Source organism: Thalassobacillus sp. CUG 92003 (genome assembly GCF_013618635.1).
GTDB lineage: Bacteria > Bacillota > Bacilli > Bacillales > Halobacillaceae > CUG-92003.
In genome coordinates, this window is record NZ_JABLSJ010000012.1 from 1 (window position 1) to 104,663 (window position 104,663).

The 104,663-nt window shown below is 40.1% G+C and carries 107 protein-coding genes, 2 tRNA genes, 1 rRNA gene and 5 pseudogenes; 25 read left to right on the plus strand and 90 right to left on the minus strand.

Annotated features, from left to right (window positions below; genetic code table 11):
* Nucleotides 1–1,209: 1,209 nt before the first annotated feature.
* The 5 genes from HOP45_RS16220 to HOP45_RS16240 all read right to left on the minus strand — a co-directional run bounded on the left by HOP45_RS16220 (nucleotide 1,210) and on the right by HOP45_RS16240 (nucleotide 5,069).
* Nucleotides 1,210–2,058 (minus strand): NmrA/HSCARG family protein, encoded by an 849-nt coding sequence (locus tag HOP45_RS16220; RefSeq protein WP_181350434.1) that lies wholly within the window; start codon nucleotides 2,056–2,058, stop codon nucleotides 1,210–1,212.
* 289 nt (nucleotides 2,059–2,347) lie between these two features.
* Complete coding sequence (locus HOP45_RS16225; protein WP_181350538.1) at nucleotides 2,348–2,890, minus strand: NADPH-dependent FMN reductase; 543 nt, start codon at nucleotides 2,888–2,890, stop codon at nucleotides 2,348–2,350.
* 259 nt (nucleotides 2,891–3,149) lie between these two features.
* Nucleotides 3,150–3,914: an arylamine N-acetyltransferase family protein gene (locus HOP45_RS16230; protein ID WP_181350435.1), complete on the minus strand. Its 765-nt coding sequence runs from the start codon at nucleotides 3,912–3,914 to the stop codon at nucleotides 3,150–3,152.
* A gap of 405 nt (nucleotides 3,915–4,319) precedes the next feature.
* A complete protein-coding gene (locus HOP45_RS16235; protein ID WP_181350436.1) occupies nucleotides 4,320–4,652 on the minus strand; it encodes a DMT family transporter in 333 nt (110 codons plus the stop codon).
* Between the two features lie 90 nt (nucleotides 4,653–4,742).
* A complete protein-coding gene (locus tag HOP45_RS16240) occupies nucleotides 4,743–5,069 on the minus strand; it encodes a DMT family transporter (protein ID WP_181350437.1) in 327 nt (108 codons plus the stop codon).
* 107 nt (nucleotides 5,070–5,176) lie between these two features.
* Here HOP45_RS16240 and HOP45_RS16245 point away from each other — a divergent pair, with 107 nt between their 5' ends.
* On the plus strand, nucleotides 5,177–6,031 hold the full coding sequence (locus HOP45_RS16245) for a LysR family transcriptional regulator (protein ID WP_181350438.1): 855 nt from the start codon (nucleotides 5,177–5,179) through the stop codon (nucleotides 6,029–6,031).
* Between the two features lie 574 nt (nucleotides 6,032–6,605).
* Here HOP45_RS16245 and HOP45_RS16250 read toward each other — a convergent pair.
* Nucleotides 6,606–7,895, minus strand: coding sequence for an MFS transporter (locus HOP45_RS16250; protein WP_181350439.1), 1,290 nt, complete (start codon nucleotides 7,893–7,895; stop codon nucleotides 6,606–6,608).
* Nucleotides 7,896–8,063: 168 nt separating this feature from the next.
* On the opposite strand from HOP45_RS16250, the gene HOP45_RS16255 reads away from it, so the two are divergent.
* Nucleotides 8,064–8,507, plus strand: a complete 444-nt coding sequence (locus HOP45_RS16255) for an Lrp/AsnC family transcriptional regulator (protein WP_181350440.1) — start codon at nucleotides 8,064–8,066, stop codon at nucleotides 8,505–8,507.
* A 486-nt stretch (nucleotides 8,508–8,993) separates the two neighbouring features.
* On the opposite strand, the gene HOP45_RS16260 is transcribed toward HOP45_RS16255, so the two are convergent.
* From HOP45_RS16260 to HOP45_RS16275, 4 genes are all read right to left on the minus strand, one after another.
* The gene (locus tag HOP45_RS16260) at nucleotides 8,994–9,575 is read right to left on the minus strand and encodes an MFS transporter (protein WP_181350441.1); all 582 of its coding nucleotides are present in this window, start codon (nucleotides 9,573–9,575) and stop codon (nucleotides 8,994–8,996) included.
* Nucleotides 9,575–10,213, minus strand: a complete 639-nt coding sequence (locus tag HOP45_RS16265; RefSeq protein ID WP_181350442.1) for an MFS transporter — start codon at nucleotides 10,211–10,213, stop codon at nucleotides 9,575–9,577. Before HOP45_RS16265 ends, HOP45_RS16260 begins: the two co-directional genes overlap by 1 nt.
* Complete coding sequence (locus HOP45_RS16270) at nucleotides 10,213–11,007, minus strand: metallophosphoesterase (RefSeq protein WP_181350443.1); 795 nt, start codon at nucleotides 11,005–11,007, stop codon at nucleotides 10,213–10,215. The genes HOP45_RS16265 and HOP45_RS16270 overlap by 1 nt, the downstream gene beginning before the upstream one ends.
* Before the next feature lie 153 nt (nucleotides 11,008–11,160).
* A complete protein-coding gene (locus HOP45_RS16275; protein WP_181350444.1) occupies nucleotides 11,161–12,051 on the minus strand; it encodes a LysR family transcriptional regulator in 891 nt (296 codons plus the stop codon).
* 120 nt (nucleotides 12,052–12,171) lie between these two features.
* On the opposite strand from HOP45_RS16275, the gene HOP45_RS16280 reads away from it, so the two are divergent.
* Nucleotides 12,172–12,825 (plus strand): pyridoxine/pyridoxamine 5'-phosphate oxidase, encoded by a 654-nt coding sequence (locus HOP45_RS16280; RefSeq protein ID WP_181350445.1) that lies wholly within the window; start codon nucleotides 12,172–12,174, stop codon nucleotides 12,823–12,825.
* 420 nt (nucleotides 12,826–13,245) lie between these two features.
* On the opposite strand, the pseudogene ltrA reads toward HOP45_RS16280, so the two are convergent.
* From ltrA to HOP45_RS21050, 6 genes and pseudogenes are all read right to left on the minus strand, one after another.
* Nucleotides 13,246–15,049 (minus strand): annotated as a pseudogene (gene ltrA / locus HOP45_RS16285) (group II intron reverse transcriptase/maturase).
* A gap of 986 nt (nucleotides 15,050–16,035) precedes the next feature.
* Nucleotides 16,036–16,462 (minus strand): annotated as a pseudogene (locus HOP45_RS16290) (ArsI/CadI family heavy metal resistance metalloenzyme).
* A 67-nt stretch (nucleotides 16,463–16,529) separates the two neighbouring features.
* Nucleotides 16,530–17,060, minus strand: a complete 531-nt coding sequence (locus HOP45_RS16295) for an NAD(P)H-dependent oxidoreductase (RefSeq protein WP_181350447.1) — start codon at nucleotides 17,058–17,060, stop codon at nucleotides 16,530–16,532.
* A gap of 52 nt (nucleotides 17,061–17,112) precedes the next feature.
* On the minus strand, nucleotides 17,113–18,171 hold the full coding sequence (locus HOP45_RS16300; RefSeq protein ID WP_181350448.1) for a flavin-containing monooxygenase: 1,059 nt from the start codon (nucleotides 18,169–18,171) through the stop codon (nucleotides 17,113–17,115).
* A gap of 54 nt (nucleotides 18,172–18,225) precedes the next feature.
* Entirely contained in the window at nucleotides 18,226–18,681 is a 456-nt protein-coding gene (locus tag HOP45_RS16305; protein WP_181350449.1) for a MarR family winged helix-turn-helix transcriptional regulator, read from the minus strand.
* A 1,286-nt stretch (nucleotides 18,682–19,967) separates the two neighbouring features.
* Nucleotides 19,968–20,102: pseudogene (locus HOP45_RS21050) on the minus strand (Na-translocating system protein MpsC family protein); the annotation flags it as partial.
* A gap of 72 nt (nucleotides 20,103–20,174) precedes the next feature.
* On the opposite strand from HOP45_RS21050, the gene HOP45_RS16315 reads away from it, so the two are divergent.
* Together HOP45_RS16315 and desA are read left to right on the plus strand one after the other, a co-directional pair.
* Nucleotides 20,175–20,399, plus strand: coding sequence for a hypothetical protein (locus HOP45_RS16315; RefSeq protein ID WP_181350450.1), 225 nt, complete (start codon nucleotides 20,175–20,177; stop codon nucleotides 20,397–20,399).
* Entirely contained in the window at nucleotides 20,396–21,448 is a 1,053-nt protein-coding gene (gene desA / locus HOP45_RS16320; protein WP_181350451.1) for a Delta(5) desaturase DesA, read from the plus strand. Before HOP45_RS16315 ends, desA begins: the two co-directional genes overlap by 4 nt.
* Before the next feature lie 60 nt (nucleotides 21,449–21,508).
* Here the strand turns inward: desA and HOP45_RS16325 are convergent.
* The 6 genes and pseudogenes from HOP45_RS16325 to HOP45_RS16350 form a co-directional block, all read right to left on the minus strand.
* Nucleotides 21,509–21,934: pseudogene (locus tag HOP45_RS16325) on the minus strand (IS3 family transposase); the annotation flags it as partial.
* A gap of 770 nt (nucleotides 21,935–22,704) precedes the next feature.
* Nucleotides 22,705–23,826: a cupin domain-containing protein gene (locus HOP45_RS16330; RefSeq protein WP_181350452.1), complete on the minus strand. Its 1,122-nt coding sequence runs from the start codon at nucleotides 23,824–23,826 to the stop codon at nucleotides 22,705–22,707.
* 16 nt (nucleotides 23,827–23,842) lie between these two features.
* Nucleotides 23,843–24,334 (minus strand): DinB family protein, encoded by a 492-nt coding sequence (locus tag HOP45_RS16335; protein WP_181350453.1) that lies wholly within the window; start codon nucleotides 24,332–24,334, stop codon nucleotides 23,843–23,845.
* Nucleotides 24,334–25,293, minus strand: coding sequence for a fumarylacetoacetate hydrolase family protein (locus tag HOP45_RS16340; RefSeq protein ID WP_370458056.1), 960 nt, complete (start codon nucleotides 25,291–25,293; stop codon nucleotides 24,334–24,336). Before HOP45_RS16340 ends, HOP45_RS16335 begins: the two co-directional genes overlap by 1 nt.
* A 459-nt stretch (nucleotides 25,294–25,752) precedes the next feature.
* Entirely contained in the window at nucleotides 25,753–26,526 is a 774-nt protein-coding gene (locus HOP45_RS16345; RefSeq protein WP_181350455.1) for an IclR family transcriptional regulator, read from the minus strand.
* A 330-nt stretch (nucleotides 26,527–26,856) separates the two neighbouring features.
* Nucleotides 26,857–27,642, minus strand: coding sequence for an IclR family transcriptional regulator (locus HOP45_RS16350; protein WP_181350456.1), 786 nt, complete (start codon nucleotides 27,640–27,642; stop codon nucleotides 26,857–26,859).
* 149 nt (nucleotides 27,643–27,791) lie between these two features.
* Here HOP45_RS16350 and HOP45_RS16355 point away from each other — a divergent pair, with 149 nt between their 5' ends.
* Genes HOP45_RS16355 through HOP45_RS16365 form a run of 3 tightly spaced genes read left to right on the plus strand, consistent with a single transcriptional unit; the run spans nucleotide 27,792 to nucleotide 29,713 of the window.
* A complete protein-coding gene (locus HOP45_RS16355; protein WP_181350457.1) occupies nucleotides 27,792–28,166 on the plus strand; it encodes a Rieske (2Fe-2S) protein in 375 nt (124 codons plus the stop codon).
* A gap of 29 nt (nucleotides 28,167–28,195) precedes the next feature.
* Nucleotides 28,196–28,498 (plus strand): hypothetical protein, encoded by a 303-nt coding sequence (locus HOP45_RS16360; protein WP_181350458.1) that lies wholly within the window; start codon nucleotides 28,196–28,198, stop codon nucleotides 28,496–28,498.
* Nucleotides 28,499–28,513: 15 nt separating this feature from the next.
* Complete coding sequence (locus tag HOP45_RS16365; RefSeq protein ID WP_181350459.1) at nucleotides 28,514–29,713, plus strand: amidohydrolase family protein; 1,200 nt, start codon at nucleotides 28,514–28,516, stop codon at nucleotides 29,711–29,713.
* Nucleotides 29,714–29,881: 168 nt separating this feature from the next.
* On the opposite strand, the pseudogene HOP45_RS20790 reads toward HOP45_RS16365, so the two are convergent.
* From HOP45_RS20790 to HOP45_RS16405, 8 genes and pseudogenes are all read right to left on the minus strand, one after another.
* Nucleotides 29,882–30,043 (minus strand): annotated as a pseudogene (locus tag HOP45_RS20790) (aconitase family protein); the annotation flags it as partial.
* Nucleotides 30,040–31,113, minus strand: a complete 1,074-nt coding sequence (locus tag HOP45_RS16375; protein WP_181350460.1) for a mandelate racemase/muconate lactonizing enzyme family protein — start codon at nucleotides 31,111–31,113, stop codon at nucleotides 30,040–30,042. The pseudogene HOP45_RS20790 and the gene HOP45_RS16375, both read right to left, overlap by 4 nt.
* Nucleotides 31,114–31,207: 94 nt before the next feature.
* Nucleotides 31,208–32,314, minus strand: coding sequence for a cupin domain-containing protein (locus tag HOP45_RS16380; protein ID WP_181350461.1), 1,107 nt, complete (start codon nucleotides 32,312–32,314; stop codon nucleotides 31,208–31,210).
* Between the two features lie 4 nt (nucleotides 32,315–32,318).
* Nucleotides 32,319–33,170: a fumarylacetoacetate hydrolase family protein gene (locus tag HOP45_RS16385; protein WP_181350462.1), complete on the minus strand. Its 852-nt coding sequence runs from the start codon at nucleotides 33,168–33,170 to the stop codon at nucleotides 32,319–32,321.
* Nucleotides 33,171–33,390: 220 nt separating this feature from the next.
* Nucleotides 33,391–35,118 carry a thiamine pyrophosphate-requiring protein gene (locus HOP45_RS16390; protein ID WP_255437718.1) on the minus strand — a complete coding sequence of 576 codons (1,728 nt, stop codon included), beginning with the start codon at nucleotides 35,116–35,118 and terminating at the stop codon, nucleotides 33,391–33,393.
* 31 nt (nucleotides 35,119–35,149) lie between these two features.
* Nucleotides 35,150–36,601, minus strand: a complete 1,452-nt coding sequence (locus HOP45_RS16395) for an aldehyde dehydrogenase family protein (RefSeq protein WP_181350464.1) — start codon at nucleotides 36,599–36,601, stop codon at nucleotides 35,150–35,152.
* A 47-nt stretch (nucleotides 36,602–36,648) separates the two neighbouring features.
* A complete protein-coding gene (locus HOP45_RS16400; RefSeq protein ID WP_181350465.1) occupies nucleotides 36,649–38,658 on the minus strand; it encodes a TRAP transporter permease in 2,010 nt (669 codons plus the stop codon).
* Nucleotides 38,659–38,804: 146 nt separating this feature from the next.
* Nucleotides 38,805–39,890, minus strand: a complete 1,086-nt coding sequence (locus HOP45_RS16405) for a TAXI family TRAP transporter solute-binding subunit (RefSeq protein ID WP_181350466.1) — start codon at nucleotides 39,888–39,890, stop codon at nucleotides 38,805–38,807.
* 891 nt (nucleotides 39,891–40,781) lie between these two features.
* On the opposite strand from HOP45_RS16405, the gene HOP45_RS16410 reads away from it, so the two are divergent.
* Both HOP45_RS16410 and HOP45_RS16415 read left to right on the plus strand, forming a co-directional pair.
* Nucleotides 40,782–41,564 carry an IclR family transcriptional regulator gene (locus HOP45_RS16410; RefSeq protein WP_181350467.1) on the plus strand — a complete coding sequence of 261 codons (783 nt, stop codon included), beginning with the start codon at nucleotides 40,782–40,784 and terminating at the stop codon, nucleotides 41,562–41,564.
* A 21-nt stretch (nucleotides 41,565–41,585) separates the two neighbouring features.
* Nucleotides 41,586–42,818 carry an FAD-dependent oxidoreductase gene (locus HOP45_RS16415; RefSeq protein ID WP_181350468.1) on the plus strand — a complete coding sequence of 411 codons (1,233 nt, stop codon included), beginning with the start codon at nucleotides 41,586–41,588 and terminating at the stop codon, nucleotides 42,816–42,818.
* Between the two features lie 760 nt (nucleotides 42,819–43,578).
* On the opposite strand, the gene HOP45_RS16420 is transcribed toward HOP45_RS16415, so the two are convergent.
* On the minus strand, nucleotides 43,579–45,042 hold the full coding sequence (locus HOP45_RS16420; protein ID WP_181350469.1) for an aldehyde dehydrogenase family protein: 1,464 nt from the start codon (nucleotides 45,040–45,042) through the stop codon (nucleotides 43,579–43,581).
* A gap of 156 nt (nucleotides 45,043–45,198) precedes the next feature.
* Here HOP45_RS16420 and HOP45_RS16425 point away from each other — a divergent pair, with 156 nt between their 5' ends.
* Entirely contained in the window at nucleotides 45,199–45,639 is a 441-nt protein-coding gene (locus HOP45_RS16425; protein WP_181350470.1) for a Cap15 family cyclic dinucleotide receptor domain-containing protein, read from the plus strand.
* 13 nt (nucleotides 45,640–45,652) lie between these two features.
* Here HOP45_RS16425 and HOP45_RS16430 read toward each other — a convergent pair whose 3' ends face one another.
* The 30 genes from HOP45_RS16430 to HOP45_RS16570 all read right to left on the minus strand — a co-directional run bounded on the left by HOP45_RS16430 (nucleotide 45,653) and on the right by HOP45_RS16570 (nucleotide 71,940).
* A complete protein-coding gene (locus tag HOP45_RS16430; protein WP_255437719.1) occupies nucleotides 45,653–46,312 on the minus strand; it encodes a nucleotidyltransferase-like protein in 660 nt (219 codons plus the stop codon).
* 41 nt (nucleotides 46,313–46,353) lie between these two features.
* Nucleotides 46,354–46,536, minus strand: coding sequence for a hypothetical protein (locus HOP45_RS20795; protein ID WP_255437720.1), 183 nt, complete (start codon nucleotides 46,534–46,536; stop codon nucleotides 46,354–46,356).
* A gap of 526 nt (nucleotides 46,537–47,062) precedes the next feature.
* Nucleotides 47,063–49,153 carry a hypothetical protein gene (locus HOP45_RS16435; RefSeq protein ID WP_181350471.1) on the minus strand — a complete coding sequence of 697 codons (2,091 nt, stop codon included), beginning with the start codon at nucleotides 49,151–49,153 and terminating at the stop codon, nucleotides 47,063–47,065.
* Nucleotides 49,154–49,204: 51 nt separating this feature from the next.
* The gene (locus HOP45_RS16440) at nucleotides 49,205–49,699 is read right to left on the minus strand and encodes a Panacea domain-containing protein (protein WP_181350472.1); all 495 of its coding nucleotides are present in this window, start codon (nucleotides 49,697–49,699) and stop codon (nucleotides 49,205–49,207) included.
* 433 nt (nucleotides 49,700–50,132) lie between these two features.
* Nucleotides 50,133–51,236 carry an N-acetylmuramoyl-L-alanine amidase gene (locus HOP45_RS16445; RefSeq protein WP_181350473.1) on the minus strand — a complete coding sequence of 368 codons (1,104 nt, stop codon included), beginning with the start codon at nucleotides 51,234–51,236 and terminating at the stop codon, nucleotides 50,133–50,135.
* Nucleotides 51,237–51,238: 2 nt separating this feature from the next.
* A complete protein-coding gene (locus HOP45_RS16450) occupies nucleotides 51,239–51,691 on the minus strand; it encodes a phage holin family protein (protein WP_181350474.1) in 453 nt (150 codons plus the stop codon).
* Nucleotides 51,692–51,728: 37 nt separating this feature from the next.
* A complete protein-coding gene (locus HOP45_RS16455) occupies nucleotides 51,729–51,938 on the minus strand; it encodes a hypothetical protein (RefSeq protein WP_181350475.1) in 210 nt (69 codons plus the stop codon).
* Between the two features lie 33 nt (nucleotides 51,939–51,971).
* Nucleotides 51,972–52,250, minus strand: coding sequence for a hypothetical protein (locus HOP45_RS16460; RefSeq protein WP_181350476.1), 279 nt, complete (start codon nucleotides 52,248–52,250; stop codon nucleotides 51,972–51,974).
* 17 nt (nucleotides 52,251–52,267) lie between these two features.
* The gene (locus HOP45_RS16465; protein WP_181350477.1) at nucleotides 52,268–55,957 is read right to left on the minus strand and encodes a phage tail spike protein; all 3,690 of its coding nucleotides are present in this window, start codon (nucleotides 55,955–55,957) and stop codon (nucleotides 52,268–52,270) included.
* 70 nt (nucleotides 55,958–56,027) lie between these two features.
* Nucleotides 56,028–57,563, minus strand: coding sequence for a distal tail protein Dit (locus HOP45_RS16470; RefSeq protein ID WP_181350478.1), 1,536 nt, complete (start codon nucleotides 57,561–57,563; stop codon nucleotides 56,028–56,030).
* A gap of 12 nt (nucleotides 57,564–57,575) precedes the next feature.
* Complete coding sequence (locus tag HOP45_RS16475) at nucleotides 57,576–60,200, minus strand: phage tail protein (protein ID WP_181350479.1); 2,625 nt, start codon at nucleotides 60,198–60,200, stop codon at nucleotides 57,576–57,578.
* Nucleotides 60,201–60,213: 13 nt separating this feature from the next.
* Nucleotides 60,214–60,531 carry a hypothetical protein gene (locus HOP45_RS16480; protein WP_181350480.1) on the minus strand — a complete coding sequence of 106 codons (318 nt, stop codon included), beginning with the start codon at nucleotides 60,529–60,531 and terminating at the stop codon, nucleotides 60,214–60,216.
* Between the two features lie 41 nt (nucleotides 60,532–60,572).
* Entirely contained in the window at nucleotides 60,573–60,962 is a 390-nt protein-coding gene (locus HOP45_RS16485) for a tail assembly chaperone (RefSeq protein ID WP_181350481.1), read from the minus strand.
* A 58-nt stretch (nucleotides 60,963–61,020) separates the two neighbouring features.
* Nucleotides 61,021–61,569 (minus strand): phage major tail protein, TP901-1 family, encoded by a 549-nt coding sequence (locus HOP45_RS16490; RefSeq protein WP_181350482.1) that lies wholly within the window; start codon nucleotides 61,567–61,569, stop codon nucleotides 61,021–61,023.
* 11 nt (nucleotides 61,570–61,580) lie between these two features.
* Nucleotides 61,581–61,970: a hypothetical protein gene (locus HOP45_RS16495; protein ID WP_181350483.1), complete on the minus strand. Its 390-nt coding sequence runs from the start codon at nucleotides 61,968–61,970 to the stop codon at nucleotides 61,581–61,583.
* Between the two features lie 9 nt (nucleotides 61,971–61,979).
* Nucleotides 61,980–62,327, minus strand: a complete 348-nt coding sequence (locus HOP45_RS16500) for an HK97-gp10 family putative phage morphogenesis protein (RefSeq protein WP_181350484.1) — start codon at nucleotides 62,325–62,327, stop codon at nucleotides 61,980–61,982.
* Nucleotides 62,328–62,628: 301 nt separating this feature from the next.
* Nucleotides 62,629–62,967: a phage head-tail connector protein gene (locus tag HOP45_RS16505; RefSeq protein WP_181350485.1), complete on the minus strand. Its 339-nt coding sequence runs from the start codon at nucleotides 62,965–62,967 to the stop codon at nucleotides 62,629–62,631.
* 4 nt (nucleotides 62,968–62,971) lie between these two features.
* Nucleotides 62,972–63,319, minus strand: coding sequence for a hypothetical protein (locus HOP45_RS16510; RefSeq protein WP_181350539.1), 348 nt, complete (start codon nucleotides 63,317–63,319; stop codon nucleotides 62,972–62,974).
* Nucleotides 63,320–63,339: 20 nt separating this feature from the next.
* Nucleotides 63,340–64,281 (minus strand): phage major capsid protein, encoded by a 942-nt coding sequence (locus HOP45_RS16515; RefSeq protein ID WP_181350486.1) that lies wholly within the window; start codon nucleotides 64,279–64,281, stop codon nucleotides 63,340–63,342.
* A gap of 16 nt (nucleotides 64,282–64,297) precedes the next feature.
* The gene (locus HOP45_RS16520; protein ID WP_181350487.1) at nucleotides 64,298–64,978 is read right to left on the minus strand and encodes a capsid assembly scaffolding protein Gp46 family protein; all 681 of its coding nucleotides are present in this window, start codon (nucleotides 64,976–64,978) and stop codon (nucleotides 64,298–64,300) included.
* 183 nt (nucleotides 64,979–65,161) lie between these two features.
* On the minus strand, nucleotides 65,162–65,314 hold the full coding sequence (locus HOP45_RS16525) for a hypothetical protein (RefSeq protein ID WP_181350488.1): 153 nt from the start codon (nucleotides 65,312–65,314) through the stop codon (nucleotides 65,162–65,164).
* An 11-nt stretch (nucleotides 65,315–65,325) separates the two neighbouring features.
* The gene (locus HOP45_RS16530) at nucleotides 65,326–66,282 is read right to left on the minus strand and encodes a minor capsid protein (protein WP_181350489.1); all 957 of its coding nucleotides are present in this window, start codon (nucleotides 66,280–66,282) and stop codon (nucleotides 65,326–65,328) included.
* 9 nt (nucleotides 66,283–66,291) lie between these two features.
* Nucleotides 66,292–67,725 carry a phage portal protein gene (locus tag HOP45_RS16535; protein WP_181350490.1) on the minus strand — a complete coding sequence of 478 codons (1,434 nt, stop codon included), beginning with the start codon at nucleotides 67,723–67,725 and terminating at the stop codon, nucleotides 66,292–66,294.
* An 11-nt stretch (nucleotides 67,726–67,736) separates the two neighbouring features.
* Nucleotides 67,737–69,023 (minus strand): PBSX family phage terminase large subunit, encoded by a 1,287-nt coding sequence (locus HOP45_RS16540; RefSeq protein ID WP_181350491.1) that lies wholly within the window; start codon nucleotides 69,021–69,023, stop codon nucleotides 67,737–67,739.
* Complete coding sequence (locus HOP45_RS16545) at nucleotides 69,013–69,477, minus strand: terminase small subunit (protein WP_181350492.1); 465 nt, start codon at nucleotides 69,475–69,477, stop codon at nucleotides 69,013–69,015. The genes HOP45_RS16540 and HOP45_RS16545 overlap by 11 nt, the downstream gene beginning before the upstream one ends.
* A 73-nt stretch (nucleotides 69,478–69,550) precedes the next feature.
* Complete coding sequence (locus tag HOP45_RS16550; protein WP_181350493.1) at nucleotides 69,551–69,886, minus strand: hypothetical protein; 336 nt, start codon at nucleotides 69,884–69,886, stop codon at nucleotides 69,551–69,553.
* Between the two features lie 196 nt (nucleotides 69,887–70,082).
* Nucleotides 70,083–70,343, minus strand: a complete 261-nt coding sequence (locus tag HOP45_RS16555; RefSeq protein ID WP_181350494.1) for a hypothetical protein — start codon at nucleotides 70,341–70,343, stop codon at nucleotides 70,083–70,085.
* Nucleotides 70,344–70,425: 82 nt separating this feature from the next.
* Nucleotides 70,426–70,839 (minus strand): LuxR C-terminal-related transcriptional regulator, encoded by a 414-nt coding sequence (locus HOP45_RS16560; protein WP_181350495.1) that lies wholly within the window; start codon nucleotides 70,837–70,839, stop codon nucleotides 70,426–70,428.
* Nucleotides 70,820–70,960 (minus strand): hypothetical protein, encoded by a 141-nt coding sequence (locus tag HOP45_RS16565; protein WP_181350496.1) that lies wholly within the window; start codon nucleotides 70,958–70,960, stop codon nucleotides 70,820–70,822. Before HOP45_RS16565 ends, HOP45_RS16560 begins: the two co-directional genes overlap by 20 nt.
* Before the next feature lie 563 nt (nucleotides 70,961–71,523).
* Entirely contained in the window at nucleotides 71,524–71,940 is a 417-nt protein-coding gene (locus tag HOP45_RS16570) for a hypothetical protein (RefSeq protein WP_181350497.1), read from the minus strand.
* A gap of 809 nt (nucleotides 71,941–72,749) precedes the next feature.
* Between HOP45_RS16570 and HOP45_RS16575 the strand changes: the two genes are divergently transcribed.
* Nucleotides 72,750–72,896, plus strand: a complete 147-nt coding sequence (locus HOP45_RS16575) for a hypothetical protein (RefSeq protein WP_181350498.1) — start codon at nucleotides 72,750–72,752, stop codon at nucleotides 72,894–72,896.
* A 461-nt stretch (nucleotides 72,897–73,357) separates the two neighbouring features.
* Here HOP45_RS16575 and HOP45_RS16580 read toward each other — a convergent pair whose 3' ends face one another.
* Nucleotides 73,358–73,564 (minus strand): XtrA/YqaO family protein, encoded by a 207-nt coding sequence (locus HOP45_RS16580; protein ID WP_181350499.1) that lies wholly within the window; start codon nucleotides 73,562–73,564, stop codon nucleotides 73,358–73,360.
* Nucleotides 73,565–73,715: 151 nt separating this feature from the next.
* Between HOP45_RS16580 and HOP45_RS16585 the strand changes: the two genes are divergently transcribed.
* A complete protein-coding gene (locus tag HOP45_RS16585; RefSeq protein WP_181350500.1) occupies nucleotides 73,716–73,865 on the plus strand; it encodes a YjcZ family sporulation protein in 150 nt (49 codons plus the stop codon).
* A gap of 290 nt (nucleotides 73,866–74,155) precedes the next feature.
* On the opposite strand, the gene HOP45_RS16590 is transcribed toward HOP45_RS16585, so the two are convergent.
* From HOP45_RS16590 to HOP45_RS16660, 15 genes are all read right to left on the minus strand, one after another.
* The gene (locus HOP45_RS16590) at nucleotides 74,156–74,590 is read right to left on the minus strand and encodes a RusA family crossover junction endodeoxyribonuclease (protein WP_181350501.1); all 435 of its coding nucleotides are present in this window, start codon (nucleotides 74,588–74,590) and stop codon (nucleotides 74,156–74,158) included.
* Complete coding sequence (locus HOP45_RS16595) at nucleotides 74,587–74,778, minus strand: hypothetical protein (protein WP_181350502.1); 192 nt, start codon at nucleotides 74,776–74,778, stop codon at nucleotides 74,587–74,589. The genes HOP45_RS16590 and HOP45_RS16595 overlap by 4 nt, the downstream gene beginning before the upstream one ends.
* 11 nt (nucleotides 74,779–74,789) lie before the next feature.
* On the minus strand, nucleotides 74,790–75,758 hold the full coding sequence (locus tag HOP45_RS16600) for a DNA-methyltransferase (RefSeq protein WP_181350503.1): 969 nt from the start codon (nucleotides 75,756–75,758) through the stop codon (nucleotides 74,790–74,792).
* Nucleotides 75,759–75,772: 14 nt separating this feature from the next.
* A complete protein-coding gene (locus HOP45_RS16605) occupies nucleotides 75,773–76,018 on the minus strand; it encodes a hypothetical protein (protein ID WP_181350504.1) in 246 nt (81 codons plus the stop codon).
* Nucleotides 76,015–76,179, minus strand: coding sequence for a hypothetical protein (locus tag HOP45_RS16610; protein WP_181350505.1), 165 nt, complete (start codon nucleotides 76,177–76,179; stop codon nucleotides 76,015–76,017). The genes HOP45_RS16605 and HOP45_RS16610 overlap by 4 nt, the downstream gene beginning before the upstream one ends.
* Before the next feature lie 10 nt (nucleotides 76,180–76,189).
* The gene (locus tag HOP45_RS16615; RefSeq protein ID WP_181350506.1) at nucleotides 76,190–77,014 is read right to left on the minus strand and encodes an ATP-binding protein; all 825 of its coding nucleotides are present in this window, start codon (nucleotides 77,012–77,014) and stop codon (nucleotides 76,190–76,192) included.
* A gap of 14 nt (nucleotides 77,015–77,028) precedes the next feature.
* The gene (locus HOP45_RS16620; RefSeq protein ID WP_181350507.1) at nucleotides 77,029–77,847 is read right to left on the minus strand and encodes a Lin1244/Lin1753 domain-containing protein; all 819 of its coding nucleotides are present in this window, start codon (nucleotides 77,845–77,847) and stop codon (nucleotides 77,029–77,031) included.
* Nucleotides 77,848–78,024: 177 nt separating this feature from the next.
* Nucleotides 78,025–78,918, minus strand: coding sequence for a recombination protein RecT (gene recT / locus HOP45_RS16625; RefSeq protein ID WP_181350508.1), 894 nt, complete (start codon nucleotides 78,916–78,918; stop codon nucleotides 78,025–78,027).
* Entirely contained in the window at nucleotides 78,918–79,868 is a 951-nt protein-coding gene (locus HOP45_RS16630) for a YqaJ viral recombinase family nuclease (RefSeq protein WP_181350509.1), read from the minus strand. Before HOP45_RS16630 ends, recT begins: the two co-directional genes overlap by 1 nt.
* Before the next feature lie 78 nt (nucleotides 79,869–79,946).
* A complete protein-coding gene (locus HOP45_RS16635; protein WP_181350510.1) occupies nucleotides 79,947–80,159 on the minus strand; it encodes a hypothetical protein in 213 nt (70 codons plus the stop codon).
* A gap of 257 nt (nucleotides 80,160–80,416) precedes the next feature.
* Nucleotides 80,417–80,602, minus strand: a complete 186-nt coding sequence (locus HOP45_RS16640) for a hypothetical protein (protein WP_181350511.1) — start codon at nucleotides 80,600–80,602, stop codon at nucleotides 80,417–80,419.
* Nucleotides 80,603–80,688: 86 nt separating this feature from the next.
* Entirely contained in the window at nucleotides 80,689–80,958 is a 270-nt protein-coding gene (locus tag HOP45_RS16645; protein WP_181350512.1) for a YqaH family protein, read from the minus strand.
* Nucleotides 80,955–81,476: a helix-turn-helix domain-containing protein gene (locus tag HOP45_RS16650; RefSeq protein ID WP_181350513.1), complete on the minus strand. Its 522-nt coding sequence runs from the start codon at nucleotides 81,474–81,476 to the stop codon at nucleotides 80,955–80,957. Before HOP45_RS16650 ends, HOP45_RS16645 begins: the two co-directional genes overlap by 4 nt.
* Nucleotides 81,477–81,542: 66 nt before the next feature.
* Nucleotides 81,543–81,848: a hypothetical protein gene (locus tag HOP45_RS16655; RefSeq protein ID WP_181350514.1), complete on the minus strand. Its 306-nt coding sequence runs from the start codon at nucleotides 81,846–81,848 to the stop codon at nucleotides 81,543–81,545.
* A complete protein-coding gene (locus tag HOP45_RS16660; RefSeq protein ID WP_181350515.1) occupies nucleotides 81,849–82,082 on the minus strand; it encodes a helix-turn-helix transcriptional regulator in 234 nt (77 codons plus the stop codon).
* A 160-nt stretch (nucleotides 82,083–82,242) separates the two neighbouring features.
* Here HOP45_RS16660 and HOP45_RS16665 point away from each other — a divergent pair, with 160 nt between their 5' ends.
* From HOP45_RS16665 to HOP45_RS16700, 8 genes are all read left to right on the plus strand, one after another.
* The gene (locus tag HOP45_RS16665) at nucleotides 82,243–82,644 is read left to right on the plus strand and encodes a helix-turn-helix domain-containing protein (protein ID WP_181350516.1); all 402 of its coding nucleotides are present in this window, start codon (nucleotides 82,243–82,245) and stop codon (nucleotides 82,642–82,644) included.
* Between the two features lie 241 nt (nucleotides 82,645–82,885).
* Complete coding sequence (locus HOP45_RS16670; protein ID WP_181350517.1) at nucleotides 82,886–83,959, plus strand: DUF4236 domain-containing protein; 1,074 nt, start codon at nucleotides 82,886–82,888, stop codon at nucleotides 83,957–83,959.
* The gene (locus tag HOP45_RS16675; RefSeq protein WP_181350518.1) at nucleotides 83,960–85,081 is read left to right on the plus strand and encodes a thermonuclease family protein; all 1,122 of its coding nucleotides are present in this window, start codon (nucleotides 83,960–83,962) and stop codon (nucleotides 85,079–85,081) included.
* Between the two features lie 200 nt (nucleotides 85,082–85,281).
* The gene (locus tag HOP45_RS16680) at nucleotides 85,282–86,487 is read left to right on the plus strand and encodes a hypothetical protein (protein WP_181350519.1); all 1,206 of its coding nucleotides are present in this window, start codon (nucleotides 85,282–85,284) and stop codon (nucleotides 86,485–86,487) included.
* Nucleotides 86,488–86,770: 283 nt separating this feature from the next.
* On the plus strand, nucleotides 86,771–88,441 hold the full coding sequence (locus HOP45_RS16685) for an AAA family ATPase (protein ID WP_181350520.1): 1,671 nt from the start codon (nucleotides 86,771–86,773) through the stop codon (nucleotides 88,439–88,441).
* A gap of 58 nt (nucleotides 88,442–88,499) precedes the next feature.
* Entirely contained in the window at nucleotides 88,500–89,381 is an 882-nt protein-coding gene (locus HOP45_RS16690) for a DNA adenine methylase (RefSeq protein ID WP_181350521.1), read from the plus strand.
* 84 nt (nucleotides 89,382–89,465) lie between these two features.
* The gene (locus tag HOP45_RS16695; protein ID WP_181350522.1) at nucleotides 89,466–89,969 is read left to right on the plus strand and encodes an ImmA/IrrE family metallo-endopeptidase; all 504 of its coding nucleotides are present in this window, start codon (nucleotides 89,466–89,468) and stop codon (nucleotides 89,967–89,969) included.
* A gap of 57 nt (nucleotides 89,970–90,026) precedes the next feature.
* Nucleotides 90,027–91,232 carry a tyrosine-type recombinase/integrase gene (locus HOP45_RS16700; RefSeq protein ID WP_181350523.1) on the plus strand — a complete coding sequence of 402 codons (1,206 nt, stop codon included), beginning with the start codon at nucleotides 90,027–90,029 and terminating at the stop codon, nucleotides 91,230–91,232.
* Nucleotides 91,233–91,318: 86 nt separating this feature from the next.
* Here HOP45_RS16700 and groL read toward each other — a convergent pair whose 3' ends face one another.
* Nucleotides 91,319–92,956, minus strand: a complete 1,638-nt coding sequence (groL, locus tag HOP45_RS16705) for a chaperonin GroEL (RefSeq protein WP_181350524.1) — start codon at nucleotides 92,954–92,956, stop codon at nucleotides 91,319–91,321.
* A gap of 59 nt (nucleotides 92,957–93,015) precedes the next feature.
* Nucleotides 93,016–93,300, minus strand: coding sequence for a co-chaperone GroES (gene groES, locus HOP45_RS16710; RefSeq protein ID WP_181350525.1), 285 nt, complete (start codon nucleotides 93,298–93,300; stop codon nucleotides 93,016–93,018).
* A 257-nt stretch (nucleotides 93,301–93,557) separates the two neighbouring features.
* Here groES and HOP45_RS16715 point away from each other — a divergent pair, with 257 nt between their 5' ends.
* Genes HOP45_RS16715 through HOP45_RS16725 form a run of 3 tightly spaced genes read left to right on the plus strand, consistent with a single transcriptional unit; the run spans nucleotide 93,558 to nucleotide 95,067 of the window.
* Complete coding sequence (locus HOP45_RS16715; protein ID WP_181350526.1) at nucleotides 93,558–94,259, plus strand: CPBP family intramembrane glutamic endopeptidase; 702 nt, start codon at nucleotides 93,558–93,560, stop codon at nucleotides 94,257–94,259.
* Nucleotides 94,260–94,263: 4 nt separating this feature from the next.
* Nucleotides 94,264–94,467 carry a YdiK family protein gene (locus tag HOP45_RS16720; RefSeq protein ID WP_181350527.1) on the plus strand — a complete coding sequence of 68 codons (204 nt, stop codon included), beginning with the start codon at nucleotides 94,264–94,266 and terminating at the stop codon, nucleotides 94,465–94,467.
* 54 nt (nucleotides 94,468–94,521) lie between these two features.
* Nucleotides 94,522–95,067: a GNAT family N-acetyltransferase gene (locus tag HOP45_RS16725; protein WP_181350528.1), complete on the plus strand. Its 546-nt coding sequence runs from the start codon at nucleotides 94,522–94,524 to the stop codon at nucleotides 95,065–95,067.
* Between the two features lie 143 nt (nucleotides 95,068–95,210).
* Here HOP45_RS16725 and HOP45_RS16730 read toward each other — a convergent pair whose 3' ends face one another.
* From HOP45_RS16730 to moaC, 3 genes are all read right to left on the minus strand, one after another.
* Nucleotides 95,211–96,602, minus strand: coding sequence for an MDR family MFS transporter (locus tag HOP45_RS16730; RefSeq protein WP_181350529.1), 1,392 nt, complete (start codon nucleotides 96,600–96,602; stop codon nucleotides 95,211–95,213).
* Nucleotides 96,603–96,739: 137 nt separating this feature from the next.
* Entirely contained in the window at nucleotides 96,740–97,381 is a 642-nt protein-coding gene (locus HOP45_RS16735; protein ID WP_181350530.1) for a redox-sensing transcriptional repressor Rex, read from the minus strand.
* A gap of 22 nt (nucleotides 97,382–97,403) precedes the next feature.
* Nucleotides 97,404–97,889, minus strand: a complete 486-nt coding sequence (moaC, locus tag HOP45_RS16740; RefSeq protein WP_181350531.1) for a cyclic pyranopterin monophosphate synthase MoaC — start codon at nucleotides 97,887–97,889, stop codon at nucleotides 97,404–97,406.
* Between the two features lie 163 nt (nucleotides 97,890–98,052).
* Here moaC and HOP45_RS16745 point away from each other — a divergent pair, with 163 nt between their 5' ends.
* Entirely contained in the window at nucleotides 98,053–99,981 is a 1,929-nt protein-coding gene (locus HOP45_RS16745) for an ABC-F family ATP-binding cassette domain-containing protein (protein ID WP_181350532.1), read from the plus strand.
* 544 nt (nucleotides 99,982–100,525) lie between these two features.
* Here the strand turns inward: HOP45_RS16745 and tsaD are convergent.
* The 8 genes from tsaD to rrf all read right to left on the minus strand — a co-directional run.
* Nucleotides 100,526–101,572, minus strand: coding sequence for a tRNA (adenosine(37)-N6)-threonylcarbamoyltransferase complex transferase subunit TsaD (gene tsaD / locus HOP45_RS16750; RefSeq protein ID WP_181350533.1), 1,047 nt, complete (start codon nucleotides 101,570–101,572; stop codon nucleotides 100,526–100,528).
* On the minus strand, nucleotides 101,569–102,021 hold the full coding sequence (gene rimI / locus HOP45_RS16755) for a ribosomal protein S18-alanine N-acetyltransferase (protein WP_181350534.1): 453 nt from the start codon (nucleotides 102,019–102,021) through the stop codon (nucleotides 101,569–101,571). The genes tsaD and rimI overlap by 4 nt, the downstream gene beginning before the upstream one ends.
* The gene (tsaB, locus tag HOP45_RS16760) at nucleotides 102,021–102,707 is read right to left on the minus strand and encodes a tRNA (adenosine(37)-N6)-threonylcarbamoyltransferase complex dimerization subunit type 1 TsaB (RefSeq protein WP_181350535.1); all 687 of its coding nucleotides are present in this window, start codon (nucleotides 102,705–102,707) and stop codon (nucleotides 102,021–102,023) included. Before tsaB ends, rimI begins: the two co-directional genes overlap by 1 nt.
* Nucleotides 102,704–103,159: a tRNA (adenosine(37)-N6)-threonylcarbamoyltransferase complex ATPase subunit type 1 TsaE gene (gene tsaE / locus HOP45_RS16765; protein ID WP_181350536.1), complete on the minus strand. Its 456-nt coding sequence runs from the start codon at nucleotides 103,157–103,159 to the stop codon at nucleotides 102,704–102,706. Before tsaE ends, tsaB begins: the two co-directional genes overlap by 4 nt.
* A gap of 14 nt (nucleotides 103,160–103,173) precedes the next feature.
* The gene (gene thiL, locus HOP45_RS16770; RefSeq protein ID WP_181350537.1) at nucleotides 103,174–104,151 is read right to left on the minus strand and encodes a thiamine-phosphate kinase; all 978 of its coding nucleotides are present in this window, start codon (nucleotides 104,149–104,151) and stop codon (nucleotides 103,174–103,176) included.
* A gap of 118 nt (nucleotides 104,152–104,269) precedes the next feature.
* A tRNA-Asp gene (locus tag HOP45_RS16775) sits at nucleotides 104,270–104,346 on the minus strand.
* Between the two features lie 83 nt (nucleotides 104,347–104,429).
* A tRNA-Met gene (locus HOP45_RS16780) sits at nucleotides 104,430–104,506 on the minus strand.
* A 71-nt stretch (nucleotides 104,507–104,577) separates the two neighbouring features.
* A 5S ribosomal RNA gene (gene rrf / locus HOP45_RS16785) occupies nucleotides 104,578–104,663 on the minus strand; the annotation flags it as partial.

Here is a 104,663-nt window from a genome sequence, read left to right on the forward strand (position 1 = left end):
ATTACTATAATATATGCAAAGAAGATTGATTTGCTTTAGACAGGTAGCATAAATGATTAAAATGTGTAGAATTAGATATTTTCTCATCATAAATTTTATGTAGAACCACCTCTAACCATTCGGAGCCGTATTTATATCTCTGAATATACTCTCTAAAAAACAAGCACTCCAAACTTTTCTTTTAATTCAAACGCCGCCTTATAAGCATCCAACAGATTACTTCTTATTTGCTCATCTGGCTCTGTAAGGACAGTACCATCAATATAAGACGAATATTGTCCCAAACCATTTATATAATGTGAGGCTATTATCTTGGATGGTTAGTAGTTAGTCTTTGCATTCTCTCCGCTATTAAGTTAATTCTTTAAAGATTCTTTCTTGTGCTGGTAGACTTCTTATTTACTGTGAATCTCTTAGCATACACTTTTATGATTAAAATTATTTACACAAAAAAACCTCTCAAAGTTCTGTGAACTAATGAGAGGCTAATATTTTGCTTTTTGAATGACAAAAAGTATGTCATCCAAGGATTACATTAGGCTATGAGCGCCTTTATAATAGGGTTTTGGGCGTTATTACATCATGCCGCCCATTCATTCGCTTAGTTAAAAAGACTATAACAGAACCTGTATAACCTTGTTATACCAAGGTTTTCCTTAACAACTAAAATGATTAAACACAATAAGTATTAATACTTTATGAACAGTATCCAGTCATAATCCAGTCACCAAAACATCTCCTAGATTTCATTAAAAGAAATGGATTTTTAACCGTTTGGGCTAATAAATTTTTAAAATATGTGGTTCACAAACTGAATGAAGGAATTAACGCTGTAGAATAGCTAATGGGTAAACCATAGAGATGCTATTTCCACCATTTCGATAGGGGTAAGCAAGCCCATCCACCAAAATACAGTAAAAGGATTAAGAGAGGTGTGAATCCATATGTTTAAAGAATTGAGATTCTACAATCGGTGGGGCTATTCCATCACTTTACCATTCATCCGTTCACCCCATTGATGGAGAAGGTTATTATACCTGGTCAATGGCAAAACTAACCGGATACTGATCTGCTGCACTCAATTCCTTATTTTCTTTGTTATCTGATGCATTTCTTCTCTGTTTCATAAGATACCCTTACCTTTTCTGTTGCTTAATAAAATCACACAACTATCGATTCATTGATTATACATTAGCACCTTTTTTCTTCTTAAACAAATGGATCCCATCCCGAATTTTTAACCCAGGTTGATAAATCAAGCAATTCGGGATGAACTTTACGTAGTGAAGGAATGTCAGCTTGATACCCATCAGTTTCTAACCATTCAAACATTTTATTTTTCTGAAATTGATCCCTGGCAGACTCCAAAACTTCACATGGCGTATCAAATACTTGACTAAACACTTTTGCCACTTCTGAAAGCGTCACTTCGTCCCCGGCAATTTCAATGGCCATCCCCTTGTATTTTTCCGGGTTGTTAAAGGCAATTGCAGCAAACGCCCCAATATCTTGCACCGAGATGATTTGTAATTTCGTATTCACATCCATAAATCCCTGTATCATCAATTTTTGTTCATGAGCTTGACTAAATCCTATAAAGTTTTCCATGAAACCAGCTGGACGGAGAACCGTAAAAGGTAAACCAATAGCACGTACATATTTCTCAACTTGCCACTTTGTTTCAAAATGGGGAACCTCACTATCTCTTTCAGCGCCGCCGGCCGAGCCATATACAAAATGTGAGACGCCGACCTGTTTGGCAACATCCGCTACTGTTTTCCCTTGTTGGATCTCTTTTTCAGAATCCTTTAAATACAAAGGTTGAACGCTATAAACACCGTAAACTCCCCGCATAGCTTCCAAGAGAGATTGCTGATTATCCATATTCGCTTGAACGACTGTGGCGCCCTTTTTTTGCAGTTCTTGTGCAGCCGGTTGATCCGTGCGCCGCGAAACCGCGCGCACGGACCATCCATCAGCTAACAACTTCCTGGCAACTGCGCCTCCCTGTTTTCCCGTGGCCCCCAACACTAAAATAGTTTTGTCTAAATTTGTCATGGAGAAGTCCTCCTTGTATTTTATCATCCCTGCCTTATTGTTCCTTGAACTCTGAATAGACCATTTATGAAAATGATCTGTGGTCGAATTTTACCTCCCCCTAAAACTTAGGGAGTTCAAGGGCAAGTTTTGTTATTAATTTATTAATTCCTACTAAGAGATCTTCAACAATCTGGCCCGTTTGTTGAATTTCACAATCCAGCTTATCAACGTAATCGTATCAAACTTTATTTCAAACCCACAGAAGATACATTATCTTCCAATTGTGATTTTACTGCAAATGTGTCTCTTATCGTATTTTTTTTAATGCACCATTCCATGCGATTGTTTCATCTAACATGTCATTTACATTGTTAATGTGAAAATCAGCCGGTTTAAATATACTGGTATCCTCAAAATCCGTAAACAAGGATAATGTTGGATGTTTACGAACGTCCGCAACTTGTAATTCCCCCAAAATCCCACGTAAATGTTCAGCTGCACGAGCCCCACCTGTTGAACCATAGCTTACGATTCCTGCTGCCTTATTTTTCCATTCTTCGTGTGCTGAATCAAGTGCATTTTTTAACGCTCCTGTAATGCTGTGATTGTATTCTTGGACAATAAACACGAAACCATCTAAGCTAGATATTTTTTCTGACCATGCGATTAAACCTGGTTCTTTTCCAGTACCTTCTCCCAAAAAAGGCAATTTAAAATCTGCTATATCTACGATTTCATAGTTTGAATCTCCTCGTTTATCAGCAATTGCTTTTACCCATTTTCCAACTTGTGGGCTGACACGTCCCTGACGTGTACTTCCTAAGATAATTCCGATGTTCAATTTTTTCATTTTTTCCTCCTCAATATTTTTCAAACTTTCGAATGTGTATTTATTCATTATTGGAAAAGAAGATAATGGAAAGCCGTCATCCGAAACAAAGTGGAGGATTTTATTGAGTTTCCCAGCATTCGGCGTTCCATCTAAAGCGAGCACTAAATTATAAGCTTCTTGTTACTCTTCGAGACTGAAGGAGTCGACCCCTTCCATTCCACTTATATTTCGGCATAGAAGGATTTCACTTATCAAGTTCTATAGCTTATATAGATCATCAAATATTCTCCATTTCAATCCCAAATTGACTAGCACTTAGTTGTTTAAGCCTTTCTGAATCAATACTTTCCTTACTTTTCGAGCCTTTTTTCATAATCGTATATGTTTGATCTGTTAACGTTATATGCCCATTATCTGTTACTTTTGTTAACAATAAAGATTTATTAAAAGGTGATGCTGGATGAGTCGTCACGACATCTTTCATATAATTTAAATATGATTCATCGACCGGCTTTAGAAAAAAGGAATAACTTGTTTCCAAATTCCCATAATGATACTTTTCAAGAACGTATTCGCCCATTTCTGTTTTTTCACTTTTTATTCGATATTTACCCGTCAAGGATGTTACAAAAGCTCCGGTAAAAGGAACAGGCTGTAAGGCAAGGTGTGAGCCAAAGCCCACATCTATCAAAAATTGTTCACGACTTTTCGTTAACACGATCGCCAGGTGTGTTCCGTTGAGGCCTGGATCATTGCCAGATACAGTCGCAGAAATCATTTGAACCTCAAAACCAAGTTCTTGTAAGAAATAATAAAACACCGGATTCAGCTCATAACACAGTCCACCACGATACTGATTGATGATTTTTCTTTTTAAATTGTCAACATTAATTTCAAAGTCTTGCCTCTGTATAATATCTAAGTTTTCAAAAGGGACATTCTTTGCGAATTCGAACATTAACTCGGGTAAATCATCAAATTGAACATTTTGATTGCCTTGATACTGTATTCGTTTATAAAAATCTTTCGTAAAGTGATTCATCATTTTTCACTCCTTCTTGAATAGATAAATTTTATCATTTCTCTCATAGTACAGGATCGTCCGCGCATTCACTACTCAAAGGAAGTTCATATTCAAGAGTTGCTTGATGAAGGAAAGAATCATACCTTAGCTCTGCCAGAGGAAAATTATCCGATATTTAAGGAAACGAAAGTGACGGCTAACAAGTATGGAGAAATCACTATAGACAATAAGTAAGAGTATATTCCTAAAGAATACACACTTTCCGATAATAATCAACATCTCAAATGTCAACTTAAATGAAAAGTCTTGTAAGCTATAGTCCGGTATAACAGTTGATCACCCATTGAAGTTTTTGAATGGTTATCAATTTAAGTCCTTAAGGAAATCCAAATGTACGACCCTCGATAAATTGATCTTATCCATTTATGCTTCTTCCGTATCTCCTCCAAGTTGAATTGCAGCAAGACCACTGATTACCAAGATAACCCCTCCAATCTGAATGAGTGTCAATACATCGTTAAGAAACACCGATCCTATGAGTACCACCGATAAAACCCCGATTCCTGCCCAAATCGCATATCCTATTCCTATGTTCATTCCTCGTTTGAGGCTTAGTGAAAAAATAATATAAGAAGACACAGAAAAGACAACAGTTATTGCTGTCGGTAATAGCACTGTAAAGCCATCCGTAAAGCGAGTGGTAATAGCAGCTGCAGTTTCTAAAAAAACAGCAATGAAAAGGTACAAATATGCCATGGCTAATCCCTTCTTTTCGATAAGATTGGTAACATTTGCGCTTCACCCTATAAGTATCCGATAAAGCGCAACCATAATTTTTGAAGCTCCTCAAATCTGTGCACCGAGTTCCAGGGCTGCGCCCCCTCCTATAATTAAAACAACACCTATCGCTTGAATCTTTGTAAGATACTCTTCAAAAAATATCTTGCCGATAATAACCACTACCAGAATGACACTAACTCCCGCCCATATGGCATATCCAACACCTATGTTCATTCCATACTGAAGACTTATGGCGAAAAAATAATAGGAAGCTATAATTGCAGCAGTAACAATCACGCTTTGAATAATTTTTCTAAAACCATCAGAATATCTGCTGGCGACTGCACCGATAACTTCAGAAATAATTGCTAGTGCAAGAAAAAGGTATGCCATTGTTGTTTCCTCCTTTTGGTTTATACATCGAGTATAAATGGATATCGACATCATGTATAATGATTATTATAGATATAGATATCACTAATAGTGATGGAGGGATTATGATGGAGCTAAGTGATTTGAAATTGTTTCAAGCAATAGCTGAAGAAGGAAGCATTTCACTTGCGGCAGAAAAGTTAGGCTATGTACAGTCAAACGTGACAACGCGCTTACGTCGATTAGAGGATGAATTAGGTATCCTTCTTTTTTATAGAAGACCAAAGGGAGTACAGATATCAGAGAAAGGTATGCTTTTTCGGCAGTATGCAGATTCAATTTTGCAAATGGCAGATGAATCGATTAAAGTACTGCAAGATCACGGCACGCCAACTGGAGCGCTACGACTAGGAATAGTTGAATCAGTCACGTGTGGAAATTTTATGAATATTATATCTGCCTACCAATCACAGTATGAAAAGGTATCGCTTAGTTTAGAAACGGGAAATGCTTATGAGTTGATGGAGAAAGTGAAGAATTATGATCTTGATGCAGCATTTGTGACGGGTGAGCTGACCTCAACAAACTTCACCATCGATTATATACAAACGGATGAAATTGTTCTGTTGTCCGGAAAAGAATTGAGTGTATCTTCTTTATTAGAGCAGAAGTGGGCAGTGTCTCCAAAGGGATGTACGTTTAGAAGGAAGCTGGAACAGTGGCTCAAAGACGAAGGAATAATTTTGAGAAATTTCATTGAAATTAGTTCACTTGAAACAATTTTAAGCAGTGTGAATGCAGGAATAACATCTACATTACTGCCTAGGTCCGTATTAAAGGGCTGCTCTTATGAAAATTTACATGTACATCCTATACCTGAGCCTTACCAGTTCATTCAGACTGGGCTTGTCAGAAAGAAAGAAAAGTACACTAGCTATGCATACAAAGCTTTTACTGAGTTGATCAAAGCGCAAGGATTATAAAGGGTAGTGACACGGTATTACCCTGATCAGGATTGATGTGACAGGGTAATCGCAGTTAATCAGCTAATTTTTTCAAAATATGATCAGGGGGCGTTTTTAACAACACAGACAGAAGATGATCAAAATTTTAGTGTTACCATGTTTAAATTAAACTTTATTTTAAACCAACACGGTAAGCTGTTGATCAAAGGATTAATTAATAAGGGTGATGGTTTTATTTTCCATCCGCATTCTATATCCTATTTCCACGCGTATCTCGGAGTACCCCCTTAGGGTTGTAGACGTCAAGTCGATTTTTACACTTTTTGCTTGTTTGATCATCGTTAGTGTATTCATTACTCGAAGGAAGTTCGAATTCAGGAGTTGCTTGTTAGTTTACAAGACCCTCGCCCTCTAACAAAGGAAGTATCCAACATAGGTCATCGCGGCCTCAAAAGTATAAAACATTACCACTTGTTTTATTGGTATTGAACAAGTGGTAATGTTTTTTCCAATGTTTTAAAGGTATTTATTTAAACTTTATTTTAATCACACACTTCGGTAAAGAATATTGGGCAAATCCAAGGCCCGTGAATTAACACTCATTTTTACTATTGGATGTTATTGATTTTATTCCTGAATATTGACTGACGGACTGTTGTTTTGTTTCGGGCAATACCAAACTAAGTAATGTAGCCATCAATAATAATACAATAGCTGATACAAACGCTGTGTTGTAACCCCCTGTAAGATTATATAAAACACCGGGGATATAAGCGCCAAGAGCAGCCCCTACTTGATGACTTAAGGACAGCAGTCCTAGGGTGAAACCGACTGAATGCTGTTTAAAGTATTCTGTGGCTAATACCGATGTAGGGGTAATCGTCGCAAAATCAACTAATCCAAATAAAATTGCAAAGGTAAACAGTAAAAATGTATGGTCCATTACAAGAAGAAGTATGATAGAGATTGCCCTCAAACTATACAATAGGGCTAAGAAATGCTTAGGGCTCCATTGATCGGAAATTTGTCCTGACAACAACGTGCCAATGATATTAAAAGCAGCTAGTAAGCTCACGGCTATTCCGGTTGCACTATCTGTAAAACCGTGTCCATGCGAAAAAGGGATCAGATGCGTATCCATCAACCCCATCGTGGTATAACCACATATAAAATAAGGCAATGCCAGATACCAAAACTTACGCGTGTTGAACCATCGTTTAGACTTATTGGTTGCATTAGCGTTTGTTCCATGGTCTTTTTGGTTATTTTGTTGTAGCCCGTAGCCTCCATAGGGTTGTATTCCTTTTTCGTAAGGGAACGTTCTTAGAAAAACAAACAGGAGTGGAAAAGCAATGACACTCAGGAATGTACCCAGAGCTAATACCGTCCATTCCCACGCTATTCGGTTAATCAAGAATAAAGATAACGGCACAAACACCAATTGCCCGGCACTCATTCCGGAAGTGATGATACCAAGCGCGAGTCCTTTCTTTTTTTGAAACCAATTTGCTACGGCTACTGTTGCAGCTACTCCGGATGCACCCCCAAAACCAATTGAAGCCACGATGCCATATAACATAAATAACTGCCAGGGTTGGGTAACAAAGAATATGAGAACAGCACTTAATCCAACCATGAGTGTACTGAACGAAAGGATGTTGCGTATGCCCCATTGATCAATCATTTTGCCAATCAAGGGTTGAGAAATACCATAAATGATTAAACTAAACGTCACCAGCAGTGAGATTGTGCTTCGATCTGTTTTGAAAGCATGTTCCCATGGAATGATAAACGCACCGATAGATGATCTGAAGCCTTGTACCGTGAGCAAAGCCAAAAAGGATAAAAGAAGTATAAACCATCCATAGTGTATTCTTTTCATCTTGTTCACCCTTTCTTTCTTTAAAATCCCCACCAATATTTGCATTATAGAATACTATAAGATACTTTTGTATATAGAAATGAAGGCATTTAACCATAATTGCCTTCCATTTGAATGCATTAATATCTCATTAGTTACGTATTGCAAAAAGAAAGGAATGACTCAACTATGGATGATATTGATCGAAAGATTTTAGAACTTCTTCAGGAAGATGGGCGAATAACCATCATTCGACTTGCAAAAGCATTACATCTTAGTCGCCCAAGCGTGAATGAGCGGTTGCGCCGTTTACAAGATAACGAGGTTATTCAAGGTTTTACAGCACGTGTTGCCCCGGAGAGGGTGGGAAAAGGTATACTTGTGTTCATTCAAATAGGCAACCTTAAAATCCAGTGCCAAAAATTTGAAGAAATAATTCAAGGAGAGACAAATGTATTAGAGTGTCACAGGGTGACAGGGTCAAATAGTTATTTTATGAAAGCCGCGGTAGCCTCGATGAAAGATTTAGAAGAACTTGTTGACCGGCTTATCCCTTATGGTCAAGTAAACACATCTGTGATTCTTTCATCACCGATTCTTTCTCGTAACTTGCTACCAACAGATAATGATTGACTTTTTAACCTTTGAAAAGCTATAAAGGTAGATCCGACAATTTTAGGGCATTAGCCCCTCAAGATGATTTCAGTCTGTTGGGCTTTCTCGACAGGCTGAGATGTGAGATACAATTACTTTTGTTTTTCCCCCACCTTTCCGATTAGTTACCGACTTTATTTGTAATTTAAAATTAACTGTTGCACACTGATGACAATTAGTATCCAACTTTATTGTAAAAGCCGTCGCGTTCGTTCCCATCCGAAAGTTTTTGGATATACAGTAACCTAACTTACAGAATCAATAATTTACGAAGGTCAACCGAGCTATATGTCGTAAGGAGCTAATCCCTAGGCAAAATTGGTTGCTATATAAAAAACCATACGAAGTTTCGTATGGTTTTAAATGATTCTTTATGAAATGGACGTTCCACATTAAGGTTTCTCGAGAAAAGGCTGCTCGATTATTTACTATAGCACCCGTTTTTTAAAAAATGGTCAATCTCATTCAAAGTAATTTATATTTTTCTGCTTCTTTCATAGACATATTGAAGCTCAAAAACACACCAAGACTAAATAACGAACCACCTGTTATCCAATACAGTACAGATATATTGAAGACGTCACTTAATATATAGCCAAGAGTAGGCCCCATGGCCGCACCCACATCAACCACTACAGTGTAGGTGGTCATTATAGGAACTTTGTAGGAATTAGACGCAACGTCAGTAGCAAGTGAATCTGTTAATGTTACAATCATCGTCCAGGTAAGCTGCAGTAAAAGTAGTACGACAAACCAAACGAACAGCGGTAACCTGAATGGAAGGATGGTAAAGCATCCCGCTCCGAGAAAAAGTGCCGTAATCAGAAATGGCGTTCTTCCTGTTCGATCTGATAGTTGACCAAAGCGTGGTGCAAGGAAAGGATCCCAACTCCAACGCATAGCTTGGATCACCCCTGCAAGCGTTGCAGAACCGATAACGATTCCGAAAAGACTGAGGGAATCAGAAAAATTAAGTTCAATCATCCGACTCAATGTCGACATATAAATTCCGAAAAATGCCATAGCCATAAACAATCCGGTGATCATTACCGGAACCACATTTTTGGTTTCCAAACTTGCTTAAAAGTGCTACGGCCGGATTCATCTCTCTTTTCATAATCACTGACATTATCAGGAACATAACGAATAACAAACGGTATGTTAAGAAGGGCAGCAGCAGCAAAAATAAATGTCACCGCTTCGATTCCGATTAAATCGACCAGAAATCCGCCGATAAGCATACCAGCTAATCCACCCAATCCCCATAGTCCATTGTACTTTCCAATTAGAAATCCGTGGTTCTGTTGATTTGCAACTTCCAGTATGGTAAGAAACCCGCCCAGGCGCAAGAACGCCCATGATACGCCCCATAAGCAACGCATAAAAAACAATAGCCAAAAACCACTAAAAAAACCGTAAGAACATGTTGTGATCACGGACAGACCAACTGCAATAAGTACGCCAGTTCGTTTGCTGATGCGGTGGTAAAGCCAGCCGACGAAGGGATTAAGCGGTAATCTTACCAAGCGATTAATAGACAACAAGACGCCAACTTGCCAGAGAGCAGTTAACCCGAAACTTTTCCAGTAAATTGGAAGAACAACATAAAGCATGGTATCACCGAGCAAGCAAACAGCAGTAATCAAGGCAATGACTACGACTGGCTTTTCCGCTTCTCTTCTCATTATAGATCGATCATTACTGATGATTTATCCAATTCTTCCACAAAATTATTTCCCACCCAGTTATGTACATAGCCAAATGGTTGACATATAACTTTCTTTCCATGATGCTCAACAACACCGTGGCGTTTATGTGTATGCCCAAATACAACATAGTCAACATTTTGATACCGATCCACTAACTGGCCAATCCGATTGCTGCCCATATAAGCTTGACAAAAATTCATTTTGTCGTCATCTGGGAGCCATGTAAGAAACTCTTTGTATGGAATGAAATGGTTGATAAACATTACTGGATTGTCTTTATATTTTTCCAGATCAACACGCCAATTTTTCAACATTTTGTTTAAAACATCTTCATCGTCCATTTCCCACCGAGCATAGAACGCATCCTTCCAAATGTGTTTTTTCTCTTCTTTAAATTTGATTTGTGGCACATGTTGTAATCCAAGTGAATAATCATACCATCCCATATCGCCAATTACTGTATGCCCCCCGAGTTTAATAGGTTTATTGATATAACTTGGGTGATTATACATCAAGTCATAGCTGTTCCACGAGTTCTCTTTATTATCTTCAGGTACCCAGACATCGTGGTTCCCAGCGATAAAGTACACGTCCTTGTTGGTTTCAGCTTGAATTCTTTCAACAAGTTCTATTGCATCTAACGCTTCGCCTGCCAAATCTCCTGCAATGATAAACACATCGCACGACTTTCTGCTTAACCAGTTGATGAATTCCGAAGTTACACTTCTGCCTAATAATTCTTCATTAATATCTAAATGTAAATCAGACATAATTAGAGCCTTCAACAAATATTCTCCTCGCTAATATGTGTTATGAATAGTATAAAGGCAGTTTTATCATAAAAATAATATATATTTTTAAGTGATTAATAAATAATATTGATGATATTAAGAAAACACCTGTTTCAACTATAAAATAGCAGATCAGGTGTTTGCTAACTCATCTTTTATCAGAGAAATAAAGTTGGCTGTTGCCGATGAAAGTTCTTCATTACTCCTGGTACAAAGTTTTATCGGATGCTTTATAAAAACATCTTCGACAAAAACCCTGCCAAGCATTCCGTTATGTAGATCTTTCTTCACTGCTAGTGCAGAAACCAGGGCAGCACCGTAGCCAGCTTTTACAGCTTCAATGGACTCGCTCATCCCTTCGATTTGGATGACAGATTTCGGCTCATTGAGGTTAGCTGCTTCACATAAATTGATAACTTTTCCTCGTGTCGCACTCCCCTTTTCTCGCAAAATAAACGGTTCTCTCATAAGCTCCTCGAGTGAAACTTCTTTTCTGGCAAATCGATGATCTCTCGGCACAATAAAAATAAGCTCATCATCAACCAGTGTGTAGGATTCAACCCCTTCCTCCTGCTGTTCACGGCAAACGAAAGCCGCATGTACAGAATAGTCCAGTAAACGTTGGTAGGTCCAATCAGAGTTTCCTTTATACAGTTGAACATCTACCAGAGGGTATTTTTGTTTAAACTTGACAATCCAACGCGGTAATACTGTACTGGCAGGTAATTGGGTTGAGCAAATACGCAAACTTCCCCGCTTTCCTGTTGAAAAATCATCCATCTTTGTCTCTATTTCTGCTTCGAGAGCGAATAGACGTTTTGAATAACCTGCAAGTAATTCACCGGCCTCTGTTAATTGAATGGATCGTCCTTTAGAGGTGATCAACTTCATTCCTATTTCTTGTTCCAATTTACGAAGTTGTGCTGTCACTGCAGGCTGACTGATTAAGAGACTTTCTGCTGTGCGTGTCACACTCCCTGATCTAGCCACTCGTGTGAATATACGCAACGCATGAAGATTCATCATGACCCCTCCAATCATAAGTAAAATTGATGATTAGCTTATAAATATATATTGGATTTATTAAATGATTTCCTTTATTTTAAAATAAGACACTACTATTCGTAAAGAAGGTGCAGGATCATGAAGCCAATAAAGGATATATTAAGGAACTTAAAATCTTTAGCCGGTCCTTTTCCGGATTTTTATACAAAAGATTTACCTCACAACCCTTCAGATTTGTTCATGGAATGGTTGAAAGCTTCGATTGAGGAAGGAGTTCATGAACCTCATACGATGACATTATCCACCGTTGACGAGGTAGGTGCAGCTGACGCGAGAGTATTAATTCTAAAAGATGTAACTCGTAATAGATGGTATTTTGCAACATCAACCACAACTCGAAAAGGAAGACAACTGAAATCTTACCCTAATGTGGCTTTAACGTTTTATTGGTCAGAGATTGGCAGACAGGTTCGGATCCGTGGAGTAGCTTCTGAAATGGAAGCAGAGACAAGTTCAAAAGATTTCTTGGAAAGATCGAGTGGAGCCAGGGCACTAGCTTTAATAGGAAACCAGAGTAAGGAATTGAAAGTACGCGAAGATTTAGATGAAGCATTATTGAAAACGAAGGAATTGGTAAAACAAGCACCCGATACTGTAAACCCTAACTGGAAGTTGTACGCAGTTCATGCAAACGAAGTTGAATTTTGGCAAGGGGATCCAGAACGAAAACACATCAGGGTACAATATCAGCGTCATGGTGAACGTTGGGGATATCGTTTGTTGTGGCCTTAACTAACATATCCCATTTGATTCAAGAAATCTATAAATACATCTAGTGCTGTTAAACAAATTTCTTATGCCGCAAAATTGCCCTTTTCTGTAAGGGGCTTAAGTGCCTTTAAACCTTATATTCATAAGGTCCCGAACCCATCTCGTTTATTAGACCAATTTTATTCCTATGAGCCGCCAAATGTAAAAACTTACATCACTTCTCAAGATGAGACTTAACGCGAAAACACAGACCAAAAATTTTTCTTTGGTCTGTGTTTTGTTTTGAAATAATACGACAGGTGCTCTTAATTACATAATCGTTAGCAATAGGTAAGCGTTTGAAGTTATCTTCAGCTTTTCCCCTGCTCCACACCGAACGTGCTAGTTTCCCAGCATTCGGCGCTCCATCTAAAGGTATGTACTACATTATAAGTTCCTATGTTACTCTTCGAGCCTGGATGCGACGATCCCTTCCACTCCACATACCTTTCGGTATTGATTGATTTTATCTAAGATCAATCGATTCTGTGGTAATTGTTTAAGATAAACCTTTATCTTTTACATGAATCAGTCGATGAATATCCTTATGAAGAATACGCAGGTTTTGAAATTGATCGCTTCCTCCAAGATTCTTTGGCACATAGTGATGACAGTGAACGTCTTGTGCATGGAGATACTCACCTGTAATTTCGCATTTCCCTATCTTCATACTATACCGACTAATACGATTATCCAGGTATTCGACACTTCGATTGGGTAAAGAAGACTTCATTAAGTGTCTAATTTCTTTATGGATATCTGGGCGAAGACTTCTGTGTATCTGTTCTCTGCCTTTCTTCGTGTAAAGCGAAAGCTTTGAACTGAAGCTCATCGCATGAAATGTTTTCACATTTCCGATGGGAAATAGATACGTACCATTGATATAGATCGTTTTCGTTCCTAAACTAAAGGTTCTCTTATAAAAAGGCGGTGGCTGAAAAGGATGTTTTAACGTTCCAACCGGTCGAAGGCGGTTCACTAAAAATGGTTTAAGATCGTAAGCAAGACGTGAAAACACAAGATTTACATGAGTCGCTCGCTTAAAGTATTGGTGAAGTCCTAGAACAAAACTATTGTAACGATGAATGTTCTCAGCAGAAGGCGAAGCTTTCATTCTTCGAATGAGTTTCTTCGCTTCCTGTTTGATTTTCTCGCTTTTTGAAGAAATGACCCCAGTATGGGCCACTCGTTTCTTACCCTTTTTATTCGCACGAATGGTGAACCCTAAGAACTCTGATTCTCGTTTTCTTAAGTTTACAATTTGAGATTTTTCTGGAGAGATGTCCAGCTTTAAGCGCTCTTTAAGGTACAGACGTACCGCGTGGTACCACCTTTGCGCTGTCTTTCCATCCCTGCATAGAATTTTAAAATCATCAGCATATCGGACCAGGTATCCCTTTTTCAGGTTCGTTTGTTTTCTCGCCCGTCTTCTTGCGTCATCTGAACTGTAAAATTTCGACAGGGGGAATACTTCCCATTGGTCCGCAACCCATTGATCTAAATCATTTAAGACGACATTCGAAAGAAGGGGAGATAAGATTCCACCTTGTGGTGAACCCTTCTCAGGCACTCCTTCCCCATCAATTTCTGATTTTATCATTTTAGAAATACAAGCCAGTACCTTACGGTCTTGAATACCGATATTCCATAGTTGCTTCTTCAATAGACGGTGATTCACGTTATCAAAGAAGCTTTTAATATCTACATCAACCACGTAATGAAGTTGACTATGGTTAATCAAAAACTGTATCCTTGCCATAGCGTGATGAGCAGACCGGAGAGGTCTGAAACCGTAGCTATGTTTGAAGAATTGAGATTCTACAATCGGTTCGAGAACTTGTTTGAAGCATTGTTGGATCACTCGATCTAAGATGCATGGAATCCCAAGAGGTCTCCATTTTCCGTTCTCTTTTTCAACCCATTCTCTTCGAACTTTCTTCGGGTGATAGTTTCTAAGTTTGGTTCGGACTTCGTTTACCAGATTCTTTTCGGATAGCTCTTTCATGTCATCGATGGTCTTCCCATCGGTTCCTGGTGTTTTTGATCCCTTATTGGTTTTAATCATGCGAAAAGCGAGCAGAATGTTTTCTCTCGATATGATGATTTCATATAAATGAGAGAACGCATTTCCCTGACTCGCTTTTTCATGAAGATCCGTAAAGGTCTCCGTCATATTATAATAATCCCAGTTTCGCAGCGTTGACACTGTGGCATCCCTCCTTTGGAGCGATGTTCCCACGTTCCTACCCGATCGGCGCCATTCACGTTAGGAAAATAATCGTTTCATACTCTAGACTTGGGGCTATTCCTCCACTTCCATTACAGAATTCTCATCAGTCATTCCCCTACCCTCACAAGGATAAATGCTTTTCAGCATAGCTTTATAGCAACCGTTTCGGGTGACAGCCCTTGATTCAACGTTCCTTGCTTTCCAAGTACCATACAACGTAGCTATCCATACTAGACGTAGATGCTTCCTATAAGCCTGTGAGCTCGATACCGCCATTGTTCGGTATAGCGTCTTTCAGAGGGGGCAGTTTTACTCCACACCACTCACGTCATCGTAAGATGACCTGTAAGTTTCCCTACATTTTAATCTTTAGACCCTTACCTTCGGAATTTCGTCAGTTCCTATTTCAAAGAACGATTCTCACCTTATCTAGTTTTTCAGCCGTGAGGCATATCCGTCGGCATACCTTTAAGGCTTCGGCCTTCGTTCTGCCCAATCTACCTGTGCTTCACACTCTAAGATCTGCCCGTCTTAACGCATGCAGGAGTGTTGACGGGATGGTTTCAGGAAACATGGATCCTTCATTCCCATCCTCCGTTGTACAGTTGAAATTTAATTAAATAAATTTCCTGCCTTTCACGCTGAAAAGAGTTTATAGCAGAACTTGTCGCGCGCCCCCTATTCCGGAAGACTTGAAATCAAGATATCTTAACAACTCTTCTATATTTATACTTCCATCTGTTTATCTTTTGGTACTGGTTATCAATTCTTTTGTTTTATGTAAGACATTGTGTAAATAGTAGTTCCTGGGGTAACACCAACATTTTGACCTAAAACCCACGATAATACATTTTTTACCATAGAAAAAACGGCATCCTTTACTTTAAGGGTCAAAAAAATGTGTGCCTCTTGGATATAAGAGCAGCTTCCTTGAAGAGTTCTTTAATGAAACTCATCTTTCACTAATCATTACAGCAAGGGTTTGATGTGGTAATTGTTGTAGATGCTTTGCCAGAGTGAACATCGGCCTCTGCCTTTATAAAAAGAACTCCCACTCATTGCCATCAGGATCAGTTACCCAGAATTTATCTTGAACTGCATAACAACAGGTCGTATCCATTTCATCTCTTGCAAAGAAACCTTCTTTTTCAAGTCTTTCTTTATGCAATAACACTTCTTCTACTGTATCTAATTGAAACCCAAAATGCCCAACTTGGTTTCCCTCTACTTTATCCCTTTGATTTAAGGTAAAGTTTAATCCTGATTGTTCGAGTAAAAACTTTGCTTAGTCTTTTTTTACTTTTACAGGGCAACATCGAAAACTTTTTTATAGAACTCAATGCTATTCTCCATATTTCTTACGTTTAATCCAACATGTACGTTTAACATTAAAATCCCCTTAATATTTAAAATTTAACGCAGCAAGAACTTATGCTCTGTTACTGATGCGGAGAAGTTAGTTTAGCCCTTCGTTGGTAATATGCTTTACATAAGCTTCTGCACTTTGGTTGATTTCTTCTTCTTTGATAACGACTGTACTGTGTTGTACAAAATGAGGCAGAAAATGCATGCCTGTCAAATTCGCCGTCGCTTGTATTGGCCGAGTTAACTCGCTGATTGTGAACTGATTTTTTCCACCGGCTCGATAAGAATCCTCAGCCCCTCCAATCGATATAGCCAACACCAATTCTTTCCCTTTTAATGCTTTGTCTCCTGGTCCATATGCCCAGCCGTATAACAATACTTCATCCATCCACTTTTTCAGTAAGGGTGGCGTACTATACCAGTAAAATGGGAACTGAAAGACGATTCGTTCATGTGGAAGCAATAACTCTTGTTCCCGTTTTACGTCGATTCGCTCGTCTGGATACTTCCCATAAAGATTATGAACGGTAACTTCCTGCATGCGTTCAAGCTCCTGCATCCACCTTGCATTAACGCGTGATCTTTGCAAGTTAGGGTGAGCAATCAAGGCGAGTATTTTCATGAGATCTACTTCACTTCCTTCACTACAGAATCGTGATGATGTTCCGGAACAATCAATTTCTCAGAAAGCGCAATAGCTTTTTCACAACGAATTCAGCGTCTGGCCCCACCCCCCTTAATGTGGCAGAAGAAAATGAACGCTGACCTTCCAAACCGACATAGTAAATACCAGGAACAGATGTACTGATACCGGCTACCTGCAAAGGTTTCCCCTCTGCGTCCACTGCACCGGTAGGGGCAAGGTGTGAAAGATCATGACGATATCCAGTCGCAAAGATGACCGTATCCACTGGCTCTCTCTTTTCGTCTGGCCAGATCACACCATTAGAATAAAAGGATGTAAACATAGGTAGTTGATCCGGTTTCCCCGCAGCTAGTCGCTCCTTGTAATCACCCAAATCAGCAGCTCCATCGGGAATTGGAACCTCTTTTCCAAATCGCCAAAATGGAAAGGTATCTAGGCCGACCACTCGTATCCAAAAATGTAAATCTTGCCCCCAAATCCTTTGTTTCACGAGTTTAACGGGCTGCCGTACTGCTAAAGACGTTCGACTGTGCTCGGAGAGTTCAATGCCAATTTGGACGGCTGAATTTCGGCGTCCAACCACCACTACTCTTTGATTGGCAAAACGTTCTGGGCTTCGATACTCAGAAGAATGCAGAACATGACCTCGGAAGGTTTCTTGCCCCTTTATGTCAGGGGTAAATGGAATATGAAAGGAACCGGTTGCATTAATGATGGTTTTGCTGTGAAGGATATCTTCAGAATCTGTATGAATTCTAAACAATCCGTTACATATATCAACAAGCTCAACTTTCTGGTTTGTCATAACCGGCAACTGAAATTGTTTCATGTAATCATGCAAGTAATGAATTACCTCATCCCGTGATGGATACTGATCGGGAATTCCGGGGAATTTCATATCAGGTAGTGACGAAAATCGTGTTGGAGAAAATAATTTCAAACTATCATAATAGAGTGACCACGAGCCGGTTGGCTGCTCACCTGCTTCTAAAATCAAAAATTGCAACCCCTTTTTTTGCAAATGATGTCCCGATGCAAGTCCGGCTTGCCCTCCTCCAATCACAACGGAATCCCATACTTTTGTCATCAAAACCTACCTCCTTTTATTTATTTGCATTTTGCAATTATAAAACGAAAGAAATCACCCCAATGGAGGGGTGCAGCATACGCTGGATTTTGTCATTGCATTGTTCAATAGCTTGATGGAACGAATAACAGTCTCTTGTTCAAATTCATTCATGTGAGAGAAAACTTCGTTTAAGTATGCATTTATTTGCTGATCAATTGATGTTGCAACATAAGTTCCTTCTGTTGTTAAAGAAAGAATGTAGACTCTTCGGTCATCTGGATCGGGCGTCTTTTTCACTAAATTCATCTTGATTAACGATTGGATTTGTCGGCTAAAGGTTGTGATATCTGTACCCAATACATCTGCAACTTTTTGGACGGAAGCTTTATGCTGGTGATCAATCTCATAAAGTATATGACTTTGTATTAATGAAATATCGAACCCACCGGCCGAACAGCAGCTTTTATTGAGAAAACCAAAGTGCCGAGTCATTATTTGAAATTGTGCACGAAGATCTTCGTTTTTCATTTTTGTTCACCTCTAATTTATTTATACATCATATATTTGCTAAATGCAAATAAAATAAATTTAAAACACGGTTTCTTAACTTACCAAGACCTTAGTTATCCAAAGTTTCAAATAGTTTATTATCTCGATATCAAGTCTTCAACTATCCTGCCCTATACTTGAAGACTCAGTTTTGAGATTAATTGTCTTGTCACTTAATAACCATTATTTCAAGATCAACCCTTTGCCACTTGCATCCTTTACAAATTTAAGAATAAAAGAAAAGCCTCCCAAAAATTTATAAACTCTTGAAAGGCTTGTAAATTTAGTTTTAAAAACCAGTCAAAATCTAGTCAAATTATTCTTAAACCCTATGATGAAAGGGGTTTGGAGGCTATCACATCATGCCGCCCATTCAACAATAATAAGACCAACAGAACCATGTTATACCAAGGTTTCCATCGCAAAGTTAATTTATAAACCACAATAAGTTTTAATACTTTATGAACAGTATCCAGTCATAATCCAGTCACCAAAAACATTACCTAGATTTCAAAAAAATGGCTTTTTTACCGTTTGTACTAATGCATTTTTAAAATATTTCGGTTCACAAACTAGAAGCGATCGATAATAAAAGGCTGCCGCAATCGCGATTGAAAACCAAGTCGCCATTAAAATCCACAAAAATTTGAGCCGGTATAATAACCTTCTCCATCAATGGGTTGAACGGATGAATGGTAAAGTGATGGAATAGCCATTAAAAGCTAGAGCCCCAGACGTTAGTAGCTACTATCGGTACATTGTTTAATGATTTCATTGTTTCGTTTCATCTTGCTGAATATCTGAATAATTTGTTTTGTTTCACTGCTAGCTTACCTTAATTATCTTCCAAAGGAGATGAACGATCACCTATTAAAAGAAAGGCCTCTTAAGAGCTTATAATCTCTTAAGAGGCCTAATAAATTTAGTATACGACCTAAAAACCTGTCAATATCCAGTCAAATTGTTCTCAAACCCTATGTTGAAAGGGTTTTTGGCGCTATTACATCAAGCCGCCCATGGATTTACTCAGATAAATTTAGGAAAATAGTGACTAAGTTAATGTATATTGACAACTTTTAATTGATTGGCTAAGCATATTTCAATAATTACAGAGATATGTTCTGTTTATGGCATTCTAATAATGTGCCCCCGCGGGGGCCTGCGTAAATTAAAAAAGTCACTTGCCAACCTCTCATGATATTTGCCATCTCCCGTAGCCCGCTTTGAATCTCAAGACGAAGTTCCGTCATTAACACGACTCTTGTTTATATTATTCGACTCTCTTCTTTTTTCCGGACCAGAATCCTTTCCATGGGGACTAAAAAATCTCGTAAATGAATCATCATAAACGGCGGTTTTAAGGTAACATATAACGAGGTCGGCCGTTTGCCAAAATAGTCTCGAAGTAACTTTCAAAAGACCCTTTTCGGCTTTTTAACGTTTTTCTTTATGGCCTCAGAGGGTAAAGGGTAATGGAATATCTGATAGATACCACAACACAAGTGGTTCATCGATCCTCTTATGTCGGGGACGTTTGCGATTTTCACACAACTCCACTTACGCAACGAGAAAGTTCTCAAGATGAAAATTATGTCAATCGATTAGTGAAAGAAACAAGTTATACAAAAATTCAAACATTGTTATCAATTGGCCGTTACGCCGAGTCAGATGTATGTTTAGAAGGGAGAAGGTTATGAGCAAACAACAACAGGCAGAGCTGAAGAAAAGGGTGGCACCGTTTGCAAAATCAGATACAAAAGTAGGGGTCGCACAGTTAATCAATAGTGTTATACCGTTTTTCTTGTTTTGGTTCCTCGCATACCAAAGTTTATCGGTATCCATTTGGTTGACCCTTGCAGTAACAGTGATTGCCGCCTGTTTTGTCGTTCGCATCTTTATCATTTTCCATGACTGCGCCCACGGGTCATTTTTCAAAAGCAGTCAAGCGAATCGAGTAGTTGGTACGTTTACCGGCATTATCTCCCATTTTGCTTTTGCAAAATGGAAACGCAGCCACATGATGCACCATGCGACAAGCGGCAATTTAGATAAACGAGGCACCGGAGATATATGGATGATGACGGTGGATGAATATATTCACGCTTCTTTTTGGACCCGATTAACGTATAGGCTGTATCGTAACCCCATTGTAATGTTCGGATTAGGTCCATTTTTCCTTTTCCTTGTAGACAATCGGTTTAATAAAAAAGGGGCTAAACGAAAAGAGAGAATGAACACGTATTTCATCAACACTTCCATTGCAGTTATCTACGCGCTGTTAATATGGATCATCGGTTGGCAGGCCTTTCTGATTGTACAGCTTCCCATTCTGTTCCTATCAGGAGCCATCGGCATTTGGTTGTTCTATGTCCAGCACCAGTTTGAAGATTCATACTTTGAAAATGAAGAGGAATGGGATTTTGTCAAGGCCGCCGTCGACGGAAGTTCCTATTACAAGCTTCCTACGGTCATGCAGTGGATTACCGGCAACATTGGTTTCCATCACGTGCATCATCTCAGTCCAAGGGTCCCTAATTACAACCTAGAAAAAACCCATAATAATGTAACGCCACTTCAACAGGCGACAACCATCACACTGGCTTCCAGTCTGGAATCGTTTCGTTTCCGGGTGTATGACGAAGCCAACAAGAAATTTGTAAGCTTTAAAGAAATGAAAAACATTTTACGGCAAAGAAAAATGAGAAGACAACAAAACCCTCGAACCCCAAACTATCAGGGACGATAAAAATAAAAAAGGGCACAGATTCCTATTTGAAGTGACCCCATAAAGTTAGACAATTATTTATTAAGCAGCTTGTTGGGCATGAGTTCGGAATTGTATGGGACTCATGCCTTTTAATTTTGCTTTAATTCGTTTGTTATTGTAATAATCCATATACTTATCTAATTCTTGCTTAAAGTGATCTATACTTTCAAATTCATTCAGAGAAATTCGGACTTCATAATTCCAAAGAAGTTTTCAATGACGGCGTTGTCATAACAGTTTCCTTTTACGTGACATACTTTGTGTTATTCCACGTTTCTTTAAGGCATGGCGATATTGTTTCATCTGGTAATGCCATCCCTGATCAGAGTGGATAATTAAGTTGTTATCTCCTATTAATCGTTCAAATGACGTTTCTAACATGGCTGAGACTAGCGAGTAAGTCGGCCTGGAATGGATGGTATAGGTGATAATTTCTCCATTAAATAAATCAAGAATAGGAGATAAGTTTATTGCACGTAAAATTTATGATAAAAAAGTTCTTAACTCATATTCAACAAAATGGCCCTTTAATGGAATAAATACCGCTTTTGGTTTTCCACTTCTCTAAAGTGAATCATTTGCTAAAAAGGCGGCTGATCCATCCTTTTTCTTCTCTAGCTTATGATCCTCCTGGTTGGCTACAAATTTGCTGTTTTGCTTCCTGGCTCTCTCTTAATGCCTGCCCCTTGCTCTCAATGCAGGGGCTTTTTTATGGATAGAGATTCGGAAAGTAGGAAGGATTATCCTTCTTTATAATATTGGGCTAAGTAAGCCAAATTGAAAAACTGTTATCATGGCGATTATCAATAGAACTATTTCACTAATAGTTAAAATAGATTGTTTTGGATTTTGAGTATATTTTCACTCAAAAAATGCTCTAACTACTAAATCCAATACAGTAAAAATTACACCTGCAAACACCAGCGGGTATAATCACTACTAACATAAGTTAATCACGCCTATACGATCGACGTTTTAACTTTCCATTATTATCTTGAGGTTAAATAAGATATCATTGTGTATGAAGAAGATCCAGTCAAAATCCAGTCACAAATATAGAACGTGAGGATACACCACTACCTTTGTTATTAGTTTTCCTTATCTTTAAAAATCTGCAACCAAAGCAAACGATGGTAGAACTAATACAATAGTGACCCGAACGGAAGGAATCCCCCTTTAAATAGCACATACTTCTACGATGCATTGTGAAATTGATGTTGAAAGCACCAATTCATTTAGCTTTTTTGTAAGCTTGGAGAGAATTCACTTTTAATATTCTGATGACCATTATTATCTGTATAAACTTCTTCTCTTTGTAGGCCGAACTTATCCATAATCGGTAAGTCACTTACTGAGAATAAGTAAACATCATCCGTTGATGTTGAAACATGTTCATGCCATGCCCAATTCGGAATCACCAAAATGTCTCCTTCTGACCAATCATAACGCACATTATCAATGACTGTATATCCCTCACCCTTATATACATGAACGACTGTTGAGCTTGTATGACGGTGGGCTTTTGATTGGAATCCTGGTGTCAACTTTTGAACACATGATGAAATATTTGGGTGCGCTGTTTCTCCATTAGAAGGGCTCAGATACTCAACAATATAACCATCATAAGGATCAGGTTCCAAATCAGATAAACTATTTAATGCTTTTTCTGTTTGTCCCCATTTATAAGCCCCAAGAGGTGTGTGTTCACTATTTCGGTCTTCAAGTGGTCTTACATGCCCTCCCGCATATTTCCTAATAGAGTAGTTATCTGGTAAAGAGGGTTGTTCAATACCATCTGGATGTCCTTCGAAAAATGATCCGTTCAAAAAATAAATTGTTGGGATATCTAAAACGTCGATCCAGAACATTGGTTTATCGCCTGGTTGAGAGTGCCCGTGCCAGCGCCCTTTAGGAGTGGATAGAAAATCCCCTTCTTCCATAAACAAGCGTTCACCATCCACAATGGAGTACGCTCCATCTCCCTCTTTAATAAATCGTAGCGCACTTTGTGTATGCTTGTGGGAAGGCGCTGTTTCACCTGGGAGAATAAGCTGTACGGCGACATACATAGTGGATGTTGTTGAGCCCCATCCATAGGGTTCGCGGTCTTCTAGACCAGGATTCTGCAAATAGATTGCTCTTCTCTCTCCTCCTCTTTCAGGAGTAAAGATTTCGGTTGCTTCCTCCAACTTCTTCTTAATTAAGTCCCATTTCCACAAATAGGGCTTAACATTTTGGTTCGGCTCTTTTGAAGCAAGTTTTGGAATCGCCTGCCAAAGAGGTCCTAGATGATGCTGTTGAATGTCATTATCAAAATCCTGAACCTGTTTACTGTTCATAAAGTTATTTTGTTCCATTTGTCTTTACCTCCTTTTAATTTTTCACTTCTTGCTTATAATTCTTCAGGTTTCTTTCAACTTGATTGATATGCTTATCAATGTGTTCCACGATAAAGTGGTCAATTAAAAAAGATAATGGCTTAACACCAATTCTGGGAACAACATGCTCTTTTTCAATATCCAACACGTCAGGATCCAAGTTACCTAGTTCTAAGATCACTCGATCTTTTGCCACTACAATCTTGCTGCGAATCTCTTCAATATCCTGATTTTCAACATCTCTTACAGCAGCTAACCTATCATCATCCTTAAGTGTTCGCCCCCACTTTTCGTTACTGTTGATGGCGAGCAGAAGATCTTCAATCCAAAAATTCATCCATTCATCTACGTGACAGTGTACTTGTAAAATGGACCATTCGTTCTCAGAGGGTTTCCATTTCACAACCTCCTCAGATACATCCGAAACCTTTAGGTATTGGGTAACTTTTTCTTCTACAAGTTGTTGATATTTTTGTAAACGGCTCATTATTTAACCCCCGCTTTTTGTAGAGCTTCTTCTTTCACAACATTTTCTAACACTCCGATTTCATCAATGCTGATGGTAACTGTATCCCCTTCCCCAAGGTATTCTTGAGGTTCACGTGCAGCGCCTACACCTCCAGGAGTTCCTGTAAGAATGACGTCGCCTGGTTCCAGCGTGATTAGTTCGGACAAAAATTGTACTAAAAAGTTTACATTGAACACTAGATTACCAGTATTTGATTTTTGTTTAGTTTCACCATTCAGTTTCAATTCGATGTTTAATGAATGTGGATCTGAAACGTCTTCTTTAGTGACGAGCCACGGACCTAAAGGTAAAGTTCCATCGATGCTTTTTCCTTGAAGCCACTGCAGTGTCCTTTTCTGAAGATCTCTTGCACTAACGTCATTAGCAATCGTATAACCCGCCACATAATCTAGCGCGTCCTCTTTCTTTACATTCTGAGCTTCTTTTCCAATAACAAATGCAAACTCTGCTTCAAAATCAAACTGTTTAGAAACATCTTTTAAGTGAATAGGTTCTTCCGGTCCGGATATTGTATTGTTGAACTTAGCAAATACAACCGGAGTTTCTGGCAATTCTCTCTTCATTTCCAAAATGTGCTCCTTGTAATTATGACCGACACAAATAATCTTGCCTGGTTTACCTACTGGAGCTTCTAGCTTTATATCTTTTTCATTAATTATAACTACGCTATCCGCTTCTTTTTTCTTATTTAGTATGAAGTCCACCGCTTTTTTTGCTTCTTTCAATGATTCCTCGCCACCTTCTAATAGGGATGACATATCAGATGGAACGATGACGTTAGCGACTTTTTGAGCGATCTGATTTCCCTGACTCCTTAAATAACTGACATAAGCACGATTTAAATCTACAATGAAACCCCTTTCATAAACACCTGTACGTTTTTCCTGTTGACCTACTAGATAGTTAACTATTTTCACATTCACCACTCCTTGATTCACATAGTGAATAATTAATTCACTAAATGAACAGTTTGTTAAAGCACATAATATAACCATATTTCTGAATTGTCAAATAATATACTTGTTTTTTCATCTTATGATACTTGAAAAATATAAAATATAAGGAGGGGGACCGCATATTTCAAACGGGATATAAGGGACAAAAAATTGCACTCATCCGGAGTAATTGACAAAATAAGAGGTAAGTTTTTAAAAATCGATTTAGTTGTTTTTGTCAACCAGTCAGTACATATGCTGAGCTTATCGAGGCTTTATATGATTACTCAACTTTATTTTCTTATTTTTTGATTATGAGAAGTGATTCCATTTCATATTACAAATGAATAAAACAACAAAATGGAAAGAAGAGAGTAGCACAACGGCAAACGTATTTAAAAACTACGGATTAACATGATAGAGTTATTCCGTAGTTACAAATTATAAACGATAGCCCAATCTTTCTGATATTTTGAGTGCAATGTTTTTTGATCTTTTAATAGAAGATTCTAAAACTTCTTCGGATAATTTAAAGCTTGGTGCAGCAATGGCCATTGCTGCCACTATATCCCCATTAGAATCATAAACAGGAACTGAGATCGACGTTATGCCAAAGTATGTCTCTTCATGATCTACATGATAGCCTTGTTCATGAATTTTTTTTAATCGTTCCAAGAAAACTTTTTCATCAGTTACTGTATAGGGCGTATGTTTTTTTATCGGATGATTACTTAAGAATTCGGTAACTTCACTTTGAGAAGAATAAGCCATGAAAAGGATACCAAGAGCTCCAAAGTGTAATAATCTTTGCTTTCCAACATAAGACCCAGGTTCAAAATCATCTTCACTATCAAACTTCAATATATATTGAATTTGACCACCGTGCTTCTCTGCTAACAATACCTGAAATCCAGTTTCTTTATGTAACTCTTTTAAATACGGCTCTGATTCTTGTCTTATGTCAAGTTTCTCTAATACGATACCGCCATATCCCAACATTTTATAGCCCAGTTTGTAAGCACTTTCTTTGGGCTCGTAAGTAATCAATCCATTCTTTTCAAGTGTCCACAGCAAACGGTAAGTTGTTGCTTTTGCTAAGCCTGTTTTTTGTACAAGTTCATCTATGGTTAGTAAATACGTATCAAAATTAAAGCAATCTAAAATCTTTATTGCTCTTTCGACCGTCTGTAAGGGGGTTACATTAATTTCACGCATTTTCTTCTCCTTTTATAATCTGCTCATTTATTGCAAGGAAAGATTCTCTTCCCTAGGTTGAGCATACATTATCGCAGGTCATTTTAAAAATCAAGGCCATTTTTAGAATCAGAAAACCTTACCTTTAGTTTGAAATGAATTACAATTAAAATCTAATCACCATCAATCAAGTTGTGAGAGTGTTCTTTGCTTATTCAACCCTCCATCCAAGGCATCCTAGTATGGCATAGCGGAGGTCAATGATGGAATTTTTTATAGGAAAAAGTTTAACAATATGATTTCTTCTAATTGTAGAATGTGAAAGAAAATGGGCTGGCTATTTTTTAACAGTTAACGATGAATATAGCCAAGTTTTTCTGAAACCTCCATAGCAGCCCTTTTAATCGTTTGAGTATATTCAGATAATTTCCCTTCCCCTATGCTATTAGAAGGTCCTACTAAGGACAGGCTGGCAAATACTTTCCCTGTATAATCATAGATGGGGGCTGCTACGGAAACATAATCATCTTCGATAAACTCTCCTACGCTCAAAGCGTACCCTTGTTGTTTTATTTTTTCTAAGTGGGAACGAAAAACATTTGCCTCCGTAATCGTTTTTTCAGTATAAGGTATCAACCCCTCTTCAATAACACGTTCAATTTTTTCTTCGTTTTGATAAGCCAAAATAACCTTTCCCCCTCCCGTACAATAGGAAGGAATACGTTTACCAATTTCTGCGTATATGCGGACTGGACGTTTGGCTTCCACAATTCGCAAATACACAAGTTTGACATCCTCAAGAACTCCTATATGGACTGTGTGTCCGGTCCTATCAGCTAATTCTTCTAGAATAGGTGATGCTTCTTTATGAAGCTCTAAATGGTTTGTAATTATATGGCTAAGAGCTAAGATAGATACACCAAGACGGTACTTCTGTGAAATAGGGTCTTTGACTACAAATCCTTCACTCGCTAATGTGGCCATCAATCGATGAATGGCACTCTTACTAAGATCTAGTTCCTTCGCTAACTCACGAATTCCCTTTTCCGGTTCCGCGGTAGAAAAAGATTTAAGAATGTGAAGTGCGTTTCCAACGGACGAAAGTAGATAGTTATTACTGACTGAATTTTTTGTCATATGACATCCTCCCTTATTTATAAATTAAATTTTCAGAAAAAAGTTCTCATTGTCCCTACATGGAGGACAACACACTTTTATAGAGGACAGATATATTATAAGATAATAATACATTAACAAAATTAATTATGGAAGAGGAGGAGAAAAACATGGAACATAAACTGTGCCATATTTCTGAATTGGAAGAGAGAAAACCTATAGCCTTTGATCTAGAAGGGCTTGAAGTAGGTATTATATTTTCAAAGGGACAGGTTTATGCTTATGAGAACAACTGCCCTCACTTCGGTGGTCCTGTTTGTCTTGGTGATGTATTTTCTCAAATAAAGTTAGAACTTAATGATCAACAAATGGTCGTAGATGAATATACAGATGAGAATGAATTGCGACTTGTATGTCCATGGCACGGCTTTGAGTACGAATTAAAAACGGGCAAATGCACCATTGAGCCAAACTTAAGCCTGCGTAAATTTCATGCTTATTTAAAAGAAAACTATGTCTATCTACAGAGTGAGCAAAACGAGTGAAGTAATAATGCTATACAGGAGGTTTATATATGAGCGAAGAAACTTTGAGAGATAAAAATTTGATTAAAAAAAATATAGAGTCCTTATCTCTTCTTCTACAAGAGAAGGGCCTTTCAAATGAAATAGAAGATGAGTTAATTCAAGATATGTTAACAGTTTTGATAAAAACATACGCTATCAAGGTTAAATTAAAAGGCAATACACTTTTGCCTATCACTCCAGAAAAATTAGATCAAACAGAAACTACGATTTTTGTTGATCAATTACTAAAAAGTATGGACATTGAGTTATTTGAAATGCAAATTTGGAGAAGTATAGGTTCAAACTACTAATCAGGAGGGATAATAGTGAAACGTTTAAATTTCCAGGACAATTTTTTAGACCACGCACACCAACAAGCTAAAAAGAAAGGTTTTTATGATTTCCCTATTTTTGATGCCGATTGTCACCATTTTTCTACACCTTTGCTTGAAATAGCTGAACTTGTTGAAGAACCTTGGCGCCAACGCTTGATAGCAGGAACACAAGGAGCTAAAATGACGACCCTTCCAGCTGACCTTGGTGATCGTACTCTGGGGGGGAGAACGAAGGTGAAGCAACATTTTCACGGAGGTCATAAGCCAAATAGTGAAAGACTCCATAAAGATATTTATCCATTATTAGAAAGCTCACAAAAAATGGGGATTGATTATAGCATTGTATTTCCTACAGATTTGCTAACGCTTGGTCTTCATCCCGATCCCCTGTTCGAGGTAGCATTAGCATACGGATACGCGCGATGGATGACAGAAAAAATCTTACCACAGGATGATTCCTTAGTAACCATGTTATACTTACCATTCTCCGATCCTGAAGCATGTGTTCGTATTGTTAAGGAATTTGGAAATAAAAAAGGTGTTGTAGGTTTTATGGTAACAAGTGTTCGAAACCAACCAGTTTACCATAATAGCTACATGCCTTTGTATAAAGAAATTGAGGAATCAGGAAAACCCCTAGGTTTTCATACCGTATCTTATTGGTTGGAAACTCCTTTTAAGCAATTCAATAATTTCATGTCTGCACATGCTTTAGGTTTTCCTTTTTTCAATATGATTCAGCTAACTAATATTGTTATTAATGGGATACCTGAACGTTTCCCTGACTTAAAATTTGTTTTTATTGAAGCTGGTGTAACATGGCTTCCTTTTATTATGAGTCGCTTAGATAGTGACTATATGATGCGTTCGTCAGAGGCTCCCAGCCTTACGAAAAAACCAAGTGAATATATTAAGAACTTTTATTTTACTAGCCAACCCCTTGAATATCTTGAAAAACCGGAACACATGGCAATGGTCTTCGACATGATTGATGCGGAAAATCAGTTATTATATGCTTCCGATTATCCTCACCAAGATTTTGATACACCTAGTAGTTTATATGATTTACCATTTTTAGATAATAAGGCTAAGAAAAAAATATTAGGGGAAAACGCCCTTAAATTATTCAATATTGACAATCCCTCTCTTCATTCCAGAAGAATATTTGGCGACCAAACAGTGAAATTATAATTGAAATAAATGAATAAATTCACAGTAATATAGATGTATAAACGGTTCAATTAATACAAATAAACTTCAAACAGAACATTTGAAGTTTATTTGTTAATGAATTGATGTAACGGCTATTTAAATTGTTTCTAAATGAGATGTTGATTAATACTAAATGGTATAAAAATGTCCGAAAGCTCCGTGAGTCGATGTATGACTATTCCCACATACGATGGTTTTTCCAGGTGTTGTTAGTCCAAGTTCAGGACCAATGATATGAACAATACCGTTATCTGTAGTAACATGGGGAGCGTTCCTTCCACATGTTTTTTGTGTATTGTTATCGATCATAATTTCTGGTAATAATCAATTTTTTCTGCGTCCCACTTTATCGAGTGTCCCGCTGCTTCAGGTAATACACCATAGCCATTCTTTATTGTTAACGTCTCTTCCAGCACGTCATCTATTAATGGGAAATGTTCAATGGATATGCAATTGGTGGTAGAAGCAGCTAGGTGAATGTGCAACTCTGGAAGAAAATGAGGACTGATAGACAATCCAAACCCTTCTGCAATCGTTGCAATTCTTTTCCATTCGGAAATGCCTCCCACAAGAGGGCAATCTGGTTGAAAAATAGAAGCAGAATTATTTTCAATGTAGTTTACAAATTCAAATCGACCATGTAAGTGCTCACCGACAGCAATAGGCATATTAAGTTTTTCTGCAAGCTTTTTATGACCTGTGACATTTTCAGATATCAATGGTTCTTCCATCCAGAAGACATCCAAATCTTGCAGTTGTTGCCCTAACCAGAGTGCCTCCTCATAATTTAGACGTTCATTGCAATCAACCATAATTCGCATTTCACCTATTTCTTGTTTAACGGCTTTTATCCGTCTTACATCCTCCTCCAACCCCAGCGCTCCTGCTCGTAGTTTAATAGAGGAATAGCCTTCTTCCTTATAAACAAGTGCTCCCTCTATTAATTCTTCTGTTGTCATTTGATGGTTGGCTCGACCACTCCCGTATACCAACACTTTTTCCTGTTGTTGACCTAACAATTGATATAAAGGAAGACCTGCCACCTTTCCTTTTATGTCCCACATCGCAATGTCAATGGCAGAAATCGCAGGAAGAGATACTCCGCGCCCTAAACGATGAGTCCTCTGATATAACTGGTGCCAGACCCTGTCCCATTGTAAAATATCTGTATCCAGTACAAGCCCTTGAAGGGTATCGTCTATTAGAGCTTTAATAGCAGAACCTCCTCCTGTTAAGGCATAACTGAAACCGGTCCCTGTAATTCCATCCTTTGTTCTGCACTCAACCATAATCATTTCTACAGATGTTGCTCCAGATCCACCCCTTCCTTTTCCCAAAGGAACTTCAATTAGTTTCGTCTGCATTGAACCAATTTTCACATCTTTCCCCTCCTCATTTCCTATAAGTACCCCCTTCTTGATTGGATTGAAGGGGGGTGAATTGATGTAGCAAGTATTTATATTATTTACCAGCTCACTTAATGGGAGATGGATTAAAAACACTTTCTATCTTTTGATGACCACCATTTTCTCCATAATCTTCCTTAACTTCAAAGTTAAAAGATTCCATAATCGGCAAATCGTTAGTAGAGAAAAGGAATGATTCTTCCTCATCCGAAGTGTTCACATGCTCATGCCAAGTCCACGAAGGGGCTACAAAGAAATCACCTTTCTTCCAATCAAATCGGACACCATTCATCACGGTGTACCCCCTGCCGCTTACCACGTGATAAATTGTACTGTGAACGTGTCGGTGTGCTATTCCTTTAAAGTTTGTGGGTAATTTTTGCATTCTAGCTCCAATACGATCGTTAGCATCTTTTCCTGTAGAAGGGTTAATATATTCAACTGCATGACCATCTATAGGATCAGGGTCATGCATGCTTAAACCGTCCAACCCAGTTTTCGTCAGTTCCCATTTATACCGGCCAAGAGGAGCAATTTTGGGGTCCCGGTCATTCACAGGACGAATCATCCCCCCTTGGTACCGGGTAGAGCTGTAATCATCAGGCACATACAGTTCTTGTTGCATTTCATCATAAAATTCAGTAAAGCAAGTACCTAAAAACTTCGTGAAAGGGACATCGAGACAGTCCATCCACCAAACTTCTTCGTCTCCCACATTAGTGTGGTCATGCCAAGTCCAAGTCGGAGTAGTAAGGAAGTCACCTGGCTCAAATGTGATTTGCTCCCCATTCACACGGCCACGTGCGCCTTCCCCATTTATAATATACCTGAGTGCTGTTGTTGTATGACGGTGAGCTGGAGCAATTTCCCCAGGCTTCACCGCCTGAACCGCAGCAAAAAGCGTTTGCGTAGCTCCCCCCCAACCAACAGGCTCCAGATCTTTCATTCCAGGGTTAATAAGAAAAACAGCTCTTCGATCTGCACCGTCCCCCACTGTTAAGAGTCGTTCCGATTTATCAAGATACTTTCTAATCAAATCTTTTTTCCACAAATAGGGAATTGGTTTTGACTTGGGTTCTATGGTGTTCAAATCGTGAATGGAAGCCCAAAGAGGTCCCAAATTTTCTTTTTCCATTTGTTTATGAAGCGATTTAAGGTGTTCTTTGTTATTCATACTCTTATTTCTCCTTTCCTTTATAATCAACGTAAACCTTGAATTCACCGACTCTTTCAATTTTCAAACATACTTGGTCCCCTTTTGTAATAGGACCAACACCGTCCGGAGTCCCTGTGGTTACAATATCTCCTGGCTCAAGGGTCATTACGGAAGAAGCTTCTTCGAAAAACTTGTAACAATCATAAATTAAGTCCTTCGTATTCGCAGACTGTCTTTTTTCTTCATTGACCCATAAGTCCACTCCTAGTTCATTTGGGTTTTCGACTTCATCAGATGTAACAATCCATGGACCAATTGGAGTAAAGGTGTCGAAAGACTTTCTCCACGGTCGGTCTTCTTTCCCTCTAACTACAATATCCATCAAGCCGAAGTAACCAAAGATGTAATTATGAGCTTCAGAGGCAAGAACATCTTTTGCTCTTTTACTCACTACAAATGCTAATTCCGCTTCATGATCAGTGCGTCTCTCTGGAAATGGCAGTTTAATTGTTTCTTCTGGACCAATAATAGAAGAAGGCGCTTTCAAGAAAAATCCTAGATTTTCAATTGTATATTCTGCATTTTGAAATTGTTCGTTCATTTCATCCTGATGCAAAGAATAATTAACCGGTGCAGCAATAATCTTTGTTGGGTTCGGTACCGGAGGACGTAAAGTCACCTCAGATAAAGTATATGTGTAAGCTGTTGTTAGAAAATTATTAATCTTATCTTTAATTTCAGGATAAATTTGCATGAATGTCACAAGAGAACTTTGCACATTGTTTTTATCCCAATCCGTGACACCTGTAATGTCATAAACCACTTCGTCTTTGACTATTCCTAAACTGAAATCGTTAAATAATGTTAGTCTCACTTCTTAACACTCCTATAACTTCATTTATGATTGGTACTTATTCCACAAAAGCAATTTTTTTCTAATATGTTGAAAATTTTAATCATTCTAAACCTGGAAACCATGCTCCCATTAAATAGAAAAATATATTTCAGTTCCTTTTTGGCTATGTTATTTTATTCATACAATATCGCATCCATATTATTCAGCCTCATCTTATAAACAATCCGCCAAACAATATTTAATCTATTTGCTGAGAAATCACGGGAAGTACCACATCAATTACGGCAGAACGCCCATTTCGCACTTCATGTAACCCCTGTTTTAACTCTTTCACCAATTCAGCAGGGTCCGTGACTTTGGCAGCATACGCTCCACCAGCTGCTTCAGCAATTTTCGAGAAATTTGCAGGCTGGTCAAAATTAACCCAATATCGGTCATCTCGTTTTGCTACCCCATCCGGGTAAAGTTTTAAAACATTATTTTTCGTTGCATTCCAACCCTGATTGTTATAAATCACAGTTAAAAACGGTGCCTGGTATCTTCTGGATATCCATTGCACAGAAGATGGTTGACTGAATAGGTAGGATCCATCTCCAACAACATTGACTATCGTTTTCTTTGGAGCTGCTAATTTTGCTCCAAGACTGGCTCCGCCACTCCATCCCAGCGAAGAACCTCCGTTCCCATACAATGTCCCGGGTTTGTTTCGATCCAAATGTTTATTAACAGCCATAGCATTTGTAATAGTTTCATTAAAAATTATGGCATCTTCATCGATTACATCACGAATACAAGAGCTTAAAAATTCGGGGGTAATCACATCCCCCAAAGATTCTACTTTTCCGTTCCATTCTTTTCTATGCTCCTCATGCAATATACTCAAACGCTTTCGTCTCTTCTGCACAAGTGATTCATTCACCTTTAAATTGGATAGATAGTCATTCAATTGCTTCAGAGCCTGATAAGAATCGGCCTGATAAGAAGCAACAGTTGGAATATGCCACAATGGCATGTCCTTTTTAATCGGGTCGATATCAATATGAAACACAGAACATTGCTCATTTGGCTTATGTTCTGTCGGTACCCATGGAACATCGGAATCAATAACAAGCACAACATCTGCTTTTTCCAAGTATTCTCCCACTTGAAAGCCTTGATGAAGGTCGTGATTAGAGGGGAAATTCATGTGAGTGCCATTAGATTCTATAACAGGTAAAGCCAATTGCTCACAGAGCCGGATAAGTTCATCTACGCTTTCCTTTTTTCTCCCACTATAGGAAGTTATGACTAACGGATATTCTGATATGGATAGGTTTTCAACAATTTCTTTAGTCCCTTTGTCAGAAAGCGTACCCTCGTTCACTTTTGACCATTCTGGAACTTTATTTTCGGAAGGAGAAACACTCTCTTCCAGTACTTCCCGAGCCGCTGTTAAGTAGACGGGGCCAGTCGGTTCACTTTCAGCCAGCTGCATTCCTCGATAGACGACGTCCTTTACATTAGCTCCTGTCCTGACGTCATATTCCCACTTCACATAGGACCGCACAATCCCACGTTGGTCATACACATTTTGCAAGTAGTTAATGTGAGAATTACGGCTTCCTGGAAGTTCCCCATTCATTGTGGAGGGAGTTTCTCCGGAGAATATAAATACAGGAACCCTAGATCTTGCCGCATTATGCAAACTCCCCCCCAAATTTTGAGTTCCAACATCTGTATGAATAAAGACACCCTGGGTCTGACCACTTAAAAGGTAATAGCCATGTGCAGCACTCAACGCGACATATTCATGTGGACTTATAATTACTTCTGGAAGTTCTCGATTCAACGACTTCGCTTTCGCCAAAGCTTCAATAATAGCCGGATGATCACTTCCTAAATTACTGAAGAGGTATGATACCCCTAATTCTTCGAGCGCTTCCAACATTGCATCAGCCGTATTGAGATCGGGCAGTTTCTTATCCAATGTAACTTTCCTCCTGTCCATAAAAGAATATTCACTCTGATTTGTGGTAGTTAATTGAATGGTAGTCGGTAAATTCGTCAAACACGACTTCAGAATTTTCGTTACCGATCCCGCTTTGCTTGATCCCACCAAACGGTATATTTTTATACCCTAATGAGGTTTGACCGTTTCCATTAATAAAAGTCATACCCGCTTCAATTTTCCTTGCCATCTGTAAGGACCTGTCAAAATCAGATGACCAAATAGAAGAACCTAACCCGTATTCGGTATTATTAGCCAGCCCAATGACTTGTTCATCTGTTTGGTAAGGAATTAACGGAATCACTGGACCAAACTGTTCGCAAGTAACGAGTTCCTGATCTGGTTCAACATCCCTAACTATAACTGGACGAAGGTAATATCCGTTATCCCAATTGTCAGGTTCTAGTTGTTCACCCAATTCCACCATCATTGCTTTACTCTCTTTGATTCTTTCAATTAAATTTTTGACATTGTGATATTGTTGAAGGTTGTTCATTGGTCCAAATGTCGAATTTTCATTAAGTTGATGTCCAATTTTGAATTCGTTCGTTAAAGCCACCATCTTTTCATAAAAAGAGTCATATAGGTTGTCTGGGACATAGATTCTTTTGATTGCATAGCAATATTGGCCAGATCGTTTGAAAACGCTGTTTACGATTTTTGGCATAATTTCATCAAGATTCGCATCATCCAGTATAATTGCCGGATCGTTTCCTCCCAGTTCAAAATGAATATCCTTCAAATAGTCAGCTGCATTCCTCATTACGTGTCTCGCAGTTTTTCCTCCACCCGTAAATGATATTTTACGTACATGAGGGTGTGTTGTTAAAGCTGCTCCTACATCCCCGTCGCCGTGAACGATATTGATCACACCCGGCGGGAAAAACTCGGCCATTTTTTTTAGTGCCTCTGTCACTCCCATAGGAGCAAATGGAGAAGGTTTAAAAACGATCGTATTTCCTGTAACCACTGCAGGAGCCAATTTTTGCATTGTTAAGACCATCGGTGCATTCCACGGCACAATTCCTGCAATAACTCCCATTGGATTTTTTTCCACGCTGACCCAACTCGATTCGTCCTCAAACTGTTTGGATTGTAAGGAGGATTCTGCAATCTCCGCTATATTTCTGATCCCAGACACGGCCATGGTAATTTCAGCTTTGGTCGTATTTAGTAACATTCCATTTTCTTTTGAAACCAGTTCTGCGAGCAAAGAAGCTTCTTCTTCTATTCGATCTGCAGATTTCAATAAAAGAGAAATACGTTGATCTAGATCAACTTTGCGCCATAAAAGGAACGCCTTATGAGCAGATTGGACAGCTTGATCAACGTGCTGAACATTTCCTTTGGCCACAAGCCCCACAACTTCTGAGAAATTCCCAGGATCTTTGACTTCCGTATATTCCTTTGTTTCTACATTCTTATTCTTTATGAATAAATTGATCCTCTTGGCCACGGCCATTACCTTCATCCTCTCTACTACATATCCGTCTAGATCTCCCTACTTTTCTAAGCTTCGTTTGCATGGGCTATAACTGGTGATTCTCTTACCTTTCGATGACTCTTCCACTCTATTAATATAAAGAACACAGTAACAATAAAAGCAATACAATTCACGATCCAACTATATTCCCAGGTAGAGTGTGGAAGAAACAGACACACCGCCAATACAGAAGCAATTAGTCGCTTATACCCATTTAAATGCTGGAACAAAAATCCCTCCAAAGCCATCGCTAACAAGAAACATCCAATCACTGCTGTTACAATAATGAAAGTGCTTTGTAACCACGGAACTTGACTCCCCGGCCCTAGTAATAGTCCCGGTGCATAGACAAATAAAAACGGTACCAAGTAGCCAACTATCCCCAACCGAATCGACTGAAACGCAATCTTATTTGGACTCTCTTTAGCAAGAGGGGCAGCTGTGAAACAAGCCATCGCCACTGGAGGAGTGAAGCTAGAAAGAATCGCAAAGTAGTATACAAACAAATGTGCAGAAAGTGGATTTACACCTAAATCTACAATAGCAGGCGCTACCAATACAGCGACTAGAGCGTACGCTGCGACAGCCGGCATCCCCATCCCCAAAATAATGGAAACAATCGCACTTACAACAAGTAGAAGAAGCAGACCATGATCAGCTAAATTTGATAGCATAAATCCCAAGTTAAATCCAAGACCTGTTACCCCGGTAATCCCAACAACTAGTCCTGCTGCTGCAAGAACAATCCCAATATCCAACATTACTCTTCCACTTTCAACAAAAGCATATAATAATAATTTTAATATTCTTCCTCGTATAGTTTTTTGAATAGATAGGGAAATAACAGCTATAACAGAAGCGTAGACCCCTGCAATTGCTGGTGAATAACCTTCAAAAAACAAAAAGTAAACTAACGCTCCAAGAGGTGCCAGAATAAGCCATCCCTTTTTCAAAACATCCCTAATGTTAGGAATATCCTCTTTTTTCACCCGTCCTAATCCTTTACGTCCGGCAATAAAATCAACTTGAAAAAAGAGACAAGCATAATACAATAAAGCCGGCACAAGTGCAGCTAAGGCAACTTCCGAATAAGGAATACCCAATGTTTCTGCAATGATAAATGCAGCAACCCCCATGACCGGAGGCATAACGGACCCCCCAGTAGAAGCTACTGACTCGATACCTCCAGCTTGCGCCGAACTATATCCACCTTTTTTCATTAATGGAATGGTAACGCTACCGGTAAGAACAACGTTAGCCACCGGACCACCGGTAATTGAACCTACTAAACTGGATCCCAAAATGGATCCCTTTGCAGGTCCTCCTCGAAATCGGCCGAAAGTAGAAATTGCAAATTTATTCAAAATATCAGATCCACCAAAAAACAGTAAAATTTGACCAAAAATTATAAAACTTAAAGCTATGGAAGCAGCGATATTTAACAAATCCATCAAACTACTAGAGTCTAAATACATAAAGTTAAACAGCTGCCGAACGGACGATCCACTTCCTCTAAAAATCCCAGGAAGATGAGGAGCAAAATATCCATAAACCATAAATACCAGGACAACTATAAGTAATCCTTTTCCAAGAACTCTCCTAATAGCTTCAAGTATTAAAAGGATCGCAACTACACTTATGATGAAACGCTCCGTCGTCACAGTTCCTATTGTCATTACAAGGTTAGGATAAAAAAAGGTAATATATAATCCGGCAAATAAACCTAGTACTGACAATATCCAATCATACCAAGGCACCCTGTCTTTTGGAGAATGTTTGCCCCTCGGCACACTCATGTAGATAGCAGAAAGTATTAGCGCTAAAAACAGCCCTACATATTGTTCACCATACAAACTTATTCCCAGGCTTTGGTGAACCCCTAACATATACAAGATACCAAAGGTAGGAATTAAACCTAAGATGGTAAGCCATAAAATTCTAGTGAAACGGTTTTCAAACGTTCTATGCTTTTGTTTTACCGAATCGCTATTCTCTTTTTGTGTACCTCTAAACTTATATTGATTACTACCATTCATACAATAACGCCCCCCTCCATTAATTAAAGTCATCATCAGTATTATATACACTCTCTAAGCTAGTCACCGCCAACTGCAAAGGCAGTTGGCAGGACAGCATCTAATTACATCCTTAATTATAGCCCTCTTAACAAAAAGGAAATGCTTTATTGATCAGCCAACAATTCCTGTTGAATCTCATCTACTTCGTCGTTCCAAAGATCTTTATCTTTGAAAAATTTCACCGCACCGGAATGGTAGGGTACTGTTGGATTCGGATCGAAAAATTGATCTGTAGACCAGGTCTGAAACCAAGCATGGATCGGTTGAAGTTCTTCATAATTAGACCATAAAGTTTCCACAATCTCATAGACAGCATCATCTGAAAGATGAGAAGAAGCAACCATTTGAGAAGGGTATTCGACACTTACTGTTTTTTCCCCAATATACCCCTTTGGTTCAGAGACGTTAAAACGTACGCCTGGTACAACTTCAGTAACTTGATCAATAACCTCTTGTGGAATTTCATCGATATCTTCAGGTGATGTATTGTCGATAAAGTCGATTGCTTTAAGACCAACGCTATTGTGAGCATCCTCCATAACAGGTGTCGTCGGGGTAAGTGCAAATGCTCCGTCAACTTTATTATCGCGAAGAGCATCTATTCCCGCTTTTGTACTTGCAACGGGCACCTCTGTAACGTCATCCCAATCCATACCATTAGCCTCTAATACAGCCTCTGTAATTAACTTTGCAATAGCCGAACCAGGGTAATCGCCAGCAATTTTCTTTCCTTTTAAATCGGCAACCGATTCTATATCAGAATCTTCCCGCACAGCGATTCCAGTAACTGAAAGATAATTACCTCTTACTAACGCGCGCATATTTTTCATCTCCGAATAACCATTCTGTCCATGGAATCCCCAAGCCAAATCCGGTGCTGACCCAACACCTAGCTGGATTGTTCCCTTATCTAGCTGTGGCCCCCAAGCACTCAGTCCATTAGACGGTTTAACGGAGAGCTTAAGAGATGAATTGTTGCTAATTACTTTAGCCAGACCGTTACCAACTGAATTGTAGGAGACCCCCACAGGTGTAGTCCCGATACTGAGTGTTTCATCACTAGAGTCAGAGGAATTAGAATTATTATCTTCGTTTGATGTTGAACTTCCGCCACTGCATGCAGTGATAAGCCCCAAAATTAATAAAATAGGAACTAACCTAATTACTCTTTTTGTTGAATGTAAAATCATTTATTTCGCCCCTTTAAATATTTTTTCTCCAGTTTCCCAATATTCTTTATTCAATCCTTCGTGAGGGCTCCCAAATCTAACATTTTCGGTTTATAAGATTACCTATTTTAAGTTGTACTCGATACTATTTTCCGTCGGTAAGAAGGTATGAAGGGATGTGAAGAACACTATAGGTACTTGAAGCAAATAAAAGTGGTGAAGCAAAGTATAATCAACTTTTGTAAATCTATTTTGATATTGATAATATCTGATCACTCATAAAATAAAGCGCTTACACCATTGGCCAAATTAAAACCCTCAAATTTTGGAATTCAAATTCCAACGTTTTCATAAGGGTTAATAATGTACTTGAACAGTGATCCGTAAGAGGTGCATGTCCAACCAAAACTACCTCTAGATAATGGTTTTAAGGGTATTATCTATAGTAAAAGTATGTACATCGCCCCCTTTATTAAACCCAACCATTAACCTAATGTTAACCATAATAACATGTTGTTTCGAATATTATCACTGTTTAAATATTTTGTCAATTAGGCAATTATTAGCTATTTTTATAGAATTTATTGTTTTATTGAATCACAAACAGCTTCACCATAGGGGTAGTATACTTTTATACAAGCCGATAGTTAGTAGAAATTAGATCATTTATCGTCTTATAATGATTCAGTGTAAATTCTCTAAATTGTAGGGGCAGTTGTATATATACAAAATGCCCTTCTTTAAAAATATTTCACTATAAAAATCTATGAGCAGGTCTATGATTCGATGGTTATGATAATAAAAAAACAATTCAAAATATATTTTGACATTTCATCATTTGATTGATATTCTGTATTTGATAACCCAACGTTAATTTAATTAACCATAAGTTAACATGTAAGGAGAAAAAGTATGACAAATGAAAAAGGGAAAAGAGTCCAATCACTCGAAAGCGGTTTTGCTATTTTAAAGATGATAGCAAAATATCAAGACCCTATTACATTACAGGCACTTGCTAATGAAACCGGACTTTATAAGAGTCAGTTGTATCGGTATTTAAATTCATTTGTACACATGGGAGTACTAACTCGCACTAGTGAAGATACACCTCGGTGGTCTCTAGGTCCAGAACTAATATCGCTTGGTAGCGCTGCATTTGATGGAATCGACATAGCTAGAGAGGCAGCACCTGAATTAATTAAACTTAGAAATCAAGTGAACGAAACCGTGGCACTTAGTATCTGGCGTGAAGATGGCCCTTTCTTCGTACGAGTGGAAAGTAGCAATAAATTAATGAATGTTGGTTTAAAAACTGGTTCATATGTTCCACTCTACACCGCCACAGGTAACATCTTTCGAGCATTTTTACCGAAAGATAAAACGCAAGATTTGTATGAAGAGGAAGTGGATAAACAAAACATCAACTCCGTTTCCTATGACAAAGATATTGAAAGAGTTAGGAACAATATGTTTTCTGTTTCTAGGAGTAGATTCATCCCGGGAGTCGTCGCTATCAGCACTCCAATTTTTTATTCAGGGAAAAAACTTGCTGGAGCTATAAGTATTGTAGGGGTTTCTGCTGAGGAAAGAATTGATATCGAGTCCAATGTAGTAAAATCTCTCTTTTCATCCGCACAGCAAGTGTCTGAAAAACTTGGTTATACAGAAAATATAAATAATCGCATCGGATTATAACAAGGAAAGGTGTGCTATAATATGGTGAATGAATCTGTAACTATTATAGGTGGAGGTCCTGTCGGACTAACCGTCGCAGAAATTCTTTCTCATAACGATATATCCGTTCAAGTATTTGAAAAGAATGACGCTCCAAGTAAAGAATGGAGAGCCTCGACATTTCACGCTGGAACCCTGGAGTTGCTTGAAGAAACGGGTGTGACCGAAGAACTTCTTCCTAAGGGAATTCAGGCAGATAAAGTACAGTATAGAGATAGACAAAATGGCTTATATGCTGAATTTGACTTTAATTTATTAAAAGATGAAACAAAGTATCCTTTTCGTCTCCAGTGTCCTCAGTCCACCTATGTTCAGACGCTCTACAACCGGCTGAAAGATAAACCAAATGTAGACATACATTTCCAATCAGAATTCAAAGGAATGGAACAAACAGAGAATGAAGTAATCGTTACTCTGGAAACCCCAAAAGGGACTAAAAAATTCAGAAGTTCTTATCTTCTTGGTGCGGATGGGGCTAGCAGCAAAGTACGAAAGGCCCTTAATATGAAGTTCGAAGGGTACACTTTAGAGGAAAGATTTTTACTTGTGGGAACCCCTGTTCCTTTTGATCATTATCTTTCAGATATTTCCTATGTTAATTACATTGCTGATCCAGAGGAATTTCTTTTTATTCTCAAAGTGCCTGAAGCTTGGAGACTATTATATCCTATAAGTTCTGATACCTCAGAGGAAGAGGCTCTTAAAGAGGAAAATATTCAGAAATCCTTGCAGAAAGCATTAAAAACCGATGATACATTTCCTATTGTAGAAAAAATGATCTATAGAGTACACCAAAGAGTAGCCGAATCTTTCTATAACCACCGGACTGTACTTTTAGGTGATGCAGCTCATGTTAACAGCCCAATGGGTGGTTTAGGGCTCAATAACGGTATACATGACGCTGTAGACTTAAGCAAACGTTTAGTGAGATTATTAAAAGAAGGTTCCAATGACCGTGAAGAAGAGCTTAAAACGTACAACAATGTAAGAAAGAAGGTAGCCATTGACTACATTCGTCAAATTAGTGAAAGAAACACAAAAGTCATGAAAGAAAAAGATGAGATACGTCGCTTGGAATTACAACAAGAAGTGACTGAAGAAGCAAATAATCCAGAAAAAGCGAAAAAATGGTTGCTACGCTCGGCTATGATTGCAAGTGTTCGAGAGCAGGGCATAGGAAAAATTCCAGAGACGGCTGAAAAAACACAAAATTAAATAATCAGTAGCCATATTCATCGCAGCCTGAATCCTGTAGTCAACAGGATTCAGGCTGCTTAGTTTTGGTTGAGATCGTTTGTACTTGTAATCATTTTTCATTCGGATGCCAAACTTGAAAGTTCCGTTCTAAAACGTTATCGGCAACAAACAGTCTCAAAATCTCCTTCATTGTCTGTTTGCAACGGCCTCAGCTTATAAATTCATCTCATCCATAATTCGAAAACTTTTTTATAAGTTTCACTCAGTTTAAAATGCAACGAAATACTAAAATTCGTAATTAATTTTCTATTAAAACTGATTACGAAGCAATTGACCTCCGTCAGATGAATATAATCTATGTTAATAGTTGTGATGCCCACTTGGCCGGTCAATCCCTCCACTAAAATAACTTTGCCTGTTTAATTTATACTCTGTCAATTCGAAATATATTGAGTACTGGCTAAGTTTATTTTATTTCTCAGACATTAAAAGCACCCCTTAAAACTCACGTTGGAACCTGGGAGGTTTAACGTGAGTTTTAAGGGGTGCAATTTAGTGTAAAAAAGTAATTAGTAATTATTTAATCTAATTTCTGATAGCTGCTATATTATTTTTGGACTCTCGTTCAATCATAGTATAATCTCTTAAATCAAGAGGTTAAATAACTACTCTATCCTCATTCGCTACTAAAACAGTTCAAGTTAAATTGCTTCTTAACAACTGCTGGCTAAGTCGTTAGGGACGTTGCGTTGGGGGGAAGTATAAATGTAATATTCATTTACATATCGGTTCGTCGAATTAAAGCTTGCAATTCTGTATGCTCATGAACTGCCTCTACTCCATGACCTCTGCCTATCCCACTTTGTTTAAAACCACCAAAGGGCATATTTGCAGCCGAAGCTCCAATACGATGCGTGTTTACAAACACACTTCCAGATTGTAATTGACGGCCTAATTTAAACCCATAGTCAACATCCTTTGTCCACACAGAATTTGTCAAACCGAACTCGGAATCATTGACCAAGTCTATAACTTCTTCTTCCGTATCAAAAGGAATAATGGGGATCACTGGACCAAACTGTTCTTCCTGTACAATCGGATCAGTGGTTCTCACATTAGTAACGATCGTTGGAAGAATAAAGTATCCATCAGATTTTGAAACATGATCACTCATAACACCGACTTCTTTGACGGAAGCCCCTGTTCGCTTTGTTCTTTCAAGCAATTCCATTATACTATCATACTGAGGTTTATTATTGATTGGTCCCATATCTATATCGGGGTCTAATCCGAAACCCACCACAAATTTACTTGCTTCATCAGTGAATTTATCGACAAAATCCTGATAGTTATCACGGTGAATATAAATTCGTTTTATAGAATAACAAATTTGGCCACAAGAAGCGAATGTGGATTGAATACACTCTTGAATCAATTCATTTGTAATTGGCATATCTTTCAATATAATTGCAGCATCATTACCTCCTAACTCCATACTAACCTTTTTAATTGTCTCAGCAGCTCCTCGCATAATAGTGCGCCCTGTATCTGTGCTTCCGGTAAAGGCAACCTTTCGGACTCGAGGATGCTCTACCATCTCTTTTCCAACCGTCGACCCTGAACCAAGTACCACATTCAGTACTCCATCAGGCAATTGAGCAGAAACATGTTTTAAAAACTTAGTCAGTGTCATTGGGACAAATGTCGGTGGCTTAATGACTACCGTGTTCCCTGCCAATAGAGAGGGGGCAAGCATTAAAAAAGACAAGATAATAGGATAATTCCAAGGAACAATAACAGATACTACTCCCACAGGTTGACGAGTTAACACCATTGTACCTTGTTGATTTTCCACCGTCTTCTCATCCAGTACGTCTGTTAACCCACCATAGTATCTTAAAACCCCTGCTGCAGCTTTTAAATCCATCTGAGCTTCTTTCAATATTTTCCCGTGTTCCATTACTAATAAGCGACTGAATGTGTCTAAGTTTGATTCAATGTAATTAGCAGCTTCTACTAGATACTGTGCTCGCTCTTCTATCGATGTCTCTCTCCAAATCGCCCAAGTTTTGTCTGCGGCTTCCACAGCTTGTTGAACATGCGAAACAGTGCCAGTCTTAACCTCACCAACTTTTTCATTCGTTCTTGCAGGATTATACAAATTTTTAATTTCAGTATCTTGAGCCTCTTTCCCCTGGATAAATACTCCATTTACTGACTCCAATGTATGATTCATATACATATTTTTATAATGCGCCTCCTTTTTACCATTTCATTTTATTAACTTATCGTTAATGTGATTAACTTTATGTTCTGATAATGTTACCACTACTTTATAAATTTGTCAATTTTCTGTTAATTACACACTTTTAACTTCAGTGGGATTGTACTTTTTAAAATGTTTGTTTGGAAAAAATTCCCTAATTTATTTTATAAATGGTTAACTAATGTCCCTTATTTAGGTGGTTGTTGGAAAGGGACACTTTATTCAAACTATAAAGATCCTCATACAAATGAAGAAGTCCCACCTATTCAGTCAAAACTAGAAATCACCCACGATTTCGATAGTCTTCACATAAAAATGGAAACTGATAAATCTTACAGCAGCAGCTACATTAGCGGGGTGGTAATAGACGAAGGGAAACAGAAATACTTATGTTACTTATATGGAAATGATGCTGACAAAGATAGAGAAATTAACCCTAAGCATGACGGAGCAGTCAAACTTAGAATAAAACATGATGGTGAATTAAAGTTAGAAGGACATTATTGGACAGGTCGTTCTACTACCGGTAGAATGACTTTCATAAGGAAAACCAGCAAAAACTCCCATGTTTAGGGAGTTTTTGTTATTAGAAAAGGTAATTGTAGCTGTCCTTTAAGAATTCATTTACTTCTTCTCTAGAAAACTTTCTAAAAGCCCTAAATAAATATAGCAATTCTGAAACTTCTCCCCACTCTGAGCACTTCTGTTGAGTTGAGGTATCATCAATAAGATATGTCAAACTGTTCCTTACATCATCAGTGAGAGTGCTATTATTGAAATTAGAGTTAGGAACATTCCAAACCAAACTCTCAATTAAAAAAGATGAAATATTATCAAAATTATACCCTTCATCTACCATCTTATATTTTAGTCGTTTCAAAATACGAACTACTTTTTTGTAACGTTTTGATGTAATATTATTCTTATTTACTCCATTTGTGTAATGTTGTTCCGGAAAATTATTGACCCTATCTCCGCTATATCTTCCAATAAATTCTTTTCCTGTTATGTAAGTTCCATCACTTGAGTATCGTCGATGTTCAAAACAAGGAACTGCATCTGCATCTACTCTATATGAATTAGAAGACACTTTTATAGACTTATCACCATACTCAACGTTTTCTAAGCCATATAAACTAGAGATAGCTTGGTCAATATCTCTACGATACTGAGTAAATGTATATGACGCTTCTGAATTACCAAAGTCCGTATGTTTTTTCCCATCAGGATAATTTGCAAAAAACACATCTGTTAGCACCACTGCAATATCTACATCACTGTTCAGCCTTACATTAGTATTGTTATGATATGATATGATCCTTTTGGGATTAATTTTATTGTGTAATCTTCCAGTTCTTTAGATTTATTTATTGCTTTTCTAATCATCTTAATAGCATTTTCACATTTTTCTTCTTCAGAATTACTAGCAGGTTTAGCCCATATTTTTAACGTATCTTCTAAATTACTCATAATCGACCCCCATAATTATCCAACAATATAGTTCTCATTGTACACCATCTAGTTAAGTGCTTAAAATCTTTTGTACTAAACTCTTAAACTTAGAATTAAACTGATTTAAATTACAAACACACACATAATACAAAAAGCCTCCCAAGAGTTAAGAACTCCAGGGAGGCTTTATAGATTGACTCATTTTTACAAAATCCAGTCAAAATCCAGTCAATATTCATTTATAGGATTTCAAATCCTTGCATATCAAAGGGTTTGAGGACAGCTTACATCATGCCGCCCATAATTCGTTTTATTTCTCCCTCTTCTGTGTAACTTTGTTCAGACTGATAAACAAACGCTTCGCTTACTTCTGCATTAAAAAATCTTCGTCTAGTCTTGCAAAAATGTTTTTCCTCGTTACATTTTTAGTTACATTTTGAAATGTAACACCCCACAGTTAAAAGAAACAGATTAAGTACCATGTTAAATATGAGTTAGCCGTGCTTCAACAAAAATTTTCAAATGTGTTTATATGTGCATGTATTTATTTTTTCTGAGCACCGACTTCTTGGAAAAGTTTATATTCCATAGAATGCTTTAATTCTTTTATGAGCTCACCCTCCATCCAGATCAATGAATAACCATCGCTATTTGATATCTTATTAAAAATATATAAAAAATCGTTTCTTTCTACATAAAACCTTATTATATGGTCTTCATTTATAATTTTATTAAATGTTGTCGGGTAATGGTGAACATATAATTGCTGCCCCAATAGCAAAGTTGAAAATTTTAGAAAACAATACTTCAATGAATGAGAGTGAAAGTTAAAATTCACTTCATTACGTGAATGGTGTAAGTCTTCAAGCTCGTTATTTTCATACTTGCTATTAAGATCATTAAAAACTAGATGTGTCTGCTTCGAAGGGAAATTAGTTACAATAAACTTAACAAAGATACTTGTTATTGCGTAAGAGGACAGCTCAACCGTCTTTAGTGCAGTTAACATAAACAGTCTTACTACAGACCTGTTAAAATTTTCGTGATTTTTACCAGGCTGCACACTCACAATTTGTGTTGCTTCATCACCTGAAACAAAATAATTGAAAAGTTCTTTTAAATCGTCAGGATGTATAGCTTTCACCTCTGGCAAGTATTCAGCGGTATCTTCAACTTGCTGCTCAAATTCTGAACTATCTTGCATAGATTCTTGACTGTCAAAGTTTCCACACCTTACTAACGAGTGACATAATGTAGAAACCATTTTTTCATCATCAATCTCTAACGCCTTTATAAATAAAGTCTTATAAATTGATAAAAATTCCTTGGCAATTTTATTATTCTCGTCTTTGATTGTTTTTTCAATCATATATAAATACTTTTTAATCCCAATTGAGTTCGTATGGTTTTGATGGTAGCCATACATAACTATCCCGAGCTCTTCTATAACTGTAATGTACTTCTCGGTAACAGTTTGCTCTATAGTGCCCCATTTCTCTCCACTATGTTTTATATTTCTAGGAAAAAGATTAAATAAATGTTCTATTGCATCGTTTTGCTCTTCTATTCGATGATTTTCATTTAAAGTAGCTATTAGAGAGAGTTGCTTCTTTAGTATGGATCCATATAAATCAATAAATAACCTTTGATCCCTTTTTAAAAAATGTTCATATGGTGTGCCATGGTTTTCGTCCAATTCTTCTTGAAACAAAGCCGAAAGCGAGCCATTTATCCATTGATAATATCGATCAAAATACACACCCAATATATCCTTAGAAACAGTAAGATGCAGTACTTGATAAATAATCTCTATATTATTCCTCCAGGAATCATATATTATAGCTTTCTTTCTGGATTCTGAGAAATATATCTTTCTATAAGTTATATTAAAAACATCTATGTTTTCCCTTAAAAACGAATCAATATGGGTTGTGAGGTATAAATCGCGAACCATTTTATAAAAGTAATACAAGGTCAGTAAAATAAAGGCTAGCCATATATCGGTATAGGCTTTAATTCTATCTTGATAGAACCCGACGTCACTTTCATAAAGGATTTTAAAGTGAAAGCCTAAAACTAGGGTTATTATTGCTATAAGAACAAATTTTAGCATGGCCATATTACTTTGCATGTTGTTTACTGCCGATTCATATGAGCTCTTTTGCACTCTATAAATAAAGTAATAAAATGTTAAAGATAAAGATAATAAAACGAAAAGAATTCTTGTTAAAACATCTATTACTCTTAAAACTAACTCAGGTGTTATCACTGTAAATCCCATTTTAAATGGTATGGATAACGATAATGATAGAAAAAAATCCATTCTAGGTATTACATAAAATACCACTCCATAAAATATAATGACTGAAAATATGGTTAACGAAAATTTTCTTAAGATGTTTCTAACTGTCAAGTTAGAAAATATAGAAAAATTAGAGTATTTCCTCTTCCATAGGGTACTGCCATCTGCTTTTATTGAGTAATATGATCTTACACTGCTAAAAAAATTTTTAAGTATGCTGCTACTTTTACTTGAACTGAATTTTTCTTTAGGATTAGACCAGTTTCTATGTATAACTCTAAATAGATTGATAACTACACCCAGAGTTATAACCAATATAATAATAAAACTCATCATAAACCACTCCGTAATAAAAGGACGGTAAAAAACCGCCCTTTTAGTTAACTATTTAGCAACTTTCTGTAATAATTTCCTGTAGTATTCTCTCATGGTATCATTACTAATATTATTACTGGCACGTTCATGTGGTTCTTTTCCTTTTCTGGCTTCTTTCCAAGGTTTTTCTCTATGGGTTAATTGCTCTAAATGTTTGGGTGATTTGTCTCCATAAAGGTTCCAAACTTTATCTAATAATTGCTTTGATTTCCCATTAACTCTTGTATTGTCTGAAAATAAAGGTTTAGGAATTACATCAAAACCATGATGTCTATACTCACTGTATAATTCGCGACATACCGGACCATGAATCCAAGCTTCAAAATCGCAATCTACAATTTCCCCATCTGTAAGGGCTAAATGCCAAGCTTGAGCATAATATACTAATTTTTGTAATTTTAAAGGAGTGATTTCAGTTGGGGAACCAGGTTCGCTTTTTGACAAAAAGTAACTAGCCACCTCACTAGGGTTTAACAAATTTTGACCAGCTAATTGTTGTTCCATAAAATCCCCTCCCTATAATTTCCTTCTAAGATAATTCTACAACATAACATAAAGATTGTCATTAGGCAATAGTCTGTTATTATTGACTCTTTAGCATATGTGGAGTGCTATAAACTTTTTGATACTACATATTGTACAATTTCAGTCCAAATTTTCTTCAATTTTTTTACCCTAGATATTTTAAATGAAATTATATTCCCTGTTTCATTTTTAAAATTATCTGCAAAATATACAAAAATATGTAAATTCATTGCTGTTTTGCTTCATAAAAAGCACTTACAATCAGGGCATGAAATCTTCTTAATTCGTGTTTCTCGTTGCAGGAAATTCTTAGTAGGCATTTAGAAGTTATTTCAGATTAACGCGATTCTTTAACAAATACGAGTGATCACCCTCCGATATTGTAGCCCCCCGATTATGAGGGGCGCTTTTTTTATTTGTTTACAGCTTCATAAGCTCTCACTGCAAAGGCAGCAGCTTCCGCTCTTGTGATAGGCTCTTCAGGTTTGAATCGATTGTTACCTACTCCCCGTGTAATACCCAATTCTTTCGCCTTAGTAATCTCCTTCTGAAGATCGTCACCCAGCTGAACATCTTTAAATCCTGTTTTACTCATATTGTACTCCTCCTTAGATTGAAAGTAAGTGTACTCATCATGGCCGGTTACAAACCGGGTCGTGCCATGACTATTCTCGACTTCATAAAGTTTATAGTCACCAACACGCCACAACCCTTTAACCGTTGTAAATCCTGAATGCTCATTGCGAACATATAGCTTGTCCTTTTGTTCATCGTTATCCAGATCTACTTTTCCTTTATAGACAGATAAACCTTTATCTTCATCGGCGTATTCACCGCGCACCAACAGCACCTTGTCTTTATAATGAGTTGCGCCTTTAAGCTTCTTCGAGCTAGAGGCTTGCTCATATTTCATGCCAAAGTACTTACAAATACCAGCATACGTTTCGGTCGCAACCTCTTTTTGGTACGACTCTTTAAGCATTAACAAAGCTTCTTCCCTATCATCCATAAACCCATTCTCGGTTAAGATAGCAGGCATTCCGGATTCGCGTAGCACGTGGAAATTATCTTCTTTGATACCGCGCCATACCTGATCAGTCCCTTTTCGTAACTCTTCACCGACAAGCTCAGCCAGTTTCCCAGCTGCTTTATTACGATGACCAGGGTAGATGTGAACCGATATACCACTGGCACTTGAGTAATCAAAGTCATAACTCATGGCATTAAAATGGACTGATACAAAGATATCGGCCCCATGCTCATTTGCAGCATCAGTACGTGCATTAAGTGACGTGTCATAATCGGTTGGAGCTGTGAACAATACCCTGAATCCTCGTTCAAGCAGCATGTCTGCCAAGAAACTAACTACAGCTCGATTAAATTCATTCTCCTTGATTTGCCTTTCGAGCCCTGGAACATAAGGCGTGCGCTTTCCTGACGTCTTCATACCATGGCCATCATCCAGGGCAACAAGCTTTCCGTTCCATTCACCTGCTGGCTTTAATAACTTTGCCATCATTACGCCCCCTTGTTTTTATTGGAATCATAGTCTTCGTCAAATATAGCAATAGCCTTTTTCAATGACTTAGGGATAGGTACACCTAACTTCCCTAAATTTTCAAAGATGCTAATCGATTCGTTTACAATGTAGTATAGAATCGTTGCTGCCATAATCGATAATTGAAATTCACCAATCGCCATTGGCTCCCCTACTACATCCAAATAAACCATATCAATGATATGCGCTATTGCCACAAGACCAAAGATCATTACCTTTTTGGGGATGCCCCAGAACCCAACGCGAGCATTTAATTTATCCTGGTAAGCAGCTGCAGCTACACCAGATACATAATCAAAGGTTACAAACGCTATAAGCGCTACCAGCATTGCTGTCCATCCTCCAAACAAATACGAGAATATAAACGATCCTCCAGCTGTCGTTACTTTTCCATAGTTAAAAATCATTTCCATCATTAGCCTCCCTAAAATTGATCATAAAAAAAAGAACCTACTTTGAAGGCAGATTCTTCTCTTCCTTGGTGACTTCTTTTCGCGGTTTGTTTTTTTCCATCTTCATAAGCTTACCTTCTAATTCTTCAACAGTTTTTTGCAATTCATTATTTTGCGCTTGAAGCACGATGTTTTCATCTTGAAGTCTATATGCTTCCTGCTTATAAACATCAATTACACTTTGCGCTTTAACACTTCCGTTGCTCATAATGTAACACCTCCCTTCTTTTGTTCGGTTATCCTACTTATAGTCAGCACGAATTTTCTTAATCAAGGCACGAATATTTTTTCGTTGCGTTCTCTCTCGTTCCGTTATATCGGGCTTATCTTTAAAAGCATCCATAGGAAAATTCATGTTGAACGCTTCTCTTTCTCCACATTCACATTTTGTTATCAGGTTTTCGTATTCCTTAAATTCATCCAAAAATTCAAGCGTTCTACCTGATAAATCACTTGTATAATCATTTCCACATTCTTGACACTCAACCGTGATTACATATCCATCTAACGATTTCAGCATAGAATATCACCTCATTTTCAGGCGGTATAATTACCACGCCAATACTTATAATTTTTACTGGTAAGGCTATTTTTGATATAAAACCAAAAACCAGCTTTTGTAATATCCGCGACATAAGGGTCTGCCGCATAAGCACTTCTCTCGCTTAATGATATTGATGAAGGTGTATAGTCCTTTTTGTTCTGAAACTGGACTGAATACCCTCCGATATTATTGTCTCTGCTATCGAACGGATTGGTTGCGCCCAAGCCACACAGACCTGTTTCATCTTGTGTAACCCTAACAAATTGAGCATAAAAAGTATCAGTAGTTACCTTATTAAAGATTGCATCTTCTGCGGTGATATCATTTGCAAATGTATGGCCATCCTCGAATTGTATTTCGCCACTCCTACCGAAGAAAATAACATCAGCATCCAAAGTTAGTCCTGACGTGGAAGCCTGTAATGTTAATCCATACTTATTTTGAGACTTCATCACTCTACCTGCGAATGAACCTTGTCCATCTTCAAACTCGATACCTGTAACGTCATCGGATTTTTCCATATAAATGTTTCTACCTACATAAACATCGGTGTTCACATCAATTGACGTATTGGAGGTGATGCTTCCTGCGGTTACTGTACCGAGTGAAGATGAAATAGCCGATAAATTTGATACACTAAGGTGATTTGACGTAATGACGTTAGCTTCGATTTCCGTTGTACTATCTACGATGTTTGGCCCCTGTGGTCCTTGTTCCCCTTGAGGTCCTCTGTCGCCTTCTGGCCCCTGTGGTCCAGTTGGCCCTTCATATTTGGACCACTCATAATCATTAGGATCACTTGATTCTGAAGATGACGTTCGATTGTGTGCGATACCGATATAATTCTTGCCTGTCGGTGTATCAGACATACCGTTACCGCTTGAATCGTCAGCATATTTAATCCAAATATAACGTGGCTCTCCATCTTCACCAGATGGTCCACGAATACCTTGCGGACCTTCAGGACCCTCTGGACCTTGTGGACCTTCATCACCTTTAGGTCCGACGATTTCTATTGAAATATTATCAACGAGGGTACTTCCGCCCCCGCCTGACGTGTCACCCCAAACAATTAGAAAGTCCGTTTCACCATCATCAGGTGATGGAACGTCGTATTCGAAGGATACTTTTTCCCATGAAGCAGGCGGGGTGAATTTACTCCAACCGCTATTGCCTACGTCATACGTTGAATAAGCAAAGCCCACCTCGCCTGCCGCGTTAGACGAAGGTTGCTTGATATACGCGCTAATTTTTATTTTGTTCTCCGCAAAAAGTAACGCTAATTCTTCAGGAATTACACGGTGCACTGTGCTTCCATCCCCTGACGAAGCAGCAGTAGAACTGTTTGAGGTGATTAGAGCTGCCCGTCCGAATGAATAGGCATCACTTGAAGCCGAAATTGAATTACCTGAATCCGCATCCCAATTGTTAATTTCCGAAGAATCTTCAAACATGATAGCGAAACGAGCTGACTCACCTTTCGGACCCTGCGGCCCTTGGTCGCCTTCAGGACCAGTAGGACCTTCAGGGCCTTGGTCTCCTGTGTCGCCCTTCTCGCCTTTAATTTTAGACCATTTATAATCATCTGGATTATTGGAATCTGACTGCGTAAAATCGGTGTACGTGCCAATGTAGTCACGATTTGCAGCAGTCGTTGTCGAGAAGTTTGTATATCCATCGGCACTATCAGCCCATGCAGTGTGAAAATACGGTGTTTGACCATCTTCACCCTCTGGCCCTTGAATGCCTTGGTCACCTTTTGCACCCTTGATTTTCGACCAAGCATAATCGGCAGGGTCGGATGAATCCGTAGCATTAGAATCGACATACATACCGATGTGTGTTTTACCTGTCGAATCACTTACAGAAAACCCTTCGGAGCCATCAGAACTATTGGCATAGGCAATGTGCGTGTAACTTGATACACCATCCTTACCCGGTTCCCCCTGAATACCTTGATTACCTTTCGGACCTTGTTCGCCTTGCAACCCTTGCGGTCCTTGTGGTCCTTCTGGTCCTAAAATCTTGCTCCAAGTGTAATCGGCAGGGTCGCTCGATTCCGTTTGTGATAGGTTGTCATAAGAGACACCAAGATAAGGCTTATTCGTGGGGTCGTCTGAAATACCTGTACCATCTTCAGCATCCGCATATTTAATCCACGTATAATGCGTTGTGCCATCCTCGCCCGGTGGTCCTTCAACGCCTTGATCACCTTTAATTTTGGACCATTCGTAATCGGCAGGGTCCGATGATTCAGTAGGTGACGTATTTTCATATGAGATACCTAAATACGCTTTGCCAGTAGGGACATCTGACATGCCATTTCCATCTACATCATCTGCGTATTTAATCCATGTGTAATACGTTTCCCCATCTTCACCTGGTGGACCTTGAACCCCCTGCGGTCCTTGTGGTCCGTTCGGTCCTTCAATCCAATCGAGTTGTTCGGGTGACCAAACTTTCCATTTCGGATTGTCGGGGTCGGATATATCTACCCAAACACGCGACTTGTCTAAGGGAGGCGTGTCGTCGATAAAGTAAGACGATTTTTGATTAATACGTTTACGTAACTCTTTTCGCAATTTAGCGATACTTTCTTCAGAATACTCGATAAACTCGCCTAACGTATAAATCTTTTTACTTCTATCGGTAATTGGACTTTCGACTTTTATGACTCTCGCATCCAGGTAAAGAGCAGGGTTATATTCAGTCGCTTTAATCCAAAGCCTGTCCCCAATGCGAATTTTCTGATGAGATCGCCCTAATACATATTCAAGATCAGCGCCACTGATTCTATATTGTACTTTTGCAGCAATTCGTTTGTTTAGTTCCTGCTTGGTATAGAGCCTTACATCTTCTTCACTCATCTCTTGATCCTCTGTTTCAATGACATGGATATCCCAGAGGTGCTCTCCATCCACGCCCCATACTTGTCGAGCTGCTTCATCTACGACCTCAACAATGATGCGCGTACCATCTTCTTTCTCAGGACCTACACCATACAAAGCAGTAGCGACATCAACCGTAGTTTCTTCCCACTCTGCATTAATAAGGTCTTTGCAGGATGATATTTCGCGGCCTCTCCATTCCTCCATTTTCTCGATGGCATCTACTTTGCGGGCCGTGATGTTATTTGCTTCATCCACTTCAATATAGAATTTGAGTTCACGATCAAACTCCGATGCGATTTTCCTTAACAAGTCATAGGGAGTGATAACTTCATCTATTACAAACGCTTGAGTTCCCGCAAATTCCGTATAGCCTCTTTCCCATCTTGAGCCGTGCAAGGCTTCATCCATCATTGAGTTTAATGTTGCACCAGAATAAGTACCACGCATGATAGGCTTGCCCCGTTTCAATTCAGTGAAAGAAGCTACAGAGTACACCTGTCTTTCCTTACGATTTTGTTTAACGTTGCGAATAATAAACTCCCTCAGTCGATTGTCCTCATCTGGAATCAAAAGACGGTTTCGCTTATGAAGGTGTGCTGTTGCTCTCGCATTTGGCAGCGTATTGAAACGAAAGATTTCTGAGTTGTTTTTAAGAGCTCTCTCATGACTATCTCCCCAAAATGAATTTTCTTTTTTATTGGAGAGGACATCCAAAACCTCTCCTGACTTCATTTCTAATATGTGAATTTGAGCAGCATGGTCTATTCTCTTTTCTTGGTTCTTCTTTGCCACAATGTCACCTCAAATAAAAAGAGCCCCTTAATGGACTCTGAATATTTCCTTATCAAATTAGATTTGCACGTTACTTGTATGACGGTGAATAAATAACCTTTGTTTCCAAAGCATTTTGAGGGTACTGGTATAGTTCATTAAGACCTGGATCCAATTCAAAGTACTCAGACCAGAACGATCTTTCTTTTCGGATTGATTCGCCGTTTAATAATATGTCTTCCCTAGCCGTATCGATTAATATTTTATCTCCAGCGTGCGCGATATACTCAATGCCTTCATTTGGAGGAGGGTTTATTTCATAAACTTTAATATCATCAATAAACATGTCTGCCTTCTGATTTGTGGGAGCCCACACACGAAAAGCAATCTGCACTTGAGTAATTGGGTTGTCATGTAGCCCTTGAGGCCCGATATAAATAAATTCAGATGAAACCCAATTGTGAGTCCCGTCTGGTTCGATAAGCGCAAAGTAAGGTCTGATTCGTCGTTTACCACTTTCATAGTGATCATGGCTCCAAATTCGTAATAACCCTTTAAAATTATTCCAACCCCACGGATGCTCAGCTTCGACATAATGCTGAAACCGGTCTTCTCCAACATTGCCTAGTTGAAATTTTGCTTGGTTCTTATTCACTGTTCGCCAGATATCTTCAATTCCTACTTTAGCAACCGTATTGTTATCTGCATCTAACAAGTATGCTTCAATCATGCCGGTTCCTTTGTCTACATTTTGTATTTCGACCTCAAAATCAGCCTTGTAGCTGTCTAATGGTTTCCCAATTGACCGTTTAATTGAAGGACCCTGCCATTCATACGGTTGAATCGCTTCTCCAACTGTTTCAGGTTGAAATCGTCCACCTTCTGAAATGATCTCCCCCTCGACATAGCCATTATCAACTTCGCCAGCCTCTGTCCAACCATTGGTCGTAGAACAGTTATCATGCATAATAAGCGTTTCTCGTTCGTACTCAGTTTCTGATTCTAAGGGTGGACGTCCCACACGAATAAATTGTAAATCCTGATCGAGTGATTTCACCAAATCAAAATGCGTGATGTCCTGCAGAACGTCTATTTCGAATCTTGGTTGGGAAGAAGAAGTCCCGGAGTTGTTCAAAATTAGGGCATCATGACTGAATGTAGCTTCTTTCTCTGGCCCATACTTCGTAGGGTCAGAGCACAAAAATGTTAATGACCCTATCAATATATTGCTGCTTTCATCCGGAAGCTTATTGCTCGATAAAGTACCATAAAAATGGGCTTCTTCATCCAAAAATTCCAAACGTTTTCCTGACCCTTCAAGAAGGGCATTCAAACGATTGCAACGGTCTCTAAATCCTTCATTCGTTTCGTCAGAGATCTGATATTTAACGGTAATCTCGCGCTCACTTAACGTATTATCTTCTACTTCTAATAAACCGTCTCGTCCTGGAATCTCAACGGTGTTGATACGATTGGTCATATTGCTTCGACCTTCGACCGTTAATGTAATAAAACGTCCAGATTGATCCGTCAACAATTCGTCTAGATTCATAGTGTTGAAAATGGTTTGAATGGAAGAAGAGGTACGTCTAGTACCTACTTCCGAAAAGTCTACGAATTCGTACACTAGCGTACCTCCTTAAGCAAATTCTTCTTCTAAATCATGTTCGCGTTCTTGCTCCTCCGTGATATCTCTTACAAACGTTCTATATGCTCGAGAACCTAGATTGACGTTAATATTCGCTGGTTGCCGTTCGTTGAATTTAACATCGGCATCTACGGCACTTTTCACTTCTGTACCGCTATTCCGCTTTAAGTTTCTCAGGCTTGACGTAATCTGAGAGGTTTTAACTTTGAAGTCTGGTTCAAATGCTAAATCTCTTGATTTTGGAACGATATTGTCAACCATCGCCTTGGCTTGCTTAGCTAGTTTCGGCAGTGTTTTCTTAACACCGACTATCATCCCTTCACCCGTAAACTCCCCTAGTTTAGCAGTTACTTTAGAAGGTGATGCGATCCCTAGTTTCTTCTTTAGCCAATCAGGTACTAAATCGGCAGCCTTACTCACCATATCTCTAATGGAACCGAACATGTTTCCAATACCATCGATCAGCCCCTGAATGATGTCCTGACCGATTTGGAATAGGTCGATGCCTGAGAAGAAATTTTCAATGTTATGCCAGATGTCTTCTGCTATGCCTTTGATAGCTTCCCACGCGCCAGACCAATCGCCTTCGAGGATAGACATACCAGCTTTTATCAATCCCAGGATAATGTCTATGCCACTTCCGATAACGGTCTTGATAATGCCCCAAGCGAGTTTCACCGCACCCGAAATGACAGGCCAAACAGCTTGAAACAGCCCTTTGATGAACTGCATGACAGATTTGATTGTTGTCCATGCTGCCGTAAAGTATTTCTTAACTAACCGTTGAATCTGAGCACCGTTCTCGTCCCAGAATGCTCTGAACTTATCAAGCTGTTTACCTGCAAATGCTACAACATTGCTGACGATTGTTTTCACTAAATTAGAGATAAATTCTAACGCGACCTGGAAAGCAGTTTTGATAGCTTGCCAAACGGTATGGACCATTTCACGGAACCAATCGAATCGATTGTACATGGTCACAAATAGCGCAACCAAACCAGTGATTACTGCAATAGCAATGCCAACAGGACCTGTAATAGCCAGAAACGCTGTTCGCAATTTCGTCATGATGGGCAGAACGCCATTGACTCTTGTGAATAAGGCAACCAATTTGGTTCCCAAACCACTAAACAAACTGGCTATAGCTACAATATTAGGTATCAAAGCGATCAAGGCTCCGCCCAAAACAGTCGCAATCGCAACAATTTTACCGATAACCGGGTGGCTTTCTAACATGGCATTCATCCAGCTGATTATGCTATTGGCAATCTCCAAGACCTTTGACCCTAGTGGAGCTAAAGCAATTCCCAGATTGACGATGAACGTAATAACGTTTCCGATTAGAGAAATGACTTTCGGTCCGTTCTCTTGTACGTATTGAATGAACTGCTGGAAGCCATCCGATTTCGCTATGGTAGATGACCATTCTCTGAACTTGGCAGCCATACTGGATAATGACGAAAAGATTAAGGCACTATTATCGCTGAAAGCTGCAAATAGATTTATAATTCCTTTGAATACATCACCAAATATTTGTCTTATGATGGGCAGGTTATCTTTAATGTATTTGATGAACTGCTGAAGCTCTGTTGAACCGGCTACCTTCTCGGTAAAGGAGGCAAAAGCATCTCCCATCTCTGCAAAGCCCTTGGCCATAAAGTCAGTCAAAGGAGCAAAGGCGACCGTAAGATTCATCAGTCCCTCTATAAAACCCGTGATACCATTTACGATTTTTTCGAGAATTGGAGATGCGTTTCCATTCAAATAATCGAAGAAGCTTTGGGCTGAGGAGGATTCAAAAAATGTCTTGAATCTCTTAGAAAGCTTAGCCACCGTATCGGCAGTGTTCTGGAACATCGGGGTCAACGATTCAATGACAGATTCCAGACCAGCCATGGCATTGCCAAAGGCTACAGCCACTTGAGGAGCAATCGCTTCTTGGACTTTCTTCCATGCATCTTTTAATGAATTAAGCTGTTTGGCAGCTTTTACATTCTCTTTAGTAGACTCAGCTGTGCCATCAATAATAGATTTAATCGTTGGCGCGGCAGCTGCACCATACGCAATAGCTGCACTACCGGCGATTCCGAACGCTGCAGCCATGGCGACCGCACCTGAACCAACAACAGCTAGCGCATTACCAACCGCCATAATAGCCGGAACCAACGAAGCAATAATCGGGACCAAACTAGATGACACCATAATTCCAAGTCCGCGAAACGTATTACCGGCTATTGTATTAAAGGACTGAATCGAGTTAGCGATTCGTCCCATCGTTTTTTGAAACTTGTTAATCCTGGCTTCTACCGGGATCACGATTTTCTTATTCAGTGCTGTCTTAACAGCTTGTAAGAGGCCGAGTTTACGTTTGGCTTCGGAGGTGTCGGCATCAGCTTCCATTTCAGCTTTGACTTTTTTCCGGGCAAACAGATTCATCATCTGCCTTGCTTTCTTTAGATTTCGCTTTAAAGGCTTTGTATCAGCATCCAACTCCGTATCTCTGACACTATCTGATTCCTTTTTAAAGTTCTCTGTTACGCGTTTAGCTGATTGAATCGCTTTTCTATATTTCCCGACGTTAGCCTTTAACTCCGCTTCAATTGAATACTCCGCCATCCTCTCACCCCTTTCACCTTCTGTTATGACGTAATGCTAATTCAGCAGGTGACAACTTGGAGGCGGCCACCTCTTCTTTCTTCTCGGTGAAGTCTTGATCAATTGATTCAAGTGCTTCCTCGTAGTTAAAGAAATCCTTAAACTCTTTGAAGACAAATTCTTCTTTCGGATTCTTATCAGTACCGGTGTTTTTCGTCGCTTTTGCATTTCGGATTAAAAATGCGTTTTTGTGAATCCGATACTCTTCATCGATTTCTTTATAAGCTTGGGCATAGCGTTTGTAATGAAATTCTGTCAGCGTCATCATTTCCACATCTAGCAAACGTTCCATGCCCAGCTTCCTAAGGGCATAAATCACGATTTCGTTGTACGTTAAACCGTCCCGATCTCGGTCTTGGCTTCCGTTTGACCCTTCTTCTCTTCCTCGTTTTCGGGCAGTAGACTTCGGGTCATAGGTCGCTTCCCCAGTTCATCAATGACTTGTTCGCCAAAGGCTTCAAATCCGTCATTCTCTGCAATGTCATCCAGTACAGTTTCAAGTTCTTCAAAGGTTTTTGGTGATTTTTTATCGTGGGAGGTGGCCGCCTTAACAATTTTAGAAATGCCGACAATGTTTCCCGAACGAAGTTTAGGAATAAGCATTTCTAGCCCTTCTCCCAGGCTGGCCCCTTCTATCTCAAATCCTAGTTCGCGATCAATCTCTGTTAAGGTACGCAGCCCGAAAACAAGCTCAATTTCTCTTCCGTTAAAGTTGATATGCATAAATTAATCCACCTTTTTAGTCATTTGATTAAAAAAAGAGAGAGCAATTTGCCCTCTCTTACACAGACGGTTCCTCTGGTGCTAGTCCATCGTCTGCTGGATCCTCTGATAGAAGATCATGGAATACATAAGATAATGTTTGCAGGTCCCCATCAGGGAGTGTGACTTGTCCTTTTTGACGCTTGCCTTCTGTTATGAAAGTCCCTTCAACTGCTGCATCTCCTTCGGCAGGACTTGTAGGCTCCCATTCTGTGATGTAACCCTGACGATATTCTGCGTCAAATTTGAATACGGTCTCCGATCCACTGTCATCCTCAGTCTTGGTAGCCAAATCGACTTCCCACATCTCCATGGGAAAGTCATCAACGATTGAATCCTCCAATAACTTGAAGGTCGGATCTTCCACTGACTGAAGTGCTGATATACTCACTTCATTTTCTAATGTTGATTGGCCAGAGACTGCTCCATCTTTCGTTTCCGTCTTCTCCCGTTCCCGGGAATACGATTTAGAGTGTTCTGTTTGAAAGACGAGCTTCGCCCCTTCAGATGCTTCGCCCAACTTACGAAAGTACAAAACCTTTTGTACCCCTTTTGCAATTTCAGGCATGGATTTCCCTCCTATGATAGTTTGTATTCGACTTCTATAGTTCCATGGATCGAAGTCTCATGTGTCGTGTTATCAAACATTTGGTTTGAATTGAGATCTATGAGTTCCAATCGATAATTTTCCAGGCGCCTTAACCGTCTCAACCCCGTTTTCAACTGGAAGAGCATATCAGAAAATAACGCGCGATCATGCGCTTGCCCCCACACATGCACCGTTTGCCTGAGTCTGCCTGTGATGACATCTTTATTGTTTATAACATCTACACTATTGGTCTCTCCGACATGTACAAAGGGATAGGCCAAACTCTCATCATCAACCGGTGAATAGTCAATTGTTGTATAACTAAGGTTGGTTGAAACAGCAAATACGGCATTGAATAATTGGATTTCCGGCGACTCCATTCATTTCACCTACTTTACTAACCGGTCAAGGTCCGCAAGCATTTGGTCACGCTGCTTGTAGAAGGCATCACGTAAAAACCAGGTCGCCTCCATATAGCGTGTTCCAAAGTTTAAGTAACCCCCATACTCCGAATCTACCAGTGTTCGGTAATGGAGGTTATCAAGCTTTTGTGTTTTGGTATTTCGAGCCGTGTGACCGGTCCAGTATCCCTTTATAAAACGAGATCGTTCATTTTCAAGCGTTTCCCCCGTCATTTCAATCGTATTGTTTTTGACTACTTTACCAACGTCCTCCTCAATGTCTTCATCCATGCGTTCCAGCTGTGCTAATAGAGCATCTAGTCCGTCTAACTCCATTCGCTTACACCTTCCAAATAAAAAACACTCTCGGACCTGTGTGGTACATGTCGGAGAACGTTAAATTTATTCCCATTAATAGCAGCCTTGTCCGCTTTCCCTTGGAATGGACGCTGCAGTCTAATGGTGGTTACTTTCCTTTCTGTTGACCCAAACATCGTTTGCACTCTTTCTAAGCTCATCGGTGACTGATTACATGGGAGAGTGACCTCCTCATGAACAGTAAATTCTGTTTGACCTCTCTCGGGGTTATATTGCCTCGGGCCTGTTTGGTATAAGGTGACGCGGTCTGAATATCGCATCAAAAGAACATCACCTTCCCCGATGTTTCGGTCGTGGGGATATACGTTTTTAAAATCGATAGATAAGGTGTTAAATCATCTTCAGAGAACGATACCGAATGGCCCTCTACAGCCTCTGACGTCATCCCCTCACTGCCAATACGGTTGAACCTGTTAATGGCCATTTCTTCAATAATGAAGTTTAAATCCTCTGGGATTGAATCTAAACTGGCGTGTTGTTTCAGCCATATTTTCACTCGTGATTCAATATTCTTGATGATAATGTCAATGACTGCATCTTGCAGATCATCTTGAACGCCTACCATTGTTTTGACGTTGTCTTTTATCCTTGCTGCCATCTCATCACGCCAATTCTTTTTCTGCTTGAATGGCTTCGTCTTTCCCTTGAATCTTCTCTCCATTGGAAAGTTCATACCATGGTCCGCCAGTATGTTTAGGGAATAGTCCTTCTTTTTCATCAGAAGCTTCTGGAACCTCTTCCTTTTCCGGCACTTGAGGTTCTGTTCCTCCGAAGTCAGTCGCCTTGTTTATTTTTTCAATCACCGGCTCCCCCAGGTTATTTTCAGGGCTCAGAAGATACTCAACGCGTTCTGCAGGCACTTCCCCACTTACTGGGAAAATATCACCTTTGTTATACGTGTAATTGCCGTTCTCTTTATCTCTAAATGCTCTGACGACTCGATATGTCATGTTGATTCATCCTTTCCGTTTTAAGCTTCTGGAGCTGGCATTAGCTTAGCGAAAGCGTCATCCTTAACGATCATCACCGCTACATCCATCGTGGCACGCAGCGCGACCATTTCACGTTCGAATAGATTAATAGGGTTGCCATCCTGATCCGTAATAGTGGAAATGGTCCCTTCTTCTGCAATCTTATATGAGATATCGAACGGAATACCGTAATGGAGATGGTCAAAGTCGCCCGTATAAAGCGTACCTTTCGGCAGGTTAGAAGACTTAAGATTTACGGCAGGAAGCCCGTCGATTCGATTGTTGGCCCGATCATAGATGGGCTGTTTCAATTCTCCTTCTCCGATGGTTGCCTGACGAAGGGCTGTAGCATTTTGATTCTTAGAGATAAACGCATTAGCTTCAAAGTCATCCTCAAGCAATTGATCTTCAAGGGTTAGAATGTTGTCGCCTGTAATATCTCCTTCAACCACATGTCCTGCAGCTACAGTTGATTGTTCAATAGATTGAGAGAATGGGTTACTTACGTTTAAGATTCCAGCTTCATCAAACTTCTTATAGAAGGCTTCGCTCACTTTAGGACGCATTTGCTCAAAGAAATCCGAGACACTGTATTGAAGAAACTCACGAGACACAGGAAGAATGACACCAAGCTTTTTGGCTGTCATGGTTACTTTCAACCATTTGGCCTTGGACGTCTGGATTCTCTCAGACTCGTTTACCCAATAAGCGCCAGGTCCTTCAGCAAAGTAGTCGAATTCTTTCTCCTGTTTATCCATTTCCTCGTAAACACCAAGCTGCATAATCTTAGAGTTTTGCATGACGTCATCCATGATAAGGGTCCCTTGAGACTTCGGAATCGTTCCCGTTTTAGAATCACTCACCATGACGTTGTCTGGGTCGTATGTTTGTTCAGCAAAGAATTGTAGATTTAATTCCAATGGTTTTACTTGTGCTTTCATTCAAAATTCCTCCTCGTTAAATAATCCGTGCTTTTTTGGCCATCTCAGCACGTGATTTATGGCCTGCCCCTTTTTTATCTTTAAAGGATTGGCTTCCTTCAGGCGGGTCTTGTCTCAACTTTTCTTTCACTGCATTATTCACGGCTTCATCAAATGTCTTCTTAATGCTGGTGATGGACTCTTTGATTTTCTCGTTGTCTTCAAGTGAGATAAGAGACTCAGCGAATTCCGTGGGTAGTCCCTCATCTCTCAAGTCCCCTTCCACTTCTGTCCGGAGTTGCTTGAGATTTAACTGTCTCTCGCGATCATCCAGGTCCTTCAGGCGTTTCTGGTAATCAGCCTCTTCCTGCTCAGCCTTCGTCATCTTGGCATAAGCTTTGGCATCCTTTTTGGCATCTTCTACTGCTTGCTGTTTTTCCTTCTCCAATTTTGCAGCTTGATTTTTTAGCGCTTTATCCACTGCTTTACTGATAGCGGAATCGACATCTGACTTCGTGAAAGTGGAATCTTCATCAGGGTCCTTATCAGTGTCTTTGTCTGAATCCTGATCAGTATCCTTGTCATCATCTTTGTCGATGTCTTTATCGTCCTTGTCATCTTCTTCAGCAAAGAATTGCAGGTTTAAAGGTAATACCTTTTTTTCTGGTTTATCTTTGCTGAAAAAATCGAGGTTTAGGTCAATGTTTTCATCATTCATGTCCATTCTCCTTATCCCGGCCAGTCTTTATCGAATAACGTTTCGTTGCATAAAAAATAAGCCCCATCCAGTCCATTACGGCCCGTATAGTGCTTACGCTTATCCAACGATTTAGTTATTGTTTAAAGCCCGTCCAGTATAGTTGTATTAAGCCTGTTTAACGTCTGGTGCTCAAAGACAAATTCACTTGAATGTCTTATTATCTGGCGGTTTCCCTATCACAGGAGAGCCTTCCTTCGTTTGAGTATGTTTCTCACCATTCATTCGTCTCAGTTCTAACCAGATGCCACGCAAAGAACGGTCAATTGACTCTAAGTACTTACCTTGTTCGTCCATTTTAGCTCTCCTCACAAGATATATTCTTTTTCCCGATCAGCGAAAAATTGCTCTCGCCATTCTCCCAAAACCAACATAGTAGAGGACCGGCAGAAAGCATGCATGGGTGGCGCATTGACACCCGGCACCATGTTTATAACCCTGAACCGTTTACCATCCAGCGTTTCACAGGTTTCAGATGTTTTATGATCCATCTTTGCTACAAACTCATATTCTTTATCATCGTCATCATCCTCTACCAGAGCATTATAAGATAATTTTTGTGCTTCAGCTTGAACACGAGCCGTCTCGGTAATGAGTAATCGCCTGGCTTCAAACGTTGTCACACCAAAACGCTCTCTCACTTTACTTACGGATCTGTCGGGATGCACACCACGCGTAATAGAACGATTAATCACGCCCTCGAGTTCATTTCTTAGAGCCTCCATGTCGTTCCAAATCCTGCTGGACCATGTTGCACCATAAAAAGAAGCTCCCACAATGGAGAGGAGCGATTCCTGCGATATACTTAGATTCGCTCCAAGAATACCTGCTTGTCTTTTCACTTCACCTATTCCTGCCTGCTCTAAATAACCTTGGAACGTATTAATCTGTTTATCAGCCATAACAACGAGTATCATATTCAAATTCATCATGAGGAGCTCTTGCCTGCTGACCTTCATTTTTGTGTTATAGGTCATCAGCTCACGATTGGCTTTTTCGCTAAAATTCTTTTCCTCTACGTACCTTGCAGCTGTCTCTTCAAATGCCTGAATATCCATTTCGGATACGCGCTTTTTAGCTTCGGCAGGGCTTATTTCATTCTTATCAGCGTATTTCGCATAGAACGCGTAAATTTCTTTTTCTGCTTCTTTTAGAGATTGGTTTATAATGCGCTTCAATCGTTCAGTAACTTCCTGGTCCTTCATTTCTTCACGTTTCATATTGTCTTTTTCACGTTCAACCCAATAGTTTTTGCCCTCAGCCATCTAACCACCTCAATTCTCCATGTAATTTGAGGCCTGGCGCTGTTTATTACGTTCTTCTTCAATGAGCTTGTCTTCTTCTTCAGGATCTTCAACCACCATTGGTATGATTTTAAGTTTGGTCTTCTGAGAAAGCTCTCCACCCAGATTGTTGAACATTTCAATGGCATCCTTCGTCGAGCGGGGAAGGTTAGGTGTGAATTTATAGGTAATACCAGCAAACTCTTCCCTTTTAGCTTCACTAGCCAGACTCATGACCTCTCCGATCAGCTGGTATCTGCGATTTAACGATCGCTTAAACAGGCGTTCTTTATTAATGCGTATCTGCTCCAGCCCAAAAAGTTTATACTTCATGGCTTCACCTGTTTGCTGGCCACTGAAATTTTCGTCTGTCATATCAGGCGTATTCGTGAATTTGTGGATGTCCGTTTGTAATCTCGTTTTATAAGACTCTACACCAGACACATCATATTGCTTGTAAATATATTCTGCTTCTACATTACCCTCTTTGCCTTCAGCATTTTGTTCCGGTTTTAATAAAATAATATTACTTTTTTTCATTTCCTTAGCTTCTTCGGAAGACAACTCAACGTTCCCGATAATTTTCAGCATCGCATCGTTTAAATCGGTCATGTAATTGGCCGTATCGGATTGAGCAGCATCATATAAATCAATGAGATCCAGGACGTTCTCAAAATCCCCTTGCCTGAATCTGTTATTGGAATGTTCGTTAAGAGGAACACCACCAAACGGATGATCCGATGTATGATCAAACGTGAGATTATAGTCACCAAAATTGGATGTGTAGTACGTGTGGATTTTATTCGGCGTATACAGCATAACCTTCACTTTTTTGTCGTTCCCATAGCCGACAGTAATGTACCTCACACCTGCGACGATATTCTTTTCAATTGTATTATCATAAATCAAAAACGTTTCTAACGGCGAAGATAAGTAAACCATCGTTTGGTCCGCTTGATTTCGATGTACAAGCTCATACGCTCGCCCGTAAATTGATAAGTCTAAAATCAAATCAGCGTTTAGAGCATCACTCTCAATTGTTTTATTCACTTCATCGATTCGCTTCTGAGCCGCATCATCTGGATGGCTCATGACGATTGGCACACCGACCAGAAAGCCCTGCATGAAATTCGATACATATTTGGCGTAATTGTGCCTCGCCCTATGGTCTGCTTTATCATCTTCTTTACGACGCTTCATAACCGACACCGTTGTGTTGTTGCCCTGGTAATAATCATCTAACTCTTTCAGTCTTGGTTGCTGGTGTTCAATATGATGCTTAATCATGGCCGACAGGTCTGAAGTGTTGTTCAATAGCTCATCTAATGATTCGTATGTGTATTGAATATTCGCTTCCGTACTGAACCTGCGCTTAATATTTGTAGTACCGTTGATTGCTCTTTCAAAATCGCTTGTAGCAGACAAAGAACCACCTCCTATAGTCCAATACTTTTAATTGCTTTGTACGTATCTTTTTTCTTCTCAACTCCCAGATGATATTGCTCAAGACTGTACCGAAGTGCATCAATGATGTGGTTATTTGCATCAACGGGTGTGTTCAGCCACTTACCCTCTTTGTCCTGGTCAAAAGTGTACGTGTTAAATTCCTCAATCGTATGCTCACACCGAGGATGAATGTAAATCTTAAATCCTTGTATGAACAAGATCCCCTGATTGATGCTGCCAGACCCTTTGACTGATGCCCTCATGCGTCTAACCCCTTTATTGATTAACTCCTGAATCAACCGTCTTTCAGCTGAATCAGCAGTGATTGGCGTTTCTTTCAATCCTTTTTCGACTAACATGTCATAAATATCTTTCGTCAGCATGGCTTTTTCATAATGCTCATCGTAGATCCATAACTCTTTATTCTCTAAATCTACAACCGAACTCACTTCTGTGGTCGGATCATTGGTGAAACCAAAGTCCATGCCGTGAGCCATTTCCTGAATCTCTTTGATCTTCTGGTGAATGTTAAAATGTTTCACTTCGAAGTTCTCAAAGACCAGTCCCTCTGCAACCCCCCACTCACCATCTGCAACGATACGAGCACGCCTCGGATTCGTACGATACAAATCCAAATATCGCTGCCTATCAACATCATCCAGCCATTCATTGACTCTGAATGTCGTCGTAATCGCAAAAGTGTCTTGCTCTCGTGTCTCTTCATCAAAGAAGACCTTCTTTAGCCAATGGCGCTCAGACCATGGGTTGAAGGTAACAGTAATCTGTTTGAAGAATTCAGGATCATCGTACGAACCACGAATCGATTCCACGACCGTTCGAAACTTGTCTTCTGTTTCAATCTGGTAAGCTTCCTCAAACCATGCCCAACATAAAATACCAACATCCACAGTTATTGATGTGATTTTCAGCTCATCATCCAAACCTCTGAACAATATTTTCTGACCTGTAGGTTTGTAAGTGATCTCCGGCAGTGACTCGTTAAACTTAAATAAATGAGCGACCCCCAATTGGGAGGCCGCCCATTTCAGATCAGTATATGTGGATTGTTTGTTGGTATTGGAATAACGCCTGACAACTAATAGATTCGCCCAAGGATACTTCATGATGCGGTGGATAAAATTAAGCGCGGTATTCTTCGACTTCTTACTACCACGAGAGCCTTTTACGACTCGGTAAAACTGTTTATTATTCCAGAATCGATTATATCCCCTACCGATGACGTTCTTGATGGAGATTCTCGGTTGTTCAGTCTTCATCGGGGACATCCTCAACGAATGTCGGTGTTATATTTTCCACTTGCTGTTTATCGGTCCACATGGCATATCGTTTTCCAATCATTTCAGCTGCTTTGTTACGATCTCGAATCTTTGGCTCAAGCTTGATCGTTTCAATGCGTTCGCTCATCGACATGCCACCATCTTCATCAAATTCTTTATCTGTGACCGTGAAGGCATGCTCTTCTAATTCCTCGCTACGTAAGACACTCGTATAATATTGAAGCACTTCCTGTTGGTCAGCAATCTTTTCATTTTGGATTTCTTCGAGGCGCTGGTCGATGTATTCCTTGATGTAAGGTTTTGTTAGGTTTTCGTTCGCCGTCTGCCTAGCCGTCTTTTTACTATATCTGGCTCTTATAGCAGCTTGAGTAGCGTTTAAATCTATTAAATACTCTTCGCAAAAGCGCTTCTGTTTCTCTGTCATTTTCCCCATCACATAACACCTTCCCCCTTGTGCTAATAGCTTAAATCAATAAAAAAGCACCCCGTAATGGGATGCTAGAAAATTACTCTATAAAACCTTGAGACTTTAAATAACCTAAAAAAGTTCCTGAGCCAATTTGAGAAAGAGTCTGTATTAACACAGACATTCTTTTTTCGTCTTTACCATCTTTAGCTTCTTGTGAAATCTTTCTTATCTCTTCAATTAATCGTTCTTCTAGTCCTTCAAGTTCCTCTCGATCTCTTTTACCAATAAACGTATTTCGACCTAAGGAAATCGTGGACTCATCATCAGCACTTGCCGCATCATCATAACCTTCAAAGTAAGAATCAACTGCTTCTATTCGACTATTACCTTCTGCTCGCACTGCTGCCGTACGTTTCTTTTTATCATCTGACATATCTTCACCCCCTCCCCTGTCTATTTCGACAAAAGGAAGTTATTTCCTGCTTAAAAAGACACCCGCAAGGGTGCCTACCAAATAAATTTAATGACCAGGAATCTCTGCCTGCCCGTCCTGCCATCCATTTTATCTGCACCCTCAACCGACTGTCATTATTTGAGCAAAGTGTGCAAAATGTGAATTCTGTGAGTCACTATCTGATTTTCTGAAAAACAAGCAACCCAAACTGTTCTTTCATTACAAACGGACCTTTGAAAAATTCCAGTTGCTTTTTACCTGAAGAATGTTTATATATGGTGATTTGATTAATCCCCTTTGTCTTATAGTCATCCAACATAGACCTTGCTATTTGCTCATCTGGCTCTACTATGACCGTTCCATCAACATAGGACGAATATTGCCCCAGGACATTTATATATTGTGATTCTATTAATAACGTTTTAAAACGCAACATGCCCTCCCCCTAATATCTCCCAAATCTTTCACAGGAATATTATACCAGTTAATTAGTATGATTACAGAGAGAACATACGTACTCAATTTCTTTGTTGCTGTTCTGTTGATATTTTTTCTACGATTGAATCTTTCAGCGTGTAAACGTGACGACGTGAAAGCCCCATATGATTGCTGACAGCAGTCATACTCATTCCATCAAGCAAACATTCCAGCACAGCCACCTCACGCTCATTTTGGATAATAGGCATACGTTGCTGAATGTAGGACACTTTCTTTTCTAGCCGACTTACCCAACCATGTTTTTTATCCCGCCTGACAACCTCGCGTGCTACTGGATCACTCGTTTCTCCCTGGGGCTTAGGAAGTGTAGCTTCAACGCCTGATTGAGCCACAAGATTAGTCCCGGCATCTTCTAACAATTCACGCTGTCGTTTGATTTCATTAATCATCCAATTATAATCGCGCAATGCTGCTTCAATCTGCTTTTTGTCCATGCCATCCAGCTCCTTCATCAAAAAGTAGCTTTGCGTATTGGCTCTTCTCAACTTGTTTCGGTGGTGACTTTTTTAAATCACGTCGGTATTTACTAATGACAAATTTAATTGTATATTTCATGATTATTGTCCCTTCTCTCCAATAAAAAAGGACACAAACTAAGCGTGTTAACGCTCAATCTGTGTCCTCCAGTTGGCTGGTAGAACTTTCTACAAATCAAATATTGAGTCAATATATGTTTCTAGGTCGTCCGTATAAAATTCCTCATCTTACATAGTTAGCTGAAGATTCGTCAAGATTGTCAATACACAAGGCAATCCCCTGACAATTAATATTATTAATGGCTTCCTGCAACCTTCTAATATGAGCTGCATTAACTAAAACATCTCTAGTAATATATATAACTCCAACAATAAGGTGATTGAGTATTATTGGAGAAAATCATTGTATTTATTACTTGAGTAGTAAATAATAAATTATCAGAAAATCTACTAGAAGAAATACGCATGGTGACTTTAAAGCCATTAGCAATATTAGATTGTTATCTGAATCATTGAGAGAAGTTTGAATAGCAATCGTTTTATTACACAAGTTAATTATTTCTTGAGCATCAAAATTTCTAATGTCCGCAGCTTTCTTGCCAAAACTATGTTGGATTTCACTATTTAATTCTCCTACTCAAATTAATGGACAAATAAAGGCTCACTTCTATAAACATCAACTAAATTATTATGAGATGGACTATCATATAAATTGACTCCTATATAAACGTCATAAGGATAATTTGATGTAATATTAAAATATTTAGTTGGAGTTCTATATGAAAAGTAACCTGGCTTGATATCACTAATAGCATCAGTAGTGCCATCCATTACATACATGTCATAGTATAATTTTGGGCAATTATTTGATTCAGCATAAGCATTAATAGAAGTTGCACCTTCATAATAATTTTGTGCATCTGTCCAAACTCTTACTTCACAATTTGAATAACCCTCTACGTCTTGCCACGAGCTTGTATAAGCCTTAACAGATGCCGATGGCGTGACAATAACTATTAAAGCAAGACACATTATTAAAAGGAAACCAATTTTTCTCATAATCTTCCACCCTTTCCAAATAATTTGACATAATGTTCTCATAAATTACAAGTTATTTCAATAATTACAATTTTGTAAAAGTTAGACAAACCTTTTCATAATTGTGATACATATTGGATTCAAATTATTCCTTGAACATATTGTCATAGAATTAAAGGCGCTGGCATTATCAAAGTGTTATGCTTGTCACTCCATTTACAATGCTCGTTCTTCCTTAATCTGTGCTCCGCCGTTTTTGTAAAATTTTATGAAAAATTCCTCCAAGCAAGTAATGGCCAATCAATTTTGTTAATGATTGGTGTTGAGAAAATAGATTAAAACAAGAGAAGTATTCATAGATATGCTCCTCTGTTTTCCAATGTTCACCGCTGTTAAGACCACTTCCACTTTTTTAATTCTAAATCCAATGGGTTCCCTTAACCCTTCAATTTTTAACAATAGGGAACCATGTGATGTCATTTTCGTCTAATAATTAGGAAGGGGGGAGAATTTGCGGAGGAAACTATTTACCTGTTATAACAAGATAACAATGTTTCGGAAAGATCATTTATGGATAAAAACCAGCAAGAGATTCTTAATGAGAAATGAGTGAAGTCTGGTTATCAGGCAACATATCGACACCCTGCATCATTAAGCGTTCAGAAATTTGAGGATTAACAGTTGCCGATCTCGCCATTTCTTTACCGCAAAAGTAAAATGACGTGACTACTTTGGAGCCATGGAAAAAATCGGTAAGGTGCTACGTCTTAAAGAAAATATTATTAAATCAAAGTTGAATTGTAGAAGAGATTTTTATAAGGAGGGATAAGTTGAACATTGATGACAAACTGCGCCATTTACGGCGAGCCATGACCAATACAACTTTTAAAGATCTTAATGTTGATAAAGACCAGTTGAAACAAAAAGTGCTGCAAAAGTCAAAACGAAAGCCCACTTTTGGGCACAATCCGGATTGAGTTTTATAAGACACTACACACTTTTCACTTTGGCTGGTATTCATTTAGGAATGACATACTATCAAGTGACAAGTGTGTGTAACCGTGAATAAGACAATTAACAAGTGTTATCTTATAAAGATCACAATGCCCCTGTCTTAACGATAAAAGTCAGGGGCAATGCTAGTGTATACGGTATTGCTCTTATCCTTTTAATGTAAAGACTATGGGAAGGACTTGGATGTTATATAAGGAACAGCAAAAGTAAATGCTAAGCAGCAGATGCTTGACTCAACTCATTGGAAGGCAAGGGCTTCTGGAGTTTGTGAAAATTCTCTTTGCTGCCTCACCTCATCTAACAGTCCTGCTCCATTATTAGCAATTTTAATTGAAGCCCTATATGACCTCCAAGCCGCTTGCAAACAAAGTACCTAGCATTCCAATAATTTGAATCAATTCTGTGATTTTCAATCCAAAAAACATTAAAATTCCTCCCCCTCATCAAACTTAACCCTCTTCACCTTCCCCTGGTGAGTAATGACTTTCGTCTCCCCATGATCAGGTAAAGTGGTTAATTTTGCCTGTCCTTCGCAATATACGACACAAAACGGGGGATTTCCTTCCGGTATATCCAATTCAATATTCAATTTTCCATTTTCTATTTCTAGCGGTAATTGATTCAATCGCATCGAGCAGACCCCCTGTGATATAATATTGATAGGGATAGAAGTCAGGGCATCTGCTCTGGCTTTATTTTTTATATTTTTTTGTGATATATACCTTTCCACATCACCTTTAAGAGCCATAACCTATGGTAACAACAAAAAAGGTGGTGATATTATGAGTTATGGTCTTGGTGGCTTCGACGGAGGATACGGCGGAGGATACGGTGGCTTTAAAGGTGGTAAAGAGTTTGCGCTTATCGTTGTATTGTTTATTCTCCTAATTATTGTAGGAGCAGCATTTGTGAATGATAAAAAAGATTATTAATCGTATTTAGATAATTAGCCGCCCCCAAAACCTCCGTATCTTTTAGCTTCACTCACCTCAATGCCTAAAAGGATGACTGTAGAATACCGATGATTCAAGTACAATCATTCAAATCTTGCCGGCCTGTGTGCTGGCTTTTTTACATATATTTACTTCAAAATAATTTGCTTGAATATCTAGCAATCAGCTCGGAAACAATGATTTAGGACCGCCTTTATAAAATCTAAAGCCTTAGGCGGTTATTTTTTCTCAGGGACAAGCTTAGTACTCAGTCTTGTCCCCCTCCCTTTTTATGCTGATGGTTCCCCGTACATAACTTGATCAACTTCAATCTCCATTCGAGGTGTTGCACTGTAGTACTTACTAATCGAAAACTCCACCACTTGACTGTCATCATGCCAGACAACCTTGTTCAATGCGTCTTTAATGCCTTTAGCATAATTATCAACATCGGGCTTGGTGGTCGGTCTATATAATCCTGCCTCAGCTTCTTGTGTGCGCTTTTTGGAGAAGCTCTTGAGCAATGGCTTATAAACTTTCACTTTTACCACTAGCGGTCCTTCCAGGAGATTCTGTGGTGCATGTTGAGAAGCAACCAGCCCTACATAATGCTTAAAGTCCTTCGATTTTTGAGGATCATAAAGAACCGTTCTGCCACGCTTTGTTTTTCCTGCCCTAGGTCGACCTTGTGCGACAGCTTCACCAAGTACAGTAAATTGGATCATCGTTTGTCCTTCTCCCTTGCCTTTTGACACTTCACATTAATATGCACCTGTTCCAGCTCAGTCAGGGTCATGTCTTCAGTTTTCTTACCAATGCGATCTTGTGTGTAACCTAGTTTCCAAAGCTGATGAACCAAGTACTGCTTGCGTTCATGAACTGATGTCCTTAACCGTGTCGGTTGTAGATTCATAGACTCGCCTCCTAAATAAAACTTGTTTGTACGGCTGCTAATCTCTCCTTGGCGATTTGTACGTAAGAAGGGTTTAATTCAATACCTATAAAATTTCTATCGTGTTCCATGGCTACATAACCAACAGTCCCTGAACCAAAGAATGGATCTAAAATCATGTCATCTCTTCGGGAACCGGCTAATATACACGGTTCAATTAATTCTTTCGGGAACGTAGCAAAGTGTGCTTCTTTAAACGGTCTAGTTGATACAGTCCATACTGATCGTTTATTTCTTGTATCTCTGATTGCTCTGAAAGATTCATGTCCATGTTTCCCTTTAAAGCCTCCCCTCTCTTTACTCGTTCTTCTCATACTTTGGAGAGGACCAGGGGACGCTATTGAACCTCTTATATCCTGAGTTCCATAAACAGCAGGTTCTTTAATTGAATCAATATCGTAATAATAATGGGGAGATTTACTTAAGAGAAAAATATACTCATGGGCTTTGGTAGGCCTATCTTTTACACTCTCAGGCATTGGGTTTGGTTTATGCCAGATAATATCGGATCTTAAATACCAACCATCTTTTTGAAGAGCAAATGCTACCTTCCAAGGCACGCCAATTAAGTCCTTTGATTTTAAATAGGGTGAGTGTAATGTGCTTTTTATGTTCCCCGTTATTTGTCCATGGCTTTGTTGATGGTAACCTCCAGGATTGGGAGAGCCGTCAGCGTTTCTTCCCTTGCCACTCCCGGCATATGAATCTCCCAGATTGAGCCATAGTACCCCATCATCTTTTAAAACGCGTTTCACTTCTCGGAAAACTTGTACGAGTTTTTCAACATAGTCTTCTACCGAACTCTCTAACCCTATTTGACCTTCTACGCCATAATCTCTTAGACCAAAATAAGGAGGGCTTGTTACACACGTTTGGATTGATTTATCAGATAGAGTATTTAATACCGTTAGACTGTCACCTTGTAGAATTTTATTCACCATTTTAAGTTGCCCCCTTAGAAACGATAAGCAAACGGACGCTTGATTTTACCTTTTCGAGCAAGATGGAATAGGGCTAGAAACACCTCTTCCCACTTCCTCTTCTGCTTTTTGGCTATGGACTCAACATCCAACCCTTCTTCCCAATCATCTTGTATAGCTTTTAACTGCCATTCCGGAAACCCAAATTCGATGTTGTCCAGGATGATGACATTCTTCTCACCCGGTTTTAACAACGAGGTGCTAATACTGGTGGTGTTCATGCTGAAGCCCCCTTGTTCAAATGCTTTTTCATTCGATCGATCACTCGATCTGTTTTGCTTGCTGCGTCCTCGCGACACTTTTTATTTGGACAAGGCATAAAACCTATACTTCCTTGGTTAGCTAAATGGACCGTACCCTTGCCATGGCATAAATTGCACATCGTATCCCTCCTAGAAGTCCTGTGTCCGTCGATCACGACCCTCAACGACCATGCGCTTCGCTCCGGCCATCATCCGTGATATGATGCGGCCACCCTGAACAGGACCATATTTCGCCTCCATGTCCTCAGCTGCGTAGTTCGTTGTGAAAATCGTGGGCTTGTTTTCCCGTAAGTCCGTGACTTTGTATATTTTTTCAGAGGCCCAGGTTTCGAAGTTGTCTTTTTTGTTGATATATTCAGCCCCGATTTCATCAAAGATCAGCAAATCAATTTCCTCGATCATGTCAAAAATTGTACGTTCCGAGAGGTCTGTTTCTTTGTTGTATGTACTTTTGATGAGGTTGAGAAAATCGTCGCTGGAAATAAACATCGTGCTGTATCCCTGTCTGCGTAATTCAGCTCCAGCTGCATAAGCTAGGTGGCTTTTGCCGAGCCCCATTGGCCCCTTTAAAACAAGGGAATGGTGCACCGTTTCACCAAAATCACGAATTAATTCAGCTACCGCCATACACATGTCTTTTTCAGATTCCGTCTCAGCCTTGTATTCGGAGACCGTCTTGCCAATGAGTTTCTCTGGCACTTGCTCGTATTTGAGCGAAAACCCTTTCGCCTTCTCCTTCTTCAAGTCTTCGCGCTTAGGAAATCGTGACCGCGTTTGATCTGTTTGGCAATTCAAGCACATAGATTCTTCATGCGTGTTGCCCTCTCGGTCTCTTCGCTCCATGATCGGCACTTGGTTGCCACATCGTTCACATTCGCGGGATCCAGTCTGAACAATGCCCCCGACACCTAAGCGCTCCATATTCGCTCTTAATCCCTCAACAGCACTATTCAAGCGTCTTCACCTCGCTAAAATGCATGTTTGTAGCGTCCTTCTTTTACCGGTGCTAGTTTCGGACGTTGCTGTTCTCGTGCGTATTGTTCCTCTGAGGCATGAATATCGCCCAAAGTCCGAATGTTGTTTCGATACCAATCTTTCAATATGCCATTAGCATAGCTGTAGCTTTTACTAGATAAGGCTGCCTTTTTCATGGCTTCGATCAGGAGCTCCTGACCTAAATCATTGATCCAGTGATTAAGTGAATCGATAACCGTGTCATTCAGAACGCCAAAATTGTTTTCGTAAAACGTGAAAGGATTTTCCGATTCATCGGTGCTACTAGTAGTAGTAGTATTTTCTTTACTTTTCTTTTCTTTACTTTCCTTTTCTTTTTTAGGCATTGGGTGTGCATTGCGTTCGCTATGCGGTTGCTTTGAACTCGCATTGCTAGTGCTTTGCGTTCGTTGTGAACCCTTGTCATCATCGGGTTTTTGCCAACGTTTTTGCGCAGCTTTTCGAGCTTTTTCGGACTTATTATCTTTAACTTCCATGCGTTTTATTAAAGAAGATGACCAGAAAAAATCACCGTCTGAATCGAATAATTCAAACTCATTTATGCAGTCTGATACGAACTGATGCACCGCATTAGCGTCGCATTGCATTTGCATTGCTAACGCATTCCACGTGTATTTATTGATCTTAATCTTGTAGTTATCTTGCTCACGTAACATCTCCACAATGATCCAATACCAGCCATAACCTTCCGAGCCGTAAACACTTCGCATAGACAAGATTTTCGGATCGTTTCTAGCGTTGCCATCGTGTGAAAAATAATAGGTATTCTTCATGGCTATGCCCTCCTTTCACAAACTGCCTTCATACCTTTGATATCAACAAGCTCCCAGCCAGGGTACATGTTTTGAACATATCCCCTGACATACTGTTTGAAGAGCTTGCTCCTGTTCTCATAATCCTCTGTCATCCATAAATAGAAATGCGGTATGGTAATCTCTCGCTTCATTCGCTCACTGCTTATCCAGTTCCATAGCAGCTTGTTCTATATCCTGATCTTCTTTAGACGTGTTTTCATTTTGGCTTTGTTCTGGCTCCTCGGGTTCATCTATTGCTTGAGCGTTCATGTCGATATATTCCTGATCATAGACAGACTGTGATTCTTCTGTAATATCTTTTCGCACCGTATTATCCCGAGAAGCTTGTTCTTGAATTTCAACACTGATCGGCAAGTATTTGAACATACGGCGGATGACTGTTTTTTTGGCCATTTCTTCATAATCCGTACTCCAAGGACCGTTACTTCCAGCTTTGGATCGAGCTTTTACTTTCTCTACATCATTAGTGCTAAAGACTTCAAATTGGTAGCCCCCATCTTTGAAATGAGCAACGGCGTATACAAATTCCATTGCGCCTCTTTCGCCTGTAGAAGGTTTGTGAACAAGCTTTGGATGAAGCCCTAACTCGTATTCAAATTCATCGTTTTCATGGACTGTGTGGGCGTAAATACTCTCGATATGACCTGAACGCCTTGCAAGGTCAATCATGCCTTTGTATCCGATAATGAATTGAACATCAGTCTCTTTCATCTTGTTATTCCAGAACGGAACCAAATAACAATGGCCAATCAGCCCAGGTTCCAGTCCAAGCTGGGCAGCCTGCATGACTGCTCCCATTAAAGATGGAATGGAACACTCTAGTAATTTAGGATTCTGGCGAATGGTCGTCATAGCGATTCGCCCTAACCGGTCTGCATCCATGTGCTTGGGTAAGGCCCGTTCAAACTCCGGGCCCATCTTCTTCAAATAAGCTTGGATCGTATTAACTTGATTATTAGATTGTTGAGGTGCACTATTACCTTGCTTTTTACTGGCCAGCTGATTTTTTGCTGTGCTGTTTGTTGCCATCATTTAGCCTCCTTAAATCGTAATGGACGACTTTTGCTCACTTTTGAGTATTCGTCGTAGAGTTCAGGTTTTTCAGCCTTCAAACGTTTAGAGTCCACTGTGCGTCGATCTTGATCTTTAAACGTGACGATGTATTGATGCGTAAACCCTTTTTCATAGGTTCCTAGCTTTTCTTTCAATTGATTCTCATATTTCTTCTTACGTTCTTTTAGGTCTTTTTCGTCCTTCTTAATTTGATCAAGCGCTCCAAGAAGCTTATCTGCATCTGAATCAAGTTCAGTTTCACTCTCAGGCTCAGCATTTGGATACATAGCCTTAATCAAATCAGAAGAAGCATCTGAACCGTCAATTTCAGGTGGTACCTGATTAAGAACGTGTTCTTCCCAGAACCGTTTCTCTAGCTCAATCAGATTTTCAATGAGTTCTTCATCCCGTTCTATCTTCTTGTAAACGAATTTATTTCCACCAATGAGGACGGCAATCCACCAGGCATCTGCACCTGTGACGGCCATGTAATGCTGGCACTGCAGTAGATACGCCATCGGAAGCTCGTCGCCCTCCCATTCATCCTTGAGGTATTCACTAGCCGTTTTACATTCAAGTCCTTCGTTCTTGCCGACAATTAGCCGATCAACGTTTGCAAGCATCCATTCGTATTCTGGATGTTGCAATATTGCGTTACGCTTCCGAACCTTCATTTCCGTCCTTCGGGTAAATTCTCGAGCGACTGTTTCCTCCATCACATTGCCCCAATAAGCTGCTTCTTCATTAGAGGCCTCTGATTTCACTTCACCGATTTTTTCCATATACACGACGACTGGTGATTTCCACTTATTGAATCCTGCAATAGCAGCTGCATCTGAACCGCCAATCCCCTTTTTACGAGTTTCTAGCCATTCTTTGTGCTCCATGTCAGCTGTGCTTTCTAACACTAGTGATTTAACGCCCATATTGGACCTCCTCCTCAATTCTGATATAATGTTGTTAAAGTAATTTTCTTAAGGGACCGCATTGCCGTGCGGTCTTTTTTATGCTCTTCTTTCCTCTGCTCCTAAGACTCCCAATAATTCAATCGATTCTTGAAAGAGCGTTTCTTTTAGGAAGAACTCGTCATTAAATACAAGGATTTCATCCCCTGCAAAGACTTCATTTCCTAATCCGTCAAATCCATATTGTGCTTGCTCAGGAAATCCAGCTGGGTAACCTGTACGTTCAATGTAGTCAACTGACGGATGGTTCATAGTCTTCACCTCCCTTTCTGATGCATAGCGCATCGTCACAGACAGCAGGATGAAAGGAGGTTGGAAACCGTTACAGGAGGAAGGTAAGATCCCTGCTGTCCATGACGACAGGCTATGCCTGCCGTGAAGGTATTTCGTTTTGGTTCTAAATCCTGCTCATTATTTCATGTTTCCAACACCTCACTTCCAATTGATTTTGACTAACGGAGTATGGTAACCTTGGAGTATCTAATCACCGCCGTTATGGGTTGCAGCCCTTAGCGGTTTTTTATTTGCTGTTCGATTGATGCTTGTCTAACTGTTTCGATCAACTCATCAATATTGATAGACTCTTTGTTCTGTTCTTCAGCTAGATAACTTATACAAGCAAGATAAAAGATTAATCGATTATCATGTTTCATGGCTTCGTCTATCATAAAATCGACTTCCTGATTCTTCTCCATGCAATCCCTCCTAAGCATTAATCAATGCGATATAGATAAACAGCTGACTTAAAGCAAACAGTATGAGATAAGCTTTATCCAGATGACTAAGCTTCTTCATTCCTGTACCTCCTGACAACCGTACAAGCCAACCCTTTCTGGTTGAGGTCCTCACAAACTCTTATTAAGCGATCTTGTCTTTGTTTCTTAGCTTTCATTTCTTTCAATTCATTTGCCGTGTTAATGATGTCTCTTGCTGCCAATAAACAACCGTCAAAATCTCGTTTTTCATAAGCCCGTCCAAGCTGATTGAGTAAGTCCTGAAAGCATTGCTCTTCTTCCGACGCTCTTGGCAAGTCTTGACGTAAGTAAGTCATGACATCACGTATCCTCTCGATTGAAGTTTTCGTTCATGATCTTCCCAGAGCTTATTCCAGCTGAGACCGTATTCATCGCAAAGCGTTGCAACGTAAGTAATTGAGGCTCCAATTGCGTCTATATGCTCTCTGGCTGATTGTTCAATGTCTTGCAACTCAAATGATTGAGTGAATGATGGCTGTTTCGTCAGTGTTACTTTTTCCATAGCATTAATAGCTTCTTTCAATTCTTCGATAGTCTTTTCTCTTACGGCAGAGCGGTGTAAATCAACTGCCGGACCATCCAATTTAGTAACGCCCCACCCTGTGTATTCTCTTGAAGCTTCCAATGCCAGCCATGGATCGTTATACGTTTCAGTGAAATGTTGAAGTGTTGATGGTGTTAATTTTCGCTCACCATTTTCTTGCTTTGTTACATACTCTCGAGACTGATACATGTCCATTGATAGTTGTTGCTGGGTTTTCCCACTCTGGATTCTGGACTCTTTCATCATGCGAGCTGCTTTACTCTCTTTCATTTTTTTACTCCTTTTGTACCTAAAGAGGTACCATTATTTAGTTGTCATGGTGCTAGACTTAAGTTGTTAAACAATCGCTAGTTTAGAATTGGGTTCTGCATTTTCACGCACCCAATCGGTATTACTGTAGATCCATTCCATTAATAAAGATGTAGGAACTCTGGGGTGACCAAGTTCACGATTCACGGGAAAGTCTTCTCGGTGAAACAATTCTGCGCATTTCGTCTCGCCGATCTGCATCAGTTCCATAAACTCTTTTCTTGTAAGTAATGGGGGAAGTTGGTCTTTAAGAGCATGACGCTCAACTGCTTTATCAACTGCGTCGTTTATTAGTTTCTGCAGCTGTGCTTCGTCAAATTGCATTTGTAACACTCAAATCACCTCCTTAGGTTCGTTATCTAGAAACGTTTCGTTTCTTTTTTGATTAAAAAAAATCTCATCAACTGAAAGTCCAAATAAATCAGATATTTTTTTAGCTAAATCTAAAGATGGAGTTCGATCCCCTCTTTCTATAGCACCTAACATTTGCGGTGTTATATCTAGTCTTTCAGCTATTTCTGCCCTTGAAAGTTGGCCTCTGCACTTTATAAGGGTAGTTCGCTTCATTTATTTATCACCTCTCATATCCAGAAACATTTCGTTTCTTTGTTATTTACAATCTTATAGAAACGTTACGTTTCTGTCAATGATATTTAGAAACTTTTTGTGTCCTTTGTAGAATAGAAACTTTCTGTTTCTTATAATATAATTATAAGGAGGTGTTCTAGTGCTTAAAGATAGGCTTATCAAATTAAGGAATGACAAAGGAATTAGTCAATATGAAATAGCTAAAAGATTGAATTTCTCTAGAGGAAAATATGCAAATTATGAACACGGCACTAGACAGCCTGATTATGAAACTTTAAATAAAATTGCTGATTTTTATGGAGTCTCTACCGATTACCTACTTGGCAGAGCAGGTAATTCAGATAATCCCGAAGATGAAAAGGGAGAATTTGATTCCATAAAAGAAATCAACAGACTTTTGGATAAATACGAGATAGAAGAAATGTCATTTTTTGATTATGAGAAGTGGAAATCGATGAGTCCGGAGCAAATTAGAGAGTTGGAGAGTTACTTTCAATACTTGGTACAGAAATCTAATGATATTGAGAAAAAAGATAAGTAAGCGCGTCGCATGACGCGCTCTCTTTTTACCCCATAACTGTAGAAATTTGCCTGTTTTACAAGTAATATGAAGCATAATAATTTAATCACTTATGACTTACTCACTAATCATTTTTTTAAGGTGGTGAAAACTGAATTAAATTACTGGTAGATGATTTAGAGCATAAAACTCTAATTGGAATATAAAAGCTTAGTCCAGATATACCTTAGGTTACAAATAATTTTTTATGGAGGTAATGCTAATGGGGATGCGGTTTAGAAAAAGTTTTAAAGTTGCTCCAGGTGTGCGTATGAACGTAGGAAAGAAAGGAGTAGGTACTACAATTGGCGGAAAAGGGCTGAGAGTAAACACTAGTTCTAGAGGAGTGTCAGTAGGTTCAAGCGTGCCTGGTACAGGCGTTTCATATAATAAACAAATATCCTCTCGCACCAAGCGTCCTCAACGAACAAATTACGAACGACTACAGCAACAAAAAGCTAAAGAAGAAAAATTGGAACAAGCAAAACAAGACGTAGAAAAGTACGAAGCTCACATTGATATGCTAACCAGTGTCCATGAAGAAGTGAATGATCCTATATACTGGGAAGACATTCGCGATTCCTCGCCACCTTTTGAAATTGATAATGAAGGTCCTAATGTTCTTGAAGCCAGAGATAAACTTAAAAACTATCAACCTACTTGGCGAGACAAGTTATTTAATAGAACAGAAGCTCGTAAAGAGATACTCTCAGAAAACATCCAACATGCTAAAAATGATGATGATGATTTGTACCGTGAATGGGAAAATGATGTCGCTCAATCAAACTCAGTTTTAGATGGAGATCGTACTATTTGGAACAAAGTAGTCGATACATCTAACCCATTTGAGGATATTGAGGAATTAGGTAGCCATATAAAATACTCCTTCTCCCCTACTGACCCTTCTGTAAAAGTAGAGTTAAATATTAGAAACAAAGAGGTTGTACCTGAAAAAACATTGTCACTAACTAAAACCGGAAAGCTATCACAACGAAATATGGCCAAAGGGAAGTATTTTCAGTTATATCAGGATTATGTATGTAGCTGCACTCTTCGAATCGCACGTGAGTTTTTCACCCTCCTTCCCCTTAATGAAACAGTTATCCATGTATACGATGATGCACCAGCAGATGAGGCAGCCGAATATGGTTGTATTCTCTCTGTCAGGATCAATAGAGAAGAGATAGAGAAGACTCACTTTACTAACATTGATTGTTCAGACACGATTGAAACTTTTGAACACAATATGAAGTTTCTTAAAACCAAAGGCTTTAAATTTGTCGAGGAGGTTAAATAAATGAGCGTTTTCTTGGGGATTGTCGTTATAATAATAGCTTTAAGCCTAATAATTAGCTTTCCTTTGGTTATGCTCGGGATAAGTCTTTTTTGTTGGGGCATATATGAACTCAATAAAAACCTAGAATTAAAAGCCAAATCCAAAGTACCTGGCATTATTATTTCAATTGGATTGGCTCTGTTTATCGTTGGCGTTATACCTACAGGGAGTTCAGATTCAGCTTCTAATAATGAAGAAGTAGATTCCTCTCAGCAGACCTCTGAGGAGACAATTGAACAAGTTGAAAATGAAGAAACTTCTGCAGATACATCTGAACAGAAAGAAGAAGAGAATGACAAGTCTGAGGAAGAAGCCAAGGATATAGAACAAACAAGTTCCAAAGAAGAAGAGAAAGAAGCCAAGAAGGAAGCTGAAGAAAAAGCAAAGAAGGAAAAGGAAGCCGAAGAAAAACAACAGAAAAAGAAAACCAATGCCACCGTTACTCGCGTAATTGACGGAGATACGCTTGAAGTAAGAATGAACGGAAAAACTGAAGACGTAAGATTATTACTTGTAGATACACCAGAAACCGTCCATCCTAATGAACCTGTTCAACCTTTTGGACCCGAAGCAACCAAATTTGTAAAAGATACTCTTTCTGGTAAGGACGTAAGAGTTAAAATTGGTAAAGAAAAAAGAGATAAATATGATCGCCTGCTCGCTTATGTATTTATTAATGGAGAGACAATTCAAGAAAAACTACTTAGAAAAGGATTGGCCAGAACGGCTTACTTATACAATGATCTAACAATGCTTGATCAATTTCATAAGGTCCAGCAATCAGCAATTAATGCTGGGAAAGGAGTTTGGTCTATTGAGGGATATGCACACAAGGACCATGACCATGGGTATCATTATGAGGAAGAAAAAGAAGAGCCGGAGCCCGAACCTGAACCTAAGAAGAAAGAGTCCTCGAACAGTAATCTGATGTTTGACCCATTTGGTCCTGACCGTAACTGTGGAGATTTCAACGGTGATCATGCTGCAGCTCAAGCATTTTTTGAAGCAGCTGGCGGGCCAGAAAATGACCCTCATGATTTGAACAGAGATTCTGACGGAATTGCTTGTGATAGCCTTCAATAAAATATTTAATCTTTTGCTGAAGTGAAATTCCAGAGAAAAAATTAGACAGCTGAAGGGCAATGATAAGCTTCAGAAATCGAAGAAGATAAAGTTAATAACTGAGTTGTATTATACAGTCAGAAAAAATAGTCTAATCTGCTTCAACATAAACTTACTGGCACAACTTATGTAAAGCAGGTATTGAAGAGGTGAATACAAACGTGGGGTTTTATGATGATCGAGTAGATAATTTAAATATCGAATCTAAAATTCAAGATTGTCGCGAAAGTATTCAAAAAATCGAAAATGAAAGTGATTTAGAAACCGACTATGAATTATTCGAACACTTAGAACGGTTTAAAGCCACTTTAAATCTTGCAGAGTCAAACTTTAAGGGATCCGACATTTTCTTGACTCCTTTTAACGTGTATACCAACATTAACAGTTATATAACATCAATTAGCTCACAAATAAGCAACTACCACAATTCTGGAAATAACAATAATAAAAACACTGCTGTTGATCAATGTGACAAATTGCTGAGCCAAATACGCTTATTAGCTGTTCCCCGTTCTACAGAAGAACTCGAGGCTCTCAGCGAAAACATTAGATCCACAAGGATGTCGATCAGTCAACATAAGCGCTATGCGCTTGAGGAAAGCGGTAATATTACTGAAAAAAAAGATGAGGTAGTAGGGTTAGCAGAGACCATCTCTGAAATTGAGTCAGAGGTGGAAACAGAGAAAGAAGAATTCATTAGAAATCACGAAGAGACTCTAGAAGAACTCAGTACCGATTTTCATGATGGATTTAGTGAAATGATTGAGCAAGAACAGGAAATCGTGAAGAATAAAATGAAAAGTTACATGGACGAATTTTTAGATTACTACAACGCAACTAGAATTAGACTGGAGCGAAAGCAAACTAAGCTAGAAGAATTGTTCAGCTTTGTCACAGACAATAGTATCTCAGGTGAATTTCATAAGGCTGCCGAAGAAGAAAAGGGTTCTTGGAAAAGTTGGTCTATAATAACCTTGAGTTTATTTATTATAGCTATTATTTACTCTTTGCTTGCATTCTTAACAAGCGAAATTACTAGTTGGATTGATATCGGAAAAAGAATTTCCATCACCTTCGGTATTTTTGCCTTTGCGGCATATGCCGCAAAACAAGCCTCTGATCATAAAAGGGAAGCTAGGGAAAATAGAAGTATCCAAATGAAAATTCAGTCCATAAACCCTTTCTTGGAAAATTATGATGATGAATCTGAAGAAATTAAAGAAATCAAAAAGCAATTGGCTGACCATATTTTCACTCAGGAAATAGCAATAACTCAAGAAACAAACAAACGAGAATCTAAAGCCGAACAAAATCCTACACTCAAATTAAAGGATATCATGAGTTTACTAAAAGAACTTAAAAAATAGATGTCACAATTTCTACAACTCTTATAATGTTAAATGTTTTACCTTTGCTTACTCAATAGTATCTAATTATTAAAAAAGGTATTATTTTGTCAATTTATGAAGGAATTTCTAAGTAATGGATAGAAATATTTATAGTGAGTAGTTAATTTAGAGCATGTCCTTTGGACGTGCTAATTTTATGTTTTAATAGATTTTCATCATTCAAATTTATTAAAAAATAAAATGTGATGAAATTAGATTATTAGCGGCTGTTACATATTTGAATTTATTGGAGGAAATATAAATGGAAAAAAACAAATTAGATTACTTACAAATTGATAAATTCCGGAAATTAAAGGATATTTCAATCAATGTCGCTGAGAGAATCACTGTGATTGCTGGACATAATGGAATTGGTAAATCGACTATACTAGGATTAATTGCAAACGGATCTGAATTAAAAAAATATAGAAGCTACTTCGACAAAACTTTCCAAAGTAAATTTCAGGAAATTTTCCATCTAGATAGTAATAACGACTATCACTCAGAACAAAATGAAAAATATTCTTTTATTATGAAATATACATACGAAGGAGAAACGTTATATAAAAAAGGTACAATCTCTAATCATGATGGTAGATTAAAAGTTGTACCAAGAAACTCAAATGAAGTTGGTAAATTAACTAATGAAAGCTTTTTAGATGTAGGAGCAAATGCGAAAGTAACTATACCTACAATTTACATTGGCATGAGTAGGGTAATTCCTATTGGTGAAACCGATGAAGCCCTATACACGTTACAATCAAGTAATTCTCCTAGTGAAGAAGATATCCGTTTTATGAATGAGGCTTATATAGAAATCATAGGGAATGAACCAATGGAAAATGAAAAAATATCTAAGCAAAGCCTAAAACATACTACAAAGCGATCTATAGGCCCAAGTTTTGTTGATTACCCTTTCCAAACTGTTTCTCTTGGACAAGATAGTTTGAGTTCAATCCTAACAGCTATATTATCATTTAGGAAGCTAAAAAGGGAATTAGATGAAGGAGATGGAATTAATTATAACGGTGGTTTATTAGTTATTGATGAAATAGACGCATGCCTTCACCCTTCTGCTCAAGAGAAATTACTCAATATCCTGGATAGAGCAGCGAAAGATCTTAATCTTCAAATTGTTGTTACTTCACATTCCTTAACCATAATTAAAGAAGTATTAGCTAAGCAATTACAAACAATGCAAAATCCAGCAGACGAAAAAACATATTACAATGTAATTTATTTACAAAACACAATGGATCCTCACATAATGAAAGATCCTACTTATTTGAAAATAAAAAATGATATGTTCTTAAGATTTAATAGATATCAAGACCATTCACAAGTTGTGAAGGTTTATTTTGAAGATGAAGAAGCTTACTTTCTATACAAAACATTAATGCGTCATTTAACAATAGATAGGCTGACAGACATTAATTTAGAAGAGGTAATAGCACATATCAACTGTGATACCTTATTAAAACTTCCTGACAAAGATTCTTATTTTAGGAATGTACTTATCATGCCGGACGGCGATGTAAAAACAGGGAGATACGAACCATATATTGAAAGACATGACAATATTTGCCCTCTCCCATCAGATGTTGCCCCCGAGGTATTAGTATACAATTACTTGAAATACTTATTAGAAGATATGAGTCATAGTTTTTGGAAAAATAACCTAGACCATTTACACGGACAAATTGTTAGGGATAGAATTATTAAAGATATAGAAGATAAAATCCAAAGTAGAAGTGATAAAAAAAGCAGAGAATATTTTAAAGAATGGTTTAACGAGTACAAAGATTTATTTGAAAAAACTGAAATTATTAGTTATTGGATGAATGATAATCCTGATGAGGTAACGGAATTTGAATTTCAGATGAAGATATCCCTCGACTATTTAAAAGAAAAGATACTCAAGGAAGACGGATAATTAGAAATGGCCATTTTGGTTCTGAATATGTTAATGTTTTGATTAGGAGGTGCGACAATTGCCAGTAACGGATTCTCCACTTAGGTACCCAGGTGGAAAGACACAGTTAAAAAAATTCATAATAGATCTTCTTGAATGCAATGAGTTCCCCTCCCCTCCAACTTACATTGAACCATTTGCAGGAGGAGCAGGTTTGGCCCTATCTCTATTATATAATGGTAAAGTAAGGGATATCTATATAAATGATTATGACTATAATATTTATTCTGTTTGGTATTCAATTTTAAATCATCCAAATGAGTTTATTAATTTAATTGAAGATACTCCAATTGACTTAGATACTTGGAAAGAACAAAGGAAAATTATTTTCAGCCAAAGAAAGCACAGCTTATTGGAGGTGGGTTTCGCAGCATTTTTCTTAAACCGAGCAAATGTGTCAGGCATTATCACAGGTGGTCCAATAGGTGGTAAAAAGCAACAAAGTAAGAATAAAATTGATTGTAGGTTTACAAAAAAGAATCTTATCAAGAAAGTACTAAAAATCGCATCTTATAAAGAAAGTATCAATCTATCAAATAGAGATGCAGAAGATTTTATTCAAAATGACATTCTGGGAATGAACACGTCGAACACCTTCATCTTCTTTGACCCACCGTATTATACACAAGGAAAAAACCTTTATACTAATTATTACTTACATGATGACCATGTTTCCCTTGGTAAAAAAATTCGAAACCTTAATAAATTCAAGTGGATTACAACCTATGACAATGCACGACCTATAAGGGAGATTTATAGCGATTATTCAATACGTCAGTACTCATTGAACTATTCAGCTAATGAAGTTAGAAAAGCGACTGAGTTGCTTATTCATAGTAACAATGTATTATTACCAAAATCTGATAATATCTTTTTCACAGACAACTTAATAAAGTCATAAACTGTTCTTATATAAATAGAGCAGTTTTTTTATTGCAATAAAAGAACATTTGTTCGTATAATGATTTTAAGGATGGTGATTAGTATGAATTTCCCACAATACACTACTACCGCACTAGAAGACTGGGTATCTAATTGGTACATAAAGCGCAAATTTCAATATCCATTGGATTTAAAGCTAAGAAAGATAGCGATGCAGTATGAAATATTTATTCACTATAAACCTATGGAGAGCCGTTATACCCGATTTGGCCGCTATAGAGAGATAGTCTTAAATTCTACTCTGAACAAGACTATCCAACGAGAGCAATTCTTCCATGAGCTATGCCATGCTGTTCGTCATGTAGGCAAACAAACCATGATGCCTGACGCTTTTAGAGAGCTTCAAGAACGTGATGCAAGACATTTTACTCTTTACGCTGCTCTCCCCTATCACATGGTTAAAAGCTACAATCTCGATGATCCTGACCTCCTCGAGCGATGGTCTCAAGACTTTAAGGTCACCGAAGAACTATGTAAAGAGAGATTTACTCAAATCTGTAGACGATTACAAACTAAAATAAATGGCTTAAACTATCTATATCTATGAAAGTGTACCAAGCAAGGCCCACTCCATAAGCTATGATACAACCAAGGAGGTGTATCTATGTACTGTGAAAAAAAAAAGTTGAAATCAGGACAGGTCCGCTGGGAGTGTATGGAGGACGGTCCACCTAACCCAGCTACAGGTAAGAGAAAACAGATAAAACGAAGAGCTAAAACGCAGAGAGAAGCCAAGCAACGTGTTCAGAAAGCCATTCAATCACTACAAGATGATGGCATTGATGAACGATTAGGTGCCAGAATGTTGTTTGAAGATGCAGCCAAACACTGGTTATCGGTGTACAGTATGACTGGCGTAAAACGAAATACGGTCAGAATCCGAGAAAAAGAGATTGCTATTCTCAACCGTTACATTGCTAAAACACCAATCGGAAATGTAACACCAGCTATGTATCAAAAAATATTGAACGACCTCTCCCCTTCTTATGCAAGAACAACCGTGCAAGGTGTTAACACGTCAGCCGGCATGATTTTTAGGCAGGCTATGAAAGATAAGATCATTAAAGAAAACCCTACAGAACATGTGGTTGTACCGAAAAAGCGCCAAACAGTTGAAGATATTGAAATTGAAGAAGTGATGGAAAAATATTTGGAACATAACGAATTAGAAGAGTTTCTGAATGCGGTCAGGCAGTATGGCTTGGATTTAGATATCGAACGGTTCTACCTACTGGCTTACTCAGGTATGCGCTCGGGTGAAGCCTGCGCTCTAAAGTGGTCAGATATAAGCTTTGAAGATAACACGATACGGATTACGAAGACACTCTATAACGAAAACAACAATATGAAAAAGTATGAAATTACTCCCCCTAAAACCAAAGGATCCATCCGTACAATTCATATGGAACCTGAGATTATGAACCTCTTACATCTGCATAAGAAAAGACAAATGAAAATCAAATTGAAGGTCGGACATTTACTTGAGGATTATCACGATGCGGACTTTGTTTTTTGTAGAGAAAACGGGTATCCTTTCGCCCCTTCAAATATCCTAAAACGAATGGACCGCTTGCTAACAAAAACGTCCATAGATAAACATGCTACTCCTCACATTTTCCGTCACACGATGATCAGTATGATGGCTGAAGCAAAAATTGATGTGGCCACCATTATGGAACGAGTAGGTCATGAGGATATCAATACAACAATGAAAATATACACTCATGTCACTAACAAAATGAAAGAGGACGCTTCCGACAAAGTTAGAAATTTGTACGGAAACGCCCTCGAAAAAATCAATTTAAATTAAATTGTTACTTTTTCGTTACATTTTTGGGATTATGGGTAGGCTGATACTCTCTAAAGCCCTTGAAATCAAGGGTTTTTAGAAAGTTATTACATCATTCCTCCCATTCCGCCCATGCCACCCATGTCTGGCATGCCGCCACCGCCAGAGTTATCTTCTTCTGGATGATCGGCTACGACTGCTTCAGTTGTGAGGAACATGGCGGCTACGGACGCTGCGTTTTGCAGGGCTGAACGGGTTACTTTGGTTGGGTCGACGATTCCGGATTCGACCATGTTGACCCATTCGCCTGTTGCTGCGTTGAAGCCTACGCCTACTTTTTCGCCTTTCAGACGCTCGACAACGATGGAGCCTTCTAGGCCTGCGTTGTGGGCGATCTGGCGGACGGGTTCTTCGAGTGCGCGGAGCAGGATGCTGGCGCCTGTTGCTTCGTCGCCTTCTAGGCCAAGGCCGGCGATAGATTTATAGATGTTGACAAAAGCTGTTCCGCCACCTGCTACGATGCCTTCTTCAACCGCTGCTCGGGTTGAGTTCAAGGCGTCTTCGATGCGGAGCTTGCGTTCTTTCAATTCGGTTTCGGTTGCTGCACCAACTTTGATGACAGCTACGCCGCCGGAGAGTTTTGCAAGGCGCTCTTGTAGTTTTTCTTTATCGAATTCAGATGAGCTTTCTTCAGCCTGGGCGCGTACTTGCGTGACGCGGGATGCGATTTGTTCAGGATCGCCTTTACCTTCCACGATTGTGGTGTTGTCTTTAGTGATCACCGCTTTGGATGCACGGCCGAGCTGATCGATTGTTGTGTTCTTCAAGTCAAAGCCAAGGTCTTCTGTGACGACCTCTGCGCCTGTTAGGACGGCGATGTCTTCAAGCATGGCTTTACGGCGATCGCCGAAGCCAGGTGCTTTTACGGCAACTGCGTTGAATGTGCCGCGCAGTTTGTTGACAACGAGTGTTGCCAGCGCTTCGCCTTCAATGTCTTCAGAGATCAGAAGCAATGGTTTGCTTTGCTGTACAACTTGTTCAAGGACAGGCAGTACTTCTTGAATGTTGTTGATTTTCTTGTCTGTCACCAAAATATACGGATCTTCCAGGGTTGCTTCCATTTTGTCCTGGTCGGTGACCATGTAAGGGGAAGCATAGCCGCGGTCGAACTGCATACCTTCTACGACTTCTAGTTCGGTGTTGAAGCCTTTGGATTCTTCGATGGTGATAACGCCATCGTTGCCGACGCGCTCCATGGCTTCTGCGATCAAGTGACCGACTTCATTGTCTGTCGCTGAAATGGAAGCGACTTGCGTGATGGATTCCTTGCCTTCGATCGGCTTGGAGATTTTACGCAGTTCTTCTGTGGCAACTTCGGTCGCGCGCTCAATGCCGCGGCGGATGCCGACAGGGTTAGCGCCGGATGTTACGTTTTTCAGTCCTTCTGTGATCATGGACTGGGCAAGTACGGTCGCTGTCGTTGTACCGTCCCCTGCAATATCGTTTGTTTTGGAAGCGACTTCAGAAACGAGCTGAGCGCCCATATTTTCAAAGTGATCTTCGAGTTCAATTTCTTTCGCAATGGTGACACCGTCGTTCGTGATGAGCGGAGAACCGAATTTCTTCTCCAATACCACGTTGCGTCCCTTAGGTCCTAGGGTTACTTTAACAGCATCTGCTAATGAATCAACACCGCGTAACATAGCGCGGCGAGCGTCTTCGCTAAATTTTATTTCTTTAGCCATGAAAAATGCCCTCCTTATCATAATCGCATGAGTTCAATGATTTTTTATTCCTTTTCGTGTTACTGAATAACGGCCAAAATGTCGCTTTCGCGAACAATTAAGTAATCGGAACCTTCATATTTGACTTCTGTGCCAGCGAATTTCGAGAATACGACATGGTTACCTTCAGAAACTTCCAAAGCGACCTTCTCTCCATTGTCTGTGACACGTCCGGAACCTACAGCAACAACTTTACCTTCTTGAGGCTTTTCTTTCGCAGAATCGGGAAGTACGATACCGCTCGCGGTTTTTTCTTCCTGCTCTACGATTTCAATCACAATACGATCACCAAGTGGCTTTAACAATTAGGACACCCTCCTCAATGTGATTCTTCATTTTCCATTTTCGGTTATTAGCACTCGGGTTGTAAGAGTGCTAACACAATTTATATAATAAGCAATTCACTTTTATTTTGCAAGTAGAAAATATAAATTTTTACCATAAAATTTCGCGCTGAACTTTCTGCTATAATTGTTATTGTTACGTGTCTCTTTCAAACTGTGATAAAATATCTGTCGAATCACAATAATAATATTTTCACCCATAAAGGAGTCGTCATATCGTGCCGAAAAGATATTGGTATATCATTTTGACTTACGCCCTTTGCCAGATATCGACGCTTGCCGGCGTACCGATTTTGTATTACCTGGTAGGGTTGTCCCGAAACAATTCAATTGCCATCTGGTCGATCATCAGCTTCTCAATTGCAACACTAATCATTCTACGTTTACTGAAGCCGGATATGACGAATTTATCACACGAACGTTCCGGTAAAGGCGGCATCATCCTCTGGTCGATTTTAGGCGTGTTTATGGCGCTGTTTTCTCAAGGGATCGCCGTGCAGATCGAATCGCTGTTCGGGATTTCGCAAGGCTCTGAAAACACGCGCGATATCATTGAAGTGGCCCAGCAATCGCCGCTCTTCATATTACTGCCGGTTGTGTTTGCCCCGATTACCGAAGAGATCATTTTCCGCAAAATCATATTCGGATCGATTTATAAACGGACGAACTTCATCGTCGCTGTGCTGATTTCGTCAATCATTTTTGGCGCGTTCCACTTTGATTTCAGCCATATTTTGATTTATACCGCGATGGGGATGGTCTTCGCTTTCCTTTACGTTAAAACGAAGTCCATCATCACTCCGATTGTGGCGCACATGGCAATGAATTCGTTGGTCGTCGTCGCTCAGTACGGCATATCAGAGGAAGAATATGAAGATATTATGGAACAGCTGCAAATGATTCTAATTGGAGGATTTTGATTCTATGAAAAATGCGTTATTGTTCAGGGCTTTCCTCTACTTCCTATTAGGGATAGGATTCACGTACATTGCCATTCAGGTGGTAGAGGGATCGATTTATAATTTCACCACGATGCTGCTGGTCGTCATGGCGACCATTGATTTTGCGGTGGCTATACGACTCATTTCCCTGCATTTCAAAATTAAAAACTCAAACGAGAAAAAATGATGGGCGGGCGCTTCCTGATTGCACAGCGAAGCGCCCTTTTAGGAGGTAAGGGTCATGACAGCTTTATTGACGGGAGAGCGCCTGGCGTTTACGGCGCTTAACGAGGACGACCTGAAAACAATCTCAGGCTGGTATCAAAACGTTGCGTTTGCGCGCCGCTTCGATGCACAGCCTTCGCAGCCAAAGCCGCTCGGCCAGCTGAAAAAGTGGAAGGAACAAGCGGAGGAAAGCAACAACCATTTCTTATTTGGCATTCGCGAACCTGGGACTGACAAGCTGATCGGGTATATTGAGCTTGAGGGAATCCTATGGAACCAGCGGAATGGCTGGGTGAGCATTGCCATCGGGGATGATGCGATGCAGGGTAAGGGTTACGGCACAGAAGCGATGGAGCTGCTGATGGGTTTTGCGTTTGATGAACTCAACTTGCACCGCTTGCAGCTGACCGTGTTCGAGTACAACACACCAGCCATCGCGATGTACGAACGGCTCGGGTTCACATACGAAGGCGCCCAGCGCGAATTCATCCTCCGCGACGGCCACGCCTACGACATGTACATCTACGGCCTCCTCCAACACGAATGGCGCGAACAGAACTAATCGGAAGGCGTACCTGGTACCAAATCCGACATCCTGAAAGAGCCGGGTGTGTCGTAAAGTTCCTTTACGACACACCCGGCTCTTTTCATTTTGCCTATTTGGTACCAGGTACGCGCTTCTTCTTTCTCCGCATCCCTCCTCGCTTATCCTTCCGCTCCTTTGAGGATGAAGGAGAATGGGATGGCGATGATGAGGACGATGGCTGAGACGAGAAAGGCTTCGTTCAGGGTTTGCAGGGTGGCGGCCTGCATGTCCATGTCGGTTACAGCCGCAATCTGGGCACGCCGGACTTCGTAATAGATGGAGAAGAAGACGATGCCGAGCGACGATGAGATTTGTCTGATGATGTTATTCATCGCTGAGCCTTGCGCGACAAGATGTTCCGGAATCGCATTCATGCCGGAAGTCGTCGCTGGCATGTTGCCCATCCCCATACCGAGACCGCGGACGGTGTTCAACACCATGATCCACCAATACGGCGTCTGGAGTTTCAGTGTGCTGAGTCCTAAGGTCGCTGCGGCCATGATTGCAAGTCCGGGCGGCACGACGAACTTCGGTCCTTTTTTATCTAGGAGCCGGCCACCGATCGACATGAAGATGCCGCTGGCTGCAGCTGCTGGCAGAAAGAGCAGCCCTGTTTTGATTTCTCCGAGCTCATACACATTCTGGATCAACAGCGGCAGCAGGAAGATCCCCGAAAACAAACCGATGGATGCAGCTGACGTCACCAGGATCGACACCGAATACGTCGGCACCTTGAAGACGGTTAAATTGAGGAGGGGCTGCTCTTGCCGGAGTTCATAGAACACGAAGACGAGCAAGGCCACCAGCCCTGCACTAATCAGCCCCATATTTAATGGGTCCGTCAATGCCTCCAGCGTTTTCCCGCGTCCGAGCGCAAACAGGATAGCCCCAATTCCCGAGGTCACGATCAGAAAGCCGACCAAATCGAATTTGATGTCCGGATCGGTTTCAGTCGGCTGGAGGAATTTCCACGACAATAACAGTCCTGTTAAACCGAAGGGGATATTAAAGACGAACAGCCAGGGCCAATTGAAGAATTCGATGATGACACCGCCGACTGTCGGGCCGATCGCCGGGGCGACCATGGCAGCGACCCCGTAGATACCGACAGCCAGGCCCCGTTCATTTCTCGGGAACGCGTTGAAAATAAGCGCCATGGCAATCGGCATCATCAAGCCGCCGGCCATCCCTTGCACCGCACGCGACATGATAATCATGGCCAGAGACTGGGAAAGGGCACCGGAAATCGAACCGACAATGAAGATGGCCAAGCCTGCCACGTAGACTTTCTTTTTGCCAAACCGATCACCGAAATAGCCGGTCAACGGCATGGTCATCCCCATCGATACCATGAAAATCGTCAAAATCCAGCCGACGGCTACAGCGTCTGCGCTGAAAAGCTCCATAAATCGCGGCAATGTCGGATTGAGCATGCTGTTATTTAAAATGACGGTGAAGGTGCCAAACAAAACCGACACGACGACCAGCCACTTATTCGGCAGTTTTCCCATGGTGTCCCCTCCCATCTTTGATTCTTCGTAACACGAAACTATTAACCACTATATCATATTCCGGCAATTTTCAGCACCGCCCGCTGTCAACCTTTCATGAACGAAAAAAGCAGAATGACGTGATGCAGTCATCCTGCCTACTCTTCTTCCAGCGGATAATGTTTGAGAAAATAGACGAGCGCTTGCAGTTCGACAGCTAGGTCGATGTGGTGCACCCGCACGTGTTCAGGAACGGTGATGCGCGCCGGGGTGAAATTCAAGATACCTGAAATGCCGGCTGCTACTAATCGATCAGCGATGCCCTGAGCCGCGCTCGAAGGAACGGTGAGGATCGCTACCGATATATTGCTCATTTTCGCCTCCAGTTGATCGATGTGTTCAATCGGGACGTTGCCGATGACCGAGCCGATTTTCTCTGACTGGGTATCAAAGGCGATTTGAATTTTGGTGTTGTTGTTTTTGGTGAAGTTATAATGAAGAAAAGCTGTGCCAAGATTCCCCACACCGATAAGAGCGACTTCGGTCGTTTCGTCCTGGTCGAGTGTCTGTCGGAAAAAAGACAGCAAGTATTCGACATTATAGCCGTATCCCTTTTTCCCAAGCGCGCCAAAATAGGAAAAATCACGTCGGATTGTGGCCGAATCTACTTTGACGGCTTCACTTAATTCCTTGGAAGATACGCGGGATTTCCCTTGCGTATGTAGATTGTTAATGAATCTATAGTAAAGCGGCAGGCGTTTCGCTGTCGCTTGCGGGATCTTATTCTGTTCCATTTCCATCCGTCACATCCTCCTTCGCCGCTCACGTTTCCCGGGTGAAATCCCCGCTTTTTCCGCCGGTTTTCTCGGCAAGATACGTCGGTCCGATGACCATGCCTTTGTCCACGGCCTTACACATATCGTAAACGGTCAACCCGGCAGCCGAGGCGGCAGTGAGTGCTTCCATTTCCACGCCGGTGCTTCCTTTTGTTTTGACAGAAGCCTCGATGTGAAGCTTGTATGACGCCGCTTCAACTTCCCACTCGAACGAAATGTCGACACCTTTTAACTGCAGCGGGTGACACATCGGCACAATGTCCGGCGTACGTTTCGCAGCCATGATGCCCGCCACTTGCGCTACCGAGAGCACGTCGCCTTTCTCCATTTCGTTTCGGGTAATTTTATGGTAAATCGCTTCATTGACTTCCACGCTAGAGCGTGCTGACGCCGTTCTATTTGTTTCCCCTTTTTCCGCAATGTCCACCATTTTAGCTCGTCCTTGTTCATTAAAATGTGTGAAATCTGACAAAATAGAACCTCCTCTAGCATCTTTCGCATCGATTACTTCAAACATTATCTCTATTTTATCAAAAAATCAAACAATAGTCGTTACGTTTTTCACAATCTCGCGTCATGTTCCTTGCTTGCCTTTGTGCGAGTAAGATACACTTGTTTCATTGAGGTGAATAACCATGATTCTGTTGCAAGCCAATCAAGTCACTAAACGATTCGGTGCTGAACTGATCTTATCGAATATTAAAATAGAAATCCAAACGCACGACCGCATCGCTATTGTTGGGCGCAATGGCACAGGCAAATCGACCCTGCTGAAAATCTTGGCCGGGGAGATGTCCTATGATTCAGGCGATGTCTTCAAACCCAAGGAAGTCTCCGTCGGGTATTTGGCACAAAACACCGGCCTCTCCTCCGACAAGACCATCTGGGAAGAAATGCTTCATGTGTTTGATGAGCTCCGTCATATGGAAAAGCGCCTCCGGGAAATGGAAGCGCAAATGGCTGATCCGGACCTGCTCAACGATCCGGAAAAATACCAGCAGCTGCTGCAAGATTACGATCAAAAACAGCAAGCCTTTAAAATGGACGGCGGGTATCACTACGAAGCCGACATTAAAGCCGTTTTAAACGGGCTTAATTTCAAGGATATGAACTGGGACACGCCGATTCTCTCCTTGAGCGGCGGCCAAAAAACGCGTCTCGCTTTAGCCAAAATGCTCTTGTCCGCTCCGGATGTCCTGATTTTAGACGAGCCGACCAACCACCTTGATATTCAAACGTTAAGCTGGCTGGAAAACTACTTGCAAGGGTATGACGGCGCGGTGGTCATCGTCTCGCACGACCGTTATTTCCTGGATAAAATCGTCGATACCGTGTACGAACTCGCCTTCCAATCGTCGAAGAAGTTCAACGGCAATTACTCGTATTATTTACAAAAGAAAGAAGAAGATTTCGAACTCGAAATGAAACAATACGAGAAACAACAAGCGGAAATCAAACGCATGGAAGACTTTATCCAGAAAAACATCGTCCGGGCCACGACCAGCAAGCGCGCCCAAAGCCGGCGCAAGCAGCTGGAAAAAATGGAAAAGGTCGACAAACCGAAAGATGACGATAAATCGGCTAAATTCTCCTTCCAAATCAACCGAAAAAGCGGCAACGATGTGCTCAAACTCCGCGATCTTGGCTTCCGTTACCCTGATCAGGAACAGTATACCTTCGACGGCGTCAACTTTGACTTAAGCCGTGGTGACAGCATCGCGCTCGTCGGCCCGAATGGTGTCGGCAAAACGACGCTGCTGAAATCCATCATCGGCCAGGTACAGGCGGAAAAAGGCGATATCACGGTCGGCGCCAATGTCCAAATGGGATATTACGACCAGGAACAAACCCGCCTTAACTCGAAGAAATCAGTACTAGATGAACTGTGGGACGAGTATCCGTTAAAAAATGAAAAAGACATCCGCACGATTTTAGGCAACTTTTTATTCTCGGGCGAAGATGTGCTGAAACCCGTCCATTCGTTGAGCGGCGGCGAAAAAGCTCGCCTCTCCTTAGCCAAATTGATGATGGAAGAAGCCAATCTGTTGATTTTGGACGAGCCGACCAACCATTTGGACCTGGATAGTAAGGAAATCCTCGAAGCTGCCCTGATCGATTATCCCGGCACGCTGCTGTTTGTTTCCCACGACCGGTACTTTATCAACAAGATCGCCACCCACGTTGTTGAAATGCAGCCCGAGGAAACACGCTTATTCCTGGGAGACTATGACTATTACATCGAGAAGAAACAAGAAGAGCATGAACTCATGCTGCTTGAAGCTCAGGAAAAGGAAGCCGAGTCTCCCTCGGAATCATCTGCTAAAGATGCATTCGTTCAGGATAAAGCCGCCAAACGTGAAGAACGCAAAAAACAGCGGCGCATTTCAGAGATCGAACAGGAAATAGAAACATTAGAAGGCACCATTGAAGAAAATGATGCCCTGCTCTGTAAGCCCGAAGTGTTTCAGGATCACGAGAAATCGCTTGAACTCACAGAACAGAACGACGCCAACCACAAACGCGTCGAACAATTGATGGAAGAATGGGAAACCTTGCAGGAATAATAAAAAAGAGCTGTTGCTGACAGCTCTTTTTTTGTATGAACGTGAATAATCCTATACACATACATCCACAGTGTTATACACAGAAAAGAACGTGTATTTTAGGTTATCTACAGGTTTATGCACATTATCCACAGGTTATAAAATGTTTATCCACAAAGTTTGTACACACGTACATGATTATGATTGCAACTTAAATTAGAAGGTTATCCACTGTATATATATACAGTTGTTGATAACCTATCAAGCCCTCAGACTGCAAAGCGAAACACGTGTTCTGCCTTGGCATCACTGATCTGAAACCCTCGTCTTCTCCTGGCAGAATTCAGAATTTTTCTTTTTTCTAAAAAACTTATCCACAAAGTGGCATGGCTGAATCAGGAGAAAATATCTGAACTAGCAGAGCGATTATGGTGTCTATTTCAAAGCCCCGGGTGTGGATAACCACTAAAGACTAGATTCGACATGTCCCCCACCCTCTCCCGAAGTGACGGACCAGAAATAAGCAAAGACCAACTCCACTTCGAGTTGGTCTTTTCATTAGCTGCTATTCCTGCTCTTTAGTTAGTCCACTCGCTGCATAACGTTCCAAACTAAGCGCCGGATTGGCATTCAAATCCCACTCCGCCCGGTGCCCCTGACGATAAGCAACGGCTCCAGCCGCTGCAATCATCGCAGCATTGTCAGTACATAATGATAACGGCGGAATCAACAAGCTGCAGGCTTCATCGCTGAATTTTGCTTCCAAAGCAGATCTCAAGCCGCTGTTAGCCGCTACGCCGCCAGCCACAATCACTTGCTTTACGTTATGTTCGCGCGCCGCCTCCAGCGTCTTTGTGGATAACACATCCACGACATTCGCTTGAAAGCTAGCAGCCACATCTTCAGCTCTTAATTCCTCTTGTTTTTGCTTGGCATTGTGAAGCTTATTCAACACCGCTGATTTCAATCCGCTGAAGCTGAAATCGTACGAACCTGCTTCCAACCAGGCGCGGGGGAAGTCAATGGTTTCCGCTCCGGTGGCGGCAAGCTTGTCGATTTCAGGTCCGCCGGGATAAGGAAGCCCGAGCGTCCTGGCCACTTTATCATAGGCTTCACCCGCCGCGTCATCACGCGTTTCACCAATCGTTTCGAACGAGCCGTGTTCATGCATGAGAATCAGTTCGGTATGTCCGCCCGATACCACCAGCGACAAGAGCGGGAATTCAAATTCCTGTTCGAGCCTATTCGCATAAATGTGGCCCGCAATATGGTGGACACCCACCAGCGGTTTTTGCTTTGAAAATGCCAGGGATTTGGCGGCATTGACCCCGACGAGCAGTGCACCGACAAGTCCCGGTCCTTCTGTCACAGCAACAGCATCGATATCCTCAACGGATAACTGCGCTTCTTGGAGCACTTCTTCCAGTACCACCGTAATCTGTTCGATATGGTGCCGGGATGCAATTTCCGGGACCACACCGCCAAATCGTTTATGACTCTCGATTTGGGAAGCGATCACGTTTGCGATCAGTTCGGTTTCATTTTTCACAATGGCAGCAGCTGTTTCATCACAACTCGTTTCGATCGCCAGAATATATTCATCTCTCTTCATGATAAACCCACCCACATGACAACGGCATCTTCTCCATCATCGGTATAATAATTTTTTCGGATTCCACCTGGGACCAGTCCGAATTTTCGATACAGACGCTGAGCTGCAACATTTGAGACTCTGACTTCAAGCGACATTTGCACCGCTCCATGGCTGATTGCGTAATCAAAAACATGTCCAAACAGTTTCTCACCGTAAGCACTGCCGCGGTATTCCGGTAATATCGCGACATTCGTGATGTGCGCTTCATCAATAATCAGCCACACACCGCAATAGCCGAACACGACATCATCTTTTTCGATGACAAAATAATGGGCATAAGGATTTTGGTCGATTTCACTCATAAATGTTTCGCGCGTCCAGGGTACAGGAAACGAGGCATGTTCAATCGCCATGATTTGATCGATATCCTCCATGGCCATCGGGCGAATCTCATAAGCGTCAGCCATCATGACTTCTCCTGACGCTCAAGCCACTTAGCTTCCGCTTCAGCCATACGCAAATAATTCGGTACAAGTCGGTGAACTGGCGTCGGTTCGCGCCGGATCGCAGCAAGTCCCATCGAAGCTGGACGCGGCTGATGATAGGAAGCTTCTGGAATAACAGCCAGATCCCCCATGATTGAGGTGATCTGCTCTTCATGCACCTGAAGATCCTGACTCAAAAATAACGTACGTGTTTCCGTCGCTTTCAATTCGAGGAGCCAATCGTTCATCAACACGTTCGCCTCGTCTTTGATCCGGTTTCCTGAACCATCATAAAGACTCGTATACACTAAACCGCGACGCGCATCAAAAAAGGGACACACCTGTCCAGAAAAGTATTGCCCTTGAAAAGCGACAGCTTCCAAGCTGGATATCCCAACGACCGGAATATCCAGTGACCACGCCATGGTTTTAGCGGTGGAAAGACCGATGCGAACCCCCGTGAATGAACCCGGGCCAACTGCGACCGCAATTCGATCAAGCTCCTCAGGTGTCGTTTCAGTCGAGGCCATTAGCTGCTGAATAGCCGGCATTAAGCGCACCGAGTGGTTTTTTTTAATTGTTGTAACCAGTTCCCCTGCGACGTGGCTGTTTTTTATGATCGCAACGCCCAACGAATGGTTCGATGTATCAATCGCTAGTACATTCATGCCACAATCTCCTTACAGATTTTTTCAAAATGAGGGGTGCCCGGCCGCAGTTCAATCGAGCGTACCTGATTATCGACTATGCGCAAATGAATATCCAGTCGAGCCGCAGGTAAAAAGGCAGTAATATACTGAGCCCATTCCACTACCGTGACCCCTCCTCCTTCGAAATAGTCATCAAAGCCAATATCTTCTTCACTGTCTTCCAGCCTGTATGCATCAATGTGGAAGAGGGGGAGGCGTCCCATATATTCTTTAACAATCGTAAAGGTAGGGCTGTTGATGGTGCGGCTTACACCTAGTCCTTTTCCGAGGCCTTTTGTAAACGTGGTTTTCCCTGCTCCCAGGTCCCCTTCCATCGTGAGAACATCGCCAGCCATCAGTTTCGTTCCGAGTTTTTCAGCCAACGCCATGGTTGCCTCAGGTGAATCCGTTTTGATTTCATATGCTTCCATGCTGATCACCAATCTCATTTTAAGTGTGTATAGCCCGATTTGGCTAACACCTTTTGTTTTCCTTGTTCATGTAAATAGGCACGGGGACCGTCTGAAGCCGCTGCCTCAACATGCCCGATAGCCGTTACGCTGAGACCGGACTCTTCCCCTGCCTGAAGGACATGTGGCCAGTCCTGTCCCCTCACACATCCGACCAATTCAAAATCCTCACCGCCGGTTAAGGACCACTCTGCTGTTTCATCCGGAAAATAGGAGGCTAACCAGTGATGATGAGGCAGCTTATCATAATCGATGTGCAGCGCCACCTGAGAAGACTCAACAATTTCATTAGCCTCACTAGCTAACCCATCGCTGATATCATTCAAAGTGAGACGGGAAAGACTTTGTAATGCTAATGCAAACTCAGGACGCGGGGAAGGCTGCCTGTGCCTTTTAATGAAATAAGCCGAAGCCTCTTTATCCTCCACTTGCTTACGCCCGCTCAGCAGCTCAAATCCAGCCTGTGCGTCTCCCAGCGTTCCCGTTACAAATACGATATCACCAGGCTGGGCCGTGGAACGATAACGTGCCTTATCCTTCGGCACATACCCCATAACTGTTACGGAGACCACAAGTTCACTTCCTGACACCGTGTCACCACCGATCAAATCCATACGGTAAGACGCGGCAATGTCATGAAGGCCGGAATAGATTTCCGCCAACTCTGCCTCCGTCCAGTCATCCGGAGCCACGATCGACACCATATAAAACACGGGTTCACTCCCCATCGCAGCTAAATCGCTAATATTAACAGCAAGCGCTCGATACCCGACGTGATAAGGACGCATAGTGGCTTTTGAAAAATGGACGCCTTCGACCATGGTGTCCACGGCCGTCACCACGTCCTGGTAAACGGGACGGAAGACAGCTGCGTCATCCCCTACTCCTTTGACGAGCGACGATTGTCGATATGTAGATTGTTTAATGGAATCAATAAATGAAAATTCTTGCATGGCGAGCACCTCCTCTTCAGGCATAGTATTCTTATTATACCAATTCCATCCCAAAAATAAAAAAAGACATAACAAAAGCCTTAGGCGCATCCTAAGGCAACATTTCAAATTATTATAATGGCGGTCCGGACGGGACTCGAACCCGCGACCTCCTGCGTGACAGGCAGGCATTCTAACCAACTGAACTACCGGACCAATTTTAAAAGTTTAACTTGTTTTCAAAATTACTATCTTCAGCTAGCAAGGATGTCTATTCGACGTTGTAAGCTGAAATAATTTGGTTGCGGGGGCAGGATTTGAACCTGCGACCTCCGGGTTATGAGCCCGACGAGCTACCAGACTGCTCTACCCCGCGGTATTGTAGGGAATCCCTACGAAAATTGGTCACATTGTGTAGTGTACCCATATTTTACTAAATAGATACTGACCTAGCGGCGTCCTACTCTCACGGGGATCAACCCGACTACCATCGGCGCTGGAGAGCTTAACTTCTGTGTTCGGCATGGGAACAG

Coding starts and splice junctions, on each gene's coding strand:
- HOP45_RS16220 (WP_181350434.1), bottom strand. CDS start 2,058: ATGACAAATTTAGACAAAACTATTTTAGTGTTGGGGGCCACGGGAAAA.
- HOP45_RS16225 (WP_181350538.1), bottom strand. CDS start 2,890: ATGAAAAAATTGAACATCGGAATTATCTTAGGAAGTACACGTCAGGGA.
- HOP45_RS16230 (WP_181350435.1), bottom strand. CDS start 3,914: ATGAATCACTTTACGAAAGATTTTTATAAACGAATACAGTATCAAGGC.
- HOP45_RS16235 (WP_181350436.1), bottom strand. CDS start 4,652: ATGGCATATTTGTACCTTTTCATTGCTGTTTTTTTAGAAACTGCAGCT.
- HOP45_RS16240 (WP_181350437.1), bottom strand. CDS start 5,069: ATGGCATACCTTTTTCTTGCACTAGCAATTATTTCTGAAGTTATCGGT.
- HOP45_RS16245 (WP_181350438.1), top strand. CDS start 5,177: ATGGAGCTAAGTGATTTGAAATTGTTTCAAGCAATAGCTGAAGAAGGA.
- HOP45_RS16250 (WP_181350439.1), bottom strand. CDS start 7,895: ATGAAAAGAATACACTATGGATGGTTTATACTTCTTTTATCCTTTTTG.
- HOP45_RS16255 (WP_181350440.1), top strand. CDS start 8,064: ATGGATGATATTGATCGAAAGATTTTAGAACTTCTTCAGGAAGATGGG.
- HOP45_RS16260 (WP_181350441.1), bottom strand. CDS start 9,575: ATGATCACCGGATTGTTTATGGCTATGGCATTTTTCGGAATTTATATG.
- HOP45_RS16265 (WP_181350442.1), bottom strand. CDS start 10,213: ATGAGAAGAGAAGCGGAAAAGCCAGTCGTAGTCATTGCCTTGATTACT.
- HOP45_RS16270 (WP_181350443.1), bottom strand. CDS start 11,007: ATGTCTGATTTACATTTAGATATTAATGAAGAATTATTAGGCAGAAGT.
- HOP45_RS16275 (WP_181350444.1), bottom strand. CDS start 12,051: ATGAATCTTCATGCGTTGCGTATATTCACACGAGTGGCTAGATCAGGG.
- HOP45_RS16280 (WP_181350445.1), top strand. CDS start 12,172: ATGAAGCCAATAAAGGATATATTAAGGAACTTAAAATCTTTAGCCGGT.
- HOP45_RS16295 (WP_181350447.1), bottom strand. CDS start 17,060: ATGAAAATACTCGCCTTGATTGCTCACCCTAACTTGCAAAGATCACGC.
- HOP45_RS16300 (WP_181350448.1), bottom strand. CDS start 18,171: ATGACAAAAGTATGGGATTCCGTTGTGATTGGAGGAGGGCAAGCCGGA.
- HOP45_RS16305 (WP_181350449.1), bottom strand. CDS start 18,681: ATGAAAAACGAAGATCTTCGTGCACAATTTCAAATAATGACTCGGCAC.
- HOP45_RS16315 (WP_181350450.1), top strand. CDS start 20,175: ATGGAATATCTGATAGATACCACAACACAAGTGGTTCATCGATCCTCT.
- desA (WP_181350451.1), top strand. CDS start 20,396: ATGAGCAAACAACAACAGGCAGAGCTGAAGAAAAGGGTGGCACCGTTT.
- HOP45_RS16330 (WP_181350452.1), bottom strand. CDS start 23,826: ATGGAACAAAATAACTTTATGAACAGTAAACAGGTTCAGGATTTTGAT.
- HOP45_RS16335 (WP_181350453.1), bottom strand. CDS start 24,334: ATGAGCCGTTTACAAAAATATCAACAACTTGTAGAAGAAAAAGTTACC.
- HOP45_RS16345 (WP_181350455.1), bottom strand. CDS start 26,526: ATGCGTGAAATTAATGTAACCCCCTTACAGACGGTCGAAAGAGCAATA.
- HOP45_RS16350 (WP_181350456.1), bottom strand. CDS start 27,642: ATGACAAAAAATTCAGTCAGTAATAACTATCTACTTTCGTCCGTTGGA.
- HOP45_RS16355 (WP_181350457.1), top strand. CDS start 27,792: ATGGAACATAAACTGTGCCATATTTCTGAATTGGAAGAGAGAAAACCT.
- HOP45_RS16360 (WP_181350458.1), top strand. CDS start 28,196: ATGAGCGAAGAAACTTTGAGAGATAAAAATTTGATTAAAAAAAATATA.
- HOP45_RS16380 (WP_181350461.1), bottom strand. CDS start 32,314: ATGAATAACAAAGAACACCTTAAATCGCTTCATAAACAAATGGAAAAA.
- HOP45_RS16395 (WP_181350464.1), bottom strand. CDS start 36,601: ATGGCCGTGGCCAAGAGGATCAATTTATTCATAAAGAATAAGAATGTA.
- HOP45_RS16400 (WP_181350465.1), bottom strand. CDS start 38,658: ATGAATGGTAGTAATCAATATAAGTTTAGAGGTACACAAAAAGAGAAT.
- HOP45_RS16405 (WP_181350466.1), bottom strand. CDS start 39,890: ATGATTTTACATTCAACAAAAAGAGTAATTAGGTTAGTTCCTATTTTA.
- HOP45_RS16410 (WP_181350467.1), top strand. CDS start 40,782: ATGACAAATGAAAAAGGGAAAAGAGTCCAATCACTCGAAAGCGGTTTT.
- HOP45_RS16415 (WP_181350468.1), top strand. CDS start 41,586: ATGGTGAATGAATCTGTAACTATTATAGGTGGAGGTCCTGTCGGACTA.
- HOP45_RS16420 (WP_181350469.1), bottom strand. CDS start 45,042: ATGTATATGAATCATACATTGGAGTCAGTAAATGGAGTATTTATCCAG.
- HOP45_RS16425 (WP_181350470.1), top strand. CDS start 45,199: ATGTTTGTTTGGAAAAAATTCCCTAATTTATTTTATAAATGGTTAACT.
- HOP45_RS20795 (WP_255437720.1), bottom strand. CDS start 46,536: ATGAGTAATTTAGAAGATACGTTAAAAATATGGGCTAAACCTGCTAGT.
- HOP45_RS16435 (WP_181350471.1), bottom strand. CDS start 49,153: ATGAGTTTTATTATTATATTGGTTATAACTCTGGGTGTAGTTATCAAT.
- HOP45_RS16440 (WP_181350472.1), bottom strand. CDS start 49,699: ATGGAACAACAATTAGCTGGTCAAAATTTGTTAAACCCTAGTGAGGTG.
- HOP45_RS16445 (WP_181350473.1), bottom strand. CDS start 51,236: ATGGCAAAGTTATTAAAGCCAGCAGGTGAATGGAACGGAAAGCTTGTT.
- HOP45_RS16450 (WP_181350474.1), bottom strand. CDS start 51,691: ATGGAAATGATTTTTAACTATGGAAAAGTAACGACAGCTGGAGGATCG.
- HOP45_RS16455 (WP_181350475.1), bottom strand. CDS start 51,938: ATGAGCAACGGAAGTGTTAAAGCGCAAAGTGTAATTGATGTTTATAAG.
- HOP45_RS16460 (WP_181350476.1), bottom strand. CDS start 52,250: ATGCTGAAATCGTTAGATGGATATGTAATCACGGTTGAGTGTCAAGAA.
- HOP45_RS16475 (WP_181350479.1), bottom strand. CDS start 60,200: ATGGCGGAGTATTCAATTGAAGCGGAGTTAAAGGCTAACGTCGGGAAA.
- HOP45_RS16480 (WP_181350480.1), bottom strand. CDS start 60,531: ATGGAACGTTTGCTAGATGTGGAAATGATGACGCTGACAGAATTTCAT.
- HOP45_RS16485 (WP_181350481.1), bottom strand. CDS start 60,962: ATGCATATCAACTTTAACGGAAGAGAAATTGAGCTTGTTTTCGGGCTG.
- HOP45_RS16490 (WP_181350482.1), bottom strand. CDS start 61,569: ATGCCTGAAATTGCAAAAGGGGTACAAAAGGTTTTGTACTTTCGTAAG.
- HOP45_RS16495 (WP_181350483.1), bottom strand. CDS start 61,970: ATGGAGTCGCCGGAAATCCAATTATTCAATGCCGTATTTGCTGTTTCA.
- HOP45_RS16500 (WP_181350484.1), bottom strand. CDS start 62,327: ATGGAGTTAGACGGACTAGATGCTCTATTAGCACAGCTGGAACGCATG.
- HOP45_RS16505 (WP_181350485.1), bottom strand. CDS start 62,967: ATGGCAGCAAGGATAAAAGACAACGTCAAAACAATGGTAGGCGTTCAA.
- HOP45_RS16510 (WP_181350539.1), bottom strand. CDS start 63,319: ATGACATATCGAGTCGTCAGAGCATTTAGAGATAAAGAGAACGGCAAT.
- HOP45_RS16515 (WP_181350486.1), bottom strand. CDS start 64,281: ATGAAAGCACAAGTAAAACCATTGGAATTAAATCTACAATTCTTTGCT.
- HOP45_RS16520 (WP_181350487.1), bottom strand. CDS start 64,978: ATGAATGATGAAAACATTGACCTAAACCTCGATTTTTTCAGCAAAGAT.
- HOP45_RS16525 (WP_181350488.1), bottom strand. CDS start 65,314: ATGGACGAACAAGGTAAGTACTTAGAGTCAATTGACCGTTCTTTGCGT.
- HOP45_RS16530 (WP_181350489.1), bottom strand. CDS start 66,282: ATGGCTGAGGGCAAAAACTATTGGGTTGAACGTGAAAAAGACAATATG.
- HOP45_RS16540 (WP_181350491.1), bottom strand. CDS start 69,023: ATGAAGACTGAACAACCGAGAATCTCCATCAAGAACGTCATCGGTAGG.
- HOP45_RS16545 (WP_181350492.1), bottom strand. CDS start 69,477: ATGGGGAAAATGACAGAGAAACAGAAGCGCTTTTGCGAAGAGTATTTA.
- HOP45_RS16550 (WP_181350493.1), bottom strand. CDS start 69,886: ATGTCAGATGATAAAAAGAAACGTACGGCAGCAGTGCGAGCAGAAGGT.
- HOP45_RS16555 (WP_181350494.1), bottom strand. CDS start 70,343: ATGTTGCGTTTTAAAACGTTATTAATAGAATCACAATATATAAATGTC.
- HOP45_RS16560 (WP_181350495.1), bottom strand. CDS start 70,839: ATGGACAAAAAGCAGATTGAAGCAGCATTGCGCGATTATAATTGGATG.
- HOP45_RS16565 (WP_181350496.1), bottom strand. CDS start 70,960: ATGAAATATACAATTAAATTTGTCATTAGTAAATACCGACGTGATTTA.
- HOP45_RS16570 (WP_181350497.1), bottom strand. CDS start 71,940: ATGAGAAAAATTGGTTTCCTTTTAATAATGTGTCTTGCTTTAATAGTT.
- HOP45_RS16580 (WP_181350499.1), bottom strand. CDS start 73,564: ATGCGATTGAATCAATTACCGCTAGAAATAGAAAATGGAAAATTGAAT.
- HOP45_RS16585 (WP_181350500.1), top strand. CDS start 73,716: ATGAGTTATGGTCTTGGTGGCTTCGACGGAGGATACGGCGGAGGATAC.
- HOP45_RS16590 (WP_181350501.1), bottom strand. CDS start 74,590: ATGATCCAATTTACTGTACTTGGTGAAGCTGTCGCACAAGGTCGACCT.
- HOP45_RS16595 (WP_181350502.1), bottom strand. CDS start 74,778: ATGAATCTACAACCGACACGGTTAAGGACATCAGTTCATGAACGCAAG.
- HOP45_RS16600 (WP_181350503.1), bottom strand. CDS start 75,758: ATGGTGAATAAAATTCTACAAGGTGACAGTCTAACGGTATTAAATACT.
- HOP45_RS16605 (WP_181350504.1), bottom strand. CDS start 76,018: ATGAACACCACCAGTATTAGCACCTCGTTGTTAAAACCGGGTGAGAAG.
- HOP45_RS16610 (WP_181350505.1), bottom strand. CDS start 76,179: ATGTGCAATTTATGCCATGGCAAGGGTACGGTCCATTTAGCTAACCAA.
- HOP45_RS16620 (WP_181350507.1), bottom strand. CDS start 77,847: ATGAAGAATACCTATTATTTTTCACACGATGGCAACGCTAGAAACGAT.
- recT (WP_181350508.1), bottom strand. CDS start 78,918: ATGGCAACAAACAGCACAGCAAAAAATCAGCTGGCCAGTAAAAAGCAA.
- HOP45_RS16630 (WP_181350509.1), bottom strand. CDS start 79,868: ATGGGCGTTAAATCACTAGTGTTAGAAAGCACAGCTGACATGGAGCAC.
- HOP45_RS16635 (WP_181350510.1), bottom strand. CDS start 80,159: ATGAACCATCCGTCAGTTGACTACATTGAACGTACAGGTTACCCAGCT.
- HOP45_RS16640 (WP_181350511.1), bottom strand. CDS start 80,602: ATGGAGAAGAATCAGGAAGTCGATTTTATGATAGACGAAGCCATGAAA.
- HOP45_RS16645 (WP_181350512.1), bottom strand. CDS start 80,958: ATGACTTACTTACGTCAAGACTTGCCAAGAGCGTCGGAAGAAGAGCAA.
- HOP45_RS16650 (WP_181350513.1), bottom strand. CDS start 81,476: ATGAAAGAGAGTAAAGCAGCTCGCATGATGAAAGAGTCCAGAATCCAG.
- HOP45_RS16660 (WP_181350515.1), bottom strand. CDS start 82,082: ATGAAGCGAACTACCCTTATAAAGTGCAGAGGCCAACTTTCAAGGGCA.
- HOP45_RS16670 (WP_181350517.1), top strand. CDS start 82,886: ATGGGGATGCGGTTTAGAAAAAGTTTTAAAGTTGCTCCAGGTGTGCGT.
- HOP45_RS16675 (WP_181350518.1), top strand. CDS start 83,960: ATGAGCGTTTTCTTGGGGATTGTCGTTATAATAATAGCTTTAAGCCTA.
- HOP45_RS16685 (WP_181350520.1), top strand. CDS start 86,771: ATGGAAAAAAACAAATTAGATTACTTACAAATTGATAAATTCCGGAAA.
- HOP45_RS16695 (WP_181350522.1), top strand. CDS start 89,466: ATGAATTTCCCACAATACACTACTACCGCACTAGAAGACTGGGTATCT.
- HOP45_RS16700 (WP_181350523.1), top strand. CDS start 90,027: ATGTACTGTGAAAAAAAAAAGTTGAAATCAGGACAGGTCCGCTGGGAG.
- groL (WP_181350524.1), bottom strand. CDS start 92,956: ATGGCTAAAGAAATAAAATTTAGCGAAGACGCTCGCCGCGCTATGTTA.
- HOP45_RS16720 (WP_181350527.1), top strand. CDS start 94,264: ATGAAAAATGCGTTATTGTTCAGGGCTTTCCTCTACTTCCTATTAGGG.
- HOP45_RS16725 (WP_181350528.1), top strand. CDS start 94,522: ATGACAGCTTTATTGACGGGAGAGCGCCTGGCGTTTACGGCGCTTAAC.
- HOP45_RS16730 (WP_181350529.1), bottom strand. CDS start 96,602: ATGGGAAAACTGCCGAATAAGTGGCTGGTCGTCGTGTCGGTTTTGTTT.
- HOP45_RS16735 (WP_181350530.1), bottom strand. CDS start 97,381: ATGGAAATGGAACAGAATAAGATCCCGCAAGCGACAGCGAAACGCCTG.
- HOP45_RS16745 (WP_181350532.1), top strand. CDS start 98,053: ATGATTCTGTTGCAAGCCAATCAAGTCACTAAACGATTCGGTGCTGAA.
- tsaD (WP_181350533.1), bottom strand. CDS start 101,572: ATGAAGAGAGATGAATATATTCTGGCGATCGAAACGAGTTGTGATGAA.
- rimI (WP_181350534.1), bottom strand. CDS start 102,021: ATGGCTGACGCTTATGAGATTCGCCCGATGGCCATGGAGGATATCGAT.
- tsaB (WP_181350535.1), bottom strand. CDS start 102,707: ATGAATGTACTAGCGATTGATACATCGAACCATTCGTTGGGCGTTGCG.
- tsaE (WP_181350536.1), bottom strand. CDS start 103,159: ATGGAAGCATATGAAATCAAAACGGATTCACCTGAGGCAACCATGGCG.
- thiL (WP_181350537.1), bottom strand. CDS start 104,151: ATGCAAGAATTTTCATTTATTGATTCCATTAAACAATCTACATATCGA.